Annotated in this window: 95 protein-coding genes (1 of these 95 running past the window's edge); 43 read left to right on the top strand and 52 right to left on the bottom strand. The window is 45.2% G+C overall.

All coding sequences use genetic code 11. The features are described 5' to 3' along the window. The 6 genes in view from GFS24_RS00480 to GFS24_RS00455 are tightly spaced (at most 44 nt apart) and all read left to right on the top strand, a layout consistent with a single transcriptional unit that may run on beyond the window. On the top strand, positions 1-369 hold the 3' portion of the coding sequence (locus GFS24_RS00480; protein WP_153657609.1) for a DUF4843 domain-containing protein. It extends 330 nt beyond the left edge of the window; the window shows 369 of its 699 coding nt (coding positions 331-699); the start codon falls outside the window, past its left edge; it ends in the stop codon at positions 367-369. Positions 370-389: 20 nt separating this feature from the next. Continuing rightward, positions 390-1,889, top strand: coding sequence for a PKD-like family lipoprotein (locus tag GFS24_RS00475; RefSeq protein WP_153657608.1), 1,500 nt, complete (start codon positions 390-392; stop codon positions 1,887-1,889). A 9-nt stretch (positions 1,890-1,898) separates the two neighbouring features. Continuing rightward, on the top strand, positions 1,899-2,819 hold the full coding sequence (locus GFS24_RS00470) for an ABC transporter ATP-binding protein (protein ID WP_153657607.1): 921 nt from the start codon (positions 1,899-1,901) through the stop codon (positions 2,817-2,819). Then, on the top strand, positions 2,816-5,104 hold the full coding sequence (locus GFS24_RS00465) for a Gldg family protein (protein WP_153657606.1): 2,289 nt from the start codon (positions 2,816-2,818) through the stop codon (positions 5,102-5,104). The genes GFS24_RS00470 and GFS24_RS00465 overlap by 4 nt, the downstream gene beginning before the upstream one ends. 44 nt (positions 5,105-5,148) lie before the next feature. Next, positions 5,149-6,477, top strand: coding sequence for a DNA mismatch repair protein (locus GFS24_RS00460; protein ID WP_153657605.1), 1,329 nt, complete (start codon positions 5,149-5,151; stop codon positions 6,475-6,477). Next, entirely contained in the window at positions 6,474-7,727 is a 1,254-nt protein-coding gene (locus GFS24_RS00455) for a DNA mismatch repair protein (protein WP_153657604.1), read from the top strand. Before GFS24_RS00460 ends, GFS24_RS00455 begins: the two co-directional genes overlap by 4 nt. A gap of 34 nt (positions 7,728-7,761) precedes the next feature. Here the strand turns inward: GFS24_RS00455 and GFS24_RS00450 are convergent, their stop codons facing one another. Further along, entirely contained in the window at positions 7,762-9,300 is a 1,539-nt protein-coding gene (locus GFS24_RS00450; RefSeq protein WP_153657603.1) for a hypothetical protein, read from the bottom strand. 172 nt (positions 9,301-9,472) lie between these two features. Here GFS24_RS00450 and GFS24_RS00445 point away from each other — a divergent pair, with 172 nt between their 5' ends. After that, positions 9,473-9,763, top strand: a complete 291-nt coding sequence (locus tag GFS24_RS00445; protein WP_153657602.1) for a cytochrome c — start codon at positions 9,473-9,475, stop codon at positions 9,761-9,763. On the opposite strand, the gene GFS24_RS00440 is transcribed toward GFS24_RS00445, so the two are convergent. Further along, on the bottom strand, positions 9,760-10,098 hold the full coding sequence (locus GFS24_RS00440; protein WP_153657601.1) for a hypothetical protein: 339 nt from the start codon (positions 10,096-10,098) through the stop codon (positions 9,760-9,762). The two genes, GFS24_RS00445 and GFS24_RS00440, sit on opposite strands and share 4 nt — an antisense overlap. Positions 10,099-10,323: 225 nt before the next feature. On the opposite strand from GFS24_RS00440, the gene GFS24_RS00435 reads away from it, so the two are divergent. Continuing rightward, entirely contained in the window at positions 10,324-11,040 is a 717-nt protein-coding gene (locus tag GFS24_RS00435; protein ID WP_153657600.1) for a DUF4197 domain-containing protein, read from the top strand. Positions 11,041-11,203: 163 nt separating this feature from the next. On the opposite strand, the gene GFS24_RS00430 is transcribed toward GFS24_RS00435, so the two are convergent. The 3 genes from GFS24_RS00430 to ligD are packed head-to-tail and all read right to left on the bottom strand — an operon-like array spanning position 11,204 to position 14,299. Beyond that, a complete protein-coding gene (locus tag GFS24_RS00430) occupies positions 11,204-12,088 on the bottom strand; it encodes a DUF4886 domain-containing protein (RefSeq protein ID WP_153657599.1) in 885 nt (294 codons plus the stop codon). Between the two features lie 41 nt (positions 12,089-12,129). Beyond that, positions 12,130-12,327: a hypothetical protein gene (locus GFS24_RS00425; protein WP_153657598.1), complete on the bottom strand. Its 198-nt coding sequence runs from the start codon at positions 12,325-12,327 to the stop codon at positions 12,130-12,132. 4 nt (positions 12,328-12,331) lie between these two features. Further along, complete coding sequence (ligD, locus tag GFS24_RS00420) at positions 12,332-14,299, bottom strand: DNA ligase D (RefSeq protein ID WP_253906368.1); 1,968 nt, start codon at positions 14,297-14,299, stop codon at positions 12,332-12,334. Between the two features lie 112 nt (positions 14,300-14,411). Here ligD and GFS24_RS00415 point away from each other — a divergent pair, with 112 nt between their 5' ends. Beyond that, the gene (locus GFS24_RS00415; RefSeq protein WP_153657597.1) at positions 14,412-15,866 is read left to right on the top strand and encodes a glycosyltransferase family 39 protein; all 1,455 of its coding nucleotides are present in this window, start codon (positions 14,412-14,414) and stop codon (positions 15,864-15,866) included. Positions 15,867-15,901: 35 nt separating this feature from the next. On the opposite strand, the gene GFS24_RS00410 is transcribed toward GFS24_RS00415, so the two are convergent. The 7 genes from GFS24_RS00410 to GFS24_RS00380 form a co-directional block, all read right to left on the bottom strand. Continuing rightward, a complete protein-coding gene (locus GFS24_RS00410; protein ID WP_153657596.1) occupies positions 15,902-16,846 on the bottom strand; it encodes an endonuclease/exonuclease/phosphatase family protein in 945 nt (314 codons plus the stop codon). 5 nt (positions 16,847-16,851) lie between these two features. Beyond that, positions 16,852-18,093 (bottom strand): ectonucleotide pyrophosphatase/phosphodiesterase, encoded by a 1,242-nt coding sequence (locus GFS24_RS00405; RefSeq protein WP_153657595.1) that lies wholly within the window; start codon positions 18,091-18,093, stop codon positions 16,852-16,854. Further along, the gene (locus GFS24_RS00400; RefSeq protein ID WP_153657594.1) at positions 18,090-18,968 is read right to left on the bottom strand and encodes a glycerophosphodiester phosphodiesterase family protein; all 879 of its coding nucleotides are present in this window, start codon (positions 18,966-18,968) and stop codon (positions 18,090-18,092) included. The genes GFS24_RS00405 and GFS24_RS00400 overlap by 4 nt, the downstream gene beginning before the upstream one ends. Before the next feature lie 64 nt (positions 18,969-19,032). Continuing rightward, on the bottom strand, positions 19,033-19,536 hold the full coding sequence (locus tag GFS24_RS00395; RefSeq protein WP_153657593.1) for a hypothetical protein: 504 nt from the start codon (positions 19,534-19,536) through the stop codon (positions 19,033-19,035). 18 nt (positions 19,537-19,554) lie between these two features. Beyond that, complete coding sequence (locus GFS24_RS00390; RefSeq protein ID WP_173002920.1) at positions 19,555-22,869, bottom strand: TonB-dependent receptor; 3,315 nt, start codon at positions 22,867-22,869, stop codon at positions 19,555-19,557. 45 nt (positions 22,870-22,914) lie between these two features. Further along, entirely contained in the window at positions 22,915-24,297 is a 1,383-nt protein-coding gene (locus tag GFS24_RS00385; RefSeq protein ID WP_216647334.1) for an alkaline phosphatase family protein, read from the bottom strand. A gap of 193 nt (positions 24,298-24,490) precedes the next feature. After that, positions 24,491-25,078, bottom strand: coding sequence for a Crp/Fnr family transcriptional regulator (locus GFS24_RS00380; protein WP_153657591.1), 588 nt, complete (start codon positions 25,076-25,078; stop codon positions 24,491-24,493). Between the two features lie 256 nt (positions 25,079-25,334). Here GFS24_RS00380 and GFS24_RS00375 point away from each other — a divergent pair, with 256 nt between their 5' ends. Further along, positions 25,335-26,723 (top strand): hypothetical protein, encoded by a 1,389-nt coding sequence (locus GFS24_RS00375; protein WP_153657590.1) that lies wholly within the window; start codon positions 25,335-25,337, stop codon positions 26,721-26,723. A 416-nt stretch (positions 26,724-27,139) separates the two neighbouring features. Here GFS24_RS00375 and GFS24_RS00365 read toward each other — a convergent pair whose 3' ends face one another. The 4 genes from GFS24_RS00365 to GFS24_RS00350 form a co-directional block, all read right to left on the bottom strand. Beyond that, entirely contained in the window at positions 27,140-29,524 is a 2,385-nt protein-coding gene (locus tag GFS24_RS00365; RefSeq protein ID WP_153657588.1) for a TonB-dependent receptor, read from the bottom strand. Next, entirely contained in the window at positions 29,521-30,903 is a 1,383-nt protein-coding gene (locus GFS24_RS00360; protein ID WP_216647333.1) for an HTTM domain-containing protein, read from the bottom strand. Before GFS24_RS00360 ends, GFS24_RS00365 begins: the two co-directional genes overlap by 4 nt. Next, the gene (locus GFS24_RS00355) at positions 30,890-31,999 is read right to left on the bottom strand and encodes an imelysin family protein (RefSeq protein WP_173002919.1); all 1,110 of its coding nucleotides are present in this window, start codon (positions 31,997-31,999) and stop codon (positions 30,890-30,892) included. The genes GFS24_RS00360 and GFS24_RS00355 overlap by 14 nt, the downstream gene beginning before the upstream one ends. 107 nt (positions 32,000-32,106) lie before the next feature. Next, a complete protein-coding gene (locus GFS24_RS00350) occupies positions 32,107-33,192 on the bottom strand; it encodes a DUF4856 domain-containing protein (RefSeq protein WP_153657586.1) in 1,086 nt (361 codons plus the stop codon). A 435-nt stretch (positions 33,193-33,627) separates the two neighbouring features. Between GFS24_RS00350 and GFS24_RS00345 the strand changes: the two genes are divergently transcribed. Then, entirely contained in the window at positions 33,628-34,305 is a 678-nt protein-coding gene (locus GFS24_RS00345; RefSeq protein WP_153657585.1) for a response regulator transcription factor, read from the top strand. Continuing rightward, positions 34,302-35,537 carry a HAMP domain-containing sensor histidine kinase gene (locus GFS24_RS00340; protein WP_153657584.1) on the top strand — a complete coding sequence of 412 codons (1,236 nt, stop codon included), beginning with the start codon at positions 34,302-34,304 and terminating at the stop codon, positions 35,535-35,537. Before GFS24_RS00345 ends, GFS24_RS00340 begins: the two co-directional genes overlap by 4 nt. Before the next feature lie 54 nt (positions 35,538-35,591). Here GFS24_RS00340 and GFS24_RS00335 read toward each other — a convergent pair whose 3' ends face one another. The 11 genes from GFS24_RS00335 to GFS24_RS00285 form a co-directional block, all read right to left on the bottom strand. Continuing rightward, on the bottom strand, positions 35,592-36,575 hold the full coding sequence (locus GFS24_RS00335) for a discoidin domain-containing protein (RefSeq protein WP_153657583.1): 984 nt from the start codon (positions 36,573-36,575) through the stop codon (positions 35,592-35,594). 16 nt (positions 36,576-36,591) lie between these two features. Continuing rightward, complete coding sequence (locus GFS24_RS00330; protein ID WP_153657582.1) at positions 36,592-38,286, bottom strand: RagB/SusD family nutrient uptake outer membrane protein; 1,695 nt, start codon at positions 38,284-38,286, stop codon at positions 36,592-36,594. Positions 38,287-38,311: 25 nt separating this feature from the next. After that, positions 38,312-41,749: a TonB-dependent receptor gene (locus GFS24_RS00325; RefSeq protein ID WP_153657581.1), complete on the bottom strand. Its 3,438-nt coding sequence runs from the start codon at positions 41,747-41,749 to the stop codon at positions 38,312-38,314. A gap of 173 nt (positions 41,750-41,922) precedes the next feature. Continuing rightward, entirely contained in the window at positions 41,923-43,032 is a 1,110-nt protein-coding gene (locus tag GFS24_RS00320; protein ID WP_153657580.1) for a FecR family protein, read from the bottom strand. 114 nt (positions 43,033-43,146) lie between these two features. Further along, the gene (locus tag GFS24_RS00315; protein ID WP_153657579.1) at positions 43,147-43,701 is read right to left on the bottom strand and encodes an RNA polymerase sigma-70 factor; all 555 of its coding nucleotides are present in this window, start codon (positions 43,699-43,701) and stop codon (positions 43,147-43,149) included. A gap of 126 nt (positions 43,702-43,827) precedes the next feature. Further along, positions 43,828-44,211, bottom strand: a complete 384-nt coding sequence (locus GFS24_RS00310) for a DoxX family protein (protein WP_153657578.1) — start codon at positions 44,209-44,211, stop codon at positions 43,828-43,830. A gap of 68 nt (positions 44,212-44,279) precedes the next feature. Beyond that, the gene (locus tag GFS24_RS00305) at positions 44,280-45,341 is read right to left on the bottom strand and encodes an NADH:flavin oxidoreductase (RefSeq protein WP_153657577.1); all 1,062 of its coding nucleotides are present in this window, start codon (positions 45,339-45,341) and stop codon (positions 44,280-44,282) included. A gap of 77 nt (positions 45,342-45,418) precedes the next feature. Then, the gene (locus GFS24_RS00300) at positions 45,419-46,033 is read right to left on the bottom strand and encodes a hypothetical protein (RefSeq protein ID WP_153657576.1); all 615 of its coding nucleotides are present in this window, start codon (positions 46,031-46,033) and stop codon (positions 45,419-45,421) included. 58 nt (positions 46,034-46,091) lie between these two features. Then, positions 46,092-46,844 carry a hypothetical protein gene (locus GFS24_RS00295; protein ID WP_153657575.1) on the bottom strand — a complete coding sequence of 251 codons (753 nt, stop codon included), beginning with the start codon at positions 46,842-46,844 and terminating at the stop codon, positions 46,092-46,094. A 72-nt stretch (positions 46,845-46,916) separates the two neighbouring features. Continuing rightward, positions 46,917-47,909, bottom strand: coding sequence for a virulence protein RhuM/Fic/DOC family protein (gene rhuM / locus GFS24_RS00290; protein ID WP_153657574.1), 993 nt, complete (start codon positions 47,907-47,909; stop codon positions 46,917-46,919). Between the two features lie 79 nt (positions 47,910-47,988). Continuing rightward, the gene (locus GFS24_RS00285) at positions 47,989-48,555 is read right to left on the bottom strand and encodes a Crp/Fnr family transcriptional regulator (protein WP_173002918.1); all 567 of its coding nucleotides are present in this window, start codon (positions 48,553-48,555) and stop codon (positions 47,989-47,991) included. A gap of 57 nt (positions 48,556-48,612) precedes the next feature. Here GFS24_RS00285 and GFS24_RS00280 point away from each other — a divergent pair, with 57 nt between their 5' ends. The 3 genes from GFS24_RS00280 to GFS24_RS00270 all read left to right on the top strand — a co-directional run bounded on the left by GFS24_RS00280 (position 48,613) and on the right by GFS24_RS00270 (position 51,116). Beyond that, entirely contained in the window at positions 48,613-48,963 is a 351-nt protein-coding gene (locus GFS24_RS00280; protein ID WP_153657572.1) for a DoxX family protein, read from the top strand. Next, on the top strand, positions 48,953-50,563 hold the full coding sequence (locus GFS24_RS00275) for a Na+/H+ antiporter (RefSeq protein ID WP_153657571.1): 1,611 nt from the start codon (positions 48,953-48,955) through the stop codon (positions 50,561-50,563). The genes GFS24_RS00280 and GFS24_RS00275 overlap by 11 nt, the downstream gene beginning before the upstream one ends. Positions 50,564-50,624: 61 nt before the next feature. Next, positions 50,625-51,116 carry a hypothetical protein gene (locus GFS24_RS00270; protein WP_153657570.1) on the top strand — a complete coding sequence of 164 codons (492 nt, stop codon included), beginning with the start codon at positions 50,625-50,627 and terminating at the stop codon, positions 51,114-51,116. Positions 51,117-51,294: 178 nt separating this feature from the next. Here GFS24_RS00270 and GFS24_RS00265 read toward each other — a convergent pair whose 3' ends face one another. The 5 genes from GFS24_RS00265 to GFS24_RS00245 form a co-directional block, all read right to left on the bottom strand. Beyond that, the gene (locus GFS24_RS00265) at positions 51,295-52,266 is read right to left on the bottom strand and encodes a winged helix DNA-binding domain-containing protein (protein WP_173002917.1); all 972 of its coding nucleotides are present in this window, start codon (positions 52,264-52,266) and stop codon (positions 51,295-51,297) included. Positions 52,267-52,370: 104 nt separating this feature from the next. Next, positions 52,371-53,309, bottom strand: coding sequence for a YafY family protein (locus GFS24_RS00260; RefSeq protein WP_153657568.1), 939 nt, complete (start codon positions 53,307-53,309; stop codon positions 52,371-52,373). A 19-nt stretch (positions 53,310-53,328) separates the two neighbouring features. Further along, on the bottom strand, positions 53,329-53,817 hold the full coding sequence (locus GFS24_RS00255) for a DUF1772 domain-containing protein (RefSeq protein ID WP_153657567.1): 489 nt from the start codon (positions 53,815-53,817) through the stop codon (positions 53,329-53,331). A gap of 10 nt (positions 53,818-53,827) precedes the next feature. Next, positions 53,828-54,649: an SDR family oxidoreductase gene (locus GFS24_RS00250; protein ID WP_153657566.1), complete on the bottom strand. Its 822-nt coding sequence runs from the start codon at positions 54,647-54,649 to the stop codon at positions 53,828-53,830. A 66-nt stretch (positions 54,650-54,715) separates the two neighbouring features. Next, positions 54,716-55,534 carry a helix-turn-helix transcriptional regulator gene (locus GFS24_RS00245; protein ID WP_153657565.1) on the bottom strand — a complete coding sequence of 273 codons (819 nt, stop codon included), beginning with the start codon at positions 55,532-55,534 and terminating at the stop codon, positions 54,716-54,718. An 89-nt stretch (positions 55,535-55,623) separates the two neighbouring features. Here GFS24_RS00245 and GFS24_RS00240 point away from each other — a divergent pair, with 89 nt between their 5' ends. From GFS24_RS00240 to GFS24_RS00220, 5 genes are read left to right on the top strand one after another with little or no spacing between them, the layout of a single operon-like run. Next, positions 55,624-56,187, top strand: a complete 564-nt coding sequence (locus tag GFS24_RS00240; RefSeq protein ID WP_153657564.1) for an RNA polymerase sigma factor — start codon at positions 55,624-55,626, stop codon at positions 56,185-56,187. A gap of 45 nt (positions 56,188-56,232) precedes the next feature. Further along, positions 56,233-57,147: a FecR family protein gene (locus tag GFS24_RS00235; RefSeq protein ID WP_153657563.1), complete on the top strand. Its 915-nt coding sequence runs from the start codon at positions 56,233-56,235 to the stop codon at positions 57,145-57,147. Positions 57,148-57,163: 16 nt separating this feature from the next. Continuing rightward, the gene (locus tag GFS24_RS00230; RefSeq protein ID WP_173002916.1) at positions 57,164-60,559 is read left to right on the top strand and encodes a TonB-dependent receptor; all 3,396 of its coding nucleotides are present in this window, start codon (positions 57,164-57,166) and stop codon (positions 60,557-60,559) included. Between the two features lie 10 nt (positions 60,560-60,569). After that, the gene (locus tag GFS24_RS00225; RefSeq protein WP_153657561.1) at positions 60,570-62,306 is read left to right on the top strand and encodes a hypothetical protein; all 1,737 of its coding nucleotides are present in this window, start codon (positions 60,570-60,572) and stop codon (positions 62,304-62,306) included. Positions 62,307-62,324: 18 nt separating this feature from the next. Beyond that, the gene (locus tag GFS24_RS00220; protein WP_153657560.1) at positions 62,325-63,155 is read left to right on the top strand and encodes a DUF4397 domain-containing protein; all 831 of its coding nucleotides are present in this window, start codon (positions 62,325-62,327) and stop codon (positions 63,153-63,155) included. A gap of 37 nt (positions 63,156-63,192) precedes the next feature. Here GFS24_RS00220 and GFS24_RS00215 read toward each other — a convergent pair whose 3' ends face one another. Further along, a complete protein-coding gene (locus GFS24_RS00215; protein WP_153657559.1) occupies positions 63,193-65,571 on the bottom strand; it encodes an outer membrane beta-barrel family protein in 2,379 nt (792 codons plus the stop codon). A gap of 218 nt (positions 65,572-65,789) precedes the next feature. Here GFS24_RS00215 and GFS24_RS29390 point away from each other — a divergent pair, with 218 nt between their 5' ends. The 7 genes from GFS24_RS29390 to GFS24_RS00180 all read left to right on the top strand — a co-directional run bounded on the left by GFS24_RS29390 (position 65,790) and on the right by GFS24_RS00180 (position 77,958). Beyond that, positions 65,790-66,905 carry a sensor histidine kinase gene (locus tag GFS24_RS29390; protein WP_371729447.1) on the top strand — a complete coding sequence of 372 codons (1,116 nt, stop codon included), beginning with the start codon at positions 65,790-65,792 and terminating at the stop codon, positions 66,903-66,905. Next, positions 66,902-67,606 carry a LytTR family DNA-binding domain-containing protein gene (locus GFS24_RS00205; RefSeq protein WP_153657558.1) on the top strand — a complete coding sequence of 235 codons (705 nt, stop codon included), beginning with the start codon at positions 66,902-66,904 and terminating at the stop codon, positions 67,604-67,606. Before GFS24_RS29390 ends, GFS24_RS00205 begins: the two co-directional genes overlap by 4 nt. Positions 67,607-67,657: 51 nt before the next feature. Then, entirely contained in the window at positions 67,658-69,553 is a 1,896-nt protein-coding gene (locus tag GFS24_RS00200) for an AAA domain-containing protein (RefSeq protein WP_153657557.1), read from the top strand. Positions 69,554-69,598: 45 nt separating this feature from the next. Next, positions 69,599-70,327, top strand: a complete 729-nt coding sequence (locus GFS24_RS00195) for a porin family protein (protein WP_153657556.1) — start codon at positions 69,599-69,601, stop codon at positions 70,325-70,327. 10 nt (positions 70,328-70,337) lie between these two features. Then, complete coding sequence (locus tag GFS24_RS00190) at positions 70,338-71,075, top strand: porin family protein (RefSeq protein ID WP_173002915.1); 738 nt, start codon at positions 70,338-70,340, stop codon at positions 71,073-71,075. A gap of 63 nt (positions 71,076-71,138) precedes the next feature. After that, on the top strand, positions 71,139-73,538 hold the full coding sequence (locus GFS24_RS00185) for a hypothetical protein (RefSeq protein WP_153657554.1): 2,400 nt from the start codon (positions 71,139-71,141) through the stop codon (positions 73,536-73,538). A 4-nt stretch (positions 73,539-73,542) separates the two neighbouring features. Beyond that, on the top strand, positions 73,543-77,958 hold the full coding sequence (locus tag GFS24_RS00180) for a TonB-dependent receptor plug domain-containing protein (protein WP_173002914.1): 4,416 nt from the start codon (positions 73,543-73,545) through the stop codon (positions 77,956-77,958). A gap of 38 nt (positions 77,959-77,996) precedes the next feature. On the opposite strand, the gene GFS24_RS00175 is transcribed toward GFS24_RS00180, so the two are convergent. Further along, positions 77,997-78,437, bottom strand: coding sequence for a DUF2147 domain-containing protein (locus GFS24_RS00175; protein ID WP_153657552.1), 441 nt, complete (start codon positions 78,435-78,437; stop codon positions 77,997-77,999). A 55-nt stretch (positions 78,438-78,492) separates the two neighbouring features. Here GFS24_RS00175 and GFS24_RS00170 point away from each other — a divergent pair, with 55 nt between their 5' ends. Continuing rightward, positions 78,493-79,308 carry a ThuA domain-containing protein gene (locus GFS24_RS00170; RefSeq protein ID WP_153657551.1) on the top strand — a complete coding sequence of 272 codons (816 nt, stop codon included), beginning with the start codon at positions 78,493-78,495 and terminating at the stop codon, positions 79,306-79,308. Here GFS24_RS00170 and GFS24_RS00165 read toward each other — a convergent pair. From GFS24_RS00165 to GFS24_RS00150, 4 genes are all read right to left on the bottom strand, one after another. Beyond that, positions 79,281-79,568, bottom strand: coding sequence for a SelT/SelW/SelH family protein (locus GFS24_RS00165; RefSeq protein WP_153657550.1), 288 nt, complete (start codon positions 79,566-79,568; stop codon positions 79,281-79,283). The genes GFS24_RS00170 and GFS24_RS00165 overlap by 28 nt on opposite strands. Before the next feature lie 14 nt (positions 79,569-79,582). Then, the gene (gene rpiA, locus GFS24_RS00160) at positions 79,583-80,260 is read right to left on the bottom strand and encodes a ribose-5-phosphate isomerase RpiA (protein WP_253906367.1); all 678 of its coding nucleotides are present in this window, start codon (positions 80,258-80,260) and stop codon (positions 79,583-79,585) included. Continuing rightward, positions 80,244-80,936, bottom strand: coding sequence for a molybdopterin-dependent oxidoreductase (locus GFS24_RS00155; RefSeq protein ID WP_153657549.1), 693 nt, complete (start codon positions 80,934-80,936; stop codon positions 80,244-80,246). The genes rpiA and GFS24_RS00155 overlap by 17 nt, the downstream gene beginning before the upstream one ends. Before the next feature lie 84 nt (positions 80,937-81,020). Then, positions 81,021-82,823: a serine hydrolase gene (locus GFS24_RS00150; RefSeq protein WP_153657548.1), complete on the bottom strand. Its 1,803-nt coding sequence runs from the start codon at positions 82,821-82,823 to the stop codon at positions 81,021-81,023. 66 nt (positions 82,824-82,889) lie between these two features. Between GFS24_RS00150 and GFS24_RS00145 the strand changes: the two genes are divergently transcribed. After that, a complete protein-coding gene (locus GFS24_RS00145; RefSeq protein WP_153657547.1) occupies positions 82,890-83,114 on the top strand; it encodes a CDGSH iron-sulfur domain-containing protein in 225 nt (74 codons plus the stop codon). A gap of 36 nt (positions 83,115-83,150) precedes the next feature. On the opposite strand, the gene GFS24_RS00140 is transcribed toward GFS24_RS00145, so the two are convergent. Together GFS24_RS00140 and GFS24_RS00135 are read right to left on the bottom strand one after the other, a co-directional pair. After that, positions 83,151-83,684: a DUF1415 domain-containing protein gene (locus GFS24_RS00140; RefSeq protein WP_153657546.1), complete on the bottom strand. Its 534-nt coding sequence runs from the start codon at positions 83,682-83,684 to the stop codon at positions 83,151-83,153. Between the two features lie 6 nt (positions 83,685-83,690). Next, a complete protein-coding gene (locus GFS24_RS00135; protein WP_153657545.1) occupies positions 83,691-84,050 on the bottom strand; it encodes a SnoaL-like domain-containing protein in 360 nt (119 codons plus the stop codon). An 88-nt stretch (positions 84,051-84,138) separates the two neighbouring features. Between GFS24_RS00135 and GFS24_RS00130 the strand changes: the two genes are divergently transcribed. Then, positions 84,139-84,555 carry a hypothetical protein gene (locus GFS24_RS00130; protein WP_153657544.1) on the top strand — a complete coding sequence of 139 codons (417 nt, stop codon included), beginning with the start codon at positions 84,139-84,141 and terminating at the stop codon, positions 84,553-84,555. Here GFS24_RS00130 and GFS24_RS00125 read toward each other — a convergent pair. Beyond that, complete coding sequence (locus tag GFS24_RS00125; protein ID WP_153657543.1) at positions 84,552-85,892, bottom strand: DEAD/DEAH box helicase; 1,341 nt, start codon at positions 85,890-85,892, stop codon at positions 84,552-84,554. The genes GFS24_RS00130 and GFS24_RS00125 overlap by 4 nt on opposite strands. A 77-nt stretch (positions 85,893-85,969) precedes the next feature. On the opposite strand from GFS24_RS00125, the gene GFS24_RS00120 reads away from it, so the two are divergent. Continuing rightward, on the top strand, positions 85,970-86,389 hold the full coding sequence (locus tag GFS24_RS00120) for a ribonuclease H (protein WP_153657542.1): 420 nt from the start codon (positions 85,970-85,972) through the stop codon (positions 86,387-86,389). Between the two features lie 77 nt (positions 86,390-86,466). Here the strand turns inward: GFS24_RS00120 and GFS24_RS00115 are convergent, their stop codons facing one another. Further along, positions 86,467-87,306 (bottom strand): tetratricopeptide repeat protein, encoded by an 840-nt coding sequence (locus tag GFS24_RS00115; RefSeq protein ID WP_153657541.1) that lies wholly within the window; start codon positions 87,304-87,306, stop codon positions 86,467-86,469. Positions 87,307-87,332: 26 nt separating this feature from the next. Next, the gene (locus GFS24_RS00110) at positions 87,333-88,793 is read right to left on the bottom strand and encodes a PLP-dependent aminotransferase family protein (RefSeq protein ID WP_153657540.1); all 1,461 of its coding nucleotides are present in this window, start codon (positions 88,791-88,793) and stop codon (positions 87,333-87,335) included. 86 nt (positions 88,794-88,879) lie between these two features. Between GFS24_RS00110 and GFS24_RS00105 the strand changes: the two genes are divergently transcribed. Beyond that, positions 88,880-89,764 carry a RimK family alpha-L-glutamate ligase gene (locus GFS24_RS00105; protein ID WP_153657539.1) on the top strand — a complete coding sequence of 295 codons (885 nt, stop codon included), beginning with the start codon at positions 88,880-88,882 and terminating at the stop codon, positions 89,762-89,764. Continuing rightward, complete coding sequence (locus tag GFS24_RS00100) at positions 89,751-90,386, top strand: LysE family translocator (protein WP_153657538.1); 636 nt, start codon at positions 89,751-89,753, stop codon at positions 90,384-90,386. Before GFS24_RS00105 ends, GFS24_RS00100 begins: the two co-directional genes overlap by 14 nt. On the opposite strand, the gene GFS24_RS00095 is transcribed toward GFS24_RS00100, so the two are convergent. The 3 genes from GFS24_RS00095 to GFS24_RS00085 all read right to left on the bottom strand — a co-directional run bounded on the left by GFS24_RS00095 (position 90,342) and on the right by GFS24_RS00085 (position 95,934). Then, positions 90,342-91,400 (bottom strand): phytase, encoded by a 1,059-nt coding sequence (locus tag GFS24_RS00095; RefSeq protein ID WP_153657537.1) that lies wholly within the window; start codon positions 91,398-91,400, stop codon positions 90,342-90,344. The two genes, GFS24_RS00100 and GFS24_RS00095, sit on opposite strands and share 45 nt — an antisense overlap. Positions 91,401-91,411: 11 nt before the next feature. Continuing rightward, the gene (locus GFS24_RS00090; protein ID WP_153657536.1) at positions 91,412-94,207 is read right to left on the bottom strand and encodes a TonB-dependent receptor; all 2,796 of its coding nucleotides are present in this window, start codon (positions 94,205-94,207) and stop codon (positions 91,412-91,414) included. A gap of 185 nt (positions 94,208-94,392) precedes the next feature. Beyond that, positions 94,393-95,934, bottom strand: a complete 1,542-nt coding sequence (locus GFS24_RS00085; RefSeq protein ID WP_153657535.1) for a tetratricopeptide repeat protein — start codon at positions 95,932-95,934, stop codon at positions 94,393-94,395. Positions 95,935-96,116: 182 nt separating this feature from the next. Between GFS24_RS00085 and GFS24_RS00080 the strand changes: the two genes are divergently transcribed. The 4 genes from GFS24_RS00080 to bla all read left to right on the top strand — a co-directional run bounded on the left by GFS24_RS00080 (position 96,117) and on the right by bla (position 99,851). Continuing rightward, on the top strand, positions 96,117-97,352 hold the full coding sequence (locus GFS24_RS00080) for a sensor histidine kinase KdpD (RefSeq protein ID WP_173002913.1): 1,236 nt from the start codon (positions 96,117-96,119) through the stop codon (positions 97,350-97,352). A 122-nt stretch (positions 97,353-97,474) separates the two neighbouring features. Beyond that, a complete protein-coding gene (locus GFS24_RS00075; protein WP_153657533.1) occupies positions 97,475-98,254 on the top strand; it encodes a DUF5602 domain-containing protein in 780 nt (259 codons plus the stop codon). Positions 98,255-98,258: 4 nt separating this feature from the next. Beyond that, the gene (locus GFS24_RS00070) at positions 98,259-98,936 is read left to right on the top strand and encodes a hemerythrin domain-containing protein (RefSeq protein WP_173002912.1); all 678 of its coding nucleotides are present in this window, start codon (positions 98,259-98,261) and stop codon (positions 98,934-98,936) included. 81 nt (positions 98,937-99,017) lie between these two features. Continuing rightward, the gene (gene bla / locus GFS24_RS00065) at positions 99,018-99,851 is read left to right on the top strand and encodes a subclass B3 metallo-beta-lactamase (RefSeq protein WP_153657531.1); all 834 of its coding nucleotides are present in this window, start codon (positions 99,018-99,020) and stop codon (positions 99,849-99,851) included. A 97-nt stretch (positions 99,852-99,948) separates the two neighbouring features. On the opposite strand, the gene GFS24_RS00060 is transcribed toward bla, so the two are convergent. Next, complete coding sequence (locus tag GFS24_RS00060) at positions 99,949-101,139, bottom strand: copper amine oxidase (protein ID WP_153657530.1); 1,191 nt, start codon at positions 101,137-101,139, stop codon at positions 99,949-99,951. Positions 101,140-101,364: 225 nt separating this feature from the next. Between GFS24_RS00060 and GFS24_RS00055 the strand changes: the two genes are divergently transcribed. Genes GFS24_RS00055 through GFS24_RS00045 form a run of 3 tightly spaced genes read left to right on the top strand, consistent with a single transcriptional unit; the run spans position 101,365 to position 103,213 of the window. Continuing rightward, the gene (locus GFS24_RS00055) at positions 101,365-101,898 is read left to right on the top strand and encodes a carboxymuconolactone decarboxylase family protein (protein WP_153657529.1); all 534 of its coding nucleotides are present in this window, start codon (positions 101,365-101,367) and stop codon (positions 101,896-101,898) included. Between the two features lie 11 nt (positions 101,899-101,909). Beyond that, on the top strand, positions 101,910-102,311 hold the full coding sequence (locus GFS24_RS00050; RefSeq protein ID WP_153657528.1) for a nuclear transport factor 2 family protein: 402 nt from the start codon (positions 101,910-101,912) through the stop codon (positions 102,309-102,311). 11 nt (positions 102,312-102,322) lie between these two features. Then, positions 102,323-103,213, top strand: a complete 891-nt coding sequence (locus tag GFS24_RS00045) for an AraC family transcriptional regulator (protein WP_153657527.1) — start codon at positions 102,323-102,325, stop codon at positions 103,211-103,213. A 221-nt stretch (positions 103,214-103,434) separates the two neighbouring features. Here the strand turns inward: GFS24_RS00045 and GFS24_RS00040 are convergent, their stop codons facing one another. The 4 genes from GFS24_RS00040 to GFS24_RS00025 all read right to left on the bottom strand — a co-directional run bounded on the left by GFS24_RS00040 (position 103,435) and on the right by GFS24_RS00025 (position 112,100). Continuing rightward, positions 103,435-104,523 carry a glycoside hydrolase family 99-like domain-containing protein gene (locus tag GFS24_RS00040; protein ID WP_153657526.1) on the bottom strand — a complete coding sequence of 363 codons (1,089 nt, stop codon included), beginning with the start codon at positions 104,521-104,523 and terminating at the stop codon, positions 103,435-103,437. Between the two features lie 7 nt (positions 104,524-104,530). Further along, entirely contained in the window at positions 104,531-106,255 is a 1,725-nt protein-coding gene (locus GFS24_RS00035; protein ID WP_153657525.1) for a SusD/RagB family nutrient-binding outer membrane lipoprotein, read from the bottom strand. 10 nt (positions 106,256-106,265) lie between these two features. Next, positions 106,266-109,514: a SusC/RagA family TonB-linked outer membrane protein gene (locus GFS24_RS00030; RefSeq protein ID WP_153657524.1), complete on the bottom strand. Its 3,249-nt coding sequence runs from the start codon at positions 109,512-109,514 to the stop codon at positions 106,266-106,268. A 117-nt stretch (positions 109,515-109,631) separates the two neighbouring features. Next, a complete protein-coding gene (locus tag GFS24_RS00025) occupies positions 109,632-112,100 on the bottom strand; it encodes a galactose oxidase (RefSeq protein ID WP_153657523.1) in 2,469 nt (822 codons plus the stop codon). Between the two features lie 157 nt (positions 112,101-112,257). On the opposite strand from GFS24_RS00025, the gene GFS24_RS00020 reads away from it, so the two are divergent. Continuing rightward, positions 112,258-112,674 carry a carbohydrate-binding protein gene (locus GFS24_RS00020; protein WP_153657522.1) on the top strand — a complete coding sequence of 139 codons (417 nt, stop codon included), beginning with the start codon at positions 112,258-112,260 and terminating at the stop codon, positions 112,672-112,674. A gap of 117 nt (positions 112,675-112,791) precedes the next feature. Further along, positions 112,792-113,757 carry a glycoside hydrolase family 43 protein gene (locus GFS24_RS00015; RefSeq protein WP_153657521.1) on the top strand — a complete coding sequence of 322 codons (966 nt, stop codon included), beginning with the start codon at positions 112,792-112,794 and terminating at the stop codon, positions 113,755-113,757. Here the strand turns inward: GFS24_RS00015 and GFS24_RS00010 are convergent, their stop codons facing one another. Then, positions 113,758-114,003: a hypothetical protein gene (locus tag GFS24_RS00010; protein WP_153657520.1), complete on the bottom strand. Its 246-nt coding sequence runs from the start codon at positions 114,001-114,003 to the stop codon at positions 113,758-113,760. Positions 114,004-114,285: 282 nt separating this feature from the next. On the opposite strand from GFS24_RS00010, the gene GFS24_RS00005 reads away from it, so the two are divergent. Continuing rightward, positions 114,286-114,834, top strand: coding sequence for an RNA polymerase sigma factor (locus GFS24_RS00005; protein WP_153657519.1), 549 nt, complete (start codon positions 114,286-114,288; stop codon positions 114,832-114,834). Positions 114,835-115,343 lie beyond the last annotated feature (509 nt).

Genomic DNA, 115,343 nt, shown 5'->3' with positions numbered 1-115,343 from the left:
ATCATCAACAAACCAGACCTGGCCACAAACATGCAGCTCGTAGCTGTTCGTATCACTGGTGGCAATGGTGTACAAGCTGGTCAGACCGCTTATGTACGCCGGATCTTCAAGATAAGTGATATGGTGAGCAAACCAGCCTGGTGGGATGCTGCTATGGAAACGACTTACCTGGGCAAATACACGGAACGGAAATTCAGGAAGTTCATGGAGGTAACCAATATTGGTGACCTCTCTGGCCTGACTCCCGGAGAACAACGCGGCTACATGCTGGAGTTTAAGTACTACCTCATCCAGATGAAAGATGCAGGCACGCCTGTGCTGGAAGATGATGGTACAGATATGCTTTCAACAGTCAAGATAATCGGGTGATCCCTCAAACAATCAACACAATGAAACATCTTATCAATATCATAGCTGGTGTTCTTTGCATAACCGCCCTGAATGGTTGCCTGAAAGACACTGGTAATTATAAATATAGCACCGGCAGAGAAGTTGCCATTACTATCCCTATCTCTCAATACAATGCTTTCCTGGGAGATACCACCCGCGTAATTCCTAACCGGAAATACAAGGTACCAGAGGACAATACCTCCTATGGCCACGAATGGTATATAGACGGCAAATTGTATTCCACAGATTCCGTACTGGCTTTCGCAGGAAATGTAGCGGGACTCCGTACGGTGAACTATTACATGATCGATGAAAAGAACGGTGGTATTTCTTTCGCCGCACCTGTTTTCTGGATCTTTGTAAGTTCTCCGCTCACACAGGGCTGGGGCGTGCTGTATGAAAAAGAAGGCAAATCAGAACTGGGCCATGTGCGCATCACCAATGGTGAATACTTTGATTATACAGACTTGTATAAAACAAATAACAATGGCGCAGAGCTGGGTGCCGGGCCGGTTAAGATCAAGGACTTTGCTGTAAGAGGCGGCCGTGGCCTGTTTGTGATCCAACGCGGAGGACAGGGGCCTGTGGAACTGGATGCTGCCAATATGAAAAAGATGCTGGTAAACACACAGGCCTGGACCAGTGGGGTGCCTGCCAACTTCACCCCAACAGACATGGGCTTCTACTCTACCTCTGATTTCCTCGTGAATAACAATGGCGATCTCTACAGCCGTGCATTCAACGGAGCACTTCCTTATACGGTCCCTTTTATCAGTTCAGCGGTGAATATTCCCCGTGGGATTAAGATAACAGATATCTGGGATTCATTCTCCGGTACCAGCACCTTTGCCATGATGTATGACAAGCTGAACAAACGGGTACTGCGGATGCGTACAAATGTATTCGTCACCAATGGCGGTGTAACCATCGATACCCTGATATTGCCCACCACGCCTTATCCTGCCAACTATTCTCCATTGCAGAACCTTGGTAACTGGGAATATGTATGGGGAGGCACTTTCAACGATATAAACACATCTATGGATGCTGCAATGATCCTTCGCAATCCTGCAGATCAGCAACTCTATTACCAGACGTTTAACTATACTATTTCCAACGTTGGTGCTGAAAAGCTGACACCGAAAAGCAGGATACTCTTCCCTGCCAGGCAGTACATCACAACATCTACGTTATACGCACCTTTAAAGACCCGGGATTACCTGTTCTTCACCGGTGGCGCCAACAACGAAATGTTGTATTACTATGATGTGAAATCAGAAAGTATCGTTAAACTCTATACACAGTTCTCCAGCCGCATCAATGTGATCACTTCTGCCGATGATTCCAACTCACTGGCAGTAGGATTGGAAGATGGCACCTTTGTGCTGTTCGATGTATCCAATGCGCAGATCATTGCAGGTGTGAGTAAAGAACTGCACCGTTTCAGCGGCCTGGGCAGAGTAGTAGATATTGCAGTGAAGAGTGGCAAAACGAATTAATCCATATTTATGTCAATAGTGAAAGTAGAAAACCTGTCGCACCGCTACAGCGTGCAATGGGCCATCAGGGATATTAATTTCGAATTAACCAAGAATGGGATTTACGGATTGCTCGGCGCCAATGGCGCCGGGAAATCCACCATTATGAATATCATGTGTGGTGTATTACGCCAGACAGAAGGAGAAGTTTTCATCAAAGGCATCAATCTCCGCAAGGACCCTGTAAACGCTAAAAAACATCTTGGCTTTTTACCGCAGCAGCCTCCTTTGAACCCGGACCTGACGGTGGAAGAATATCTCACACACTGCGCGAATATGCGGTTAATGAACAGTGCTTCTGTTGCAGGTGCGGTGAAAGAAGTGATGGGCAAATGCCAGGTAAGCCATTACGCCAAAAGGTTATTGCGTAACCTTTCCGGTGGTTACCAGCAACGGGTGGGTATTGCACAGGCCATCATTCATAAACCGGATTTTGTGGTACTGGATGAACCTACCAATGGCCTGGACCCTAACCAGATCCTGGAAGTGCGCGGGCTGATCAGGGAGATCGCAGAAGAGAGAACGGTTGTATTATCCACACACATCCTGCAGGAAGTACAGGCGCTGTGCGATCATATCTGGCTGATCAATGAAGGTGGGATCACCTTCTCCGGTCCGCTGGAAGAGTTTGACAGTTTTGTACAGCCTTCCACTCTAACCTTATCGCTCCTCAATCCTCCAAGGATTGAAGTATTGCAAAGTTTAGAAGGTGTGCTGGAAGTAGAAGAGATGGGTCGTACTAAGTTCAGGATCCATGCGGCAGATACGCAGGAAACCATCGAGCTGATCGTAGCGGCCAGTATTCAACTGAACTGGCGGCTGGTAGAAGTTTCAACAGAGAAGAACTCTCTTGAAACTGTGTTTGCGGAATTCACCAAAAAGAAATCATGAAGACAATCTATAAATTAGCAAAGACCGAATTAAAAACGCTGTTCTTCTCCCCTGTGGCCTGGTTCATTCTTGTGGTGCTGGCTATCCAGGCGGGCGTGCTGTACCTGGAAAGGTTAAACGGCCAGGTGAAACTGCAGATCATGAACTGGCCACTCACAAGTGCAACGTTGGGTACGTTTGCTGGTCAGCGTGGGTTGTTCACTTCTATGCTGGGGTATCTTTACCTCTACATTCCCCTGCTCACCATGGGGATCATGAGCCGGGAAACCAGCAGTGGATCTATTAAATTATTATACTCTTCTCCGCTCACCAACACGCAGATCATACTGGGTAAATACCTGGCACTGATGATATACGGCCTGGCACTGGTGGGAGTATTGGGCATTTTCAGTTTGCATGCTATCGGCATTATTCACGCGGCAGATGTTCCGGCCATCCTGACCGGCCTGCTGGGCCTGTACCTGCTGATATGCGCTTATGCGGCTATCGGGCTGTTCATGTCCTCCCTTACTACTTATGCAGTAGTAGCAGCTATCGGTACACTGGCTACGTTTGCTGTACTTAATTTTATGAAAGGCATGTGGCAGGATATTCCATTTGTAAGGGATATTACTTACTGGTTGGCTATTTCCGGCCGTGCCAATACTTTCATAGCAGGTTTATTCACAACGGAAGATTTCTTATACTTCCTGCTGGTGATCTGCCTGTTCCTGGGTCTTTCTATCCTGAAGCTCCAACAGGGGCGGCAAAAAAGCCCACGTGGTGTTAACTTTGCACGTTATGCGGGTATCATTGCCATTACCATGCTTATCGGGTATTTCAGTGCTAAACCATCGCTGAAGTTTGTGTACGACAGTACTGCCATGAAGGTGAATACGCTTACCCAAAACAGCCAGGAAGTACTGAAAAAATTAACGGGTGATGTAACCATCACCACCTATGTTAATATGCTGGACCAGACGTATTCCATGGCCCTGCCTGCTTATTACAAGATGGATGTGGAACGTTTTGATCAATACCTGCGCTTCAAACCTGAGATGAAGATGGAGTATGTGTATTACTACCACAAGGGGAACAATTCCTTTTTGGATAAGCAATACCCTAAACTTAGTGATAAGCAGCGTATCGATACCATGGCCCAGATCTATGACTGGGACTTCAAAATTGCGCCTTACAAAGAGATAACCGGCAAAGTAGATCTTGCAGGTGAAGACTACCGGCTGGTGCGTGTTATTGAACGGGCAAACGGTAAAAAAACCTTCCTGCGGGTGTATGATGATCTCATGCGGTACCCTGCGGAAGCAGAGATCACGGCTGCCTTTAAGCGTTTGGTAACAGACCTGCCGGTGGTAGGTTTTGTAACAGGACATGGAGAAAGGGAAAGCAATGGTGAGAACGATCGTGGCTACAAAAAGTTTACACAGGAAAAAACTTTCCGCCATGCACTGATCAACAATGGTTTTGATTTTACGGATGTATCACTGGAAAAACCAGTGCCAGACAGTATCCGTATACTGGTGATAGCGGAAATGAAACAGGCCATGACGGAAACTGAAATGGCTAACCTGCAGGCTTATATCACCAAAGGGGGGAACCTGTTGATAGCAGGCGAACCTGGCCGCCAGGAACAGATGAATACTGTTACAGCACAATTGGGTGTACAATTCATGCCCGGTGTACTGGTAAAACATTCTACTAAATTACAAGCCAACGTGCTGGCGGTGAAACCCACAGGCGAAGGCGCTGCATTTTCCTATTTCCTGGAAGATATGGCGAAAAACAAAGTAGTAGCTACGATGCCTACAGCAGCTGGCCTCAGCTTTACAACCGATAAAGGATATGCTGTAAAAACACTCTTTACTTCTGATTCCACAAATAGCTGGAATGAACTGGAGACCACCAACTTTGTGGATGATTCCGCTATCTGCAATCCGGCTGTGGGAGAGATCATGCAACCTTACCCTGTTGTGCTGGCCCTCTCCCGCAAAGTGAACAACCGGGAGCAACACATCATTGTAACCGGTGATGCGGATTGGCTGAGCAATGGCGAACTGGGCATGGCCCGCAATGTGCGTGCTTCCAATTTCTCGCTGAGCGACGCATCCTTCTCCTGGTTATCAGATAATGAAGCACCGGTAGATATGCGCCGTGAAGCATCTCCGGATACATCACTCACCATCCGGGATAAGGGATTAAAAACATCCATCATCTTCCTGCGTTGGCTGCTGCCGGGCGTACTGGCCGCTATCGGGCTGATCATCTGGATACGCCGCAGAGGCAGATAAATTTTATATGGCGCAGCATGGGCTGCGCCTTTATTCTGAGAAGTATGAGCTTTATAACTGATAAGCAAACCCTGGATGACCTGAATATTTTTGGTAAGCGGAACGGTCATTCCATTTATGCCATTTTTAACCGCACTGCTACCCGCGGTGGCGCTGAAGCACTGGAACATATGTTTCAGTGCCCCTTATCTACCGTTGCAGAAATTAACCGCCGCAGTGAACTGATCCGGTACTTTGCAGCCATTAAGGTTACGTTCCCTTTCAACGGCGGCCTCTTTGATGCAGCAGAACAATACCTCTCCGGTACGGATACAAGAAGCAAACTAACGCAGGAGGATAATACACTCAGCAGGAAACTCAACAACCTGCTCGGTGCGGATTCTGCATTTAAACAGGTGAGCGAAGGCGTTGCTGCCACCGGCACTATCCTGGCCATACTCAGGGATTTTGTACAATCACTGGGCACTGCGGACACTCCTTACAGCACGGAAATAAAAGAGATCAACAGCATTCTGTCAGAGCCAGACCTTGCACGTATATTGCCTGAAGCAGCAGCCGGCAAACTCTCCTATGAGAGAACTGCCGCCTGCGACCAGGTGTTACGATATGTATACCGGGATAAGATCAGGAAACTATTCTACCGCATCTACCACCTGGATGTATATATTTCCGTAGCTACGGTGGCCGCTACACGTAATTTTGTTTTTCCTGTTGCACTGAGCAACGAGGAACATGTTATCCGGCTGGAAGGTGTGTATCATCCACAGCTGGATAATCCGATAGCCAACACCTTACACATTACACCAACGCAGAACATTGTTTTTCTTACCGGCGCCAATATGGCCGGCAAGTCTACTTTCATGAAATCCCTGGGCATTGCTGTTTTTCTTGCACACATGGGTTTCCCTGTGGCGGCGGCGCATATGGAATTCTCTGTCAGGGATGGCATGTACACCACCATCAACCTGCCGGATAATCTCAGCATGGGTTACAGTCATTTTTATGCGGAAGTACTGCGCCTGAAAAAAGTAGCGGCGGAACTGGGGCGGTCAAAAAACCTGTTCGTTATTTTCGATGAACTGTTCCGTGGTACCAATGTAAAGGATGCATATGAAGCTACGGTAGCTATTACCGCTGCTTTTGCACAAAAGCGGAATTCCATGTTCGTTATTTCCACACACATCATTGAAGCTGGAGAAGTGTTGAAAGCACAGTGCGATAATATCAACTTCAGTTACCTGCCTACGCTGATGGATGGGAATAAACCTGTTTATACGCATAAGCTGGTCTCCGGCATCACGGCGGACCGGCATGGCATGGTGATCATCAACAACGAAGGCATTATTGATATTCTTAAAAGCAGGGTGATATGAGTTTTATTGCAGATAAACAAACACTGGATGATCTGAACCTGATCGGTAAATACAATAACAGCAGTATCCTGCATCTTTTCAGAGGTGTAAAAACACGTGGTGGTGAAAAGCAGCTGGAGCAAATGTTCCAGTTTCCGCTTACTGATGCAGAAGCCATTAACCACCGCAGTAGTATGTTCCGGTACTTTGGCGACAAAGCCTTCCTATTCCCTTTCACGGGCGAGCAGGTGGATGTTGCAGCTGCTTATCTGAGCTCCGGCGGAAATATTTTGCAAATGAAACTGCAAAGTTATATCGGATTACCAGCTGCGTATGAGCAACTCACGGAAGGCCTTAAAGCCACACTAAAATTGTTGCAGACCCTGAAAACTTTTTTGCAGGATATAGATCAACCGGATTGGGATCCTGTGAAACGCACCCTGCAAAATATCCCGGTTGCTGCAGCAGAACTCTCCCTGTTCAACCTGCTGAAATATGATCGTTTGATCCGGCATAAACTGAACCGGGAAGTAAAGGAGATCATGCAGGCAGTATACCTGCTGGATGTGTACATCTCTGTATCCGCGATAGCTGTTGCGAAAGGATTCAATTATGCACAGGCTTTGCCTGCGGACAAAAACATTATCCGGGTAACCGGCCTCTATCATCCCCGTTTGGATAAAGGGATAACGAATAACATTGCAGCAGACGGGAACAGCAACGTGATCTTCTTAACCGGCGCTAATATGGCCGGGAAATCCACGTTCATGAAATCGTTCGGCATATCCTTGTATCTCGCACATATGGGATTCCCTGTGGCTGCACAAAAAATGGAATTCTCCGTGAAGGATGGTATCTATTCTTCCATCAATGTACCGGATAATCTGAGCCTGGGTTACAGTCATTTTTATGCGGAAGTATTGCGTGTAAAAAAGGTAGCACAAGAAGTAAGCACCGGGAAGAACCTGCTGGTTATTTTTGACGAACTATTCAAAGGCACGAATGTGAAAGATGCGCACGATGCTACCTTATCGGTATCGGCAGCTTTTTCTGAAAACAGGAATTGTTCTTTTATTATTTCAACACACATTATTGAAGTGGGAGAAGCACTTAAAGAAAGCTGCAACAACTTCCAGTTTGTGTACCTGCCTACGGTGATGAATGGAACCGTACCTACTTATACTTATAAATTACAGGAAGGAATTACGGAGGACAGGCATGGGATGATGATCATAGAAAATGAAGGGATCCTGGGTATGATACTAAAATAAAAAACGGCCAGATAGTTATCTGGCCGTTTTTTATTTAATACCCTATATTCTTCACAGCCTGTTCTCCCAGCCGCTCAGAAAGCTGCGCAAGATAAAGACTGGATGGTGCCACCGGCGTATCATGCGCATCATAATACCCTTCCGGCAGAGCGGGCTTATCCATTGTTTCAAAAGGAATAGGTCGCTTTGTTTTCTCTCCCTGGCTGCCTATCACCCAATTGGTGGCTCCCGGCGGTTGCTGGTTAAGATATGTTTTAGCTTTGCAATTCCAGGCCACTGCCCATCCAATAGACCATCCATGCCCTGAGCCCATAATACCACGGTTCATAAAATCAATTCCTCCATCCGGTACATTACACCTGTCTATCAATACACCGGTAGCCCAGCGCTGATGTGGTTGTATCCAGCCATTACCACGGAAAGTGCAGTTCAGCAAAACAATGGGGCCGGATACTTTTGCACCGGTAGCAAAAAAGAACACATTATCTCCCTGGATATTACACTGATTAAAAAGGATCTGTGCGCCGCTGCCATTCAGGTCAGCTGGTTTGGCGGCTCCTTTGGTGGGCGTCTGGTGAGAGATGTTGATCCGTTCCAGTGTAACACGTTTAGCATCGGATACGCTGATACTGTTTACGGTATTAAAAACATCTATGTCCCTCGCCCATGCATCTGATGCACCGCGGATCGTAAATGCCTTGTGTGACTTTTCATTAATGGTGCCGGATTGTTCAGGAGAACCGATGCGGAAGTTTTCAAGACCTATCTGTGAGATCTCTCCGCTTGTAGTGACCTTTACGACAGACACACCCGGTGCGCTGAGATAAGCGGCATCATAACTATCTGTGAGGGGAAGTTCTACAATTACCTTGCGGCCTTCTATCTTTTTTATCACGCGCTCCACGGTGATCTCTCCGGTCATCCAGGTTTGTTTTTTGCCATCCCGTACCAGGCCATCCATTCCCATGAATTTTACCCAGGCAGGAGTTATCGGGCGGCTGATCTGGATCAGGTCTCCGGCGGCAAGGCCGGTAACATCAGAGAGGTGAAAGCTATTGGACCCGGAGGGAACATAATTGTCTGTTATCATAACCGGCGTGCCTTCCTTCTTAATATTCACCCTGCTTTGAACAGAGAAGCAAACATGCGGTTCACCTGTCATTTTAAGCAGGGTGCCATTTTCACCCGGGCCGCTTCCGCGTACCACAATTCCACTGGTATTGATCAGGATCGTGTTGTCGCAATTATATACACCGGGCTTTAGTAATACCGTGCCTCTGAAACCGTTCTCCGGTTTCATGGCAGCTATCTCATCTACGGCGCGCTGGATAGCAGCGGAGTTATCTCCCTCTACCGGGCTTAAGGTAATTTTTACAGGTGGTGAAGGAATCCGTACACCGCCACCCATGTATCCGGCATAAGAGAAGTCCATGATCCGGTCTCCTTTTTCCAGTGTTTTGTAAGTGAGTTTTTGACCTGCGCCGGGGTATACCCATTCGCTTTTGGCTTGTGCTGTTGCCAGGCATGGAAGTAAAGCAACTACGGCCAGTAGTGATAAGAATTGCATTTTCATAACGGGAATGTAATTAAGAAAATTAAAGTAAGGCTTTCCCGGCGGGCTTTCAAGGAACAGGCAATTTTCACTAATAAAGGGAGAAATTACTACTAATGCGGTCTGTCGGTTTTGTTCTATTTCCGGAGGTGGAAGTATCGTTTTTTTGCTGTATCAAATAAAAACAAACACGATGCGATACTTACTTTTTATCCTGCCACTTTTAGCCATATTGATCCTGAGCAATAAAACACCTGTAGCCGGAGACGCACTCTACAAGAAGAACTGTAAAGTATGCCACGGGAATGATGGCACCAAAGGTTTCCTGGGTGCTAAGAACCTAAAGGTGAGCAGCCTGGAAACCATGGCTATTGTGCAACAGATCCGGGAAGGAAAAGGCCCGATGCCATCGTTTAAAAAGAAGTTTTCTGAAGAGGAACTGGCTGTGCTGGCTGATTATGTAAAAAGCTTAAGGCAGCCTTAAGCGGAAGGCACCGGTTTCTCTTCCCCATCCACCATCCATCTGGTCCACTTATATTTTGGCAACATCTCCGCCAGCTTTCTCTTCAGCCATTTGGAAACGATCTCAAATACGATAAAACCGATGACGATGGAAATGGTCCATTCCAGGTTGGTATAGGTTTGCTTGTTGATCACTGTTTTGTGTGTGGCAAGGCCCCATAGGTTCCTGATGCTGCGGGTGGTAAAGAAATGAGATACCAGGCGGGTGGATGCCATCCCTATCACAAACCCTAAAAAATTACCCACATAATTGTTGTAAATGTATTCCAGGAACTTTCTGAAAACCTTGCTTTTCATATAAATGAATTTTCTCATGCTAAACTAATATCTTATTCCTGAAAATACCAGTGGTTCCTTAAAATTCATATTGAAGCATGTCTAATCCTTGCTTCATCCTTGCTTCAAAGTAGCTTAAACCCGCTCTGGCGTGCAACACGAAGCAAGGATTAAGCAAGGATGAAGCTACCATGGCGGTTCTGCAAAAACTAGCCGGAAGGATTGCTATGATGTATATTTGCTATTATGAAAAACTGGTACTTCGCCTGCATCCTTCTTTTTTTGACTGGCTGTGAAACCACACAGCAGATACTGAATTCGCTTCCACCTACCACTACTACAGGCAGCGCCAACACCATGCAAATTGCTGCGGGATTAAAAGAAGCGCTGACCATTGGCACACAAAACAGTACCAACCGGCTTTCTGCCACCAATGGCTTTTTCTCTAATGCCGTATTGAAGATACTGATGCCACCGGAAGCACAGAAAGTGGAATCTACTTTACGGAACCTGGGTATGGGGAGTGTAGTAGATAAGGCAGTATTGGCTATGAACCGTGGTGCGGAAGAAGCGGCTAAATCTGCCACACCCATCTTCGTGAATGCGATCCGACAGATGACGATCACGGATGCGCTCGGTATCCTGAGAGGCGGGGATTTTGCGGCCACCAATTACTTTAAACAAAAAACAACGGCTGCCTTAACCAGTGCCTTCCGCCCTGCTATCAGCAACGCGCTGAGTAAAGTGGATGCTACCAAGTATTGGGCGGATGTATTTTCCGTGTACAATAAATTTTCTTCCAGCCCTGTGAATACAGACCTTACCGCTTACGTTACGGAAAGAGCGGTAGATGGCATCTTCCATGAAGTAGGATTAGAGGAACAGAAGATACGCAGAGACCCGGCGGCACGTGTAACCGAACTCCTGAAAACGGTATTCGGCGGCGTTATGGCGCAAAGGTAATTAACACGGGGCTTGGAGATTGTTGTTTTTTTTAAAAAAAACAACAATCTAACGCAGGGTCTTAAATTTAAAAAAACGCCTTCCCAAAAGAAGAAAAAAATCCGCCCTTTGCTGAGCGGCCAACCTCCAGCCAGGAGCGTGTCATCGCTTTTGTGAAACTATCCTACTGCAAAGCCCTCACTACTTTCTTGAATTGCTTGGCCATAGCATCAGATACCTCTTCCGGTTTGAACTTTACCTTTTTCACATTTCCGCCAAACAAGGTCTGGTACCAAACAAGTGATCCCAGGTAGCAACCTGCCCTGTTGGCATGATTGGCATCAAAACTCAGCTTGCCGTCCAGCCAGCGGTAGCCCATATGCAGGGAGTTTGTTTGGTCCGGCAAAGCGGGTGATACCGGCGTTTCATAATTGAAGGTGGTATCTTTTTTATAACCCCAGGTTGGGCTTGTAGTGATGGCACTGAAGGCATCTCCCACGGGAATGATGGTAAGATTTAGTTCTTTAGCAATGGTATGGTAAGCAGCCCTTACATGCTGGTGCATTTCTTTGGCATCCTTCGCCCGCTCCGCTCCCATTATCTTTCCAAATTCTTTGGCATCATTGCGGTACGCCCAGGTCTGGTGAATAAAGATCTTTGCGTTGGGCTGTATGGTCTTGATAAAATCGTATAGTTTTTGCGCATAGGGGCGATATGTTTCAGGATCACCGGAGAGCAAGGAATATTGCTGGATGGTGACCATATCCCAGGTACCCTGAGAAAGCAGCTGGCGCAAGGATTTACCGCCGTAGGCTTTACCGGCAGGGTCTGAAGTATCCTTTTCTGCGGTTTCCACCAGTTTCCAGTGCCGTTCCAGTGAACAGCCCCCTAATTCAGCACGACCCAGTTCCAGATCTATGCCACCCTCTTTAGTGAGTTGCGGCAGAAATGAAGCGGCATTCTGGGAAAAGCTGTTGCCAATAATGAACAGGCGGTATTTCGTTTGTGCCTGAACAGTAAAGCAGATACTGCAAAGTACAAGCAGGCAAATTTTGAATCTTAAAAGCATGGTGGTAAAATATAGCTTATACGCTAATAATCAAAATCCGGTCAGTTTAAATTGATGAGCGGATCTTTTTCCATGCCATATATTTTTCTTACGAGGTCGCTCACATCCAGCAATGGCATCACCGTGCTTGATACAAGTTTTATCTTATGCGGCCCCTTGGCAAAAAGCTCTGCGCATATGTACCATATACCGTCGTCAGCGCGGGCAATGAGTGTAACATGGATCAGTTTCCTTTTCATGGCGTCACTGTTTAAGTTCAAATTCCTTTAGTACTTTCTTCAGTTGAATGCCCCGGCCAAGCACCGGTTTAAAAATATCTCCTTCGCTTTTGATGCGTTCCAGCGCATTGTTGATCGTAAAATCCTTCATCTTTAATCCCTTCTTCACTTCCTCCCAATGCAAAGGCATGGATACCGTTGCGCCGGGTTTAGGACGTAAAGAATAGGGAGCGGCCAGTGTGGCCTTGGGCCTGTTCTGTAAATAATCCACATACAACTTACCCGTTCTGTTACGCGTCATACGTTCAATACTGGTAAAACGCGGCAGTTCATGATGCACCTGGGCAGCTATCCATTTGGCGAAAAGCTGGCATTCATCGTAGGTGTATTTTGCCTGGAGGGGTATGTAAATATGAATGCCCGTGGAACCGGAAGTTTTAGGATAACCAGTTATACCTATTGCATCCAGCACCTGTTTCGTTACCCGGGCAGTTTCAATCACCTGTTCAAAGGAGTTCTTCTCTGTAGGATCAAGGTCTATCAGGCACCAGTCAGGATGATCCGGTTTTTGGATGCGGCTGTTCCATGGGTTCATTTCAATGGCGCCCAGGTTGGCCATATACAACAGGCTGGCTTCATCATCTACCACCAGGAAGTTCTTATCTTTTCCATCGCTGGTATGATAAGGGAATTGCTGCACCCATTCCGGCGCTTTGCCTGTTATATCCTTCTGGTAAAAACTCTTTCCGGTGATGCCATTCGGGAAACGGTTCATGGACTGCGGACGGTCTTTCAGATATGGCAGGATGTAGGGCGCTACCTGGTAATAATAGTTGAGCATATCCCTTTTGGTGTATTTCTCTTTGGGCCAGAAGATCTTGTTTAGATTAGTAAACTTTAACTCATGCCCTTTTACTTTCCGCACCTGGGTTACTTCAGCGGGGTTCAGGAATGTTTTCCGGCCCTGTTCTTCCGGCGCTTTCAGCAGTTTGCTTTTTACGATGGGTGATGCTTTTTCCCTAAATACTTCTTTCGCCTTTTTATCTTCCCGCAGCGCTTCAAAAGAAGGATGGCGCATTACACCATCTGCGGTTATTTCTGCATAATGCACTTCACATACTAACTGTGGCTTCAGCCATGTAGCCTCTGCTTTGGGCGGATTGGGCCTGAAGCGGGAGGGTTTGTTCACATCCGGTAAAGATGAGAAAGGCATCTTCTTCGTGATGAGCGGGCGGAACTTTGCCATCATTTCCTTTTGCAGCTTATCTGAAAAACCCGTTCCTACCTTTCCCGTATAAACGAATTTGCCTCCTTCGTAAACACCTACCAATAAAGAACTGAATGCTTTTGCGGAGCCTTCATTCTTTGTAAAACCACCGATCACTACTTCGTGCCGTTTACTGAGTTTAATTTTCAGCCATTCTTTTGTACGATCTCCGGGATGGTAGGTGCTATCTGCTTTTTTTGCAATGATCCCTTCCAATCCGATCTTTCTGCCCGCTTCCAGCAATTGCTTTACCGGGGTGTGAAAACTTTCGCTCATGCGGATGATGCCATCGGGTGGCAGTTGCTGCTTTAATAATTCCCTGCGTGTTAATAAGGGTTCTGCGGTGAGGTCTCTCCCATCCAACCATAACAGATCAAATACATAATAGATGAGCGTACCGTCTGCTTCACTCCGCCAGTTTTGCAGGGATGCAAAATCAGAGCGGCCGGCATCATTCAACACCACGATCTCTCCATCCACCACGCCGCGGATATCCCATTCTTTTACGGCTTCGTAAACGGGATAGAACTTATCATTGAATGATTTGTTATTACGGGAGATCAGTGCTGTTTTCCGGCCATCCTTTATGGCAATGGCCCGGTAGCCGTCCCATTTAACCTCAAACAACCAGCCCTCGCCCTCCACCGGTTTATTCACCAGTGTGGCGAGCATTGGACTGATAGTTGCAGGTATCTTAGCCAATTTGCCTGGAGCGCTCTTTTTCATATATAAACCGGCTAAACTTCGTGCCAATCTATGCGGATTCGTCTATAAACAACAGGAGGTCATCTCATTACAGTGAAGAATGGAATAATAATTTTTATCTTGACAACCAATTATGGAGAAGGCAGGTCTGATCGCGCACATTAAGGGAAATAAGGTTTTACTGTTCACTGCGCTGTTTATTTTAGTATTGCGGCTTATATTTATAGGCGCCATGGGCCTGATGCCCCAGGACGCGTATTATCATTTTTACGGAGAGCATCCGGCACTTTCCTATTATGATCACCCTCCTGCTATTGCCTGGCTGCTAAAGGCTTTTACTACTGTATTGGGGAATAAAGCCTACGCTGTGAAACTGGCGGATTCCCTGACCACTTTGGGAACGGTGATCGCTTTTTATCACCTTTGCCTTCATTTCCTGAGCCGTCGCCGGGCGGCCAATGCTTTGGTGGTCATGTTTTCCACACTGATGGTCACCATCCTTTCCCTCGTATCCACACCTGATGTTCCTTTAATGCTTTGCTGGACGCTTTCCCTCCTGTTCCTGTACAGGGCGGTATTCCTGGAAAAGAAAGGATACTGGCTCCTGGCAGGCCTCATGATGGGCCTGGCATTTGACAGTAAATACACGGCTGTTTTCCTGCCTGCGGGATTGTTGCTTTACTTAGTGTTATCGGCAAAACACCGGAAATGGTTATTATCTCCCTGGTTATGGGGCGCGCTGCTGCTGATGGTATTGGTGAGTAGTCCGGTGATCATCTGGAACATCCAGCATAATTTCGCCTCCTTCCGTTTCCAATCTTCAGGCCGTGTGGAAGGTATTCAGGTGAGGCCCCTGGATGTGCTGGGTGTAATTGGCCACCAGGCTGCTATCCTGATGCCGGTGCTTTTCTTTGCCTTATGGGTGTTGCTGTATAAAACCATTCGGCGTATGGCAAAAGTAACGGCGGAGCAGTTATTCCTGCTTTGTTTCTTCCTGCCTCTTTTCCTATTGTTCTTCCTGATCTCTCCCATTTACTGGGTGAAAATAAACTGGATGATGCCTGCTTATATCAGTGGTATTATTTGGGTGAGTATTTACTTTGCTGAGAAGTATATCCGCTGGCAGCAGATCTTTGCTGTGGTGGTACATGTGGCGCTGGCTATTGAGCTGGTCTTTTACCCGGTGCCGGTGAACTCTGATGATGTGTGGCTGGGATGGGACGAAATGGCGAAGTCTGTCATCTCCCTGAAGAAAGAATACCCGGCTGATTTCGTTTTTTCTGCGGATGATTATAAGACCAGTGCCGTGCTTAATTTCTATATGGATGAAATGGTCTATGGCCAGAACATCCTTGGGCGCAAGGCTTTGCAGTTTGACTATGTAGGAACGAATGTAAATGACCTGGCAGGCAGGAATGCGCTTTTCATTAATTCTGAGATAGGGGACGCTACAGATGAAAATCGCTTTGCCGATACGCTCCGGAAATACTTCGTTACTGTGCAACCGCTTCCCCCTATTGTGGCAAAGGGGGACAGAATATTCCTGGTGTACCGTTGTTTGGAATACACTCCGGGCGGCAGGAAATAAGAAGGCCGGAGAAGTCCCCGGCCCCTTATGGTTGATTAGTGTAACAGTATCTTTGTAACAACAGGCAGATGATCACTCATCTCCGCCATTTCCTGTTTGCTCAGGATATAAGCCGGGCCAGTGCTGCCGGGTACTATCCGGGATGCGAGGTTCTTATTGTACACCATGTGGTCTATCCTCCAGCGGGGATTACCGGCAGGGTGAGAATATACGGTGGTACCAGCCAGCGGATCTATCAGGCGGGCTCTTTTACTGCCTTCCTGCAACATTTTAAATTCGCGGCTTTCCGGTGTAGAGTTAAAGTCTCCTGCCATGAGGATGCAGGCTTTCTTGTCTGCTTTCACGATGCGTTCGAATTCTCCTTTCAGCAATTGCGTTTGTCCTATCCGGGTAGCGGTATCGCTTTTATTCCTGCCTGCTTTTAAATGCACACCGCAGAGATATAAACGCTGATCAGGTGTAGGCCATACTTCTCCGATCCACATCCGGGAATTGATATTGATCTGCATGGCGGGTTTCCCCTGTTCATCCTTCTCTCCTACGATGGGTGAATAGATGGAGCCATACGTACGGAAAGTACCAATGGGCACTTTACTCATGATCATGGTGTTCTGGTACCAGGTCTGACTTTCTGAGGTAGCAAAGTATTTGTATCCCCAGTCAAATTTCTGGCTCAGCTCACGGAGATAAGCAACGGTTTCAAACTCAGAGATCAGCACGATATCTGCATTGGCTGCTTTGATCACTTTGGATAACAATGCTGCTTTTTCTTCTTTCTTTTTATCAGCAGCATCTTCCATGCGGTTGTTGATGTACAGGTTATCCTTCAGGTCCGTAAGGTTCTCTGTATTGAAGGCCATCACTTTCAGCGTATCCCCGGGTTTGTAATCCGGTGTGTATAACATGCCGGGGCGGAATTCCTGTGCGGAAACGCTTGTGATGAATAATGCGGTGGCGAGATATATGATTACTTTTTTCATGTGCTTTACTTTAAAATGTTATGCAGTACTTCTTTGCGGCCGTCTATCGGTTCTGTGATCTTTAGTTTTAATATTTCTGCAATCAGCGGGTATACATTTACGTTCTCAAAAGAAGGTATGCTCATGTGCTCTTTAAACGCAGGGCCCCATGCCATGAAAGTGGCATGCATGTCTTTTACCTGCAAAGGCGGAAATCCATGATGCCCGGCACCGGGTTTGCGTGTAGAGAAAACATAAGGCCATTCCGGGATCAGTAAGATATCCCCGATCCTGTTCATCCTGTCGTCTGTATCATTGTAATGCAATTCAGCAGGTGCGTTGGTTTTCAGGTATACTTTATAATGTGCTTCTTCTTTCTTCAAAGTTTCATATAAGGGTTGGATATCTGTCTTATCCTTTGCATGTAAGACCATCATAGTGCCGGAAGCAGGAATGAGGAATTTATTGGTATCTATGGCGGCAGGTGTTGGCAGCGGATGTTCTCTGTCCACAGCAGTCATTCCATGATCTGATACAAAAATGAAATTGACAGGAAGGCCTGTTGTTCGTACTGCTTCTGTTAACTGGTAGATGATAGAATCAACTTCTCTCACGGCTTGTGCAGTTTCTATTGCTTCAGGGCCAAAACGATGCCCTGCATGGTCTGGTTCTGATACATAGAAAGTGATGAAGTGAGGGCGTTGATCTTCCGGCAAAGTGAGCCAGTCTTTTACAGCTTTGATCCTGCTTTCCATCGGTATCCTTTCACTGTAATTATAATAGTAAGAAGGACGAACTCCTTTCACATCTGCTTCAGACCCTACCCAGAACATGCTGGCACTCACCATTTGCTGCTGTTCTGCCAGTACCCATAAAGGTGTACCGCCATACCAGGCACCATCCCTTACCTTGGGTTTATTACCCATGGAATAGTTTTCGTTTTTTCCCGGATCATAAAAAGTATTGTTCACAATACCGTGATGAGAAGGATAAAGCCCTGTAGCAATGCTGTAATGGTTAGGGAATGTTACACTGGGGAAAGAGGGGATCATAGATGCCGCTTTTACCCCTTCCTTACCTAATTCCAGCAAATGTTCCGCCTGGTATTTCTCTGCGTAGTCATAACGGAAACCATCTGCGGAGATCAGTATCACATAAGGCTGTTGTTGTGCGGCGGCGCTGTTATGGCGACCTTCTACTTTATATTGTGTTGTATCCTGGCTAAAGGCGATGTTGCTCAACAAGAGCAGCAGTATCATATATCTCATTTCTTGTGGCTTTTAATATATTCTTGCAGTTGGGCGCCGGCTTCATGCGGTCTGTCTGTAGACAGAATATCCGCTCCGTGTTCCACATATTCGTAATAGCTTTTATCTCCTCTTGCAATGGCCTGTTTATCTAAGTTGCCCATAGTACCCAGAATGCAAAGGATCTTGTTCTCATGCAGGTATTGATAAAATTCCGCATCAGCCTCCCGTGTACCGATAAAGGCTACGAGGCGGTCATTGGGAACACCGTAACTGTTTAACCGGGCCAGGTCTTCTTTCTTTTGTATAGAGGCAGAGATCATCAGGTCTGGCGCCAGTTTGGATACTTCTGCTGCCTGGTCTGCATTATAGGTGATGATCACAGAACAGGGTTCTGCTTTGCAGCGGCGTACTGCTTCTACCACTTTTGCATAAGGCACACCGCGTTTAACATCCAGTGTAAAGATCACTTTGCCTTTTCCCCATAATAGTACATCATCCAGTAAAGGGATGCGGAAGGTGGTGGTATCTCCATCATTATCTTTCAGGTAGAATTTTTTCAGTTCCTCCCAGGTGTAGTCTCCGATATTGCCTTTTCCGGTGGAGGTTCTGTCCAGCCGGTTATCATGCATTAATACCAATGCGGAATCTTTGCTCAGTGCAATATCACATTCAATGATCAGTGGCTGTGAAAGACTGCTGTGCTGAAATGTTTCCAGTGCATTCTCCGGGAATCCTTTTTCAGGACCACCGCGGTGGGCGCTGACCAATGGGTAACGGACCTTTCCATACGAAAGGAATTTTTGCAGTTGCTGAGTTGTCTTAAAATTCAGTTGCTGGGCTCCTGCGGAAAAAGTAATAAGCAGGAGCAGTAAAAGTGTGCTGGCAGATCTCATAAGCCGAATAAATGAAAAGGATATGCGTTGCTTGCACAACGCATATCCAGTCTTGAATATGAAATTATTTCATTGTAATGAACTTCGTTACTGCGAAGGTGGACACTTTGCTTCCATCTTCCGTGCGAACATAAATACGCAGGGTATAAGATTTATTTCCTACTGGTAATTTAGTAAGTTTTAATGCAAGTGTTCCTGTAAAGTAATTGGTGTTCGGGTAAGTGGCCGGGTAGAAAGAAGTTGTTACACTGTTATTTCCATTGGCCGTTGCCGCCTTTTCAGTAAATGAAGGGAAATGCACACTGTCTATACGGGTAGCTGCACCGGAAGAGGGAGCATCATACCAGGCAAAATCCACAGTACCGGGGTTTGCTTTGGTGATAGCGCCGCCAAATGTAACGCCGATCACATCAGCAGGTACAAAAGGGCCTGTTTGCAGCATCAGCCCCATGCTGGTCACCTGGATAACAGGTAATGCTTTTTCCAGTTCTTCTTTAATAGAATCATTGTTCTTCTCACAGGAAGAAGCGAATAAAACAACGAGTAATAAATATGATATCTTTTTCATGCTAATAGTAATGATAGGTTAGAAACTATAACGTGCGCCGATCTGCATAGACCATGTGTTGCCGGAACTGTAAGTAGTCTGGAACGGATTGGTGTACAGTTGACCGCCTGTGCTTTGCATCCGGTAAACAGGTATTCCATTTGCGTTGTAACTTCTGAATGCCAGCGGTTGTGAAGTAGTGGTTCCTTTTTGGATGTTCCAGTATTTGTTCAGGAGGTTAGGTACGTTATTGATATCTGCATTGAGGGTTATTGTATGCCTCTTTGCGCCAACTTTAACGAAGAACTCCTGCATTACACGGGCAGACAGATCGTTACCCCACTGAGAGATACCACCATTCCTTTCTGCATATTTACCACGGCGTTTGCTCAGGTAAGGAGAATTGTTTATGAACTTATCCAGGGCAGCAGCCTGCTGTTCTGGCGTAAAGTTGATAGTAGCGCCATTTACGGTAGCAGAGTATGCTTCAAAAGTAAGGTCTGTAGCTTTATTTGGAACGTACATCAGGTCCTGGTTATTACCATCGCCATTCATGTCTCCATTGAGCCTGTAAGTAATGTTGCCATTTGGAGATCCTTCGTAGATGAGGGACAGCGTGGTAGCAGCATGGCTCAGGTATTCAATCCTGTAAGACAGCATGCTGATCACCCTGTGACGGGCTACTGAGGAAGACGGGTTCATTTCCATATCATTGGAAGTACCAACGGTTGGGTTAGAGTTCCAGATAGAGTAGGCTTGTGAACCTGAATTACCAGAGATGTCTTTTGCTCCGGTGAAAGTATAGGCAATAGAACCATAGAAACCTTTAGCAAATGCTTTGTTCAATTGTGCAGTTAAAGCGTAAGAATACCCTTTGCTGGTATTTTCCACTATCACGGCTGATCCGAGAGAAGGATAAATATAACGGTCTGAAGCATTGGGAGACACGTAACGCGGTCTGTTATCAGGGCCTGCAGCAATACCTGTAGCTTCTTTCAGGTTACCATTACGCATGCGCACAGCGTTGATATCCTTGGTGATCAAACCTTCTGCTGTAAACGTCCAGCCATTACCCAGGTTCTTATCAACAGCTATGTCTGTTCTGAAGATCTGCGGGAATTTGAAGTTAGGATCTACCAGTACGATATTGGTAGGAATAGAAGTACCTGCTACCGGAGGGAAAAGGCCGGCATATCCATCCACATTAGGATCGAATTTCATATCTGCGAGGATCTTGGCTTCGTCTGCATTGGTGTTCCTTAAAGCCACGGCATTTTGATACATACCGGAGTTGGTTGGCATGTTGGTGAGCCATACGAAAGGAGACAAACCATTGAACACACCCATGCTACCTCTGATAACAAGGGATTTATCACCCAATGCATCCCATCTCATACCTATACGTGGTGAGAAGTTGATCTGCGCACCAGGCCATTGACCATCGTAGTGCTTCATGCTACCGTCCTTATCAGGGAAGGTCAGGGCAGTGATGGCAGGATTTTCCAGTGCTTTCTGCGTATATACCGGTCTTTCTGCTCTCAGGCCCAGTGTTACCTTCAACTTAGGTGTTACTTTTATTTCGTCCTGCACATATACGGAGGCCTGGCCATAATTCAGCTCTGCTGAGTACACGGCTTTTTTACCCGGCACCATGGAATAGGCATAAGAATAATAAAGCGGAGCAGCCTGTGTCATAAAGTCGTTGAGCGAATTATACACATAATAACTTTGTGCACCCGGCATGAACATATTACCTACCATCTGGTGTTCATAAGTGAAACCTGCAGTGATGGCATGTTTACCAACGTAGTAAGAAAAGTTGTCTGTAACGTTCCAAACTTTATTGATCACATCGTTATTATAACTGAACGGTTCATAACCAAAGGTCATGTAGTTATGCGCCACAGCAGTACCATCCATGATATCTACCAATGGGAAGGGAGCACTGTTGGTAACCCTTGTATCCTGGATCTTGCTTACTGTTACAAGCAGACTGTTGGAGATATTACGGAAGTTACTGTTCAGTTCCAGCGTACCGGAACGAACGGTATGTTTGAACCCGTATACAGAGTTTGCAAAGGCCATAGACCTGTTGCTCATCCGGCTGTTAGGCAAAGTAGACAATACGGAAGTAGAGCCCGGCAGGGAAAATCCACCACCACCAATGATAGAAGTACCATTGATAGAAGAAGGTTCTTCATTACCCACGTAGTCCTGGAACTTCGCCGTGAGTTTATGCTGGTTGTTGATGTTCCAGTCTAATTTAACAATGTATTTGTAGTTGTCTCTTTTAGCAGAGGGATAGTTGTCGTATGCGCCGGTTTCATAGCCATAGGTATCCTTCAGGAACTTAGACAGTTTTGCCAGCGAATCAATATGTGTAGAAGACTTAGAACCGGGCAGCAAGCTACCGTCTGGCACTGTGTTAGTGATCTTTGCACCGGAGTTCACTTCATATTCTCCATTCACGAAGAAGAAGAGTTTATTCTTAATGATCGGGCCACCGAAACTGCCGCCAAATGATTTTTTAGAAGAACCCGTAGCTCTGTCATACACGATATCAGCTACTTTTCTTCCGTTCATAGAAGGATCACGGTAAAAGGTAAAAATAGTACCATGATATTCATTGGTACCGCTTTTGGTAACGGCATTGATACCGGCACCTGTGAAGCCGGACTGACGTACGTCTACAGGTGCAATGTTTACAGAGATCTCGTCAAATGCATCCAAAGAAATAGGCTCACCACCACCACCGGGTAATGGATCTGAATTTAATCCGAAGCTGTTATTCAGGTTAGCCCCATCTACTTTCAGGTTGTTATAGTATCCGCTTCTGCCTGCAAATGAAGTACCACCATTGGATTGTGGTGTTAAGCGGGTGAAGTCTGTGATACTCCTGTTAAAGGATGGCAGACTAGCCAGTTGGCGGGAGTCGATCACAGTAGAGGCACCACTCTTTTCTGTAGCTGCTTTACGCTTTACAGACTTGATGCTCACACCTTGTAATTCCCTTGCTTCTTCATTACTCATGGTAACGTTGATATCATAAGGCTCACCTAATAAAATGCGGAAGTCTGTTACGAGTTGTGGTTTGTAACCGATGTATTCCACCTTTAAGTTGTAAGGTCCGCCTACGCGTAAACCGGTAAGCGTGAATGAACCGCCTTTACGGGTAACGTTTACGGAACGTGTTCCGGAAGGCTGGTGTATCACGGTAACAGAGGCACCTTCCAGGCCTTTTCCATCCGGGCCTTTTACGGTACCTGTAACCAATCCTGAGGTAACCTGGGCGTTCATTGCCAATGGCAGGAGGAACATGCACAGGAGGTAGAGTAACGTTTTCTTCGTTAGCATAGCCATAGTCGTTTGAAAATTGAGATGTAGAAGTTTGATCATTTTTTATTTTGTGTCATTGATATTTCCGTTCACTACAGGCCTGTTTTCTCTGCGGCCCTGCGACTTTATAATACCGGGTAATAAAACGCCGTCAGGCGCTGTGAAAGGAAGTCCCAGGAGATGAGCGATAACGGGGGCGATATCTTCCAGTCCCATTTTAGGTACTACCACACCATTGCTGATGCCTGCACCATATGCAATGAATCCTGTTTCTATATGTGCGAATTCAGGGAAGAAACCATGTGTTCCGCCGCGGCCTGCTCTTACCAGTTCTCCGTTGGCGCTGCCGGAAATAGATACCCCTTCAATGGCAGCAATAGCGAATGCTGCATGGGGGTCTGCGCCTATCTTATCCAACTCTGCTTTTTCTACGATGCGGTACAATCTTTTTACAGATGCAGGTAAGCTATCCATGATAGCACGTACTTTAGCGAGTGTTTTTACATCACCTTTATTCTTCAGGTGCAGGAAGGCAGAGCCACTGCTGCTGTGGAACATGGCTTTCCAGTCTTTACCACCCAATCCATTTCTGGCAAGCAATACATTGGGATTGAAACTTGTGTTGATATCTACAAAACCATGGTCTCCGGTAACGATGATAGCGGTGCTGTCTGCAATGCCTGCGGCTTCTACTGCTTCCAGTATATTGCTCACGGCATGGTCTGCAGAGGCCAGTGCTTTCCTCACTTCTTCTCCGCTGCGGCCTGTTTCATGTTGTGCATGATCTACACAAACAATGTGTACGGTCGTGAAATTCGGTTTGTATTTCTTCAACAGGTAAGCAGCCATGCGACTGAGGTTTTCATCTATCGCCAGGTTGTTCAGTGTCATCTGGTTGTAGCTGAGTTTGCCGGTGGCATTTTGCTGGATCTCTTCCCAAAGGCCTGCGGGTGCTACATTTGGATTGATGTTCGTGCCTCTTTCCCAGGATTCAGGCACATTATAATCTATGGGAGCGCCAACAGATACGGGCCATGACAGGCAAGCGGATGTCATACCCGCCTGGTGTACGGCATCCCATAGTGTAGGTGTTTGAATATATTTTTCATCGCGGTACCAGGTGCCGGTGGAACCGGAATCTGAAAAGATGGTATTATAATAAATACCATGACGGGCAGGCATAGCGCCTGTAATAATAGTAGTGTGTGATGGATACGTTACTGTTGGAAAAACACCACGCACACCTTCTGCATAGGTGCCGTTGTTCTTCAGGAACTGTAAGTTGGGCGTAGGCCAGGAAGGATCAAGATAGAAGTCGGGCCTTAACCCGTCTATACTGATCAGCACTACATACTTTGCCTGTTTTGGCTGCTGTGCAAGCACCGGTAATGTGGAAAATAAGAGGCATAGGGATGCCATTGCAAAACACAACGTGTTTCTTCGCATAACTTTGTCTTTGATTAGAACGTTCGAAATAAATGCCAGGTCAAATGGAGAGAATGCAAAGTTAATAGAAGAAATACGCGGGGTGGTTTCCGGAAGGTGACCAAATAGTTACCGAATCATTACGGATGTTAGAATCTTACATAAAAGAGGGGGTATGGGCTAACAGCGAGGGGGAGCAGGGTATTGGGGACGCTTATTTAATAGTGTCCGCAGCCAGTTGCCGGGTTGTTGCAGTGAGGTCTGCAATATCATTATACGTGATGAGCTTGTTCAAAAAAACCTCTCTGTTGCCGGCTGTGGTGATCTTCTTATGGAGATCTGCATATAATAAGAGGATACGTTCCCTGGGCTCGTAGGAACGGATATTAGCCAGCATGGACTCTGTTTTATTCCAGCGGTAAACGATCTTGGCAAAACACCATTCTGCTACTTTTGGATCATGCGTCATGAGGTGTTTGAAGAAATCTACTTTATAGGAGCGGAACTGTGTGGCAGTGAGGGTTTTACAGAACTCGCAGAAAGTGTCGTTGCTTAGCAGGGCCAGGTTACCGAAAAATTCGCCGGGAGTTACCAATTCGTATATATAGTCCTTTCCTTTAACGGAAATACCACCCAGTTTCACAGCGCCTGAAACGATCTCGAAAATGTCTGTAAATGGCTCTGATGTGCCATACAACTGCGCACCCTTTTTAAGGGTGATCAGCTTTACATTCTCTTTCAATCCAGGTGTTTTGCTCTCTACAAGGTAATTGTAGAGGCCTGTTTCCGCGATGTTGGCCATAGTTACTCTCGTATAAACAGCCAAAATATTAAATTATCATGAAATAATGCACTTATTAAGTGTTTCAACACCTATAAAGATCGTTCTGGTTTAAGATATTTATCTTAAATTCATTGAGCAAATTACCAAAATCAGCCCCTATCCCCTCTAAGCAAGCCTCGAACCCATAATTGAATCTATTTCTAACTCCAGGTCAAAATCTATCCTGGGAAGCCGAAAACAGTAAAGAGTAGGCGTTAATATAAACACGTTACACATGAATCGATTAATGCAACTCATCATTGCGCTATTGGTAATCGTAACCCTGTCTGTTACCCTGTTGCGATGCAACAACTCAAAACCCAAAGAAGAAAAGGAAGAAGAAACCGTATTGAATGGTGTTCAGATGAATCCATTTAAGAGTCACCGGGATTCTGTTCCTTCTACCTCTCAGTACAGTGGCCCGCTGTTCACACTGAGTCACAATTATCCGGAAGCGGCATTACCGCCTTTTGTAAACCCACCCTGGCAGCAGGCTTTAAACGGACAACCTTTATCCACTGCCAATGCATTAACCTACGTGGAAGCGATCAAAAGTTTTGTTTCGCCCACTATTACGCAATTCCTTTACAATCACAACAGCTTTAATGCGGACAGTTCCGGATGGTTCCAGGAGCCCTGGACGGGGAGTCAGCGGGAGGCTATCATGGGTACCTATGTGGGTTCCGGTTTCGGTCCGGGGACCTTTACCAGCCTGGATAGCAACATGACCACTTATGTACTTACCTTCTATGATCAGCGTGCAGCCAATACGCTGTATAATATCTGGGGCAAATCCGCAGAGCAGGTGAACCTGAAAAATAATGCGGGGCAATTTCAGCAAGGGAGTGTGATCGTAAAATTTGCTTTCACTACGGCTAATTATCCGCAATGGAAAGAAATGGAAAATGCATTGACCTTTCCTATCTATGATACGGGCACTGCGTATACAGATCCTGTATATAAAGTGCGCAATGTTAGTTTCTTTCAGTTTGATATGATCGTGAAAGACACGGTGAATGCGCCTAATACAGGCTGGGTGTTCTCTACCCTCGTTTATGATAAACATGCTCCGGGTAAAACTGTCTGGGATAAAATGGTGCCTTTGGGAGCTATGTGGGGTAATGATCCTGAAGCCAACAGTACCAAAAATCCTGGTCAGGCACTTAAGGAAAGTGTGATCAATACAAAGGCGCCTGTTTATAGCCGGCAGACGTTGGGTTGGGGAGACCGGCTGAGCGGGCCTAATGATGGGGCTGTGATCCCTATTGCCAGGGCGGAGGGTAAAGTATATATGAATCTCAAAGGGTCTGCCTGTATGAGTTGCCATCTTACGGCGCAGGATGCGTTTAAATCCTTTTTGTTGCCGGCTCCTTTTCCTACTACCAATTCAGATACTTTAACGGTGTTTGAGCCGGGTGGGAAGGAATGGGTGCGTTGGTTCAGGAATCTTGAGGGGGATGTGGCGTTTGATGCCGGGCAAACGGGATTGGATTTTGATATGGTGACGGCGTTTAAATCGATACCTGCTTTTAATAGTGCGCGGCTTTCTGTGCAGGAGAAGCAGAAGTTGGATGCGGCGGAGTTGTATAGGCAGCGGCCGCATAATAAATATAACGGAAGATAATCCCCGCTTATGAATAAGAAACCCTTGCAGGCAGAGTGCTTGCAAGGGTTTTGTTTTTTTGTATGGCGTTTGCCGCGCTGCAAAGGGCGGAGTTTTTTTCTTTTTACAAGCTTACAAAGAGTGGAGTTTTTTTTTGATGAAAAAGACCCGGAGGGTCTTTCTTCTTTTTGGTATAAAAAAGACTCTCCTAAGCACGTAGCTTACAAAGGGCGAAGGATTCTTTTCTTTTGATAAAAAAGATGCGAAGCATCTTTCTCTTTTTGGCAAAAAAAGGCCTTCCTAAGCACGTAGCTTACAAAGGGCGGAGGATTCTTTTCTTTTGATAAAAAAGATGCGGAGCATCTTTCTCTTTTTGGCAAAAAAAAGACCCTCCTAAGCACGTAGCCTACGAGGGTCTTTGGGGGACATTGATCCCTTTATAATTTAAACTGCAACGTTACATACAAATTCCTTTTATCTGCCGGGATGATGCCCGGGCCGGGATATCCGTCTGCGCGGCGGGTGAAGTATTTTTCATTTGCCAGATTGTTGATGCCGGTGTAGATGGTGAATTTGCGCCAGTTGTAGCTGAGGCTCAGGTCCATTACGCTGAAGGCGGGGACAGCGCCATCTACTGCTGTGGGTGTTTCTTCTGTGTTGGTGGCGTCTGAGTATTGTTTTGCCTGGTAAGAGTACTGGTAGGTGATGTTGAATCTTGGACTGCCAAAAGATAACCCTGTACGCACTAAAACAGGTGGTACGTTTTCTACTAGTTTATCTGCAATAGCGGTGTTCTTTGTATTGATGTAACGGGCATCTATGAGAGAGAGGTTCGTGTATACATTCAGTTTATACTTTGATCTTCCCTGGGTGATCGCTTTGAGGATATCTCCTTCGAGTAAGGTCTCCAGGCCATAATTCCTGCTGTCTGCTACGTTGGTGCGCAGGCGGTAGGTCATGAAGCTGGTGTCGCGGGTAAAGATAGAACCGATGCGGCCATTGTATTTCAGGTAGAAGAGGCTTACATCGATGTATAACCAGTTCTTGTAAGTGCCCCTGAAACCAAGGTCTATGTTGTATCCATCTTCATCCTTCAGGTTGGGATCTACTTTTGAATTGGCATTTACCACCCGGATATCGTTGAAGTTGATGGAACGGTAATTCTGGGAGATGTTGGCATATACTTCTGTTCCGTTGTTGAACTTCCAGGAAGTACCCACACCCAGTAAAGTGAAGGAACGCGGGTTAGCCCTTTTTTCTTCTATCCTTTCGCTGGGGATGAAGATGTTCAGCTTGTAGTAATAACCTTCTGATTTGGTATTGATGTGTTCAAAACGGATACCGGGTGTAACACTCCAGTGTTTGTTGATCTGGAAGATGTTCTCTGCAAAGGCGGCGATATTGGTGCCGGGGAATTTAAAACCGGAGAGGTCTGGTTCTGCGCCATTGAAAACAAAGTCGTCTCCGCTGCCGTCATTGCCACTCCCCTGCTTCCGTTTAGTGAGGCCTCTATAGACACGTGTACCTACCAGTATAGTACTGCGTTGGTCTTTGATGAATTTGTACTGATGGATAAAACGCAGCTCTGAACCAAAGTTGCTGTAACGGTCGGACATGAAGTCCCTGTTTCCCCCATTATCCGGCCGGTTAATGTACGATAATATCCCTAAGGCATCTCTGCCTCCCTGAAGCGTGTAATTGCGCCAATTGAGGCGCGTATACGCATTAAATGCATAATCCATGTTCAGGCTGATCAGGTTCCAGTCTACTTTAAACCAGTTCCTGGCCCTTACGGATACGGAGGCATCTTCTTTGAATTGTGCATCTGTTAATCCACCTGGCTGTTGGGCAAGGTATTTCATTAAAGTATACTCTCCGGTGATCTTAAATTTAGGGGTTACATCGTATGCCAGGTGTATATAGGCATTATGCTGATCGTAGTGACTATTCGGGCGCCAGTCGTCTCCTTTTTTGAACTGGTAGAAAGCGTAGTAGTTCAATTTATTTTTAGCGATTGTGCCGCCTACGCTGTTAAAGGAATTGAAGAAACCGTAAGAGCCAAGGGTTTGTCTTGTGGTGAGCTCGAAAGGTTTTGCCTTAGGGCCTTCTTTCATCACAAAATTGATAAGGCCGCCAAACTGCGGGCCATATTGTAAACTGGCTGCACCGCGGGTGATCTCTATCCTTTCAATGGCTTCAGAAGAAGGGCTGTAATAACTCTCCGGATAACCCAGGGCATCTGCGCTGATATCATATCCATCCTGGCGGATATTGAAGTTGGAAGAACGGTTAGGACTCAGGCCGCGTCCTCCGATACCCAGCTGCAGGCCACCTCTGTCATATTCCCAGATATTTAAACCGGGTATACGTGCATAGATCTGGCGGGTATTATTGGTAGCCAGGTTAGCATTGATATGGCGCATATTGATGACCTCTGTTTTCTTTCCCGCGTTAATAGTGGTGCCGGAAATATCTTTCAGCATACCGGATACGGATTCACTCCTTTTTCCGGTGACCACTACATCTGAGAGGGTGATGTTCTTTAACAGGTTGATATCTGCTGTCACATGTTTATCTGTGATCAAGATGGTCTCTTCATGTTCACCGATCTTTAGGGTGTAGGTGCCGGGGCTCAGCTTTGTGAACCGGAAGAATCCATTCTCATCACTTAACTTCTGCTGGGAGCCGGGCTGTAATATTACAGTTGCATGCACAACAGGTTCATCACCGCGGCGTACGGAGCCATTAATATTATATTGTGCGTATGATATTACACTCATCCCGCACATCATCATTATCATCAGTAATTGTAACTTTCTCATTTATCTTGTTTGCTATAGGGTAAAACCCAATTGTAATGCTTCCATGAAACCGGCTCTGCAGCCAGGTTTGCTGTTGTATCTATAAAAAGTTTAGAGCGCTCTCCGTTAAGGGATACATAGATCTCTCCATATACCTGCGGGCTGACCAGTCCGCGTGTTTTGTAAGTGGCTGCCAGGTGGTGTGCATATTTCAGGATCAGGTCCGGTTGTGTACACATCATTTTTTCCTGCAGGGGTGTTAAGAATTCTGCATTGTTCACTTCAATAGTATGCGCTTTATCCTTTACGGTAAAGTAGGCAGAACCAGCCTTCTCCATCAGCATCACGCGCCAGGAGAAACGGTAACCTTCTTCATGCCAGAAGAGGTGACCGGGATATAATAAAAATCTTAAGGGGATCACCAGTTGCAGGAAGATGTAAATGGCGATCAGAACGGATGGAGTATATTTAAAACGGTACGTTGTTTCATCCACACTGTGATCATAGAACGGGAAGAACCGTTGTAATCTTTCATGGAATTCTCCGGAGAAGAAGATGAGGCTGCAGGCGATCATCACATAAGGGAACATGCCGATGCCGGGGAAGAAAATAGCGGTGGCAATATGAAAGATGACCACTACCCCGTATGCATAAGGGCGGGTTTTCCTGTTTATCAAAAAGAACACAATAAACAGATCGTATACAGCACCGAACCAGGAGAAAAGATAGGCTACCCATGTTTTGTACATGAATACTCCTACGATGGGCAAATGTGTTTTAGCGGGTAACCACGTGCGCATGGGTTGTGCATCCAATAACCAATCAGGATCCAGTTTTGCGAGGCCGGCAAAGATGTACACGATGGCCATCTGGAAACGGAGAATGCCAATGGTCCAGGCCGGAACCAGCTTCCTTCTTTTCTCCGGTTGCAGTAATACATCCAGCGAATAATCCCGGTTAGCAGGCAGCCAGATCATCAGGAAAGCGACGAGGGTGATAAAGTAGTAATGATTGAGATAGGTGGTTACATCCAGCAGCTCCACATAGGTAAAGCCGATAAAAAAGATCACGGTTGCTATCCTATAAAACAATCCCAGTGTAATGAGCAGGGCGGCTATGATGATGGTGAGGAAGAGTAAATGCATCCCTAAGTCTCCCAAAGGATGCACCCACTCAAATCCCATATAAGTGAAATGAAATTGAGGTGTTACATAAACCGAAGTGATCCATCCGCGGTACCAGAAACGGATGAGGCTTAAGAACATTAATAAGCCAAATACGATCCGGAAGGTGATCAGTGGGGCAATGGAAACGTTTTGCCGGGAGGATGCGAAAAGTGCAGCACCCCGGTTGGTGATTGATCCAAAAGAAAAGAAACCTTCTGACTTAGTCCCCATCATTATCTACGTAAGAGATCTGAACAGCGGTGGCAGATGCAACATCTGTTTTCAATAAAGTAAGCAGTTTCTGTATTTCCTTATAAGCGGCTTCTACTGCAGCAGCTTGTGTAGTAAGGGATGTAGATAAAGGATCAGGAATAGCGCTGAGTTTTGTGGATACCAGATCGAATTGCGTCAGTACATCTGTGTTCAACTGTGTTTTATTCAGGGCTACCAGGTAATCAGAAAGTCCCTTTCCACTACCGCCGCCGGTGTATGTTTTCTTTAGAGCGTTGATGTTTTCTACCGCCAGGGCTACGGAATTACCTGTAAAGTAGGCTTCTACTTTAGTGGCAAATACGATCCCGTTGGATTGTTTACCAAAGGGCCATCCGGTGCGGGGGCCTTTGAGCAGGTCCATCTGGTAGGCCATCTGGTTCACCATGTTAGCAATGGGGCTGCCCGAATTGGTTTTAGTGTTGCTGATAAATTCTGCACGATAGGTACCCCAGCTGGTAATGATGCCATCTGTGAGTCCTTTTAAGCGGGTCACTACATCTTTTACATACTTCACGCGAGCCGCGGTGTTAGTGCCAAATTTAGCAATAGCATTCGGGCCGAAGTAGAGGTAATTAAGTGCAGGAAACCCTTGTGAATAGAAGGAAGCCCTGTCCATCGTGGCAAGGTTATAAGTACCGGTGCTGATGTTCTTTTCAATGTTCACACTGTCTATTGAAAAACCGGTGAGTTCACCTGCTGTATTAAAGTTATAATTCAGGTTACCGGAAAAGTTTGCGAATACATCCAGCAGTACGACTTCCGCAGGACCGAAGTGAAAAGAAGTGATCCTTTCATATTGCAACTGCGCATCTATATATGCTGTTTTAAGCGTAGCCTGTGTTGCAATTGTTGGTGCAGCGAGGAAAGCATCCGAAGCTGTCTGCAATACCTGTAACTTCTGTTGCAGGGCAGTGTAGCCGGGAATGATCAGATTGTCCGCATAATTGGTGAGCATGGCCGTTTTATCAAAGGCATCGGGCGTTTCTCCTCCTTTGTCTGAGGACTTGCTGCAAGCACAGAATACTGCAACTGCTAGTACAAAAATGATTTTTTTCACATGGCCTGATTTAAACATTCATTAAATTGGAAAAGGAACTCCCTGCATTGACTGCTGAGAGTTCCTGGCAGTATGCCACTGCCTGGTATTTATTTTCAAAACGGATATTATAGTCCGTAGGTAGTTTTCAAGATGGTCTGCGCTTGTTTCAGATCGGTAAAACCAGCCTGACCTGTCAATGCATAAAAGTCTTTGTTCATGATACCTTCCAGGATGGCAAAGTTGGCAGCAGACAATTTGCTGTTAGCCGGCCTGTATTTGAACGCTTTCACAAAACCAAATCCTTCAGAGAGGGCATGTAATTGTGTAGCCGGACTACCTACCGCGTTAGATGCAGTTGGAGCTGTTACATATTCCAGTGCAGCAGCGGCGGCGAGTTGTTCCCATTTAGCCAGGATGATATCTACCTGTGCGTTACGAACATTTACATCATATCCTCCGATAGCAGCACGGCCTTTCAGGAAAGCACCGAAGATGATACCACCAGCCTGGATGCCTCTGCCTCTTTCACGGAGATAACCACCCCAATGTAAAGGTCTGTTTGGATCAGTATTAACATATGCAAGAGATGAGTCATAGTTAACCGGTACAGCCAGGTAACCAAATGCTTCGTCCCATGCCAGTTGTGCTGCGGCTGTATCTGTAGCTGACATTGATTTTACAGCTGTCAGTACTTCTACTGCTTTCTTGAAGAGGAAACCACTGAAAGTACCTTTCAAAAAGGTTTGGCCATATTCCATACCTCTTGGGCCTACGACGATCTTACCGGTGTTACGGGGAAGTATACCACCTGTACCTGCTACAGCGGGTGTTTGTGTGTTATAGATCAACACGCTGTCTGCAAATAATTTGTACAGCGTAGCGTCTGTTGTAAAGTCTTTAATATTAACGCCGGCCGCAGCATTGAGGCTGGCATCTGCAAATGGGTTATTTGTATTCGCCCACATGTTTGTCACTTTCGCCTGATCCAATGGCACAGTAGTAAGACCGGTATTAGCGGTTTTCAGATAAGTATCCAGTTCCAGCAGCATCTTTACACGCTGAGTGGATTTTGTATAGTTCGCGTTAGCAAATGAATAAGTAGTTGGAACCGTGTAAGGTTTCACAGGGACACCATTATCATCATCTTTACAGGAAGATACGGTTGCTACTGCTCCTAAAATTAATACGACTGCGTACAGTTTGTTTCTCATTCCTCTATTTTTTCACAAAGGTATCGTCTCCCTATCCCGGTATGTTTATGTAATCGGGAAAATCTAAAAGCGATGAAAAATTTCCGTTTACGACATGCCTCCCCTACCGAATTTACAATTTCATGATATAGAATGTGTGCATATAAAAAATTTACAATCCTATAGAACGCAGTCTGGCAAAGGATTTAAAAGAAACACATTCTCAGCATTACACAAACAAAAAAAGAATGCCATTACATACAAGAGCTTTTGTACGTATGGCATTCACCACAAAGATGAAGCATGATTCTAAAGAAATTCTAAAGGCTGCTTTTTTACAGCAGTATTTCGTTTCTGGATACGTAATTTTACTACCAGGGGTTGCCCGCAGATCTAAATTCTAAAGAAATTCTAAAGGAGTTCTAACAGGTCATTTTTATCTCATACATAAACCACATGAAATTATTGCTTATTGAGGACGAGCCCTTACTATTAGATGAGATGGAGAGTTATCTGGCAGAACAGGGGTACCGTTGTGAAAAGGCCACTACTTATAAGGAAGGGGAAGAAAAGATCACATTATATGAATATGATGTGGTGGTATTGGATATTACCCTCCCGGGTGGAAATGGGCTTACCCTGCTGGAATTGCTGAAAAGCCAGTTTAAGGATGCCGGGGTATTGATCATTTCCGCCAAGGATTCCCTGTCTGATAAAGTAGCTGGTTTAGGATTAGGGGCAGACGATTATATAACCAAACCCTTTCACCTGGAAGAACTCAATGCCCGCATCAATGCCCTGATGAGAAGAAGATCTTTCAGTGGTAATAACCGGATGAAAATAGATATGCTGGTAATAGATACTGCGGCACAGGAAGTACATTGGAAAGAACATCTCATCTCCCTCACTAAAAAAGAATACGAACTGCTGCTTTATTTCATTGTTAATAAGAACCGTGTAGTGAGTAAACAATCTATTGCAGAACATTTATGGGGAGATCATTATGATATGGCAGATAATTATGACACGGTATATGTACACACGATGAACCTTCGCAAAAAGATCATTGCCCACAGTGGTACTGATTACATCAAAACAGTTTACGGCATGGGGTATAAATTCATGGCGCCATGAAATTACTGCACAGAACTACGAGGGACTTCCTGCTGGCCACCATTGTTATTCTGCTGATCACCGGCGCAGGATTATATCTTTTTCTGCAGGATGAGGTAACTGCTGAAATGAATGAACAGCTGGCCTTACAGGCCGCCACGGTGAGCAGGCAACTGGAAGAAGGCAATGATGCACACTACCTTTTCACAGAGATCTCCAAAACAACAGACCCTGTGCGGCTGAACCCGGTATACGGCGATACACTGCTGTATGATCCTATCCAGAAAGTAACGGAAGATTATCACTACCTGGATATCGTTCAGAACATCCGTGGGGAAAACTATCACATCAAAGTGATGACCACCTACATCGGATGGGATGAATATTTCAAAATGATCTTTACCGCCCTGCTGGGCACAACCCTCCTGCTGGCGGTCTCCAGCGTATTGATCACTTATTTCACCAGCCGGAAGATATGGAAGCCTTTTTTCATGAACCTGGAAAGTATTAAGAACTACTCTGTAAGTGACAAGACTGCATTAAAACTATACGCCTCCCCTATTAAGGAATTTTCAGAGCTGGAAGTAACCCTGAAGGACATGACGGAGCGGAGCCAGCGGGAATACAAAGCTTTGCGGGAATTCACGGAGAATGCTTCTCATGAGATACAAACGCCCCTGGGCATCATTCAATCCAAACTGGACAGGATCAGCCAGCTGAGCGTAAGTGAAGAAATGGCGCGGCATATTACGCAGGCAAAATCGGGGGTGGACAGGTTGAAGAAGATGAACAAGAACCTCCTGTTATTAGCCAAACTGGATAACAATACTTTTGCGGATAAACAGATGGTTTGGTTTGATGATGTGATCAGCCAGCATCTGGAAACGATGGAGGAATTGTTTTCGGTGAAGGAAGTGGCAGTATCCACGCATATATTGCGCACGCCTGTGCTCTCAAATCCTTACTTAAGTGAAATACTGGTATCTAACCTGGTGTCTAATGCGCTGCGGTATACAGAAGAAGGGGGCATGATCAATATTATGCTTACTACTGATCAGTTCAGTGTATCCAATACGGGTGCGGAGCTGGATTTTCCGGCGGAGCTGTTGTTTGACAGGTTCAGGAAGAGTACGAAGAATATACAGTCTACAGGCCTGGGGCTGGCTATTGTGCAGCAGATCTGCCAGTTAAACAGCTGGAAGATCAGTTATCGTTATGCTGATCAACAGCATGTGTTTACGGTGAACTTTTAAAGAACACCGGCAGCCTTTCACTGCCGGTGCCTGTTTGTTGTGTTATCCTAGTCCTCAGAAAGCACTCACCTCAGCGAAGAAAGTAATATTGGTATTGCCATGCGTTGCAGTTACCGTTACTCTGAAATATCTGACAGTAAATGTCTGAGCAAAAAATACAGGTTGTTTGGCATTGATAGCGGCCAGCTGATAGGTACCGGCTGGTTGCCATGTTGTACCATCTGCACTCACTTCTACTACCACCGTTTTAGGCGCACCATTTGGTGCATTCTGCCGGGCAGTGAGGTAAAGGCCGGAAAGTGTCTGTGCTGTTTTCATATCTACAGCAATATGATGCGGTAATGGTGGTTCTCCCCCATCCCACTGTGTATGCCAGAATGTATTTAGCAAACCATCCAGTGCAAAGATGGCCCTTCCGTTATTGGGGCCTTCTCCGCTGGCTTCTTCTGAATCCACGTGGAGGATGGTCCAGGTGCTGCGGTTTATTTCTGCATATACGGGTGGCGTTACTTTCACTACAAAATAAGTCACTGCTTTTGCGTTGTTGAGCGCGAAACCGTCTGCGGATTCCAGTCTTACGGGGATCATATAATTATGCCCTTCCTGGATCAGTTTGGCATTGATGGCAAAACTGATGTTCTCACTGATGGTAGTGCCTTTTTTGATAACGGCCTGTTGTGTGGCAAATGAGAAGATATTGTCCGGTATCTTTTCAAAAACGGGCAGTGCTGCATTGGCACGGGCAGTATTGATGGAATCCCATTTGGTATAATCCAGTGCAAAACGCACGCTGATATCCCGTGGGGCAGATGAATACCCGGTGCCGGCAAAGAAAGCGTTCAGATCAAATGCGTAGGCGCTGTCTGATTGCAAAGGTGCCCGGCGGTTCACGGTGATATCTGTAAAGGTACTGGTGATGGCCTGTGACATGTAAACACGCACATCGCCATCTTTCTTACTGAAAGCGGTATCTTTCTTACAGGCAACGCCGGAAGAAATTACACCACCCAGGAGTATGTATAGGAATAACTTATTCATTGTTTCAATTTTAATGTTACCATCCCTGGTTCTGTGGTAACAGAGCGGGATTCAACGTTAATTCATTGTTAGGGATCGGGTACAGGTACATCTTATCGTTCCATGTTCTGGCGGCGATATTGGGATATACCCTGATGTAGTAATTCGCATCCACCTGTACATTGTTCACCTGGTTGGCAGGATATTGCGCTCTGAGTGCAGGTGTGAGTTTCATACCTAAAATAGTTTCTGCATTATTGATGAGCGCACCGGCTTTCCAGCGCAGCAGATCATCAAATCTGAAACCATCTCCTACTAACTCTATCCTTCTTTCTCTCCTGATCTCATCCAGTAATACGGGCAAGGTTGGGAAGATAGACTGCGGGTCTTTTACCAAAGCAGCAATTACCATATTGGCCATCCCTACCCGTTCCCTGATCTTGTTGATGGTTTTATCTATCACGGCCTGATCCGCTTCTCCCAGTTCTGCTTTTGCTTCTGCATAGTTCAGCAGTGTTTCCGCATACCTGAAAATAAACAGATCGATGGTGGATTGATTAGCGTTCCATTGCAGTGGGTCCGGGCTGTAATTCTTGATAGCGGCATAACCTGTTGCTACTCCCGGAATACGGGGTAACGTTACTACATCGCTGGTGCCGTTGGGATTATTGGTGATAGCGAATCCGCGGGTGGCTATGATCTGCGTAAAACGCGGATCGCGGTCTATCATTTCTTTGTCCAGTGTTTCATCTCCCTGGTATAAAGGGCTCAGTGCTGTTGGCACACCGTTTTTATCCAGGAAAGAGCGTACAAAGTTTTTGGTGAGTGCAGGCCATACATCGGAGATCTGGCGGGTAAGGTTATGCATGCTTACATCTTTGATGAAGCGCATAGCCATGATGTTCTCAGTATTACCTCTCAATTCTTCCTGGATGAACAGGTTGTAGTAATCCTTTGAGGGATTGCCTGTTTTATAGATGCTGTAACGGCCGCTGTTGATGAGCAACTCTGCAGCGTCTGCGGCAGCGCGCAGGTAAGGTTGTTCATCACCAAGGCCCTGGTATTTGCGGAAGGTACCTTCCCAGAGGCAGATCCTTGCTTTTAAGGCTAAGGCCACGTCTTTGGTGATCCTGCCGGCGAATTGTGCGTTGGTTGCTTCTGCTGCATTGGCTACGGCAAAGTTCAGATCAGCCAGTACGGAATCCATTACCTGTTTGTGTGGCTGGCGTGGTCCGAATAATACAGCGGTGGAAGTATCTGTAAGGTCTGTATTCAACCAGGGCACTGCGCCAAATCTTTTTACTTTTCCCCAGTAGAGTAAAGCCCTGAAGAAATGGCCTTCTGCGGCGTAATTATTCTTCAGTGTGGCGTCCATTTCTGCGCGGTTATAGCGTTGCAGGAAATAGTTCACATAACGGATATTGGTCCAGCCGAAATAACTCCAACCGGCAGCATTGTCGCTGGCATCCGATGCTGGTACAACAAATTCACCTGCCAGGAAAATATCGCGGTTGCTTTGTGCAAAGTTGTCTGAATTGGCTTCGCTGTTGCCACGTTGAATGGGCAAAGCATCATAAAAACGATTGAGGTATAATTTCAGATCGTTCTCATTCTTGAAAAAAGTGGGCTCACTGATGGCATCCTGCGGAAACCTGTCCAGGAAATCTTCCTTTTTACAGGCGCCCAGCAGTAAGATCCCTGCGAATATATATAAAGCGTGTATCGTCCTCATGATTAAACAATTTGATATAACAAAATTATAAGCCTATCTGAAGGCCAAAGGCCCATGAGCGGCTTAACGGATAAGTCTGGCCTCCCAGCAATTCAGGATCAAATGCTTTGTGCAGTTTAGTTATCTCAAACACGTTCTGCCCTGTTACATAAACTCTTACACGGGCAATCTTTGCTCTTGACAACAATGACTGTGGCAATGAATATCCGAGTGTCACCTGTTTTAATCGTGCGTAGGCTGCATTCTGTTTGTATTTTGTTTGTGTTTCCTGATCATACCAGGCGCCTATTTTGTTTACAGGATAATAAGCATCTCTGTTCTCCGGCGTCCAGGTATCTGTGTTGTGTTTTAATGGTACAGACCATTCGTCTACCAGGCCCCAGAAATAAGCACCCCCTAACCAATAGTCGCGCTTCAGGGTTCCCTGGAAAAATACGGTGGCATCAAAACCTTTGTAGTCTGCGCCGATGTTCAGCCCAAACTGGTAACGGGGATTGGTGTTGCCGATGATGCGTTTGTCTCCGGGATTTGTAGTTGTGTTGTCTCCTGCGTTAATAACACCATTCCCATCCAGATCCACGTAACGAATATCTCCCGGCAGCCAGTCCCCACCCCAGATCTCTTTTTGGGAAGCAGATTTGCTTACTTCATCTGCAGACTGGAAATATCCTGCTGTTGTATATCCCCATACATCTCCAAAAGTGAAACCTACATACTCATCATTTATCAGGCCTTTTGGATTGAGTCCATACTTTGTTATTTTAGAAATATTATCAGACAAGTTAAAGGCGACGTTGTAATGGAAATCTTTGGACAATTCATCTCTCCATGTCATATTCAGTTCCCATCCTTTCGTTTGCAGATCAGCTGCATTGGCAGAGGGGGGATTAGCGCCGAGGATACCAGGTTGTGCTCCTGATCCAACGATCAGATCTTTCACTGTTCTCACATAACGATCAAACACTATACCCAGCCTGTTTTTCAGGAAGGTTGCATCTATACCTATGTTCACGGTGTTTACTTTTTCCCAGGTAAACTGAGGGTTCACCAGATCAGGTGCGCCAACATAAGGGCTGGTGAGGTTATCGTTAAACACATAAGTGGTGTTGCCTATCGGCATGGTTGCAATGTATGGATACGTATTGTCTGTGAGCTGGTTGCCCAGTGTACCATATGATCCTCTTATTTTAAAGTCGTTCACTACATTGCTGAGTGGCGCAAAGAATTTCTCCTGCGATACACGCCAGCCTGCAGATACAGATGGTGCGAAGAGGTATCTGTTGCCTCTGCGGAAACGGGAAGTACCATCGTAACGGCCATTCACTTCCAGCAGGTATTTATCAGCATAGATATAATTCAAACGGAAGAATGAACCACTTACTGCCCATTCAGATTGTGCAGCGGCTAAGGTTGGATTCTTGTCGTTGTTCGGAACAAGACTTGGTAAGGTTGGATCTACCAGGTTCTTGGCGGTTACACCAAAACTCCTGTTCTGCTTCAACTCTTCGTTGTACCCTATCATGGCTTTCAGGTAATGTTTGCTACCAAAGGTATTTTGATATTCCGCGTAGGAATTGAGTGCATAATAACTATCGCTGCTATTGGTCTGAAAGAGGCGGCTGGGCGTTGTCCAGGGATAAGTTCCCAGTAATGCACCATTCGCACCGTATTCACTGAATGCTTTGTAATGTTGTGTTTTATTATAGAAGTAACCATTCCAGGTATAGTCTGTAACGATGCGTACATTTTTGATGGGCTTGATCACAAAACCACCTGTTAACCATACGTCGTTGATATCATATTTCTGGCGGCCATTCAGTTTCATTAATGCCACCATATTGGTATAGTTACCCTGGCCGGAGAAATGACCATCAGGATGTCTTACAGGCATCAACGGCGTAAGGTCTGTTGGCAGGAAAGACCATGTTTGCGAATCATCATTATTGAACTGTGTACCGTTAGGGCCATCCAATGCAGAATGGTTTAAACTTGCTTTGAAGTTAAGGTCCAGCCAGCTGGTAGTTTTATTCGTTAATCTTAAAGAAGCGTTGTAACGTTTGTATCGCTGATCTGCTTCTCTCAGCAAACCTTCCTGGTTAAAGTAACCAATGCTGGCGGCATAAGTGGTTTTTCCTTCACCACCGGAGAGGGAAATATTATGCTGCTGCTGTGGCTGATAACCGGGATATAATACATCTATCCAGTCTGTGTTCCCTACATAACGGTAGCGGTTAGGCCTGTCCGGATCTACATATACATCAGAATTATTAGCAGGGTCTGCCAGGAATTTTGCAGCCAGGATAGAATCCTGATCAGTATAATTATAACTGTTACCACCGGCTCTGCGTGCAGCATCGCGGAACATATTTATATAAGCGGAACCGCTGAGGTAATCAGGCATACGTGTTGGCCTGCTGATGGTATAGTTACCGGAATAGCTCACACTCAATCTGCCTTCTTTACCACTTTTGGTGGTGATAAGGATCACACCGTAAGCGGCCCTGCCACCATAAATGGCAGCGGAGGCAGCATCTTTCAGGATCGTTACATTTTCCACATCATCCGGGTTGATCAGGTTGGGGTCCATTACCACACCATCTACCAGCACCAATGGGCTGGCAGAATTGCCTAAACCTTCTGTAACACCCCTGAGATTAAAACTGGCGCCCTGGCCGGGAGCTCCATTGTTCAGGTTTACGTTCAATCCGGGTAATGTTCCCTGTAAACCTTGTGCAATGTTGGTGAGCGGCCGGCTTTCCAATGTTTTGGCAGATACGGTAGCTACAGCACCCGTGAGGTTAGCAGCTTTTTGCGTACCATATCCTACTACCACTACTTCGTTGAGGGAAGTATTATCTTCTTCCAACACAACATTCATGGGGCCGGAGGATACCTTCATTTCTCTTACGGCAAAGCCGATATATTTAAAGACGATGGCAGATGTATCACTCTTCACGGAGAGATTGAATGAACCGTCTTCTTTGGTAACGGTACCATTGCTGGTGCCTTTTTCCCATAAGCTTACACCAATGAGTGGCTGACCTGCAGCATCGGTTACTTTCCCGCGTGCCACTGTTTCTGCTTTGCTTGCAGTGGTGATCACTACCAGGTTATCGTCCACCAGTTTGTAACTGAGGGTGGTGTTCTTTAACAACAGATGCAGCGCTTCTGTCCAGGCTTTTTCTTTTACGGCAACATCTACCAGTGCTGCGTCCTGCAACATTTCGTCGTTGTACACAAAATGGATAGACGTTTGCTTTTCAATGGCCTTGAATGCTTTTTTCAGGGATATCTGTTTCAGATTGAGCGACACTTTTTCCTGCGCGCGCCCCATCAGAGCAAATGATTGTATGGAACACATACAAATAATAATGGCAGTCATTTTCATCATGAGCAGGAGCTTGACAAGTGGAATGACAGGTACCCTGGGCCTCGATCCCGGTCCTAGTCTGATTTTTTTCATACTTTTGGTGTTAGGTTGTTAAAAATGGCTTTCCCTTCCCTTAAACAGGGGTTAAGCCGTTAACGTTAGCAATTGCCTAAGGACAGGAGGATGTTAAGAGCATTCTCCTTCCTTTTTTTGATCTTAGTTGATAGTTTTAACTCATCATCATATATATAAACGTGAAATTGGTGCTAGTGTACGTAAACCGTGTCGTTTTCCTGCCTGTAGCTCAACTTGCCTGTTGCCTGTAACGCATTCAATACTTTTACCAGCGACTTTTTCCCGAATACACCGGTAAAACTGGTGGTGTAAAGACTCTCATTTTCCACCACTATTGTTATATTATACCATTTCTCTAATTTAGATGCCACCTTCCCAAACTCTTCTCCGTCAAATACCAGTTTGCCTTCTTTCCATGCAGCGTCCAGCAGTGTGCTATCCAATGGATCTACACGGATCTTGCTGAGTAATAAAATGGGGACTTCCGGTGTATCCAGGCTGTCTGTTATCCGCCTGGTGGCCAAAGGGCTGGTGCTGACCCTGTTGTGTACACTTAGTTTTTCGCCTGGTTTCAGCTGAATGGTATTACCGGGCTGATCGTCCAGTGTGATGGCTACGGACCCGCTGACCAGGGTGGTTTCTATATTTGCTTCGTCAGGATAGGACCGCAGGTTGAAAACGGTGCCCAGCACTTTTACTTTCAAGCCACCGGCCTGTATGGTAAATGGTTTATCCTGGTTCTTTGCTACTTTAAAATAAGCTTCCCCTATCAACTGTACGTTCCGTGCAGATTGATTAAAATCATCGTTATAAACGATCTTACTGTTGGCGTTCAGCCAAACTTCCGTTCCATCCGGTAAGGTGAGATAGGATTGAGACCCTTTTGGCGTTTTTACTTCGCGGCTGGCTACTTCACTTTTCTTTGCGGGCACAGCAAACCATAACCAGCCTCCCAGTACACATGCTATTAATACGGAAGCTGCCAGCAAAAGGTTTCTCCGCAACCTGCGTACAGGCCGTTCTTCTATGACATGCTCCTCAAACTGACCAGCTATCTGCATCCTCGCAAAATGTGCGGTGTATGCCTGCAGGGCTTCTGAGTCGTCTTCTTCCTCGTTTTCCTTATCGGGGAAGAGCTGTATATATAATGTGTACAGCTGTTCATCTTCATGGATAAGCTGTTGCAGCTCAGCCTTTTCAGGTTCGCTTGCACTTCCGGATAAGGTCCGGCTTACTAAATAATAAAAGCGTTCCTCCTGCATGATCACTAATAAGACAAGATCGGGGGAAGAACTCCCCAATGGAATGGAAAGTTTTTTTCAGGCGATGTTAGAGGAGAAGGACTCCCCAATGCGCAGGAAAGTTTTTCAGGCGATGTTAGAGGAGAAGGACTCCCCAATGCGCAGGAAAGTTTTTCAGGCGATGTTAGGGCGGTAGGATTTGAACACATCCGCCAGGCGGCGCATGGCAATATTCAGGTGGCGGTCCACTGTATTTTCGGAGATCTCCATGATGGAGGCCACTTCTTTATAGGAAAAGCTTTCTTCCCGGATCAGTTTATAGACCATCTGGCATTTAGGGGGTAGCTGGCGAATGGCTTTTGCAAAGTTATTCTTCAATTCCCGGCTGATGGTTACCTGTTCCGGTGTGAGGTAGGATACAAATGTATCGGGGGCAATGTTATCGATATCCCAGGTAGTGTAATTGCGGTTTTTGACGAGGTAGTTAATGGCAGCGTTCTTAACGGCTGTAAAGAGGTAAACTTTGAGATTGCGGATGCCGAGCAGGCCTTCTTTCATGGTCCATACTTTGAGCATGGCGTCAGAAACGATCTCTTCTGCCACCTCATTTTGCCGGACATACGTATCCGTAAACCGCACCAGCCCTTTGTAGAAATGAAGGAATAACTGTTTATAAGCCCCTTCATTGCGGAAAATGGCAACTTGTTCCTGTAGTAATATAATATCCATTAACGTTAGCTAATGCATAGTTACTAAGTTAGCGGGATATTGGCTAAGCTTTTTTTGCCTATTTGCGAGCGGATATTATCCTTTTGGGGGAATAAGCTGCCGGATCCTGAGATCCGGCAGCTTGGTCTATTTCTTTAAAGGAAGGAGTGCACGTACTTGCGGATCGCGTAAATATAAGCCGGCCCAGGTGAGGATGCCGAAAACTATGGCGAACCAGAAGGGGGCATTTACTCTTGCCATTACGGCTACTGCGCCACCGAGGTATGCAGTGGTGAGGATAGCGCCTAAAACGGCGGTTTTTGGAATGGCGTAGAGGATCGTGGAGATCAATAATGCGATACCGATTCCCATTACCATATTTTCCGGCCATTGGAGTGCTACGGACCCTTCAACGGAAACTTTTGCTTTTGCTACTTTCATAACGGCATCCACGAGATTGAAAAGTATAACCAGGATGCTGATGATCCTGCCTGTCCAAATGGCTGCTCCGGGTTTTTGCTGCGTTGTCATAATAGGTTTGTTTGATTGAGTACAAACTTACTTGCATTATTTGGGATGAAAGCGGGGAGAATCCGACATTATTGGGGGCCACTTGCGACAATGGGTTTACTCATCCAGCGTTCGTATGCGGTGATGGTTTCTTCCCTGTGCACTTTCAATGGCCAGTCCGGGTTGGCGAGCGCGCCTTTGGCGAGGGAAATAAGATCTGCATGTCCTTCTTCCAGTGCCCGTTTTGCAATGTTTACATCGTGCAAACCTCCATTTGCTATCACTGGTTTTCCGGTGATCTGTTTCGCTAAGCCGGTGAATGATTCTCCTGTTTCATAGAAACCTGTTCCTTCCCATGAACCGCCTTCACCTGAAATATGTATGTAGGAAGGGGCTGCTGTTTTTGCTTCTTCGAGGATAGCTTTTGCATCTTTTATGCCCCCCGGGAATCTGTGTTTCAGATTGTTCACTTTGCCTTCGGATAATCTCAGGCCGATGATGAAGTTTTCCGGCACCACTTCTTTTATAGCTGCAATGATCTCTGCTATGATGCGGAATTTGTTCTGTCCGTATGCATCTAACCGTTGGTTAGTATAATCTGTTAAGAACTGATCCAGCAGGTAACCATTTGCCGCGTGGATCTCTATTCCATCAAAACCAGCCTGTACGGCACGTTTAGCGGAGGCGGCATGTGTTATTACTACAGCTTCTATATCTGCAATGGTCATCTCTTTGGGTAATGGAAATGCACCATCTCCCCCACCGTAAGCACTCATCTTTTTGCCTAAGGGTTGGATAGCAGAAGGAGCCAACGTATGTTGCACATGTTGTGAGATGCCGCCACCATGCATTAGTTGTGCGATGAATAAAGTGCCATGGGCTTTTATCTTTGGTGTGAGTGTTGCCCAGGCTGCTGTTTGTTCTTTTGTAACGATGCCTGGCTGGTTAGGATAAGACTGGCTGGCGACGGTATCTGTATATAAACCTTCTGTGATGATGATGCCAAAACCTCCGCGGGCGAAAGTTTCATAATAATCAAACATGGCTTTTGTGGGAATGCCGTCCAGGGCTGTGCTTACCCGGCTCATGGGGGCGACTACTGTTCTGTTCTTTACCCTGCGTTCGTTTAGTTGGAATGTGTTGAAGATCATGGGGCAAAGTTGAGGTGTTTGCCGGCTTCATTCCAATGACATTTGGTAATAAATTGGTGTGATGCAGATCAATAACGCTACCTCCGCCTCAAGGAAATATTTTTATGCACCCACAGTGCTTCTTCCTCAGGGGGAATTGTATCAATTGTGTTACCCATTCTGCTAAAGGTAGATCCAACAGGATCATAGGGTTTGCTGTCATCAAAATAAGGACCTACAACACCCAGCATCCAGCCAGTTTTTGCAGCCCAATGGGGTTCGTGCATGCGGTATTTGAATACTTCATAGTGCACCTTGTGGCCCTCCTCATCAAAGTCGATCGTTACGCGTTTCACATGCTCCAGTTCATCGGGGATAGCATCCAGTTCTGTTGGGAACCGGAGCCATTTGGCCAGACTACCTTCTGCCCCCTTTATCAAAGTGTAGTATTCTTCAGGAAACAGATCCCTTTTACCCAAATGCTCCAATAATGCGAAAGTCAGCTCCCTGGTGTTCAGATCTTTTACATAGGGTAAAATATCCTGTTCATCAACAGCCTCACCGCTTTCCAGTTTCTCCTGTAATGGCCGGATGGCCTCCATTAGCTGGTCATTCAACTCCCTGTTCTGCTTATGCACTTTCACATAGCGGTAGAGAAGGAATGATACAACCAGGATAAGCAGAGCGGTGAGTACAATTGATAATACGGACATAGCGTAAATATAATCAAAAGGGCGCCTTCTCTATTGAGAAGACGCCCTTTTAATATTTTTAGTAGGAGAACATCCTTGTGTAAATGGCATATGGTGAGCTTGATACAAATTGAGCAAGCCTTTCACCACTGGCATAAGTATACGCAAAGGTGGTCTGCACACCTTCTACGGAAGAACTTGAGATCAGGTTATTATTGAAGTATGTTTCATGATTTGCCAGATCGCCTAAGCCCAGCGTATTGCGGGCATTCAGTAAGGACAAAGGTTTAAATGCATTCGGATAAGCGGAATAGGTAAAAGTTGTTTCGCCAAGAAGACCGCCTGCGGCATCATATTCCTTCATGTTGGTAATATTGCCATTTGTTACCACATAGGTATGATATCTCCACAAATTGAGCGCTGGTGAATTAGCATTGGTTTTGGAGTATTCACTCTTTTTTGAGAGAACACCGTTGGTGTATTCAAATACATATCGTTCTGAGTATTCGCCGGCTTCATAAAATATTTCTGTTAACTGGCCTGCGTCATTGTAGGTGAAGGTAGCGGGCTCCCATCCTTCATCCTGTACTGAAATAACTTTACCTGTGCTGTTGTATTCAACTTTCAATGTGTCAGCATAAACGCTGTCTATTATGCTGGTAATGCGGCTGCCGGCATCGTACTTTACGATGTAAACGGTATCATCGCCGGGAATAATACCTTGTCTCATTTTGAGGACCAGCGTGTTTAGTGGTTGATCTTTGTCTTTGCTGCAGGAGATCATAACGGCAGCAGCCAATAATAGTAAACTGCCTAAAACTCTTAATTTCATAGGTGTATGGGTTTATTTTCGGCAATATACATATTGTTTTTAATATAATATAAGCTATTTAGGTGGGAGGGGTTAATTATAACCATTGATAAGATTGACAACCACTTGGGTGATGATATCTTTCTCATCTGGTTTGCTTTCGGCAATCATCAATGTGAGTGCTACAAGCGCATTGTCTGCAATACGTTTGGTACCGTCTTCGCGATAAAGGAGGCTGTTCTTTTCGAGGAACCAGACAAACAGAAAAGCGGCAATCCGTTTGTTGCCATCGGAAAAGGAATGATTCTTGACTACGAAATACAACAGATGAGCAGCTTTTTCTTCAATGCTGGGGTATAGGTCATTTCCCCCGAAAGATTGATAGATCGTAGCGATTGAACTTCTGAACGATTCATCTTTTTCATTTCCGAACAACCTGCTGCCGCCGAATTTGTCTTTTAATCCCTGGATTGCTTTGATCGATTCTTCGTATGTAAAGGTGAATGACTGATCTTTGTGCGTTGCCTCAATGGTTAGGTTACGATGATCGTATTTGTCCAGAACATCCAGCGCATAGGTGTAATCGGCAATGACTTTTAGCAGGCCGCTTGCTTCATCAGAAGATAATTTTTGCGCACCTGACACATTACCCATCAGGCGCACAGTTTGCTTAAGTGCTTCAAACTGCCGGGTTTGCTCATACAAGCGTTTTTCGTTCACGACAAATCCCCGAACCAGGTATTGTTTGAGAATTTTGTTAGCCCAGATGCGGAACTGTGTACCACGTATAGAATTTACACGATAACCAATAGATATGATCATATCAAGATTATAGTGGGATATATTACGGTTGATCCTCCTTTTTCCCTCTGTTTGAACTTGTGCAATTTTTGCACAAGTTGTTTCTTCAGATAACTCGGAGGATTTATATATATTTTTAATGTGTTTTGTAATAGATGTTCTGTCTGTTTGAAAAAGATCTGAAATTTTTTCCTGATCCAGCCAAACCGTATCATGATCCAAAATAACATCTATCGATGTTTCACCATCCGGTGTCTGATAAATAATAATTTGATTATTTTCCATTATCGTTCTCTTGCTCTTGTAATAAAGTTAACGCATCGATAATTGGCAACTCGTTAAAATTTAGCAAATCTTGCAGTAATTACTTCCTGCTCCTTAACCTGCTCAAAGTTTCCCTCGTAATCCCTAAATACGCAGCTATCTGATGTTGCGGCAAACGTTGTTCTAAAAAAGGATAACGTGTAATGAACTCCTGGTATCTTTCCATGGCAGGTTTCTGGAGGAAGAGGATCCTTCTTTGCAATGCAATGAATGCGCGTTGGGAGATGATGCGGTAGTAACGTTCCACGGCAGGTATTTCATTGAATAATTCGTCCAGCTTTTGTTTATCAATTTGTAACACTTCACCTCCTTCCAGTACATCGATGTTGAATAACGAAGGCTGTTGTGTGAGCATGCTATCCAGGTCTGTGATCCACCATCCCTCAATACTGAATTGCAACACGTTCTCTTTTCCTTCTGCATCTACTTCAAACTGCCGGCAGCAACCTTTCAGGATAAAATATTCATATTTGCATACCTGGCCTTCCTGCAACAGGTACTGGTGTTTGCGGGTGCGTAAGGATTGAAAGAAGGAAGGCAAACGCTGTTGCTCCTTTTCGGTCAGTGATACGTGCTGTAAGATGCTATCCATTAACAAACCGGGCATCGCGTGGATTTTGTAACAAAGAAACATTATTTCCTGATATTTGTAAAAATCCTGACTATGGCACTAAAGATCATTAACGCAGCGCTGATCCTCTTTGCAGTTTTTATGGGGATCAAACAAGGCTGGGCCATGCTGGCCGGCAAATCTGAAATGCTGGAGATGTTCAGCAAATGGCAGCTGGGTAAAACCAGTGTAGCCGTGCTGGGTGCCATCACCCTCATCGGTTCCGTACTGGTGTTGTTCCCGAAAACATTCCTTTGGGGTAACTTCATCATGGCAGCCACCATCCTTTTCATCATTGTATTACATCTCAGCACAAGGGATCTGAAGGGTGTAGCCATAGAGCTGCCTTTCTTCCTGCTTTCCTGGTTGATCATTTATTTACAGCATCCTTTATATGCACGATAATATCTTACTTGTACTGGCCCTTCTTTTTGTTGTTTTCCTGCTGGTGATGCTGGCGCAAAGAATAAAGATAGCCTACCCTATTTTCCTGGTGCTCGCCGGTTTGGGCGTGAGTTTCATCCCCGGTCTTCCGCTGATCAGTATAGACCCTGATGTGATTTTCCTGCTCTTCCTGCCGCCCCTGTTATACGAAGCAGCCTGGTATACTTCCTGGAATGATTTCTGGAAATGGAAAAGGCCTATCGCCATGCTGGCTTTCGGGCTGGTGTTCTTTACTTCTACCATCGTAGCTTATTCTTCTGTGGCCATCATTCCCGGATTTACGCTGGCCCTTGGTTTCCTCTTAGGCGGGATCGTTTCTCCGCCGGATGCAGTGGCGGCGGCTACTGTGCTGAAGGGCCTGAAAGTACCAAAACGGGCATTGACCATCCTGGAAGGGGAAAGCCTGGTGAACGATGCTTCTTCGCTTATTGTGTTCCGTTTTGCCCTTGCGGCTGTAATGACGGGTACCTTCTCGATGCATGTGGCGGTGGGGAATTTCTTCTGGGTAGCAGGCATGGGTATTGTAGTGGGATTAGCCATTGCGCATATCATGTATGCCTTCCATCGTTTCCTTCCTACCACACCTGCCATTGATGCTGCACTAACGGTCATGACCCCTTATTTTTTATACCTCGTGGCGGAAGCTTTCCACTTCTCTGGTGTAATGGCCGTGGTGAGCGGCGGGCTTTTTATCTCCTACCGTTCTCATGATATTTTTAATACGGGCGCTACACGTATGAATATGCTGGGACTCTGGACCACCCTCGTTTTTGTATTGAATGCACTCGTGTTTATATTGATTGGCCTGGGCTTACCGGGTATTATTGCAGGACTGGGCAATTATTCTGTTTGGGAAGCGTTGAAGTATGGTTTGTGCATCAGCGGTATTGTAATTGCACTGCGGCTCCTGTGGGTTTTCCCGGGTGCGCATATTCCAAGATGGATCATCCCTGCTGCACGTAAAGATCCTTCTCCCGGTTGGAAAGGGCCCTTAGTAACTGGCTGGGCCGGGATGCGGGGTGTGGTGTCTTTAGCCACTGCATTGTCCATTCCCCTTTTAATGGATAATAAAGAGCCGTTCCCTTTGCGGAACCTGATCCTCTTCATCACCTTCGTGGTTATTTTTGTGACGCTGGTGGTGCAGGGATTTACCTTACCACTTTTAGTGAAATGGATAAAGATCGAAGAGATCGATCCCATCCTGCCGGAAGATGAGCAGGATGCAGGGATTCAATTGCGTTTGAAACAAGCGGCGCTGGAAAGATTGAATTCGCATTACACGTTGGAGATCATGGAAAATGAATTGGTAGGTTTCCTGAAAAAGAACCTGGAGAATGATATCGCGGTTACTTCGCAACGCCTGGAATCACTGGAATGCCTGGATACGGAACAGGAAGAAAAGGAGTTGTACAATAAAGTATTACTGGACATCTATGCAGTACAACGCCAGGAGCTGTTTAAACTGAGAAAGGAGAAGTACTTTAGTGATGAGGAGATCAGGAAGATGGAAATGCAGCTGGACTGGGATGAACTAAAGATCAACGGAACAAAAACCCTTTAATGTAATAAATCTGAACCTTCGGCGTTTTAGGATTCTGACATACCCTAAATCCAATTTTCCTATGACTAAACTAATTGTCTGGGCCATTCTTTTATGTGGCTCTCCGTTGCTTTCTATTGCTCAACCGCTCCCTCCAACTTTCATGAAGTGGGATACTACAAAGGCTTTTTCTTCGTTGTCATCAGCAATGCGTTTGAAGAAGATGAGTGATGCTGCGCTGTATGCGTGGCTGGAGAAAGACCATGATAAAAGAAAACCATTGTATGATAGCCTGATATGCTTCAACGGGGATGATTTCTCAATAGCTTTCTATAAAACTTTACTGGTTGCTAAAAAGGATCAAAGAAGTCTTTTGGACTTTAAGTACCTGGTACATCTTTCTGATAAGGTGCAGAAAGACCGGCTGGAATATCTTTTTAACCTGTATCCTTCAGTGCTTCGGGAAAGTGCTGAGGGTAAGGAGATACAAGCCAGGATCTGCATCAAACAATTGCGGTGGGATGATACAGCTTTGGTGAGTTTGGCAGTGTTGTGGTGTGAGAGTGCTTATTAAAGCAACTATGGGAGTACAGGCTGTCATGTATAGGGGAATGTCGGGGGAACAGGCGAGGATAGATAGGAGGATGTCGGGAGAACCGTGGAGATGGTGTGGACTTACTGTGGAGATACTGTGGACTTGGGGTGGACTTGGTATTTGCCGTTTTTGGGGCATTTTTCAGGAAATCCTGGAGTTATATCGCTTTACCGAGAAAGCGGGCATATTCTCTTCCAGCAAGCAATACGGCATTTTCAGCATGCTCTTGTAAAGGCACGAAAAGCTGTGTTTCTATCCTTATTTTATGACGTTTTTCGCTGTATTTCCAGGTACCGGCTACTTGCCCGTCTATAATGATGGAGGGTTTGTATTCATCTACCCGATCTTTATAACCTACGGTAAATTCATCAAAAGAAGGCAGGAGGGAAACGCTATCCGGCTCCTGCAACACGGGTGTTTCAAAGAACCAATAGGCTTCTCCGTTGATCACGGCATATTGTAATCCGTCTTTGATCATTTCCAGCCCCATTTTGGCTTCGGCCAATTCTAATCCGCTCCACCAAACGAAATCCGGTAAGGTGGCGGGGCCCCTGCTGATGAAATATCGCCTGGCCAGTTCTGCGATGGCGGCTTCTTTTTCCATCACTGGCATTCGTTCTTCGCGCAATTCATATGTAAACTCATTCCCCTGCCTGCCGCCGTTTACGATCAATCCATCCAGTTCTGCATCCATCAACAGGAAATTGATGCGGATCTCGTCTGTGCGCATTTTTGCCTGCAGGCATAGGGTTAATAGTTCGTTGCGCGTCATCTTCTCCCCTCCTGTTAAGGCTTTGGTGATGATATGCTTGCTGCGTTTAAGATCACTGTTAGAGATATCCAGTTTACCATGCAGCTGTTTATAAAATGCCTTTATGCGGTGGGCAGAGAGGTTGAGCAGCCAGCCAATGTCCGCAGGGGCTACAAAATGCCAGGCGGGGCGTAAAACCTGGGCACGAAAGAACCTGCCTTCATTGAAATCCTTTTCTATGCGGGCATCTGTAATATGCGGGATCCTGTTGCCTATGGCCCATTTAGCGCTGGTATATTCTTCTGCCTGTAAACATCCCATCCATGAGATCAGCTCCCCTGGCTCCGAAAAGGCGGAACGGGTAAGCTGTTGATTCATGAGACGGTAATGGGCTATATCCATAAAACAAAGCTACAGGGGCTTAGTGACAACGGTATGTCAGGTGTAGTTGGATATATTTTCCGTGGGGGTAGATCCTGTTTTTATATGACTTTCAGCAGGTTCGTTAAACGTTCCTTCAACAGCGTCTTCAAAGAAGTGGGTTCTATGATCTTTGCATGATCTGCAAAGGTCACATACCAGCGGGAGAAGGCTTGTATGCAGGGAGCATCAAAGAACATGCGGGTGTGGGTTTTGCCTTGATCCTCGTTTTTAAAGCCATAATCAAACTTCTGCTCCTGCAGGTAACGGGCCATCTGGTTCTCTACTTCTATCACTGCGGGGAAAACCTGATCCTGCTTCCTGGCACCTTCCAGATACGCCGTAAGGGTCTTATGCTGCTTGTGGAAGAGTTTATTTGTCTGGGCAAGGTTCAGTATCCTTTCTACCCTGAAATGCCTGTAATCCTTTAATAAGTGGCAATACGCTATGGCATTCCAGGTGCCGTTCTCATGAAAGATGCCGATGGGTTCAATTTCCCTTTCTTCAGGGCCTTCTTCTGTGGCATAATTTGCACGTAACACTATTTTTTCTGAGATGGCTTTTATGAGCAGGGGCAGTGTGTCGTTGATCAGGAAGTTATGTTCGGAGTTCTTGTGTTTTACAGCAATGCTTTCTTCCATATCCTCCAGTACCTTCTTCTGCGCATTCCTTAACACTGCCCTTACTTTGAACATGGCGGATTTGAAACGTTCGCTGTTCTGCAGGTCTGCATGATTCTCCAATATCTTCTCTGCCATTAAAAAGGCGATCACTTCTTCTTCCGTAAACATTACCGGGGGAAGGCGATACCCCTCCATGATGGAATAACCTAATCCCTTTTCGCCAAGGATGGGTACGCCTGCCTGTTCGAGAGAACGGATGTCCCGGTACACGGTACGTAAACTGATCTCAAAACGATCTGCGATCTCCTGGGCTACCACCAGCTTTTTGGACTGCAGATGGATCAGGATAGCGGTGAGGCGGTCGAAGCGGTTCATCATAGCCGCAATTTAAGGCATTTTATCTTTTTACGAGGCAGGCGATGATCATACATACTGTAGCCAGGAGACCGATCACCGTGCGAATGGAATGCAGCCTGTTCCATGGCTCTTCAAAGATGGCGCGTTGCATGGCTTTGGCTTCATCTGTGGCGGTGAGGAGATTAAATTTGTCCAGCATATCATTCAGCGGCACATTCCTGGCCATGGTGATACCAAACGTTCCTGCGATGTATAATACAGCGGCTGCCACTATCAGCCAGAAACGAGGAGAAGCGGGCTGTGAATAATTCAGGTAAGCGGCCAGTGGTAATAAGATCACGCTACCCATAAAGGTGATAAAGAACATTGGATTCAGGATAGCCCTGTTCATGGCCTGCATGGCGGAAAGATATTCTGTGTTGTTCAATCTGGCGATCCCCGGGATCACGGAAACGGACCATCCGTAAAAAAGACCTACCAGCATAGCAGTAGTGGTAGTAGCGGCAACTAAAATAATTCTGTCAAACATATAGTTCAGGTTAAAGGGTTTTAAGATATTGTTCAAAAGATTGTGGTTTGCGGCGCAGCAGGTATTCCAGGTCCTTTTCCACATAAGCAAATTCATTCGCCTTAATGCCATCTACCATACTTACCATACAGGTGATCAGTTCTCCGGGTAAATGTTCTGCGGCCATTCCTTTCTCAAGATAAACATTTGGCACATCTGCATAAGTGATGTTTAAAAGTTTTGCTGTGTCTGCGAATGTATAGGCTTTGCTGCCGGAGATCTCGTACTGCTTGTTTTCATGCCCTGCTTCCGTGAGTACATTTGCCAGTGCTTCTGCAATATCCATACGGGATACAAAACTCACTTTACCATTGCCAGCAGGGTATTCCCAATGGCCTGCTTCCAAAGCATTACCAATGAACAGGGGCATGATCTCCATATACAAACTGTTCCTTAAAAAAGTATAGGTGATACCGGAAGAAAGGATCGCCCTTTCTGTTGCCAGTGCCTGATGGGTAGCATAAAAGTTAGCTACGGCAGATGGCCTGATGGAACCGGTATATACAATGTGTTTTACATCCTGCTGAATGGCAGCCCGCACCACATTGGTTTCCTGGCGGATACCTGCTTCTCCCATACTGGTAGCGGAGATCTGCAATAGTCTCTCTACTCCTTTAAATGCTGCATTTAAAGCATTTAAATCTTCATAATCAGCAAGGCGTACCTGAATACCCTCCGGCATAGCGACCGGGTTCCGCATCACAGCAATGATGTTCTCTGGTTTTACTTTCTTTAGCAGGAACTCTATGGTGGCTTTCCCTAAGTTTCCGTTTGCGCCTGTTATAGCAATCATAGTTTGTAATTTATGTAACAAAGCTATGATGGCCTGCTTCGGGAAAATAGAACAAAACCGCCAACCCTAAATTTTCCATTCAGGGAAGTTCTCAATTACTTCCTGGGACTGTTTCGTAAACTGATAAGGGGAGATACCGGTAAACTCTTTGAAGGTCCGGATAAAATGGGACTGATCTGAATACTCCTGCTCAAAGGCGATATCGGAGAGTTTGGAGAAATCATTGTTCCGCAGTTGGTTCAACGATGCCTGGAACTTGCAGATACGGGAAAACATCTTGGGAGAGATCCCTACACTTTCTTTGAACTTGCGCTCAAAATTCCTTTCGGACATGTTCAGCTTGTCCAGCAGCTCTTTTAAGGGCACATTGCCTTTGGAGGTGATGATCTTAGAGATGGCGAATTGGGTACCGCTGTCCACAGGCACTTTATTCTTTTGCACCAGTGAAAACAGGTAGGCGTTGAGGATATCTATCTGTTCATTGATATCAAGGGTATTCAGTAGTTGTTGAGACAGGCTGAAGCCCTGCTTCATGGACATCAGGTTTACATCCACGCAGGTATTGGTGAGTTCTTCCGCATTGATCCCGAAGATGGATTTCAGGGCATGGGGATAAAAGTAGATACCAATGGTATTGAACTTACCCGGGGAATGCAGGGTGGTGTGTTTTGTGGATTGGCCGTAGAGGAACAGGTCCGGCAGTTTCTTTTCATCCTGATCATAGAACCGGGTGAAATCTGATTGCTGAAAGATAAGACCGGGGCATCCGTCTGCTACGGGCGCAAAGGTCCTTGGCGTTTCATCCATGGCGGTGCTTTGCAGCGTCCAGATGTAACGGACATAGTCCCTGAGGTAGGCAGGCGGTTGTATTTGTTCGAACTTCATACCTAATAAAATTACGGGTTTTTCTAATAACAAAGAATTAATACAGCGTTACGGCCATATTATTAGTTTTGCAAAAATATCTTCAGCCGATGTATTCAAATTGGCCTGAATTAGACGGCTCCGTTGTGGAACTGTTTTTAAAAGGAGACGAAAACGCTTTCAGTACTATTTATCACTCGTTTGCCCCGGGCCTGCTGGCCTATGCTACTGCTATCTGCGGTTCCCCCGAACAGGCGGAAGATATTATACAGGATGTTTTTGTTGTTTGCTGGGAAAAGCGGAAGCAGATAAAAGCAGAACACCTGAACGGATGGTTTGTAAAGGTAACGAAGAATATGGCCGTTAAGGCTTTCAGACGGAACGTGCTGATCACGGAATATATTATAGACGACCGCGCACTGCCGGCTGAAGAGGAAAACCGGCTCCTCAGTGAAGAAAAAGCGATGAAGATCGTCAATGCCCTGCCCCCCGAAAGAAGAAAGATCTTCCTCCTCAGCCGCATCCAACAAAAGAGTTACCGGGAGATTGCAGATGAACTGGGCATTTCCGTAAGAACGGTGGAAAACCAGATCTCTTCTGCATTAAAACATATCCGGTACGAAGTGAACATCACCGAACTCATCCTCCTCATTTCTCTCTTAACATTAAGGTAACATTCCCCGATAGGGGTTTTTAACTGCCCCTGGTATATATCACAAATGGACAGTAACGAGCTCAGATCATTAATCGCTAAGTTTCATCAAAAAACCATTACAGACCTGGAACTGGCCAGGTTAAAAATGTTTGTGGGGCAACAGGATGCACAGGAAAAACTGGAAGACATTGACTTCCCTGAACTTCCCCCTGCCGAACTTCCCGCACATCTGTATGCCGGTATTCGCCGGCGTATTTCCCGTCCTGTTAAACAGATCTGGCTGGCCGCCGCGGCTTCCGTATTACTGGCAGGGCTCGTTGCCGGATGGTTATGGCATACTCCATCTGTTAAACCGGTGGTATGGGCAAAGGTTTCAGCGGCTTCCGGAGAACGTAAGAAAGTGATCCTCCCGGATAGCAGTGTAGTATATCTGAATGCAGGAAGTACACTCTCTTATCCTGATACTGCCCGCCTCGTGCATCTTAAAGGGGAAGCCTTCTTTGAAATAACACAAAATGCGGAACAGCCTTTTATGGTACAAACAGTACATACTACCACACGGGTATTAGGTACCACCTTTAATATTGAAGCACATGAAAGAGAAGGTATCACAAGGGTAACACTCGTAAGCGGAAAGGTGGAAACGGGTGACAGTCTGCATAAAATGATCCTGCTGCCCGGCAAGATGATGGTGTTTGAAAATAATACCGGCCGCCAGTTCCAACAATCTGCAGAAGGAAATGCCACCGCACGGATCAAAGGAGAACTGGTGTTTAACGGGGTTTCATTACAGGAAGCATTAGCAAGGATCGGCGAAGCTTATAATATAAAAGTGATACTGTCAAAGGACATGCATAAAAACTACAGTATAACAGGTCATTTTGAGAAAGAAAGTCCTGAGAAAATACTGGATGCTTTACTGGCCGTATATGGCTTTAAATGGCGGAAAACAGCCGACACTTACCAGGTATATCAATAATAAAGTAAACAACATTATGGCAAAAAAATTTACCCGCCAATGGCGATACGGGATGTTATGCTTATGCCTTTCCCTCTGCCTTTTATCAAAAGCACAGTACCAGGACCTTTCCGAAAAGATCACCCTGGGGTTTCAATCCACCACGGCCACTGCAGTGATCAAAGAACTGGCAAAACAGGCACCTGCAAGGAATTTTCTCTTTGATGCGAACCTCCTGGAAAACAGGAAAATGGAGAACGTGCAATATAAAAATGTTTCGCTGGGAAAAGTACTGGAGGAATTAAAACGGAAGTATGCATTAGATTTTACGGTTAATGAAAAGTATATCTCAGTGAAGCTGCTTCCTTTACAAACCAGCAACAAACTATTGAAAGGGAAAGTAGTGGATGCAAAAACGAGTGAACCGTTACCGGGCGTTTCTTTACTTGTAAAGGGTACAAAGAATGGCGTTGTTACAGATGAAACGGGCGCTTTCAGTCTTAAACCGGGTCAGGCTGCAGGTACCCTTTTATTTTATTTCATAGGATATAAACAACAGGAAGCTGCATTTGACAGCAGCAGGATGGAGTTTGCCATAAAACTGGAAGCCACCTCTACTTCACTCTCTGCGGTAGAAGTACAAGCTATCCGCCATGCGCTGCAACCGGTACAACATGCCAATGAACGGGAATTGATCCAGGAGATCAAATCAGCGAACAGTGTGGTGTCCGGGATCTCTTCAGAACTGATAGCGAAAATGGCGGATGTGAATGCTGCACAGGTAGCAAGACGTATCGCCGGTGTAACACTTACGGATGAACAATTCCTGGTAGTGCGTGGAATGAACCAGCGTTACAATGTTACTTACCTCGGTGATAACATTGCACCGGGTACTGAACAATACAGCCGTGCTTTTGCGATGAACCTGCTGCCTTCCAGGATCATTGATAAGATCCTGGTGTATAAATCTCCCCGTGCGGACCTCTTTGGAGATTTTGCAGGAGCTGCTGTAAAAGTATATACGAAAGATGCACTGGCGGTGAAACACTTTGATATAGGTGTACGGGTTGGTTATGTGCCCGGTAGTACACTGGAATCCTATAATACTTACACAGGTGGTAAACTGGACTGGCTGGGCGTGGACGATGGCAAACGTGCATTACCTTCCAACGTTCCGGGTTATGGAGATTTCCGTAAAGCGGAATTATCGCAAAGTGATTATGTGAAGTCGTTTTCTGATGTAATGAACTACGGCAGCAAAACAGCTATGCCTGATCTGCAACTTACGGCTAATTATTACAACAGTTTCAAACTCGGTAGTGCCCGCTTATATAACATCACCGGATTGAGCTATAATACGGAAACACGCTCCAATCCGGTATACCGGCAAGTTAATAATACCTATTCATCCTATATCGATTACAAACAGGCATCAGTAACCAATGAACTGCAAAGTTCAGAAGAAGTTACACTCAACCTGATGCAGAACTTCATGCTGCGGATCAATGATCAGCACAGTATCTATTTCCGGAATTTTGTTTTACAACAGGGACGGAAGAATACGATCGACAGGACCCAGCGGCCGAATGCTTTCCCGGACACTCTGGGGCGGTACAGCTTTGCAAATGCCCTTTGGAACCGCAATGTTGTATTGGATTACCGGGAACGTTTCCTCTATGCAGGAAACCTCGGTGGTAACCATGGATTGTTCGGGAACAGGCATCAGCTGAACTGGAACCTTGGTGTTACACACACCCGGAATGAAACACCAGATCAGCGGATCAGCCGTTTTGTAAACAGTGATTACCCTACAGCCGCTTTTAATCTCGGGGGGCCTCAGGACTTTGATCTTAGCTGGCGTGCGGATGATCGTTTCGGTAAAGTACCGGCAAACTACGATATGCAGGGAACAGCTTCCCGTGTGTTCACACAGCTGAAAGAACAAGTCTACAATGCCTCACTGGATTACACGATGCCGGTTCAATCATGGCTGGAAGTGAAAGCCGGCACCTATCAGTTATTCAAATTACGGGATGTGGCCAGGCGTTCCTTCCTTATATATGACGGAGAACTCACGCCAGGCAACAGATATGGTCTCATCAGGAATATCGTGGAGGGAGAAGAATACAAATTACCAGGCTCACTGCAATATGTTGATCCTGCGCTCTGGCGTTTTTCCATGCAGGACCTGGGCAAGATATGGAGCACAGATTATTTCAGGGAAGATGGATCTGGTTTACGGGTAGAAGACCGTACAAGTTCCATGGATGCTTACCGTGCCTCAGAACAATACAATGCAGGTTATGTAATGGCAACTGCCAAACCTTTTGGCGGCAAGCTGGAATTGAATGGTGGATTACGGCTGGAATACGATCAGTTAAAACTGTCTGCCGTAGTACCTTCCCTGGTATTACCGGATAAAAGGGTTGGCCCCACCATCCTGATAGATCGCTCCCGTCTTTCCTGGCTGCCATCTTTTAACGGATCATGGCGCCCTTCCGAATCATGGGTGTTACGTGCTGCCTATGGCAAAACGGTGAACCGCCCTGAATTCAGAGAGATCTCTCCTTTCCGCGATTATGATTATCCCAATAACCAGATGATCAATGGGAATCCGGCACTGGTGCAATCTGATATTTCCAACTATGATCTTCGGCTGGAATTCTATCCACAGAAGAACAAAGGGGAAATGATGAGCGTGGGTGTTTTTTACAAGCGATTACAAAACCCTATTGAACGGATCATCTTTTCTGTAAGCACTGCGGCGGCTGAACTAACTGCTTATGACAATATTACTTTCACGAATGTGAATGAAGCCATTGTGCAGGGTGTTGAAGTGGATTTTCGGAAGAACCTCAACTTCATTCCCGGTAAAATATTCCGCAGGTTATCTGTATTGTTTAATGGCTCCCTGATCCGCAGTCGCGTGAATGGAGGTTTCATTGCTACGATCCCTGGTTCCGGTACTGTATTCATCGATACTGCTACCAACCGTCCTTTACAGGGGCAAACGCCTTATGTGGTGAATGCAGGACTGTTCTATGAAAACATTGAATCCGGCAGCAAAATAGCGCTGAACTACAACGTATCAGGCACGAGCATTTATGCGGTGGGTAAATATAACGACCAGGTTAACACTATTGTGAAATACCGTGGGTCTATATTAGAATTGCCCCGTAACCTGCTTGACCTTTCTTATACCCAACAGTTTGCCAAACGCTGGCAAATGAAGCTGAGTGTTAATAACCTGCTGAATGAAGATATCCGGTTTGCGGAAGATCAAAACAGGGATAGCAAGTATGAACCGGAATTCAATACAGGAGAAAAACGATCACTCGTGGGCAGGGACGTACCTGTATACGGAGGAGATAACATTACCCGGCGGTGGAGCCCCGGACGTAATATCCAGGCCAATATCACTTATTCATTCTAATCATGCATTTATGAAATATACTTATCTGCTCGTCTTATTGATCCTGGCTGCAGGATGCCTCAAGACCAAAGAATTTTACGATCAACTGGAAGGCCTGCCAAGGGCTAATCAACTGGAAAATAATGCTTATGCTGTAGGAGATACTTTAGTGCTGACGGGTAAATTCGGAGCGGGCAAGGCCGATCTGAAAATTACAGTTGGCGGCATAGATGCTCCTGTGATCTCTCTCACTTCGCGCGACAGCAGCTATACGCAAAATGAAGTGCTGTATAATTATACACTGGATGTTGTTAAAGTATTGATCACTACACCTATGATAGGCCCGCAACAACCAGTGATCGCTAAAGTGAATGGTATGGCCAGTACGGTAGCCATTATTCTCGTTACTAAAGACAAACCTGTAGCTGTGCGTAACGATACGCTTAATTACCTGAACCCGGCACAGGCGTCCGTAGTACTCAGTATGCCTTTAGGCACAAAGGTGGTACCTAATTATACCCCCGGAGGCCCTATTGTTTTTATAAACGGCGATAGTGTGATCACCTGGCAGGAAGGCGCCATCCGCCGCGGTAAAACAACATGGATGGATGATTTCGGTATATTTTCTATTGTGCAGCCTGCTAATATTAATTATGGTTTTGCGGTAGATCCTGCAGGCGACTATTTATATATTTCCTGCATCACTATGGAAGAACAGCTCGCTGGTACAGGAACTGCCGCCGCACGTTTTCTGAAAATGTCCCTGCATGATTACAGCGTTACTACCCTCAACCGCACGTTATTGCCCACGGAGAGTTTCTTTATTTCGGATCTTTTTGTTGACCTGGAGAAAGTGAAGAAAGAAGGACCTCTGAAAGATCTGTTCCTGCCTGTGATGAAAAACCTTTATATCAATAAAGCGGGTGAGATCTATTTTGCCGGGTCCGTGATCAACTGGTTAGTATATGATCCGGAAGTTTACGGCGAAGCCAATAACCTTACTGTTGGCCGCATAGATGCTTCCGGTGATCTGAAATACCTGGCCAAAGGGAATTCGTATCCCGATAAAATATGCCAGGTACGTTATATTAAAAATGAGGAGCTGTTAGAAACATATGATTTCCTGCCACACATCACGAATGTGATCAACTACACTAAGATCCACAGCATTGATCCTGAAAATAAACTACTCTACGCTTTTGACGGTGCCGACTATGCCGGCGCTGGTGGCTCTTTATATGACATCACTGCTTTTAACTGTTACAGCCTGGAACAGCAAAGGCAATTAAGTTCCTTTGCTTTTAAACAGGTCACTAATGGATCACCTACCATAACAGATGGTCCGTTTAATGTGCTGGAAGGGCTTTACAGGGAATTCCAACTCACTGGCACGCGGGTTTACCAATGGCCTTCACCTGGTCAGCCGATGGTGATGTTTGCTTATCAGCAACAATATGAGGAAAGCGGAAATTATGACTATGTATGGAACGGCAGCAGTAAATTCATTAACTATGAGCGCACGTCTGTAAAGGTCATAGATTTTTCCAAACGCTCCGTAAGCACCTATGCTCCTGTAATAAGGGCAACTATCGCTGGTACTGTGGATGATAATCCTCAGAACCCGGGTTATGCATTTGAACAAAAATACAGGCTGGGAATAGGCGGTGATGTAATTGGTTACACAATGAGCAAACTACCGCTAATGATCCGCAACTATGAAATAGATGCAACGCTGAATGAGGTACTATTGCTGGCACCTGTACAATAATTTTCTAATTAAAGACAAATGAAACCACATCTCTATATTTTCGCATTCACACTGGTTGCCTGCAATTCTTTGAAGGAAGCAGACAGTGATATTACCCCTGATGCATCGATCAATTATTTTAATGCGGCAGAAGGTATTACTGCTTTACCGGGAACAAAAGCAGTGTACATGGATGTAATGGACACCACACAAACAGACCCTGTCCAGTTCACAGACAAAACCACCGCCGGCGAAACGTTTCCTGCGCTCACCAGTACAGGGCCTTCCGGAACAGTGAGTATACTGTCTATGATGCAGCCTTCCGGCACTCACCGGTTTATTTATACCAATGGAAGAAAACGGATACTGGCAGATACTACGTTTGATCTTACTGCCGGAGGAAAACATACCTTTTATGCTTATGATGATGCGGATAGTCTGCTCTATCGTTGCCGGATCTTACACATTGTGGAGAATACCAGCGCGGGAGCAGATGAATGCCGCTTCCGGCTGTTACATCTGAGCAGTGATCTTGGAGAGATGAACTGTTATTATATTAAAGACGATGGCACGAAAGTATTCCCGGCCAGTTTGCCTTCCAATATAAAGTATGGCAACTATTCCGATCTGATAAAGCTGGACACTGCTATTGTTGGAGAAGATGGCAATGCATATCTACAGTTCTTTACAGGAACTGATACAGCCACCGTAAAAGCCACGGCTACCATTCCATATCGCAATGGACGCTCTTATGCCGTTGTAGTAAAAGGGTTGGTTAATCAAAAATTCCTGGCGTATGAAGATGCTGCTGGTTCGGTATCCGTTCAATTAAGTGCCGGTATCCTGGCACGTGTACGGATCATCAACTAATCATAGAAGAGCATCTTCTTTCTCCGGAGATGCTCTTCTATTCTTTCCTTACGCGCTCCTTTTCATCTCCTGCCTGCCCGCTCTGCCGGCCTTTGGCCCCACCGGCTCCAAAGGCCCTGGACCAGGTAAGTCTTATAATGGGCAACCTGGTTGATTCTGTATTAAAATCCACATGGCTTCTGATGGAGAATACTTCCTCTGTTAGCGTTCCATAAGATGAAATTATACTGATGTTCCTGAATAGATCTGATACGGACAGTTGTAAAGTGCCGGCGTTGTTCTTTAATTCCTTTTTCAACCCTGCATTGACCGCGCCAAATCCCCCTACTTTTACAGATCCGTTATAGGACAGGGAATTATACCAGGCGGACAATTCCAGCGAAAAGTTGCTGGGGAGCTTAAATGCCTGGCTGCCATTCAGCGAATAACCAAAGTAGGTCTTTTCAACCGGCTGCATGGTATGCATCAGCTTAAACTGTCTGAGTCCTCCTGTGAAGCTATAGTTCATACTCCACCAGTTGTTTATTTTAACAGGGAGGTTAGCCTGTAAGTTGATGTTATACTGATACGCCACATTCTGCGGGGAAACATACAACAGATTTTCCACACTTCCTTTGGTTAGCTGGTAGCGGGCAATAGGGTAATTATCTTTGCTGAAAAGCAGGGAAAACGAATAGCCCTGGTAGCTATAACCCAGCTTTATATTATGCGTGATGGTAGGTTTCAGAAAAGGATTACCTGCGTAAACAGCTGTGGGGTCACTATACGTTACATAAGAAGCCAGATCATTATAGCTGGGCCTGCTGATCCTTTTGGTGTAGGATATCTGCCATTCAGACCAGGAAAAGAATACACTGGGGAAAAACGCACCCTGTCTGCGGGTTACCTGGCTTTTGTTATAAGCATATTCATACCTGGCTCCAATAGTCAGGTTCGCGGTTGTACTGATGGCAGCATTAAAGGAAGTGTACAATGCACCTATCGCTTCCTTCATCACCACTTCATTGATTGTTTCCGTTCTGCCAACCCATACATGATTTATCAAACTCTCAATTCCCGACAGACTGGAAACATTGGTATAAACCCCTTTGATACCGGCTTCCATTTTCAGTTTTGGCGTTAACTGTTTTGTATAATCTGCTTTGAGCACGCCTACCTGTATGATCGTCTGGGCAGTACCTTTCTGAAGGGGAGAAAACAGGCTGTCGTTATTCCCTGCGGCTTCTCCGTGTTTATTCAGAAAGGAACTTTGTACAAGGGAAGGGTTATCATTATTGAAGTAGAGGTAATCCATATCAAAATGGATATTTTTCTTTTCCAGGTAAATGGAAGCCGCTCCGTTCTTCCATTTGTTCTTTGTATCTAATATCCCATTAAAGAATAACAATGAATCCGGCAATACGTTGTAACTGGCATGGGTAACGGTATGGAGGGATGAATTACTGCCATTATAAGTAATGCTGCCACCCATAGTGGTGTTGGCATTTAATCTTACATCCAATCCTGCCATCACATCGTGGGTACCGGTTATCCGCTTTGCAGTGTCCCTCACTATCACATCCAGTATGCCTCCGAGCACCGGCATATTCTGCGCGCTGGTAATATACATATCGCTATAGGTCCTGTTGTGTGAGAAGGTGTAGGAACCGTATACATTGTATTTGCCCGTATTATGCGCAAGGTTAATACCAGCAGTTCCTTTTTCTCTCCATCCATAACCGGCTGCCAGGGAAACAGTACCATTGGTGCCGAAGCGTTTATCTTTCTTTAATACAATATTGATCAGGCCTCCACTTCCTTCTGCATCGTATTTTGAAGGGGGTGTTGTGAGCAATTCTATTTTTTCTATGTTATCTGCACTCATGGTGCTCAATAAGGTAACCAGCTGCTCCATTGGCATCCGCATGAGCTTTCCGTTAAACATCACCATCACCCCATTTTTCCCGTTTAATGCGATACTGTAATTCCGGTAATCGATCAGTACACCGGGCATCCGCTCCAGGACCTGCAAAGCCGTACTTCCTTTTGTGAGGATGCTACTTTCTACATTTACTACCAAACCACCCGGTTGCTGCTGGAATAAAGGCTTTTCTGCCTGTATCACTACTTCTCCCAATTGCCGCACATTTTCTTTCATTACCTGAATATCAAAGTCCCTGCTGTTTTCAAATACAGGAGAATACCAGGTTTGATAACCGGCCATACTCAGGCGCAGTATAAATTCTCCTTTACTAATATCCATCCTGTAAACACCGTCTTCATTTGTGAGCACTGCTTTTACAAACGAAGAATCTACTGCCTTCAGCAGCAATACATTAGCAGATGGAATAGGAGCCCCGCTTGTGGTAGTGAGCTTCCCGGAAACCTGTGCAAAGGTGCTTTGCGAAAGAAAAAGCAATAATAGGATGGTCCTCATACTATAAAGGAAACAGGAATCCTGCAGGCCAAAAATTTTATATGCTGAGCTGTGGGATAAAATTGCTGAGCTGCAGATCGTGTGCCTTTTTGCAGGTTCCGCCCGGAAAATGCTATGAAATTACCTTTCACCTGTTCTGCCATTCCTTTCGTCAATATTTTAATACCGGTTGTATTCCTGCAGGGGCTTTATCAGGGAATTTGCCTAATTTTAAAAGAGTGGCTGCATCCTCCAAATATCACTGGTTCTTTAAGTACAAGCTCTATCATCTTCCCCTTTGGTTCATATACCATTGCATGTGGTGGACGCTGATGATCGGCAGCGTGTCCGCTGTTGCCAACAACATCTTATATACCCCCTACTCCATCAAGTTTTTATTCTACGTGGTGTTCCAGGCAGTGGGTGTTTATTTCAATCTTTATTTCCTTATTCCCCGTTTTCTGGAAAAGGGGCGGTATGTGCAATACGTGAGCCTGCTGATCATCACCATTATCAGCGTAGCAGCTCTTATTGTACCGGGGTATTATGTGAGTGCCTGGATCTCCGGGAGATCCCTTGCGGACCTGTATGGTGTGCAGCCGGGTAATTACTTTTATTTCTTTCAGCTCAATACGCTTTCTTCTTCCGCTGCCAGTATGACGCTGGCCATGAGTGTTAAACTGGCCAAGAACTGGATCGAAACGAAACAAAGGGAACGGCTGCTGGAGAAGGAAAAACTTGAAACAGAATTGAAATTCCTGAAGTCGCAGTTTAATCCTCATTTCCTTTTTAATACCATCAACTCTATTTTTGTACTCATTCATAAAAATCCGGACATGGCCTCTGAATCACTGGCCAAATTCTCTGAACTGCTGCGTTACCAGTTATATGAATGTAATGAGCAGCAGATCCCGCTCAGTCATGAACTCATTTACCTGGAAAATTTTATTGAACTGGAAAGACTGCGGCAGGAACAGAATGTAGAACTCAGCATAGAAATGGAAGAACTGCATTTGCAGGCCGGCAACTTTACCATTGCCCCATTTATATTAATGCCCTTTATTGAAAACGCTTTTAAACATGTATCCCAGCAGCCGGATCAACCCAACTGGATCAGGATGCACCTGCGCTTTGATAAACACCAATTGCATTTTGATATTTCCAACAGCATCTCCTCTCAGCGCCGCTCTGCTGAAGTGCTTCCCTATAGTGGCATTGGATTAAAAAACGTACAGCGGAGGCTAGACCTCATCTATCCTGCCAGTCATCAGCTGACCATCCAAAAAGAAACGGATCAATTCAGGATCCTGTTACAGCTGGACCTTTTTCCTGAAACCTTAAAAAAAGTATCATGACCCTCAGCTGTGTAGCCATAGACGATGAACCTTTAGCCAGGGAATGCATTGTTAACTATGTAAAGGAAGTGGATTTTCTGCAACTCACCGGAACCGGAAATAACCCGCTGGAGCTAACAAAGTTATTGAATGAAAAAACGGTGGACCTCATCTTCCTGGATATTCAAATGCCTGTGATAAATGGTATCGAGTTCCTTAAAATGACCCCGCATCCGCCCATGGTGATCATTACAACCGCCTATCCCAGTTTTGCACTGGAGGGTTTCCAACTGGATGTACTGGATTATCTCGTAAAGCCTATCACCTTTAACCGTTTTTTCAAAGCGGTTAGTAAAGCCCGGGATTATCACCAGCTGGTTACGAGAACGGATGTTGCTGATCATTTCTTCATCAAATGTGATTACAAATATGAAAGGATCTATTTTTCCGAGATCCTTTACATAGAGGCCATGCAGAATTATGTGACCATTTATACCACCAAAGGCAAACACGTTACTTTACTCTATCTAAGGAATGTGGAAGAAAACCTGGATGGGCAATCCTTTATCCGGGTGCATAAATCCTACATTGTTGCTATTGCCAAAATAGAGGCTATTGAGAACAATGAGATCATCATAGGAGCCTTCCGGGTGCCCATCAGCAGGAATTACCGGGACCAGGTAATTGAGCGGGTGGTGAATAATAAACTCTGGAAGAAATAACTCATTATCAGTTGGTTATGCCCATAATGTACAATATAGTACCTTTGCGCCATGCATTATTTTTCAAAGCTGCTGGACCTGTTGAAAACGGAGCGGGAAGTTGATCAGTTATCTTATCAGAAATTAAGCGAAACCTTGTCTGTGTCCGAACGCAGAGCCAACGGATTAACCTGGTACCCCATTGCCATTACGGATACTGAAATGAGCCGCGGAGATTACCTGACGGTGGAGGTGGAACGTACCACTCACCAGGATGTGGTACATCAGCTGCGTTTTGGTGTATCTGCTGTGTTATTCTCTAATCACGACAGGAAACAGGACTTCGTGGAAGGCACTATTTCCTTCCAGAGCGGTAACCGCCTCAAGATCACTTTGCGTACAGATGAATTGCCGGAATGGTCCCGCAATGGCAAACTGGGCATCGACCTGCTTTTTGATGATACCAGTTATGATGAAATGCAGAATGCCCTGAAACAAGCCGCCGCACAAAGTGAAAAACCGCTTATCCAGGTACTTACGGGTGAAAAGAAACCTGGTTTCCATACCGGCATTCCTTCTTACCCTGTTTCAAAATTAAATGCTTCCCAGCAGGCGGCAGTAGATAAGATTGTTGCCGCCAATGATCTGGCTATTGTACATGGCCCTCCCGGAACGGGAAAAACCACTACGCTGGTACAAGCAATCAAGGCATTGATCAAACAGGATCATAAACAGATCCTGGTAGTAGCGCCCAGTAATACAGCAGTAGATCTGCTCAGTGAAAAGTTATCGGACGAAGGATTGAATGTATTGCGGGTAGGAAATCCGGCACGTGTTTCAGAACACCTGATGTCCCTCACGCTGGATAGCCGTGTATCTGAACATAGCAGCATGAAGGAGATCGGGAAACTGAAAAAGCAGGCGAACGAGTTCAGGAATATGGCGCATAAGTACAAGCGGAATTTCGGCAAGGCGGAACGCGATCAGCGGAAAGCACTCTTTGACGAAGCCCGCAATATTATGAAGCAGGTAGATAAAACAGAACAATATATTATTGATGACCTCTTAGCTAAAGCGCAGGTGATCACGGCAACATTGGTTGGTGCGAATCACTATACCGTGCGGAACCTTACTTATCATACGGTGGTGATCGATGAAGCGGGACAAGCATTGGAACCAGCCTGCTGGATACCCATCCTTAAAGCACAGAAAGTGGTGCTGGCAGGAGATCATTGCCAGTTATCCCCTACTGTTAAATCCAATGAAGCGGCGAAGAACGGATTGAGCACTACCTTGCTGGAAAAGTGTGTGGCCTTACATCCTGAGGCAGTGGTGTTACTGGAAGAACAATACCGCATGAATGAGATGATCATGGGTTATTCTTCTTCTATCTTTTACCAGGATAAACTAAGGGCACATGGTTCTGTAGCACAACACCTGTTATTCTCTGATGATAAACCGCTGGCCTTTGTGGATACAGCTGGCTGCGGATTTGATGAAAAGTCCGAAGGCACCAGCACTACCAATCCTGATGAAGCAGCCTTTTTATACAAACACCTCACTTTGCTGGTAACGGAATTACGCAGCCGGTATGGGGATCATGAACTGCCTAATATTGCGATCATTTCTCCTTACAAGCAACAGATACAGGTATTGAAGGAACAGTTACTGCATTCGCCTGTGCTGCAAAGTTATGGGAACAGGATCTCCGTGAATACGATAGATAGTTTCCAGGGGCAGGAAAGGGATATTGTGTATATCAGCATGACAAGAAGTAATTCAGAAAATAATATCGGATTCCTCTCTGACATCAGGCGCATGAATGTGGCCATGACGAGGGCCCGTAAAAAACTGGTGGTGATCGGGGATAGTGCAACACTTTCACAATTACCATTTTACGCAGATTTCATCACGTATGCAGAACAACGGGATGCTTATCAAAGTGCCTGGGAATTTGCTGACATGTAATAATTTGCCGTTATTTCCGTTATTTTATAACCCATCCCTCAAGCTATGAAGACAACATTACTTTCCGTCCTTATTACCATTGCTGCCCTGCCTGTTTGTGCACAGCTTTCTATAGGTGTTACCGGTGGTTACAGCCATGCTACCCAACGTATTTCCGACCGCACTTTCGCCGCTCAGGATTTTGCCAGTCCTAATCCATCCACTTTTGCGAAAACCAAATATACTCCGCAATGGCATGGTGGTGTGATGGCAGATCTTCGCCTGTTTAAAGGTCTTTATATACAGCCCCAGGTATTGATCAGCTCCAAAGGTGTAAAAGAGGAAGAAGAACGGTCATACCAGCATTGGGTGGATGGCACTTATAAAACAAGACTGATCTACCTGGAAATACCATTGAACATTGTATACAAGTTCCGGCTGGGGCCAGGTAAACTGGCTGTGGGCGCCGGGCCTTATTTTGCTTTTCCGTTGTCTGGCACATACAAGGATGAGGGTACGATCACAGACCCTAATCATCAGCCCGTTGGCGGTTTTAAAAATGACCTCAACATCCAGTTTGATGACTTTGTAGTGAGTACTGCCCAGGGAAAGTATTACAAAAATTCTGATGCCGGGATCAATTTCATTGCCGGATATGAATTTAAGAAAGGATTATTATTCAATATCAATTATAGTCTGGGGCTGACCAATGTATACCCCAAAGGTCCGGAGCAAAGGAAGAATGCCTACATTGGTGTGAGTGCGGGTTATATGTTCCGGTTATGGCGTAAGTAAATCCATGTTTATGAGAATAATATTTCTTTCTCTTCTTATTGTTTGTACCCTGCCCGTTTGTGCGCAGATCTCTGTTGGGGTTGTTGGTGGTTATAGTAGTACTGCTTTAAGGATCTCTGACCGGGAACAATTCGGGGATATTGGTGGTCCTGCATCCACTCCTTCAGAGAAAAGTCTGTTTGACCCAAAGTGGCACGCAGGCCTGATAGCAGATATCCACCTGGTAAAGGGCTTTTATTTGCAGCCCCGGTTACTACTGAGCAGAAAAGGAGATGAGAAGGAATACCGGGTCGGCGCTAATGGATTTTATCATATCACTAATGACAAAACTAACCTCACCTATCTTGAACTACCGCTGAACCTCCTGTATAAGAAATCCCTGGGCAGGGGCAAACTGGCAGTAGGGGCAGGCCCGTATTTTGCAAAAGCATTGTCTGGCAAATATTCTACCCATAGATCTTCAAGAGATGAGAATGCGGCTACGCTCATTATCACTGAATACCGCGATCAGGGTAAGATAGAAATTACAAACAAGCAGCCGGCCCTAATTCCCAGTCCGCAATATGCACCCTTTTATTATAAGCCCTATGATGCAGGGCTCAATTTCATAGCTGGATATGAATGTAAGAACGGCTTGTTATTCAATGTTAATTATAGCCTGGGGCTGGCGGATGTTTATACTTATTCCCCTGAAAAACGAAGAAACAGATACTTTGGCCTGAGCGCCGGGTATTTATTCAAACTATAAATTCTTTTTCTCCCGTTTATGGATTCCTGAAAATCTATGCATCCTTTCCCCAAATGATAGCATATGACCAGGATCTCTATCACGTTTCTTTTTGTTCTTATACCTTTCCTGCTAAACGCACAGTCCAATGAACCTGTTGAGCCGGTAGTTTCCAACGATTACCTCCGACTGATCTCTCCAAGGGTTAAGCTCGATGATTCCAGCTATAGTGTGCGTAAAAGCACTTTGGTAGCGGAAGGATATCAACCGGGCATGGTGATCAAAGCGGTGAGGTTGGTAGATGGTAAACTGCAATTCAGCCCACAACATATTTACCGTTTAGCCTTTGCCGGTAGTATTAATACCACGGTAGAACTGAAGACCATTAACCGGCTCCCTGCCCTGCAGGACCAATATGGTCAACTCCTGCACCAGCACAATGATGTATTCAGTTACGGGCCTGCCCTTCAACCCGGTGCTACGGCTTATCATCATCCCATTTTCAGAACTGCTTCTCTCTTCTCACAGGCATTTAATCTGCAGACTGATCTTTTCCGGAACAGAACATTGATATCGAACTTAGACCTGAAACTCGGACAATCCAAAGAGCAGACCTTCATCCGGGAAAATGAGAACAGTGCCAGGAACCTCGGTCTTACACTGAGTATCTTTACGCCCAGGCATAAGATATCCGGCAGTTATAGTTACCTGGATAACCGCTTTACCAATTCCAACCGGAATGGCTTTTTAAACAGGGTATATCAGAACTCCCTGTTAACACCTGTGAGTTTTAGTGATCCCTACACCAGTTATAGTCCGCTGTCGGATAATCCTGACTTCTTACTGCAAAACAGCGGTAATCGTTACTTTCAGCAGAAACACAACACCAGCCTGATCATCAGCAGATGGCATCATAAGTATGAATACAAACTCACCCAGTCTTACGAAAAAACGGCGGAGAACAGCCTGGAAGGCTATAAGCCAGGTACTGCGTATTTTCCTGCCGGCATTTCATTCCAAAGGGATAAAAAAGATGCTGATTACTACCTGCTTGCCAACGGCATCTATCGTATAGAAGATTGCTGCAGCAATATCAAATCAGAGATCAGGGCCAACTATACTTTACAGGCTTCCAACACTCGTATCAATGCATACCACTATCAGCGTACAGCACAGCAGGCCACACTTAACTTTGCCAGCAGGTATTACGATAACGGGGTAGAAGTTGGGCTGGATGCGGGTAACCGTTTCTACTTTTCCAATACGCTTAGCAGTAATAAATACTTCTCCCCTTCTATCAACCTGCATACACGGTTGAACGGCATACCACAGCGATTCCGCATCATGGCTAACGTTGCCTACAATCAGTACTATAGTGAACTGCCTATTTCAGAATCACTCTCCTATGCCAACCTATTGCGTTACAATTCTGCACAGGCCATGCAGTATTTCCCTACAATGGAAATAAGCGGATACGATGGACTGCAGCCTGTTTCCCACAGGGAATGGACAGGTAGCCTGAGAGTGACTTACCGGAATAAACTGGCTTTGGGCGGTGAGGTATTTATCAGAGATGTACAGGATGATCTGTTCCCTGTTTATGAACAAAACACCTGGCAACTGAAAAATATAGCAGACCATCGCAAAAGAGGCATTGATCTCTCCCTGCAACTGTTTGAAACTTATTTGTTGAACAGGCTCTTCTCTACCACACACCAACTCTCCTTCTCTGCTTATAACGATAAAGTAACACAAGTAACAGATGGCTACAACTATACACCGGTGGCTGGTTTCAGCAATGTGCACAAAGCTGTTGTAAATGGAGAAGTACTGGGCGCCATTGTTGGAAACACTTACCAGCGGGATGCCAACCATCAGCTCATTGTTGGGCCGGATGGATTTCCGCTGGTGAATGATGAGTTATCCGTGATCGGCAACCCTATACCTGATTTTGTAGTGAAGATGAATAATACGCTGCGTTGGAAAACACTCACCCTGGGCATTGACTGGGAATGGAAAAAAGGCGGCGATGTATGGAATGGTACACAGGCTGCATTGGACTATTATGGCAGATCCGCTGTTTCCGGTATAGAGAGAAATACGAAAGGGTATGTATTTCCCGGTGTAACGGCAGATGGGCATGTTAACACCACACCGGTTGACTTTTACGATCCGGCCCAACCAGTGGAACAAAACCGTTGGGTAAGATATGGTGAAAGTGGTGTGGCAGAAGCGTACATACAAAAAGCAGATCACCTGCGGATCAATAACCTGCAACTTTCCTGGCAGCTGGTCTTTTCAAATATGAAATTCCCGCAGAAACTAACCGTGTCCACTTACGTGAGTAATCTCCTGCTGTGGACGGCTTATAAAGGGGTGGACCCAAACCAGGTGTTATATGATCAGTCCAATACTACCGGGCTGGATTTCTTCAATCTTCCCGCTACCAAAACGTACGGGCTCAATGTTTCACTTCAATTCTAATCACATGAAATATCTCTCCTGCCTAATATTGTTCATGGTGGCTTTTGCGGATAACTGTTTTGCACAGCAGCTGAGTTATGCTACTGCCAAGGAAAAGGTCTATGTTCAAACAGATCATGTGTTCTACAAACCGGGCGAAACGGTTTATTTCAAACTGTACCTGGTGGACGCACACGATCAGACTCCTTCCAAAGTGAGCAGCCTGGCTTATGTGGAAGTGATCACACCTTCCGGCACACAGTTAGCGAAATATAATTACCGCGTGGAAAATGGTTATGTGGAAGGATCTTTTGATTTTTCCGAACAAGCTGTTGGTGGTGTTTACAAGATCAAAGCGTATACTTCCTGGATGCGGAATGAAAGTGAAAACACCTGGTTCACGAAAGAGATCACTTTGCAAAAGGTAATAGCACCCCGCCTGCTGATGAAACTGGAATTCCCTAAAAAGGGATATGGTGGCGGAGATGAAGTGATCGCTGATTTTTCTGTGCGTAGCCTGGATGACCAGCCGGTGCGGAATAAAGCAGCAAAATATACGGTATCTGTTTCCGGCATCGTGATCCAAACCAGCAACTTTTCTACCAGCCAGGAAGGGAAAGCACAGATCAGGTTCCAGTTACCTCAAGCGCTTTCTTCCACTGATGGATTATTGAATATCACATTGCAGCATGACGGTTATGTGGAAGCCATTTCCAGAAGTATCCCTATCGTCCTGAATAAAATAGATCTTCAGTTCATGCCGGAAGGGGGCACACTGATCAATGGTATCCCCACTAACATCGCTTTTAAGGCCATTAATGATAACGGAAAACCAGTTGATGTAAAAGGAGATGTAATGGACGGCAAAGGCCGCAAAATAGCTTCTTTTGAGAGTTATCATTTTGGGATGGGGAAATTCAACTTTACGTCGGCTGCGGATGAGGTGTACACTGTTAAGATCAGTTCACCGGCTAATATTACAGAGGTATTCAAATTACCGGTTGCTTTGAAACAGGGCGTGGTGATGAATATTACTGATCATAAGATCCGCCTGGCCGCCACACAACCCATGGAAGTGAAACTTGTGGGGCAGGTGAAAGGGGTTAATTATCTTTCCAAAACGTTATCCCTTAAAAAAGGGGAACAGGATATTGTTTTCGAAGCAGGGTTGTTTCCGGCAGGCATTGCCCGTTTCTCTGTATACAACCAGTATGATGTACCGCTGGCAGAAAGGATCATTTTCCTCAATACGCAGAAACTGCTGGATGTTAAGATCACCACAGACAAGGATAAATACCTGCCAAGGGAAAAAGTGACCCTGCGCCTGAAAACGCTGGATGAAAACGGGAAACCTATTCCGTCTAATTTTTCGCTGGCGGTGATAGATGATAAACTCTGGTCCTTTGCGGATGATAAACAGGACCATATCATTTCCTGGCTGATGATGAGTTCCGAACTGAAAGGAAAGATAGAAGAGCCTGCTTTCTATTTTAAAAAGGAAGAACCAAAGGCAGCGGGCACACTGGACCTTGTCATGCTCACCCATGGATACCGCTATTTTGATTATCTCGATAATAAATTACTGTTCTCTCCTGACCAGGAGAATATCATCAGCGGTGTGGTATTGAACGACAAAAACGAACCCGCAAAAGCGACTGTTTACCTCGTGCATACCCAGGGAGATAATAAAGCCCTGGAAATGATTACCACTAACGAGGGACAATTCTTTTTTACAGACGTGACACCTAATAACAGGTATATCCTTATTGCAAAATCGCTTTTACGGAATGAAAAACTCAGCGTGCTGGTGAATCAGAATGGCATTGGTTTCACGCCCAAGCCACTTATGCGTTTTGGTGGTGGCCCTAAACCGCTGGTACTGCAACCCAATGCAGCTGCAATACCCGCAGTTGAACTTTGGCCTAAAGACGAACAAGAATTGAATGAGGTGGTAGTAGTAGGGTTTGGTGCACAGAAGAAACAGATGGTAGTAGGGGCCGTACAAACGGTAAAAAAGGAAGACCTGGCTATGAATGCAGATCTCAGAGAAGCACTGGCGGGCAAAGTGGCTGGTGTGCAGGTAATGCAGAATGCTAATCCCGGGGCAGGAAACAATGTGATAATAAGAGGCGCCGCTTCCCTCACCGGATCTAATGAACCGTTATGGGTAGTGAATGGCGTGGTGATGGACAAAGTAGATATCAGGACCATCAACCCTAATGACATCGAAAATATCACGATACTAAAAAATGCATCTGCGGCTGCTATTTATGGTTGCCGGGCTGCCAATGGTGTGATCATCATAGAATCTAAAAAGTTCACCCAAAAGAAACTCAGTGTTGATATCAGGTATCAATATCGCTATGCTATTAAAGAGATCGTATCCGGCAACCCGGTATATGCAGTGGCTAAAAGGTTCTATGCACCTAAATATCAAACCACCACTACCAAAGAAAGGAACGATTTCCGGGAAACCATTTACTGGAACCCGGTTGTGCAAACTGATGCAAAAGGAGAAGCCACACTGGAATTCTATAACTCAGACGCCACCACCACATTCAGGGCTATTGCTGAAGGGATAGGATATAATGGCAAGGTGGGCAGAGCGGAACATACTTTTGCGGCACAAAATGCGATCAGTGTGGATGCGAAGATCCCCCCTTATTTAACGGTAGGTGACAAAGCCCTCATTCCCCTGGTGATCAAGAATAACAGAGATGTGGCCACCTCCATCAATATTGGTTTGAACCTTCCCGAGCATATGAAAAGCGGAAGTTTTGACCCCAGCTTTCAATTAAATGCAGGGCAGGCGAAAGAAGTATTGATCCCTGTAGAGGCGTTGTCTTCACTTGAAGGCACTATCCGTTTTAAAGTAAATACAGAAACGCTTTCATTACCGATAGTTGCCAGTGAAAAAGGTTTCCCGGTGATAGAAACATTCTCCGGAAACAGATCTGCCCAACACACGGTTAACATCAGTAAAATGATCCCCGGCAGTTTAAAAACAAACCTGCGGCTGTACACCAGCCTGGAAGGTCAGCTGCTGGATGGCATTGAGTCTATGCTGCGGGAACCCAGCGGCTGTTTTGAGCAAACATCTTCTACTACCTATCCTAATATTTTCATCCTTAAATACCTGCGGGAAGCTGGTAAGTCTGATCAGCGAATTGAGCGGAAGGCCATGGATTACATTGAAGCGGGTTACAAAAGACTGATAGGTTATGAAACAGCTGAACAGGGTTTTGAATGGTTTGGCAAAACGCCGCCGCATGTGGCCCTTACGGCTTATGGACTGCTTGAATTCACCGCCATGCAGGAGTTCCTGAATGTAGATAAGGAAATGCTGAAACGCACGAAGGACTTCCTGTTGAAACGCAGGGATGGCAAAGGTACGTTCACAATGTCCAAAGGTGGTTATGATGCTTTTGCATCTGTGCCTGCCAAGATTGCCAACGTTTATGTTGTATATGCTTTAACGCAGGCTGGCATCACAAGTGAAATTGAACCGGAATATGAAAATGCGCTGAACAGTGCTATCAAGAATAATGATGCTTACCAGCTGGCCATGATGGCCATTGCTGCAAGTAACATGAAAAAGGATGCTGATTACAGGAAACTGATGGGTTTATTGCAGACGATCAATATAGAGAAATCGGAAACGAGTGTGGTGAATTCCCGCGATGAATCATTGGCAGTAGAAACGCTTTCTCTTTACGCGCTGGCATTAACACGTGATCCATCTCCTAATGTTGGAGAGATTGCCGTGATCATATCAAAGATACTGGGCAAGAAATCCTATTATGGTTATGGTTCCACGCAAGCCACTGTACTGGCATTGGAAGCCATCGTTGAATATTCAAAACTGGCAGGGCACAGATCTGATGACTACAAACTCGATTTTAATCTGAATGGAGAGACGATCAAGCCGGGTACCAAACATGCTTTCAGGGAAGGGAAAAACATCTTCGCGGCGCATTTTGCCAGTGGGAAAGGAACGGTGCCTTATAACATGGAAGTATCCTATTTCACTTTCACGCCACCGAACAGTGAAAAAGCAGATCTGAAACTGGTGACCCGGTTAAAAGAAACACGTACTAAAGTGGGAGAAACAGTAAGGCTGGATGTACAGGTAACCAACGATAAAACTATCCTGCAGCCTATGGCTATTGTTAAGATCGGTATCCCTGCCGGGCTATCTGCACAGCCCTGGCAGTTGAAAGAGATCATGGAAAAGAAAGAAGTGGCTTACTATGAGATCTTCGACAATTACCTTGTACTCTACTGGATGGGATTTGCTTCTCATGAGGTTAAAAAGATCAGCCTGGATCTGAAGGCGGAGATACCTGGGGTTTATAAAGGGAAGGCGAGTAATACGTGTCTCTATTACACGCCGGAGCATAAACATTGGAATGAAGGGTTGGATGTGAATATCCTTCCTTAATAAAAAAGGGGCGCTCTGTTATGAGCGCCCCTTTTTTATTATTGTACCCTCGTCCATACAGAGGTGCGGCCCAATAAGGAGAAGCCTACATATCCCCGCAGGTTGAGTTCATTGCCATTTAGTTTCATGGTGCAGCTATATGTTTTCCCTTTTTCGGGATCATATACTTTGCCGTCTGTCCATTCTCCGTCATCGTATTCCATGTTCGTGAGGATCACCATGTCTTTGAGGTTCCTGTTCCGCATGGATTCGTCACTGTTCTTGGTATCTTTCTTAGAGGTAACACCATCTGCTTCGTACATTGTTTTACCCCAGATCAGTTTCCCGAAATACTTATTACCCACCTTGTAGATCTGGATCTTTCCATTTTTGTTTTCACTTAACCAGATACCTAAGATCTTATCTCCTTCGGCGGCCTGCGCAAATGTTGCCATTGTTGCGAATAAGAAGACCGTCAGCAGCATTGTTGCTCTTTTCATAGTCATGGTTTTAATGTCATTAAAATTACTATTTTTAAAGCATTAAAATTCCCGTATGAAAATTGTCCTATATCTGCTCTGTTTCTTCTATGTTACCAGTGTGCATGCCCAGTTTAAAGTGATCGGTTTCTATACCGGTAAAAATGACCGTGCTCATGTGAGTTATGTGCATGAGGCCAACCGCTGGTTTGCGGAAATGGCTGTTAAACATGGCTTCCGTTATGATTCTACCAATAACTGGAGCAATATGAATGACACCTTTCTTGCGCAATACCAGGTAGTGCTGTTCCTGGATACCCGGCCGGATGATCCGGCCCAGCGGGAAGCGTTTAAAAAGTATATGGATAACGGCGGCGGCTGGATGGGATTTCATTTTGCAGCCTTTGCCCTCACCCCCTCTGCGTATCCGCAGAACTGGGATTGGTACCATAACGAGTTCCTGGGTTCTGGCTCCTACGGCAGCAATACCTGGAGACCAACTTCAGCTATCCTGCGGGTAGAAGATGCCAAACATCCTTCCACTAAAAACCTGCCGGTTACTTTTAAAGCTTCTCCCAATGAGTGGTACCGCTGGTCCAATGACCTGCGCAAGAATCCTTCCATCAAGATATTATTGTCGATAGACTCCACCAGTTTTCCCCTTGGAACAGGGCCAAAGGCATATGAGATATGGCATAGCGGGTATTATCCTGTGGTGTGGACGAACAAACATTATAAAATGATCTACGTGAATATGGGCCATAATGATATCGATTATGAAAACAAAACGAACAAGGAATTGTCTTTCACTTTCGATAATGCGGTGCAGAATAAACTGATCTTAGACGGGTTATTATGGCTGGGTCAGGCTTCTGCTTTACGGTCTGAGTGACCGAGGTTTTTACCGGGGTTTACCTTATCCCTTACTGTTTGTTTTAATTCTTTGATCTCGGGGAAATGACCATCCCGTTTACGGTCAAAGATCACTTCCTCTCCCAGCAATACCTGGTAGCTGCCTGCTATTTCAGAAGGTTTGAGCGTAACGCCGCCCAGTTCTTCTTCAAAAGTAGTGAGGAGTTCCTGTGCCATATAAGCAGCGCGCAGCAGCCAGCCGCATTTAGGACAATATGAGATAGTGATATGTGGTTTCATGATTAATTGTATTATTATGAGAAGACCTTTACCTGATCTCCTTCCCCCATCAAGATATTAAAAGCGAGGTTAATAAACAAACCGTGAGTCACTACGCCTATTATTTGATTCAGTTGTGCAGAGAGTGCTATGGGGTCTTCTATCTTTCCATAAGTCACGTCTATGATGTTATTTCCTTCGTCTGTAATGAAAGCGCGCACTTCTGCTTGCAGGTGTTGCTTTTTTAATTCTTCCAATACATACCCGCGGGCAAAAGGGATCACTTCCAATGGCAACTTGAATTTACCCAGGTGTGTTACCAGTTTGGAAGCGTCTGCGATGATGATCTCCTTCTTCGTTTTGGCTGCTACAATTTTCTCTCTCAGCAAAGCGCCGCCGCCACCTTTGATCATGTATTTTTCTTTCGTGAATTCATCTGCGCCATCTATCGTAATGTCTATTACATCCACGGCATTGATATCCGTTAGCGGGATACCCAGCGAGAGGGCCAGTGTGGCTGTTTGGTCAGAGGTAGGAACGGCTTTGATCTGCAGGCCCTGTTTTACCTTTTCTGCGATAGCTGTAATAGCATAATAAGCTGTGGAGCCTGTTCCCAGACCCACTACCATATGATCTTCTATCATTGCCACTGCTGCCAGTGCGGCGTTTTCCTTTTCTTTTTCTTTATCCATTTTTTCAGCTGTAACGGTCATTTCTCCAGGGATAGGCCGTATTGGAATACCCTCTTTCTTCCCAGAAACCTAATTTATTCCTTTGCAGGAATTCTATCCTGTTGATCCATTTAGAACCTTTCCAGGCATATAATTGCGGGGTGATCATCCTTACGGGGCCGCCGTGTTCCCTGGGTAAGGGCTGTCCTTCCACAGTATGCACCAGCAGTACATCCGGTTTCAGTGCTTCTTCCATGGATACATTGGTGGTGTATTCATCATACCCGTAACAAAGTATATGCGCAGCCGTTTCATGTGGCTGCACCAGTGCTGCCAGATCCAGCAGGCGCACACCTTTCCAGTTCATGTTCAGTTTGGACCAGGTGGTTACACAGTGAAAATCCGAAGTATCTTCTGTTTGTGGTAAGGCGAGAAAATCTTCCCAGGTTAATGTAACAGGGCTTTCCACATCCCCGTCTATCGTCAGGCGCCATTCATCCAGGGGAATAGCTGGTTGGATACCCAGGTCCAGCACGGGCCATTTGACGGTGAGGGTTTGGCCAACAGGGATCACGGGCATGCCGTGACGGTTGGGATTTCCTTTGCCCATAGGCCTGTTATCAGCCACGGAAGGCGTGTTCCTGATCTTATCTTCGAAACGCGCTTTCAGTTTCATGCGGGCATCCACGATCCTTTTGAGCTTCTCTGAATCTTCCATATGCTTGCATTTATACTTAAAGTTAAGCCTATGGCAGGTATTATAAAAAAATAAACCTCCGAATATCCGGAGGTTTATTTAGAATCATTTCTTTTTAGTGGCTTTGAACTTTCCATTGGGTTGAAGGAAGGTAAGCTCTGTAACTTCCTGTTTATCATCAAGGGTGAACTGGAGATTAAATCCTGCTAATCCTTTAATACTGAACTTATCTTTGCCGGAAGGTATTAAGGTATATTCCGGCTGGCCGGGTACGGTAAGGAACAATTGCTCCCCTCCTTTGCGGTATATTTTGCTGATTACACCCATTAATACATAATCCCCTTCGTACTTCTTAAGATCATCGGCTTTGAGGGCTAATCCCTTTTCTGTTCTGGTAAAAACCGTTGGCTTAACAGGAGATTCCATGGGTACACTCACCTGTGCAATCTTTCCATTCTCGTCCGTACGGAAAGTGAAACGCCAGGGGTATGTATCTTTACTGACACCTTTTTCTTTATCTATTGGTGCGGGATCATAAATATCATAGCAATAATGTTTTAAATACCAGGTGCTGCCATCCGGTATTTGCGCAAACAGGGAATCACCTTTTGCTACTATTTCAAATTTCCCGTATCCTTTGTTCTCGTAGTATCCTGTAAAATCTTCTGCCGGGCGGGAAATGTCTGCGCCTTTTACTACTTCTGCTTCTTTTGCAGCAGTGTCTTTGGGCATCTTAGGTTTTTTGGTCTTATCGAGGTAGTACTTATTCCAGTTAATGTCTTTCAGTCCCAGCAGCTTATCTGAGATCTTATTCCTCATAATGGTGGGCATAATGGAAGCATTCTGATTGCTGAGGATAATGATCCCGATATTATCCGTAGGATAGAAGCAGGCGCTCGCAGTAAAACCATTGATATTGCCACCATGCTCTACCTGGTAATGCCCGCGATAGGAAGTAAGCATCCAGCCAAAACCATATGCGTTAGAATGAATATCCGACATATCCATAGGTGCCGGTGCTCCGCCACCCATCGACATTTGGGCACTCACGGCTTCCTTTATATAGTTGGCGTTCAAAACTTCTTTGCCTTTGAACTTCCCACCCATGATCCAGGTGATCACCCAATTGGCCATATCGTTCACACTACTATTAATGCTGCCGGCAGGTGCCATGGCATTGATGTTAAAGTAATCTATCTTCTTAATGGCACTATCATTTTCCACAAAGTATCCAATAGCAGGTTCTGGATTTTTCTTTAAACCATCTATGGTGAGATTGGAATTATTCATGTCCAGTTTCCGGAAGAACCGCTCTTCAATATTATCTTCCCAGCTTTTGCCAGTAACCTTCTCTGCTACTACGCCCTGTGCCAGGAACATCCAGTTGTTGTATTGCCACCTCGTACGGAGGGGAGCTGAGGGTTCATGGTACTGGATCCGCTGGAGCAGGCTGTCTTTAGAAGCTGAATTGAACATGAACCAGGAAAGATCATAACGGGAAAGGCCGGTACGGTGGCACATCATATCGCGTAAAGTGATCTGTTCATTCATTTCGTTGTTGTAGAACTTCAACGCGGGCAGATATTCCCTTACCGGTTTGTCTATATCTACCAACCCTTCCTGGTTTAATGAACCTATGAGGGCGGCTGTAAAGGATTTTGTACAGGATCCTATTGCGAACTGGGTATTGGGCGTTACGGGTAGTTTCTTTTCCACATCCCGGTAACCGAAACCTTTGGCATAGATGATCTTATCCCTTTCTACAACCGCTACTGCAAAACCGGCGCCATGCCAGTCTTTCAGGACTTCTTCAGCGATGGCGTCAATATTCTTCAGACGGGCATCCTGCTGGGCTAACGTAACCGTGTAAATGGTTAGTGTACAAAGGCACAGGAGTATTTTTTTCATACTGCATAAATTAGTGTGCTAATATAAGCATTTACCCTACTTTTGCGGGCTAACAATCAAATTATAATGGCTACTACTAAAATCACTGTTAACAATAATGGCTCCCTGAAAGTTGAGGGAGACTTTGAAATTGTTGACAAAAACGGGAACGTATACGACTTAGCAGGAAGGGATGTGGTGTCCATCTGCAGGTGCGGGCGTTCTCAGAACAAACCCTTCTGCGACGGTTCTCATAAAGGTCATTTTGAACATGAAGCAGTAGCGTTCAGCTTACCGCCTAAGAAAGTATAACGACCAGGGCTGACCGTTATGGTCAGCCCTGATTGTTTATAGGCAACTATCTCTTAACATCTTCATATATGCGGCGCCCTTTTCCCGGGCAAAGTTGATGTTCCGCTCCGGAATACTTTGCGGGTCCGCGAAATTCAACAAGGCCTTCTCTATCTGCGCTTCCCTGAGTATATGTAACATCGGGTAAACGGACCTGTTGGTATAATTGGCGGCATCCTCTAATGCTGTATCTGCAAACTGGTATAAAGGATGAAAACTGGCTACCTGGTAAATACCCCGATACCCTTTTTGCCGTAGCATTTTTTCCACAGCATCCACGAGTTCCAGGTAATCCAGGAAAACGGGGAATGCATCGGGAAAAATAAGCATGGTGGTGGCAATGCTTTCATCATTATCCAGGCGAACACATTCTGCCAGGAAAGCCAGCCTTGCGGCATTTAATCCTGTTGTTTGTACTACTTCGTAATGAATGGTATCCTGCTTCAGCTCTTTCGCTGCAAATGGACAGAAATTACATCCTACCACAACTTCCCTGATCCAATTCTTCGTTTGTGCAATTATTTCTACCATTTTCGTTTAGTAGAAAAACTGTTCTGCAATAATTTTTCCATCCTTTACAGTATATACACACAGCTCATTCATCCTGGTACGGCCTCTTTCTTTCATGGTAAGGTCCATATCCAGGGTAAAAGCGATGGTATTTTCTGTGATCAATGGCTCTGAAACAGCAATACTATGTACTTCCTGTACCGTTGAATTGAACAGCTGTCCTTTTGCAATGTTTGCTTCCATTCCTTTTGTTTCCTTCTCAAAACCCGGTGTGGCAAATGCTTCTATACTTACTATATCGTCTGCAAACAGCTCTTTCTGCGCTGTCTCAAATTGCCCTTCACGACAGTAGTTTGCGAGCCTGGAGGCTAATTCCTGAATACTCATAACAATAAGGTTTTTGTGTTCCGTAATTTAACTAAAACATAGGGCAAACCGGCATTATTTATGCAACAATTTCCGAAATGTTCATCTTATGAAAAACGCTGATTTTAAAAAGTTCTTCGACGACTATGTGAAATGGGGCGATGAAAACAATGCCCAAAAAATAGCCGACGCTTATGCTGCTCATTTCATCTTCACAGACCCCAATGGCATTATGCCCATGGAGAACAACAAGGAACTTGTTGCTAAGTATGCAGATATTGATACGCATTATAAAAAAGTGGGTCGCACGGGTACATACATTGTTTCCGTAGATACCACTGAGCTGGATGTTTTACACTATCTCGTAAAAGTGAAATTCGGCATGACCTTTCAGAAAACGGGTGATGAGATGATCACTTTCGATATCAGTTATATCATACGGGTAGTTGATGGAACGCCGAAGATCGTGCTGTACATATCACATGAGGATGAAATGAAATTATTGAAGGAGAAAGGGCTTCTTTAATTTTTCCCTTTGGGTTTTGCTCCGCGGGTTTTAGGCTTGCCGTATTTCTGCTTCATCTTCTCTGAGTGGCGCACCTTCACATTCTTCTTTTGATTGTGGGCTGCTTTATCATGGAAGGCGGTACCTACATCTTCCCGCTTCCGTTGTTTTAAGACGATATTAGGAACGATGAAACCTGGTTCTTCCTCTGGTGTTAGTTCAGTGGAGATCTCCAGGTTTTCAGGCAGTTCGGCAACAGGGATCTGATAGTTCATCAATGCTTCTATCTTATCCTGTACTTCTTTGTCCTTCTCGGTGATGAAACTGATGGCAATCCCTTTTTTATCAAAACGACCTGTTCTGCCAATACGGTGGATGTAACTTTCCGGTTGTTCCGGCATGTCGAAGTTGATGACGTGGGTTACTTCTGAAATATCCAGTCCGCGGGCAATGATATCTGTTGCTATCAGCAGGCTATAGTTGCCGGACTGGAATTGCTTTACGGTATTGAAACGATGGTTCTGTTCTTTATTGGAGTGGATCACGCCTACTTTTTCGGGGAATTCCAGCGCGAGGGGTTCGTATAATTCATCCGCCAGCTTTTTCGTAGAGGCGAAGACCAGTACTTTGGTCATCTCCGTTTCTTCTCTTAACAACAAACCCAGGAGGTTCACTTTCGTGTAGAAGTTGGGGACCATATAAGCCTTCTGGGTAATATTTGCCAGCGGCGTACCTACTGGCGCGGCTTCTATGTAATCGGGGTTGTTAAAGAACGTTTTTATGAGTTCTTCCACATCCGGTGTAATAGTAGCGGAAAAAAGGAGGTTCTGGCGTTTCAGCGGCAACAGATCCAAAATATTCTTCAACTGTGCACGGAACCCCAGATTCAGCATTTCATCTACTTCATCTATCACCAATCTCTTGATGGCTTTGAGTTTGAGGGCGCCACTCAGCACAATATCCACCAGCCTGCCGGGTGTGGCTACTACCACGTCCAGTTTCCCTTCTGCCACGGCCATTTGGGGGTTCATATTTGCTCCGCCATAGAAACCGGCAACTTCCACACTTTGGTGCGTGCTCAGCTTTTTAACGGATTCTACTACCTGTACAACCAGTTCCCTTGTAGGTACAACGATGAGGATCTGGGGGAACCTGTCTTTCGTGAAAGTCCACATTCTCAGGCAGGGTAACAGGTAGGCGAATGTTTTACCGGTACCGGTCTGGGCTATTCCGCATACATCACGGCCACTCATGGTGACAGAGAAAACCCTGCTCTGGATGGTGGTAGGTGTTGTAAAATTCAAGTCCTTCAGCGCTGCCAGTAAAGGTTTATTAAGATTCAGATCTTCGAAAGTCATATGTACCTGTAGAAAAATGAACTGCAAAAATAGCGCTATTCTTGGGTTAGGCGAAATTCATACTTACATTTAGGGATATGGATATATATACGGATGGGAGTTGTAACACTCAGAACCTGCTGGGGGCCTGGGGGGCGGTTATTCTTACTCCTTCGTCGGAGAAGATTGTTTTATCGGGGAAGGAGGTGAATACCACGCATCAGCGGATGGAGTTGCTGGCGGTGATCAAAGCGTTGCGGTTTGTGGGTACTGGCAGCGTGACGGTTTATTCGGATAGTCAGTATGTGACGGGGTTGGTTGGGAGGAAGCTGGGGGCTAAGGGGTTTATGACGAAAAAGGGTGCTGCCATCAGGAATGCTGATCTGGTTCGGGAGTTTCTTGCGTTGGAGGCTGCGATGGAGGTTACTTTTGTGAAGGTGAAGGCGCATGGGGAGGGGGTTCCTTTTAATGTGGAGGTTGATAGGCTGGTGAGGGGGCTTGTTAGGGAGAGGGTTTAGCCTGCGTTTATTTAGCCGGCCAGAAGCGGCGATTGTGTTTTGTTTTTTTGGATGTTTTTTCTTTTAAACTAAAATAATCAACTCAACTCTCTCAGCCTGTCTGCAGCGTAGTCTGCACCGAGGCCTTTTGCTTTCTTCCAATCTTCGATGGCGCCGTCTTTATCTCCGAGGGCGTATTTTATGTTGCCACGGTTGAAATATACGGGGGCGTTGTTTGCGTCTAGTTCTATGGCTTTGTTGAAGTCTTCGATGGCGCTGGTATAGTCTTCTGTTTCACTTTTGTTTACGGCTCTGTTGATGTAAGCTTCTTTGAATGTGGGTGCCAGTTCTATGGCTTTATCATAATCCTCGCGGGCTTTGGCGGTGAGGAAAATGGCTTCTTTGGCTATGGCGCGGGAATACCAGGTGTTGGGGTTTTCGGGGAAGATCTTGATGGCGGAGGTGAAATGAATGATGGATGCACCGTAATTACGGTTGTTGTAAGAACTGATCCCCAAGTCGAAGTAATAGGCCAGCTGGCTTAGTTCCAGGTTGGGGAATTCTTTATTATCCGGGCTGGCAAAGGTGCCATATCCATCCAGTTTGCAATCAAATTCAAAACCTTTGAAGTAGAGATCAATGCCCCAGGCTAATAGATTATCCTGGTCTATCGGGAACATAGGGGAAATACCTGTGAAACCCAGCAGGCCTTCCTTCTCTCCTATCTCTCCTATTTTTAATCCATATGTATTGGTAAGAAAAGCACTTAATTTCTCCAGCTTTTCTCTTTGATCTGCCACGAAAAGGAAGTCGAATTCACCCAAGGCATATTCCTGGAAACCGCTCTTGATCAGGCGATCATAGACCGCAGCTGCCCAAAGGACTTCTTCGGAAAATTGTTTGATGAACTGCTCCTGTGTGAAAAATCTCCCTTCCATATATCTGATTTGAGGTGCAAAATTAATTAATTCCGCTCTAATAGCTTCTTCAAAACCAGTACTGCTTTTTCCATTTCCGGTACGCCATACCCCGTAAATCCAAAAATGAAGCCATCTTCCTGTTTGAACTTCATGGCAAATTCATTCACCGGAATAAGGATCACACCTTCTGCCAAAGCAGCTGTGATGAGCTTTTTCATGTTGCAAGGGCGTTTCAGCCATGCAATGAAATGCATGCCTGTATCCGCAGGCGCTACCAGGATATATTTGCTGAGATGTTTTTCTAATAATGCCACCAGTTCTTCCTGTTGTTTTTTGTAGAGCGTCCGCATCTTTCTCAGGTGCCGTGCGAAATGACCTTTCAACATAAACTGCGTAACGATGGCCTGATCTATTACAGGGCTCTGCCTGTCTATTGTAGATTTCACCATCTTGAACTGCTGTGCAATGGCAGCAGAGGGTAAAACCATGTAACCTATCCTCAGCGCGGGAAAGAGCACTTTGCTGAAAGTGCCGGTATAGATCACATTGCCATGATCGTCCAATCCTTTCAATGCAGGTACCGGACGTCCGTTGTAGCGGAACTCGCTGTCGTAGTCATCTTCCACGATCCACATTTTATGCCGCGCTGCCCATTTCAGTAATTTCAGGCGTTCACTTAATGGCATGGTAGCCCCTAAAGGATATTGGTGAGAAGGGGTGAGATATACGAAACGTGCTTCCGGATAATGTTTCATGGCATAAGCAATATCCAGTCCGTTCTCTGTAATGGGTATGGGACATACTTTTCCACCCCATCGTGTCATAGCAGCCCGCGCTCCCAGGTATCCGGGATCTTCCATCCAGCAGAGGTCCCCTTTCCGGATCAGGGCCTGTGCGGCAAGGTTCAGGGCCTGGCGGGAACCATTTACAATAAGGATCTGATCTGCCTCACAGATAATGGAGCGGTTGATGCGCAGGTAATCTACCAATGCTTCCCTTAAGGGCAAATGCCCCAGTGTTTCTCCATATCCCAGATGCAGGGAATGCACTTCACGGTATACTTCTGCGGCAAGGCCAGACCATATTTTGAAAGGAAACTGGTGGATGGAGGGTACAGAGTTTTGGAAAGGCATTACCGGTTCTACTGTGCTATCCTTGCGTAATACTTCATCCGGCAGGGCCACATCGTTGTATTTCACCGGCATTGTTTTCCTGGTGGAAGCGCTGATGGGATTGAGTTTGGCGCTTACATAAGTACCGTCTCCTTTTTTCCCGGCCAGGTATCCTTCGAGGATCAGTTGTTCATAAGCCTGGAACACACTGTTGCGGGAAATATCCAGGTCTGTGGCCAGGTGCCGGGTAGAGGGCATCCGCTCTCCTTCTTTCAGGCGGGCACTGAAAATGGCGGCCTTGATCTGCTCATACAATTGAAGATACATAGGGGCTGTATTCCCTTTTTGTATCTTAATGAAAGGCAGTGGTATCCGGGGAGTTGTCTTGCTCATAATGGCACTGTCAAAATTGTATAAAATGGCTCTTTCTGCAATGCCAATATACTGTTACTTTTGTTCAGGTTCAAAAATAAAATGACATGAAGATCGCATACGTTTGCTATACCACGCAGGAGAAATATGTAGCACCTACTGTGGAAGATGAAGAAAGTGTATTGCTTCATTTCCTGTTAGAGAAAGGTGTTAATCTCCACAAAGTGATCTGGAATGATCCTGCTGTTAACTGGCAGGAATACGACCGGGTATTATTAAAATCGCCCTGGGATTATCACGAAAACATTGGCGCTTTTCATGCATGGCTGGATAGCATCGAAGCAGCAGGACTTCCACTCATTAACCCTTACGCCGTAGTGAAATGGAACACGGACAAACATTACCTGCAAGATATCACTGCTGCCGGTTTATCTGTTATACCTTCCGCTATTATAAAAAAGGGAGCGCAGTTTAACCTGCTCTCCTGGTTTGAACATTTCTCCACCACGCAGCTGATCGTAAAACCTTGTATCAGCGCAGGTGCAAAGAATACTTTCACCATTCCGCTATCTGAAGCAGCAAACTATGCCACTATCCTGGAACCTTTGGTACAGGAAGAAGCATACCTGGTGCAACCTTACATCAAAGAGATTGCTACAGAAGGGGAATGGTCTTTTGTTTTTCTGGATGGAAAGTACAGTCATAGTGTTGTGAAGAGACCGAAAGCGGGGGATTTCAGGGTGCAGCAATATCATGGTGGTACGGTGCATACAGAAGAACCAGCTGCAAAACACATTGAAAGCGCTACGGCTTATGTGCAGCAGTTTGCGAAAGACTGTTTATATGCACGTGTGGATGGCGTGATCATTGAAGAAGAACTGAGCCTGATGGAACTGGAACTGATAGAGCCTTTTCTTTTCCTGGGCTCTCATCCTGAAGGATATGAGAATTATTACAAAGCTTTAAAAGCTTATCAACATGATACCATTTAACCAACTATTGCTGTTCCTGCTGGCAGCATTTGTGATGGTGATCACACCGGGGCCTAATATGATCTATTTGATCTCCCGGTCTGTAACACAGGGCAGGAAGGCCGGTTTGACCTCCCTGCTCGGCATTGCATGCGGCTTCCTATCCCACATTTTGTTAGTTTCCTTTGGACTGACAGCCGTACTGATGACCATCCCCTTTGCGTACACTTTGCTCAAGACACTTGGCGTGTTATACCTGCTGTACCTGGCATGGGAAGCCTGTAAGCCCGGCAGCAAAAGCGTTTTTGAAACACAGCACGAAATGAAGGCGGATAAGCCAGCGAAACTTTTTGCGATGGGCATCTTTACGAGTATGCTCAATCCTAAAGTAGCGGTGTTTTACTTATCCCTCTTTCCTCAATTCATTAACCCTGCTTACGGCGATGTATTTACACAAAGCCTGATACTGGGCTTTTCCCAGCTCTCCGTTAGCTTTACCGTTAACTTCATTATTGTGATGATATCGGCAAAAGCTATGCAGTGGTTTGCATCCAATCCCAGATGGGTCCGCATCCAGAAATGGTTCATGGCCAGTGTGCTAGCGGGCCTGGCTATAAGGATGGCTGTTGATAAAGGCAAGTAACGCTTCCCATGAATAATAATGGAATACTTTACCATTGCTCATTGCTACAAACAATCCTTTAGGAAATTTATCCCCCAGCGGCACAGCAGTTACATCAGAGCCGTCACTTTCAATAGTGGATACCGGCACCTCTGCTAACAGTTTGTGCTGATGGGGATTTCCCACTTCTCCTTCCCGCCTGTATACCATAAAAGTATTGTTCTGCTGGTTAGATACCAGGATGTATCCTGTACTATCTGATGTGGGATAAATAGAAATGCCTTCATGATCCGATACAAAACCTTCCGTTGCAAAAAGCACTAATTCGGTATCTGCTTTTGCATCCGGATCTGCTATGTATTTTCTCACACCTACTGTTTCATCAGAATAATAAACATACCCCAGTTTATTATCTACGGCAATAGCTTCTATTTCTTTTTTAGCACTGTACTTCCCGAACTTCCTTACCACATTAGCCTGTACTGCACCTTTACCATTATCACTGAGGCGATATTGCCAGAGGTACTGATCTACCGGACCAGTTTTACGGCCTACGATGGCAAAGATCGCAGAGTCTGACGGACGGGTGTACAATGCAATACCCATGGGTGATTGCTCTGCTTCTCCGGCAAATACAACGATGCCACCATTATCTATCGGTGTTAATTCCGGCAGTTTGAAAATGCGGATGCTGTTTGTTTCTCTTTCCGTTAATACAGCAATATCTGTTGGTACGCCATTGATCTTTAAACCATAGGCAATGTCCACATTATTAGGGCGTTTGAGCCCAACTACTTTATTCACGATCTTACCTTCCAGATCAAATGCATAGAGACCTCCGTCTGTTGCTTTATCTGTTCCCAGGATCAGGCTTTTCAGTGTATCTGCGTGATTGATCCAGATAGCGGGATCATCTGTATCAGCCCCCACCTGCTGTGTTATCACAGCAGGTTTGAGGGCGTTTTCTTTAACAGGTGCTTTTTGACTATCACAAGCGCTCAGTAATACGGCGCCGATTATAATATATTTTAACATTCACGTAATTTTTATAAGTCAAACTTAAAACCAAAATTGTAACGCGGACGATAGAACTCCATTTGCATCGTCCTGTCTGATGCGCCCTGATAGTAACGCAGGGGCTGATTGGTCAGGTTGTTTGCTTCTGCAAATACGCGTAATTGTTTGGTTATTTTGTACGATGCGTTGGCATCCAGGAAAAATTGTTTGTCGTAGTACACATCATCAAATTCATCTCCACCCAGTTCATTCAGGTAAGCAGCAGCATAGTTGCCGGAGATCCTCGCAGAGAAACGTTTGTTCTCATAAGAAAGCGAAGCATTGAACATATGCGGTGCAGTACCCGGGAAGGTAGCGCCATCACGCTTTTCACCATCTCCGTTATACACACCGTCTGCTTTTGATTTGGTGAAAGTGTAGTTCAGATAGATACCTATACCTTTGAACAACTGACGTTGCAGCGCTACTTCAAAACCATATACTTTCACGTTATCTCCATTCCTTGCTTGTTTGTAAGTCCAACGGTCGCCAGCTGGCACAGGGTTCTTTTCACCGGGATATTCTGCGGCGAACTTCTCTGTAGAATATTGCTGATCACTGTAAGTGTAAATGAAATCGTTGATGTTCTTGTAGAACACGCCAGCTGAAAGGATCCCTACGGATTTGAAATAGTATTCTCCCATCAGGTCGAAGTTCCAGGCATAAGCTGCTTTCAGGTTAGGATTACCTGCGCTCAGTTCTTCATCTTCCACAATGCTGCTGATATAAGGAGCAATATCGTAGTAGTTTGGACGGGCGATGGAAGTAGTAGCTGCGAGGCGCAGTACCAGTTCATTGCTTGCATTGTATTTGAATGTGATACCCGGTAATACATTCAGGTAACTGTTCTTTACACTGCGTACACCTTCCAGGTCTTCTTCTTCCTCTACAATGTTTCCTTTGTAATCGATGCTGGTATTCTCAAAACGCACACCGGAAATCATGGAGAGTTTGGAAGATAAGTCCTGATCCCAGCGAACATAACCGGCTGTGATGGTTTCTTTGGCGCTGAAGTTCTCTGCGAGGTATTCAGAAGGATCTGTTTCTTTATCAAACAAAGCAGGATCGTTTAATTTCAAACCACCGAGGTAAGTATTCACGATAAAAGTACCGGGTACATATTTAGCACCTGGTGCAAAACCCTTCCCGTCAAAGGAAATAGAAGGCATGGTGCTGAGGTCTCCGAAATCAGAAGTGGGTTCGTATTCGTAGAAGATATTATCACGTTTCTTTTCTTTCAGACGTAATCTTCCACCTATACGTAAACGGCCTTTTTGTTGTGGCAGGATGCTGAAAGGGAAACGGATATTCAGTTTCAGACCCAGTTCATCTTCTTTGGTATAATCAGAGTTCTCTGTAACGGAATTGAATTCGAAATCTGAATTAGATGTACCCGTGCTGGTAGCCAGCGGAAAACGGATATCGGAGAGGTTTAATTGTACGGGCACATCTTCTGCTTCGTAAGCGATGTAACGTTCATTAGGGGTATTCTCTACGGCAGTGGAATAACTGGCACCCCAGTCCAGGTCTACTTTACTACCCAATAAATGTTCACCTCTCAGGGAGTAGTTCTGTACTTTACGCTCTTCCAGCCTTCTGCTTTTGCCCCGGTCACTATCGATACCGCCTTTTGTTTCGCGGGATAAAGAACCTACATAACCAGTGAGCTGATCATTGGCATCATATTCCGGTTCAATGTCCTCAATGCTCAATGCATAACGGTTTTCCCGGTCGTAGTGCCAGTTGTACATAGCATTGGCATAAATGGTATTTTTGGCATTGAACTTATAATCCAGTGCAGCAGAGAGACTTCTGCGGATACGTTGTACATTATATTGACGAACCTGGATCTCTTCTGTGTACACTTTATCCATATCATCTTTCGCCCAAACGGCCTCTACGTTATCAGAACCGTAATCATTGTTATTGTAAGATGCACTCAGTACGGCACCCAGTTTATTCTGGAAGAAACGGTTCCCCAATACCAGCGAACCGGTGTATAATGGTTTATTACGGATGGGATTCAATCCACCGGATAATGTTGCGGAAACACGCGGGCCATTTGGTGCGGCACGGGTTACCAGATTTACAGAACCGCCAATAGCGTCTGCATCCATATCCGGGGTTAAAGTTTTATTTACTTCAATGGTCTGTACCATATCAGAAGGGATAATATCCAATTGCACACGGCGGTTATCTCCGTCCGCAGAGGGTATCCGGTCTCCGTTCAGCGTTACTGAGTTCAGTTCAGGCGCTAATCCGCGAATGATGATATCACGTGCTTCACCCTGGTCGTTCTGCATGGTGATGCCGGGAATACGTTTGATGGCGTCTCCAATATTCGCATCAGGAAAACGGCCGATCTGGTCCGCAGATACGATATTGGTTACATTGGGATTATTCTTTTGCTGGTTCAGGGCTTTGGCCTGACCTCTCAAACGATCTCCCACGATCAGTACTTCTTTCCCCACAACACCACCGGCTTCCAGTTTAAAGTTCACGTCTGCAGTCTTACCTGCGGTCACCGTTACTTCCTGGGAAGCTTTTTCGTAACCGATGTAAGTGATCTCCAGGGTATAGGTACCGGCGGGTACGCTCAGGAATTCGAACCTCCCCTGCTGGTTGGACACGGTATAGTGATTACCGGGTTTTAATTTTAAGGTAGCTCCTGGCAGGTTTAAGTGCTGGTTTTTATCTACTACATGCCCGGTAACAAGACCGGTACCCTGTGCATAGGATGCTATGCTTAAACAGGAAAAGATAATTGCTGATAAAAGTTTTTTCATTCGGTAAGTCTTTTTTCGACTTCACAAATATGCCTTTGGAAGGGGCCTGAAATCAAATTTCCACCGTGAACAAAAAGGATACAGGCGTTTCCAGAGCGTGAACAAAGCGGTAACAGCATAGTATTAAACGATTGATTATCAGTATTAATAGCCGTTACAAAATGCCTGTTAAGTTAACGTTACCACTATAACGACTGTATGAAAACCGACAAACTTTCCCCCTGCGGCAGGTTCAATTTTTTGCGGAGACGATAGCGCACCACCCTTAAACTGTCCATTGAGATACCTAACAGGGTGGCAATATCTCCGGAGGCCAGGTTCATTTTTAATAAGGCTACCAGGCGGAGGTCGTTTGCTGTGAGGTTTTCACTGTATTCCCGGAGTTTGTCGAAGAAGGCCTGGTGTACCTGTTCAAAAATCCCCCGGAATTCATCCCAATGCTGATCATGATTAAAATTCTGGTTGATCTGCGATTGCAATTGTTTCAATTGTTTCTTCTGGTCCCGGCGGTCTTCTTTTACCATGTCGTCCAGCTTTTGGTGTAGTTCTTCCAATAGCTGGTTCTTCTGTATAATATGGAGGGTGTGGGTGCTCAGTTCTTTTGAGCGGACTTCCAGTTCCTGTTTCAGGTTAAATTCTGCCAGCGCAGCATTGTGGATCTTGAGCCGCTGGCGGCTGATAATGAGCATGGCCATGATAACCAGCAGGATCCCTACTATTACAATGGCGCCAATGATATTACGGGTATTGCGCAATCCTGCGATCTCGTTATTCTTCTTTTCTATGTCGTACATAGTTTGCAGGAGGGCTACCTGGCGGCCGTTTTCCTGGGAATAGATCTGCAGGAGATGATACCGGCTGAGTTCCAGGTAATGATAGGCGCTGTCATTGTTGCCCATCAGATTATAAGATTTAGCTATGTCGCGATAGGCACTGCAGATCTGGTATTGCTCATTTACTTTCAGGGCCAGTGCAAGGGCATTACGGGTTTGGAGCAGGCCATCCTGATAACGGCCGGTTTTGCGGAAAACATCGCCCAGGTTGTTAAAGATCTCAATACAGGCAACGGAATCGCCGGTTTGCTGGTTGAGTGCAAGGGCCTGGCGGAAATACTGGGCGGCAGAATCATATCGTTCCTGGTCCTCATGGATGCTGCCGATGTTTTCATAGATCTTGGCCATGCCGGTATGGTTATCTATCTGAAGGTATTGGGCCAGTGCCAGCCGCTGGTAATAAAAAGCACTGTCGTAGAGCTGTTGTTTTTCATATGAGTGGCCGATCTTGCCATAAGTAAAGGCTATTCCCTCCTTTTGCTGCGCTTTATTATAGATATTGAGCGCTTCATTGTATTGATCCCGGGCCAAAAAGGGCTGACGGTTATAATAATATAAGGTGCCGATGTCGTTCAGATTTTCTGCGCGCAACATTTCTTTACCCTGTTGCTTGAAAAGTTTACCGGCCTGTAAATGATAATCCAGGGCCTGGGGATAGTGGCCGAGGTGATAACAGAATTGGCCCATTTGCCGGAGGTATAGTGCGGCAGCTGTTATGTCACCTTTCTCCATAGCTTTGCCAGCTGCATCTTTCAGGGCAAGGAAAGAAGAATCGGCAGATGGCCGGGCTTGCCCTGACTGGTGAATAATGAAGGTTTTTTCCTCCTGTGCCAGCAGATGGAGTGCGGCGGAAAACAGCAGCAAACCTGTTAAAACAAATCGTAATAAGAGCATAGTCAACAATAATCCAGCAAAGAAAAGGTTCTAATGTTATGTTATTATTAAGGAGCGGGTTTGAAAATCATTTATTTTGATCATTATCTTTGCACCCTATGTCTGAACATCCCTTTAACCGTGTCCAGAAGACTATAACCAACAATTTTTCACAAATTCTAAACATCGGTATACATCCCGGCATGCCTTTTATTGAGGCAAGGCGGACAAAATTGCTCAACCTGCTGGCTGTGCCCTGGATCCCTATGATGCTCATGTTTGCTGTGCTCAATATATTCCAGGGCAGGTATCCGCTCAGCGTTATTAATATTCTAAATGCAGCGGGCAGCCTTACGGTGCTCTTTCTGCACAAACGGCAATCCTACTTAAGTGCCCGCCTTTTACTCATTATATACAGCATTATCCTTTATACGCTTTCCGGGTTTTTCTATCATAATGGTACGGAGTACTTCCTATTGAACATCCTGATCATTACGGTGCTGGTGTATGATAATAAATGGATCGTGATCAGTCTTTCCCTGCTGATCATAGCCTGCATGGTACTTGTTTTGTTCCCGCCCTATCTGTGGGAACCGGATGTGCCTGTACCGGACAGGCGGTTATGGGGCAATGTGGTCTGTGCGATGACCTTTATCATACTGGCCCTCACTTATTACAAACAGGTGCATGCGGATTACCAGCAGGAAAAAGAAAATCAACGGCAGGCACTGGCAGCTATGAACCGTGATAAAGAGAAACTCTTTTCCATCATTGCACATGATATCCGCGGGCCGCTTGCTACACTGGAATTGTTACTGGATATGTTCCAGAAGGGAGAATATGGAGAAATGGATATGCGCGAAGCAGCCGTAGAACTACATAAAAAAGTAGGACAGCTCGGCGGCACACTGGATAACTTGCTGCGATGGAGTGCAGGACAAATGAAAGGTATCCGTGCGCAACCAGAGAACTTTAACCTCGCGCCACTAACAGCGGAAGTACTGCAATTCTTTGAATCTGGTATTGAAGAAAAAAGACTTTCTATCGATATTAAACTGGCAGATTCTATTTCCGTTTATGCAGATAAAGACCAGGTAGCGGTGATCCTCCGCAACCTTTTGAGCAATGCCATTAAATTCAGTCATCCCGGCGGAAGGATCTATTTCAGTGTAAGTTCCGCAGCCGGTATGATCCATATACAGGTGACTGACGAAGGGGTCGGTATCCCTCCTGATAAGTTGAACCAGTTATTTTCTTTCCAGGCTAAACCAGGTTATGGTACCAGCGGAGAAAGAGGCAGCGGGCTCGGGCTGATGCTTTGCCATGAATTTGCTGTGCAGAATGGCGGGCAGTTACAAGTGAAGAGCAGCAATGGAAGTGGCAGTACTTTTACGGTGCAATTACCGGAAGGACGGATCAAAGGTTTTAGTTTGTCATAATACAAAATTGAAGTTTCATACATAAAAAACGACAGTTAATACATTCATCGCTTTCTTTACGGCGATAATATGACAAGTTTTGTGGTGTAATAAATCAAAACTATTCACCCCAAAATTCAATTATGAAAAGAATCGTAATTAGCACGCTCTCTCTTGCCATGCTGATGTTTGTTGCCTGTAAAAAGGACCCAACGGAAAACAAAGATGTATTTAACGGACCTGAAGTAAACATGGGCAATGGTAAAGCCTGGGCCTGGGTAAAAATGGATGCACAGCAAAAACCACAAGCCCTCGGTATTTCTCTTACACCTGCTGCACTTGTTAATCTCCCCCAGGGCGGAGAAGGCCATGCACATGAAAGTGCTTTTACCCTTCGGTTACCTGCCCAGAAACAGCTCACACCATTTGATCATGTAGTGGTGAATTGGAATCCTAATGGTCATGAGCCACTGAATATTTATGGCATACCACATTTTGATTTCCACTACTACATGGAATCTGAGGCTTATGTAGATGCCATCCCTACTTATGTACAGGCACCTGCAGATTTTGACAATGCACCAGCCGCTGATTATTTCCATCCGGATTATTTTTCTCCTCCAGGTGGTGAACCAAAAATGGGAAGGCACTGGGTGGACGTCACCTCTCCTGAGCTCAATCCGCAAAACCCGGTTCCTTTTACGGAAACCTTTATCGTAGGTAGTTTCAAAGGAAAAGTATTGTTCTATGAGCCGATGATCACAAAACAGTTCGTTGAAGCGCAGAACAATTTTGAAAAAACTATCAAGGTACCTGCAAAATTTGAGCGGGATGGTTATTATCCTACCAAATACAGGATCGTTAAAACAGGTAAAACTATCGACATTATCCTGGAAGGATTTGTACATCGTCAGAAATCATAAGACCATGCGTTATAATATTTTCAATCAGATCCATAAAGGTCTCAGGGCAATGCTGTATGATACTGCACTCCGTATCCAGCAAACGGATTTTGCACAGGAAGAGCAGGCTACTGCTACTATCCTGCAACTGGAGAAAGTGCTGTTCTACTTTGATCAGCATGCGGATCATGAGGATGAATTTATCCTGCCGGCGGTTAGGAAACATGCCAGGTTACTGGTGGAAGAGCTAGAGAGCGAACATGTAACGGATCATGCATTGTCCCATAGTTTGAATAAGCATATCAAAGAGTGGCGGTCTTCTTTAAATGAGGGAGTGAAAAGAAATGCAGGGTTACATATGTTATATGACTTCAATTCCTTCATTGCGTTCAATCTCTATCATATGAACAAGGAAGAGCTGTTGTTTAACCAGGTGTTATGGGAATATTATACGGATGAGGAGATCTTCCTGATAGAACATGCATTGATCACTACTATACCACCTGATGTCCTTATAGATGAAAGCCGCTGGATCATGCGGGGGATCAATAATGAAGAAGTTATCAGCTGGTTGAATGGTGTGAAGAATAATGCGCCGCCGGAAGCGTTTGCTGTTTTTATGACGTTAGCAGAGGAAGAGTTGTCTGTTAACAGGTTGAAAGATGTGCAGGCTTCGTTGACGGAAGGAGCCTTGCTTGCTTAGTTCAGTTTAATTAACCCCAAGAAAATAAAGCCCATCCTGCTTGTGCGGGGTGGGCTTGTTTTTTTTTATCTTTACTATGTTATGCTTAAAAAATTATTATCCATTACGTTACTGCTGTTGAGCAGCCTCTTCTCTAATGCTCAATCTTTTCCTGACAACTGGACATCGGATTACACGCCATTCAGGATTGCAGGGAACCTGTATTATGTAGGCACTTATGATCTGGCCTGTTACCTTATTACTACGCCGAAGGGGCATATACTTATCAATACAGGTGCGCCGGGATCTGTTCCCATGATCCGTTCGCATGTGGAGACGTTGGGGTTTAAGTTTGCTGATATAAAAATATTGCTGACTACGCATGCGCATATTGATCATGTTGGTGGAATGGCGGAGGTGAAGAAATTAACGGGGGCTAAGATGATGATCAATGAGAAGGATGCGGAGGTATTGGCAGATGGAGGGAAATCTGATTATGTGCTGGGGAGTGCATTCCAATTCGAACCTGTTAAAGCGGATCGTTTGTTGTTTGATGGGGATACATTGGCTTTGGGAGGGATGCATGTTATCATGTTACACCATCCGGGGCATACTAAAGGGGCCAGTAGTTTTTTATTTACGGTTGATTCTTACCGGGTGTTGATTGCGAATATGCCTTCCATTCTTGATGATACTAAGCTTTCTGGTATGCCGCGTTATCCGGAGGTGGGTAAGGATTATGCTTATACGCTGGATGCAATGAAGAATCTGAAATTTGATCTTTGGCTTTCTTCTCATGCCAGTCAGTTTAAGTTGCAGGAGAAGCATAAGGCAGGGGATGGTTATAGTCCTGAGGTGTTTAGGGATCAGAAGGGGTATGATGCTGCGTTGAATGAATTGCAGAAGGCGTATGATAAGAAGCTTGGTGAGAAGTGAGTATTTTTTATTGAATATATTTTACCCTCTTCAAAAATAAAGAACCCGCGCCACTACCGTGGGGCGGGTTCTTTATTTTATATTGACCACCTGTTTTTTACTTCAGATCAACGGGAATAAAGATCAGTGGTGTTGGTAAGCAGGAGGCGCCGGGAGGGGAATAGGTTAGACGAATGGTTTGTTCTTCTCCGTTGGCTGCTGGTTTAAAGACCTGGATCAGGATGGCTTCGGGGGCTTGTTTTGTTACCAGCCTGTCACTGGGGAGTTGGATGATGCCCTCTTTGAATTTGCCATCGCTTACTACCATCGTATTGGCCATTCCTCCACACCATTGGTTATTGCCACTGCGGGAATTCCATGTTACTAACGCTAAGCCTTTACCGTCTGTGCTCTTCCACTTCATTTCAATATAATACATCACACCGTAGTTACCTGCTAAAGTTGCCACGCCCGGGGTATTCTTTTCTTTTCCTGATACCCATGGATCATTATCGCCATCTGCTACGATGATCTCTTTCACACCTTCTTTTGTATCGTATACACTGTCTGTGATTATCCGGTAATTGCTTACACCAAATACTCCACGGCCTGCATTATGGCCATTTGGTGGCACTATTGTTTTGATGCGGCTCAGGGCTTTAGGGCCGGATGTATTGAGATCTGTTTGAAGAATGCTGATCTCGCCGGGTTGGTCTATCGTGAATTCATAGAAACCATGTACCAGCTCATCATACTTCGTTATGTACTTTTCCAGCTTTTCGTCGATGGCAATGACTTGTCCGGGTTTTACAGTGCGGATGGTGTTTTGTGGGCTGGAAGCGAAATAATCTGCCAGCCCCTGCTTACCAACCTGGTAATAATTGGTGCTGGGTTTCTGAGAGGAATATTTCAACATACGGATATGCATATCAGCGGTACCATTGTTCTTAATAACAGCGGTGATCCTGCGATCTATTTTGGCGGGTTCTTTTACCCCGTTCACGTTATATACATATAATCTGACAGCCCCTGGCTGTACCGGCTCCTGTAATGCAATGGCTTCCGGCACACGGATATATTCCGGATCGTCTGAGATCACATGCTGTGGACCAGGTAAAACCACTTTCTGGTAACCGATGTTCTGGATCTTTTCCGTCAGAAAATCCGGTAATTCTACAATACTGCCCTGCCGGGTCTTCAAAATAGCCTGCTGCAATTCGGGCTTCAATTCCTGCTGCGCTTGTGCCTGCAGGCCAATTGCGGCCATTGTACAAGTGAACAAAAGCGGCTTCCAGTTTGGTTGCTTCATATATTTTATAAGTTTGGCTCTACACGTGGTTCTTTCAATTATTTAATTGAATGACCAAACTTAATAATTATTTTTATTAACTGCACTATGTTTTTAAAATAAATATTAAACAGTCAATTCTCCTCCCTCCTTTAGCTAGGAAAAATCATCCATCCCCTGGCGTCATTTCTCCATTTTCCCGCTGCTGTTTTAGGGGCAACTTTGTGGTATCAAAAACAAAAAATCATGACAACGTTTAAAGTTCCTGTTAGAGAAGAAGTTTCCGCAGCTAGTCAGCAAAGCTTTGATACCCTGAAAAAAGTACTGGGTATGGTTCCTAATCTTTATGCTACTATGGCTTATTCAGACAATGCCTTAAGCAAGTTCCTGACTTTCCAGAATGCTCCCACTTCCCTTTCCAACAAAGAAAAAGAGGCGGTGAACCTGATCGTGAGCCAGATCAATGGATGTAAATATTGCCTGAGCGCTCACACCATGCTGGGCAAAATGAATGGTTTTACAGATGAAGAGATCATCCTGATCCGCAAAGGTGGCAGCAGCATTCCCAAAATAAATGCCCTGGTACAAATGGCGAAGGATGTTACGGAGAACAAAGGTCATGTAACTCCTGAAAAACTGGATGCTTTCTTTGAGGCGGGTTACACCAAGGGTAATCTTGTAGACCTTATCTTGCTGGTGGGCGATAAAACAATCATGAACTATCTCCATAACCTGACGGATATAGCTATCGATTTCCCTCTTGCTCCTGAATTAAATTAAAACATTTTGATATGATCAAGCCTCCTTTCACTTACGAAACAGCCCTGCAAAAGGTGCAACTGGCAGAAGATGCCTGGAACAGTAAAGATCCTGAAAAGGTATGCCTGGCCTATTCCATAGACACGGAATGGCGCAACAGAACGGATTTTATCAATGGACGGGAGCAGGTGAAAGCTTTCCTCCAAAAGAAATGGGAACGGGAACTGGATTACCGCCTGAAAAAAGAACTCTGGGGATTCCGGGAGAACAGGATGGCGGTTCGTTTTGAATATGAATGGCATGATAAGGATGGGCAATGGTTTCGCAGTTATGGTAATGAAATGTGGGAGTTTGATGAAGAAGGATTGATGCGGAAACGCTTTGCCAGTATCAATGATCTTGCGATCTCAGCGGAGGAACGAAAGTTTAAATAGCGTAAATTGCCATGATGTCTGCATATACTTACACGCTGATCAATCAGCTATCTAAACACCTGGCTTTTAAGGTGACCACTTTGGAAGATAGTACTCACTTGCAGGAAATGCAACGGATGAGTTATTATACCATGATCCTGATCACGGAAGGGGAAGCGAAATTGCATGCAGAATTGTCTACGTACGATGTGAAGGAGAATGAATTAGTTTGCCTGACACTTTATCAACCGTTTCAGTTGGTTCAAATGCAGGATTGCAAAGGATTCGTGATCCATTTTCATCCGGATTTCTTCTGTATCTATAAACATCATAATGAGGTAGCTTGTAATGGTATCCTTTTCAACAATATCTATCAGCCGCCTTATCATGACCTCTCGCCTGCTGAAACGGCGAAATTGTTGGTGCTTATTGAACAGATGCGGGAGGAATTGAAGGAAGAAGCGCTCGCACAGCATGAACTGCTTTCTTCTTATCTGAAAATATTTCTGATCACGGCTTCCCGTTCAAGGCTTGAGTTTACTGGTGAGACGCGTGTTCAGGGGGAATTGCCGGAAGGGCCTTTTGTGTTGCAGAAGTTGAAGGATGCGATTGAGGCGAATTTTAAGGAGAAACATTCTGCTAGTGATTATGCGAGTTTGCTCAATATTTCTGCGAAAGCGTTGGCGAAGATCACGAAAACGCATTTTAATAAAACATTGACGAGTATGATCTCTGAGAGGATCATTAGTGAGGCGAAGCGGGAGTTGTATCTCACCTCCAAGCCGGTGAAGGCGATTGCTTTTGAGTTGGGGTTTGGGGATGAGTATTACTTCTCGCGGTTTTTTAAGAATAATGTGAATGTTTCGCCGCAGGTGTATAGGAGTAATGTGGGGTTTGCGAGGGCTGAGGGGGGATTGAATTAGTTTTTTTGGCAAGGAGCTTGCCGCGCAGCAAAGGGCGGAGATTTTTTTTCTTTTAAGGAGGGATTTCTTTTTGGGGGATCAAGGGTTTCTTTTATAAAAAGGCTGAGGCTTTTTTTCTTTTGGAGGGATCAATGATTTTCTTCCATTAAAAAAATTAAAGCAAAAGGCTGACCAATTGGTCAGCCTTTTGCTTTTCTATTTCTTTGCGGGTATAACTCGCCTTATTTCTTGAACTGCGTTCTTATAATATCTAAATATAACTCACCATAGCTTTTGGCCGGTTCTATTTGCAGGTCTTCATCCCATTTATTGAATGAATCAATCAGGATCAGCTTGTTGGTTGTGCTGGCATTCATTTTGGCTACGTTGCACATTTTTTTGAACATCTCGCCGTTATCTTTTCTTTCTACGTTGGGATTGAGGCTTGTGGGAGCGGTTATAAGCCAGCTGTAGGCCGGGAATACATTCGCTACGTAATCTACATTCCAGTTATCCTTGTAATACTTTTTGGAATACTTCCAGTTCTCGTTGATCATTTGCGGCAACAGGTAGAACCTGTCATATGCATCAGGGCGGAAGTTCTGGTGATAGATGGCATCCACGCAACCTTCGTAACGGAAAAAGTAACGGGCCGGAGGCGTCCATCTGTCCTGCATACCTACTATGTAAACGTCAAAACCTTTTGCTTTTAGGCGTGCACGGAGTGTCGTGTAGATGGCTTTGTTGTTATCAGAAAATAAATTCTGGGCATTGGTGATGTAGAGCAACTTCTTGCCAGCGACCTCCATGTACTGGGGGCTGCTGAAGAGATAGGCCAGCCTTTCAAAATCCTGGAAGAACTGTTCCAGTTTCAGGGCATCCTTTTCTAAAGGCGCAGTGGCAGTTATACCGTATGTTCCGTTATTCAGGTTATAAGTAACTGCAAACTTTACAGTGGAAGCGGCTGAATTATCCAGGTAAGATTTAATGATGGTGGAATCTCTTTTGAATGCACCATTATCCCTCAATGCAGAACGGGCTGAGAAGAGGAAATAATCTATTCCTGCCTTGGTAGCATATTCCAGGTGTTTTGTCATAATAGCGGGCTGGATCACACCATTGGGCATGGTGTACTTTCCAACAACCGGCTCTTCTTTTATATTGGCATTGAAACTACCCAGTTCATAATAGAAAGCACCTACGGTATAGTTCTCCGTAACGGGTACTTCCGGGATCTCGTAATTCAGAAAATGATCTTCTGCTTTAGGGCCATCATCCTTAGTACAAGCTGCCAGGGAGATCATTGCCGCGTATATCAATAGCTTCTTCATCATTCAATTATTTATAAGTTCTGATAAGGGTGTAAGCAATCCCATTGTTCTGCAGGGATTGAATAGTGGTACCATACCAATGTTGCACGAATCCAAAATTCAATACAGCGGTTTGGGTATTCCAGTCTTTGGTAGGAAGTGGCTGCAGGAAGTTCAGGTTTACATACGGACTTCTTTCATCACCACCCAGTTTACCTACTGCATCATTATATCCCGGTGCATTATAGTTAAGCACGGTAGTTGGATATACCCATCTGTTAGGCAATAAAGAAAACGTAGCATTGATAAACTGATTAGCCGGATTGGTATGTGGTGGGAATTCCAGCACACGCGTTCTTCTTTCCAGGCACCAGGTATCAAAACCGCCATCAGGATAGTAGTTGATCCATTGCTGCAGCCAGATCTTAAACATATCGTCTGTCGGGATATTGGTATTCACGAGGCCCAGGTAGTTATAATATCCGGTAGCTGCTGTGCCGAATTTCACACCGTTTTGATTCTTATAGTTTGTGGCCGCAGTTCCTGTAATGCCCCAGGTGGCGAAGTTGGCGTCTATACCGGCATTATAATATTGCTCTGCTGTTTGCGCTCCGCCCAGTCCCAGCAGTTTTGCTTCTGCTTTCATGAACATGGCTTCTGCATATGATAGATGGATGAAAGGTTTTTCTGCGGCGAAGACTAATTTTTTAGGATCAGAGTAGGTAAGGATATTCAGGCCACCCACCGGATCACTTGTTAAACCCCATCCTGGTAATAACCGTGGCGCTTTGGGATAACCGAAATACGGGATCCTGTAAGTGACGATACGGAGGGAATCGTCCAATGTGCTGGTGAGCGTATCCTGTAAGAGGTAACGGTTGATAGCAGGAACGGAATCGTAGTAAGCAACCAAACGCGGATCATTGTAAGAACGGAACCAGGTGAAGATATAATCACTCATCTTGGGGGCTATATCCGTTGTAAATGAATTTCGCACGTACCGGATAAAGTAAGGGCTCTGATTACCGTCGATGTTCTCATAAGCCATCTTCGCTGTTTCCGTTTCTGCACTAATGGTATTCGCTTCCGTTTGCATTACTTCCGTGATGTGTGTGGTGGCTACTGCTCCCAGGTTCTTCTGGCAGCGCAGTGCGATCTTCAAACGGAGGGTGTTGGCAAATTTCTTCCATTTAACCAGATCACCGGCATATAATACATCGTAGCTTAGTTTATCTTTTGTAACATCTATTTTATCACCTGCTTCTTTCAACATGGTGAGGATAGCTGTGTACACATCATTTTCATCATCAAAAAGGATGGATGAACCAGCTTCGGGACTTAATGCATTCTTCATCGGAATAGGACCATAAGTGCCTACCAGGATAGAATATACATAAGCCTGCCAGATACGGCCTATTTGTATTTTGTTGACGAAAGCTTCTGTAGTGCCGTATTTTTTATCCAGCTGATTCAGGTTACCCAGGATCTCTACATAAGATTGCTCCCAGAAACCATCTGATCCTACACCATAACGGGAGGAGCCTCCACCAATGCATAAGAGATGCGAAGAGGTCCAATGATATTCCATGTTGGCAGTGGCCAGGATATCGCTGGTTCTTTTGATGGAGCCGGCAATGATCGCTTCCGGCGTGGCATTTTCAAACTGGTTCGGATTAATATTTGTTCTGTTAAAAGACTTTGTACAGGAAAAGCCTGTTAACATGATGATAAGCAGATAACACAGATTTTTCATGTTCCGATTTTTAGAAATTAAACTTCAGGTCCACACCGTAAGTAGCATAAGGGAAAGATCCTCCCTGCTCAATACCCTGCGCGTTGCCGGTTGTATTGGCGGCTTCAGGATCAATACCTCTGGGCGTATGTTTCATGATGGTCCAGAGATTCCTTCCTATCAATGCTACTCTTGCTCCTCTGATGAATTTGTTCCGGAACCAGTTGCTGGAAAAGTTGTAGCCCATCACTACTTCACTTAAGCGGATATTGGAAGCGTCGAAGAGGTTATTCCCCATGTCGTTATCCATATTCTGCCAGTAGGCTTGTGGTGATTGCCAGGATTCATTTGGTTTGAGGGCAACGTATCTTCCGTCTTTTCCAATAACGGGAGCACCCTGTGCATTGAGTACGGGATTGTAACCTGGGTATTTAATACCTTTTGCCCTGTCTTTATCGCGGTAAGCGTTTCCAAATAAACCAATACCATTCTGTTCATCTCCTGATTCGCCTAAGATGAGACTGCTATAGTAGAAGTCTTCACGGCCAAGCAAACTTTGAATGGTGTTACCGGTAACGTTGGCTTTGTGATTGGAAACGGAATAAATATCTCCTCCCCATTTCACGGTCACGAGGAAGCTGAGGTCAAAACCTTTGTATTTAAAAGTGTTACCGATAGATCCTATCCAATCAGGACGGAAGTTTCCGAGATAACCATTGGTTTCAAAGTATGGACGGCCAGTGGTGATATTTATCATCATGGTATCGCCGGAATAGTAAGCAGCATTTCCTCTCAATACACCATAAGGTTTACCTACTTCTGCGTTGGAGGTCATCACATACCAGCTGCCTAATGTATAACGGTTCACACCAGGTGTGAGGGATACTACCAGGTTGTTATTCTTAGACCAGTTCAACAACACATCCCAGGAGAACTTTTTAGATTTGATGGGCGTGGCTTTGATGGATAATTCAACACCGGTGTTCTGGATCTCTCCTGCATTTACGATCTCTTCTGTGAAACCAGATTCGCGGGCTACCTGTGCACGCATGATCTGATCTACGGTGTTTGATCTGTACACAGAGGTTGAGATGCTAATGCGATCTTTGAAGAAAGAAAGGTCCATCCCTATTTCACGCGAAGTAGTTCGTTCTGGCTTCAGTGTAGGGTTCTTACGCAGGTTCTCAAAATCCAGCCATGGGTTACCGAGGAATAAACCTCCGTAGTTAAACATGGATTGTAAGGAGTAAGCACCTGCATCATTACCTACCCTTGCCCAGGAAGCACGTAGTTTACCATAGCTGATGATATCCTGCTCTTCCGGAAGGAATTGTGTGAACAGGAAACTACCGCTTACAGAAGGGTAAAAGAAAGTACGGTTTGCTTCAGGCAGTGTGGATGACCAGTCGTTACGACTGGTAACATCTAAAAACAGGAAATCACGGTAGCCTAGTGTTACGGAACCGTATACAGAATGCACTTTGTTGCGGTTCAGGTTTTCCTGCGCTACAGGATAGGCATTACTGTTTGCGATGCTGGGCATGTCGTGATTGAGGAGAGAAGAAACACTCTGCTGGCGGAACAACTGGTTGCCCGACATGAAGTTGGCACCCAGGTTGGCATTCAGACTAAATTCTTTCCCCCATTTCTTTGTGTACATGAACAAACCTTCTGTGTTCCAGGTCTGGTTCTGCTGGGTGAACTGGGAATAAGAACCCAGTTTACTCTGGCGGGAACCAGGTTCTCTGTAAACGAAACCGCTACCAAAAGTGAGGTCTGTGGAGATCTGGCCGCGGAACTTCAATCCTTCCATCAGATCTATTGTGAGGGTGGTTCCTCCTATTACACGGTGTTTGATATCTTCGTTTTCATTTTCGTAGATGGCCCAATAGGGATTTTCATATCCATCTCCCTGTGCGCCATAAGAAAAAGCATTACCGGCGGCATCTCTCCATGGTGTGAGTGCTTTTTCATCGATACTACGCAACATGTAGATATAAGCGTTCATGGGACTTTGAGGGTCCATGTTACGGAACGTGCGGTTCTTTACTTTATCCAATGTGTACATCAGGCGGGCATCAAGATTTACTTTTTTACCCAGTCTGCGGCTGCTGTTAAGATTGAAGTTGTGTTTTTTGCGCACGTTCTGTTTTGCCAGCACATCATTTCCATCTGTATAAGTGTAGGAAGCACGGAAGTTTGATCTCTCGTCGGACTTACCTACCGATACATTGGTAACATTGGTGAAGCTGCTTTGATAAAGGTCTTTGATATTGTTAGGCTGTGGGTAATATCCGTGCGGTTTGCCGGAATAGTCATTGTAAGGCTGGCCTAACATGGGTGATCCCCAGCTGCGGGTACCTGCTCCCATATTGATGGCATTTGTACCGGGCACAATGTTATTGGTGTTCTGTACGGTGCGGAATGCATTTCCTTCTCCGTACACATTCTGGTAAGCGGGGTATTCAGAGATGGTGTACCACATCATGTTCTGATTTACACTTACACCGAGGGAGCCGTCTTCCTTGCTCTTTCCTTTTTTGGTGGTGATGAGGATGGCGCCGTTTGCTGCTTTGGAGCCATAGAGGGCAGCAGCGTTCGGACCTTTCAGTACTTCGATGTTGGCAATGTCGTCCGGGTTGAGGTCTGCGGCGCCGTTTCCATAATCCAGGTTGTTACGGCCATCTCCCATAGAGTTGTCGATGGGAACTCCATCTACTACCCAGAGGGGTTGGTTATTACCTGTGATGGAATTGTCTCCACGGATCACGATCCGCACGGAACCGGTTGGCTGGCCTGATGTGGTTACCTGCATACCGGATACTTTTCCGGCGAGCGCAGCAGCAATGTTCACATCGCGGGCTTCGGTAAGGCGTTCCGGATCGATGGATTGCTGAGAATAACCGATGGTTTTACTTTGCCGGGATAATCCCAATGCCGAAACTACTTCCACATCTTTCAGTTTCACAGCGTTCCTCAGCAGGGAAAAATTGAGGGTGGTGACGCCGATCACCGGAGATTCTTTGGGGAAGTATCCTGTGTAGCTGGCTACCAGGATATTTTTTGACTGGTCAGGAACCTGGATCGTATAAGATCCGTCGTCCAGAGAAAGTACGCCGGTGCCGGTACCTTTAATGTACACTGCCGCACCTGGGAGTGGTTGATTGTTTTCGTCCAGTACTTTTCCTTTCACTGTCGCTTTTTGGGCAAATGCAAAGGCAGGAAGTAACAGGAACGATAAATAAATGCTAAGATTCCGGGATAAGGATCTCTTTTTCATCGTGGAAGCGTTTCGTGGAAAATAATATTCTACAAAGTAAGAGGGACGGGCTTAACAGGGGGTTTAATAAAGGATTAACCCGGTAATTAATTTCCTGACTGCTAACTAATTAATACATTAATGGAGGATCTCATTAAAGCTTTGCGGGAAATCTTCGTCGTACATATGCCGGTAGTCTTTGGCAAATTTCTCATAGGTATTCCTGGCAATGGAGTGACGGCCAAGGGCGTTCAGGTTCTTACATTTCATTTGCAGGGCCTGTTCATTGACCTGGTCAAAATTAAAGATGGCGTTGGCGATCTCGATAAGTAGTTCAGCATCAGTTAAGGTAGAGGCCGCGTATATTAATACATCGAGTACTTTACCGGAGATGTCTGATTTAATATCATCCAGCCAGGTATATTCCGTTTGGTGGAGAAAGGCACCCCGACTGACTATCTGCAGGAGCTGCCTGATCTGGTCTTTATTGATACCTTCCCTGTTTTGGGCCAACTGGTAAAAGAGGGCCAGGTCTATATAAATTTCTTCCGGTGAATATTGGAATACCCACTTGCCGGATTCTTTCTTAAAGGAACAATTGCCCAGTTTCTCCAAAATGGTTTTCAACTTGAGCATATTAACGGACCGATTATTTTTGGCCGCCTTGTCTGATTTATCATTCCAGAGGATCTCATTGAGGTTTTCCACAGAAATGCCATGTCCGTATTTTATGGAGTAGATCCCTATTAATAAGAACAGTTCTTTTAATAATGGCGTGAGCTGACGGGTGATGTCAGCGCCTTCTGCATCCGTTACACTGAAATTGCCGAAGAGGTAAACGGATGGGAGACCTTTTTCTTTGACGACCTTTTCTTCCTGAACTGGTACTATTGCTTTGGTCCTTTTCTTTCTTTCTCTTTTTCTGACAGAGAGCCAGAGGGCAAAGGCCAGTAATAATAAACCTACAGGGTAATACCACCAGTTCACTTTTACTGCTGCGTTAGAACGAACAGGTGCTGTGAGTGCATTAGGCGGGAAAGAGATGGTGTAGATCTTTACTTCTGTGGATTTATTATTCTCTGTTAATAAGGTGACGGCTACCAGTTTTTTACTGTTTGCACAATAATAGAGGTCTGCGTACGAGCGGGTATCTTTAAAATCGTAGGGGATGGTATCTCCGAGTGTCTCATATTTATTGTTATCCAGGGAGCCTTTGATCAGTTGCAGCCTGGAATCAAAACGATCGTTCGGGAAAGTGAGTGCATAATAGTGCTGATCCTGTAAAATCATGGAATTCGCAAACAAGAATGCTTCTTTGGGCGGATCGAGTGTGAATATTTTTTTGATGGTGCGTGCTTTGGGATCAAATTGCAGAAGGTCGTACAGGTATTTTGGATTGAGGATCTGTTCTCCTGTGGTGCTTCCGTAACCACCTAATATATATACATCGTTTCCTTTTGTTCCTAATGCGGCGAGGTATCTTGGGGTGTAGGGATCACCTTTCACGGGTATGCTGTCCCATTGATGAGAAGCAAAGTTATAGGTGCTGATCTTGTTCTTGTAAGTGAGCTGGCCGTATCCGCCTAACAAATAAAGGTAACCTTCGGCAAAGAATTTATTGGCGTGCCAGTATTCTGTTACGTCTGCTGCGGTAAAAGGCTGTTCCCAGGTTTGTTGTTCATCATTGAATACGGTGACCCATTTCTTATCAGGAAAAATATTGTGCAGCTGATGGGTTTCCGGGTGTACGAAAGCCAGGCTTCCTCTTAACAGGAAATGTTCCGGTGAATGGATACCGGTTGTTTGTGTAACACCATTCTTTACCTGGAAACGGTAAATAGAATCCTGTGCGATGATCACCACTTCTTCTTTTGCGGCGTCGAAATCTATTGTGGCATTCCCTTTAACTACTTTGGCATATACAGATTGCCATTGCTGGTAGAGGGGAGTGATCCAGACGGGATTGGTTACATTGGCTTTTTTATCCCTGAGACTATCTATAGATACATTCCCTTTTGTTTCTCTTAAGGGCCAGAAGTATTTCGGTTGCTGATCTACGGAGATACCGATGTTGCGGATCTGCATGGGTGGCAGGTCTGTTGACTTGAATTCCGGTTCGTTGCAAACCCCGAAGATCATGCGGAAGCAATCGTCTTTCAGTTCAGCTTTTGCTTTGCTGGTGAGTTTGCCGTTTACATATAAAGAGATCTCTCCTTTATTAACCCGTAGTTTGAAATGATGCCATTTGTCGGCCAGGCTGGCGCTGTCTATAATAAAACCGATGCCGGTCATGGATTCTCCGAAAACGACATTGAATCCTCCCTGTCTGGGACTGTAGAGGAGATCGATATTCTGTTGCCGGGCATTGATGAGCCGGAAAACGTAGCCAAAATAAACGGGGTGTTCCGGTAGAAATGAGAGGTCGAAATCCAGTTCAAAATCATCTCCCAGGCATTGGGGAGTTCCGGCGCCCAAATCCAGCGAAGTTCTTTTTTCCTGCACTACTTCAAATGAAGAAAAGATCAACCCATGGGATTGAGCATAGGAGGCTTTGATGAAAAGCAGGCTGAAAACAACAAAAAGAAGTCCTTTTACTACAGATTTCATGACGATGGAACAAAGCGCAGTGGCGATCTTCGTTCTTTGGTTGATTAGGATTTATGGCAGAAAGATAAATGTTTTTTTAATAATGGCATAGATACATCTGAAACTAAGTATTATTAATTATCTTTATGTAATAAAAATTAGAAATCGTACATAACCTATGAAGCCTCTTGTTTTAGCTGCAATTGTAGCTATATCCATTTTCTTTGCTTTCCCGGCAAGAGGTCAGCTCGTTCCTGCAGGTGAACCCAGGGATCCGGAGACGAAGTACCTCATGAAGGATGGCACCTATCTGGGATTCCGGCAGGTGAACCTGAGCATGGGGGAAATTGGGTTTGAGGTTACTATTTCGAGTAATATTAAGGGGAAGGGGTCTCCTACCCTGGAATTCAGGATAGATAAGCCCAGGGGGAAAAAGATAGGTACTTTGAAGATCCCTGATACGGCGGATACTACTTTTAACATAAAACTTACGGGGCAATTAAGGCATGCGATGGGGGTGCATGATCTTTTTTTGGTGGCCAAGGGTAGCGGGGAGTTTCAGATCTTCGGGTTTGCTTTTATCAGGAATTACTGATTTTTTGGGCTTACGGCTGAATTTTTAGGTCTTACGACTATACGGAATTACTGAGTTTTTGGGCCTACGACTATACGGAATTACTGAATTGGCCTTATATTTCGGAAATTTTGCACGATGAAGCGTATTTTCCTGTGGGCCATTTTAGCTGTTATGACTACTTCCGCCTCCGCACAAAAGGCGGGGAATCCAGTTTTCCCGGGCTGGTATGCAGATCCGGAGGGTATTATCTTTAACAAACAATATTGGATCTACCCTACTTTTTCCGCTCCTTATAATCAACAGGTGTTCTTTGACGCCTTCTCCTCCCCTGACCTTATTAAATGGACAAAACACAGCCGCATACTGGATACCAGTGCTATCAAGTGGGCTAAACGTGCCATGTGGGCTCCTTCTATTATAGAAAAAGACAAAAAGTATTACCTCTTCTTTGGGGCTAACGATATCCAGAAGGATTCCGAACTGGGTGGTATAGGCGTTGCCGTGGCCGATAAACCACAGGGGCCTTATAAAGATCACCTGGGCAAACCACTGGTCGATAAATTTCATAACAAGGCCCAGCCGATCGACCAGTTTGTGTTCCATGATAAAGATGGACAGTATTACCTGATCTATGGTGGCTGGCGGCATTGTAATATCGCCAAACTGAATAAAGATTTTACAGGATTCCAACCCTTTGAGGATGGCAGTACATTTAAAGAGATCACCCCGGAGAAATATGTAGAAGGACCGTTTATGTTCATTAAAGATGGCAAGTATTATTTCATGTGGTCTGAAGGTGGCTGGACGGGGCCTGATTATAGTGTGTCTTATGCTATTGCGGATTCCCCACTGGGGCCGTTTAAGCGGATAGGCAAGATCCTTCAGCAGGATGCTTCCATTGCTAATGGGGCAGGGCATCATTCTGTGATCAGTGTACCGAAGGATAACAGCTGGTACATTGTCTACCACAGGAGGCCTTTAACGGAAAAAGGGGCTAATTCCAGGGAAACCTGTATTGAGAGGATGTATTTTGATGAGCAGGGGTTGATCAAACCGGTGGTGATCACGAGGGAAGGGGTGGATAGGAATCGGTTGAAGTAATTAGCGCATATTCTTTTGTGCCAGCATGAGCTGGTATTTTACGTTTATCTGTAAAGCGGCATCACCCAGATCTGTTTTTTTCATCAGATCAAGTGCTTTATCGTTGGGGTGTTTTTGCACTTCTGTTTGCATGGCCCTTGCCTCGCTGCTGGAAGCCAGTACTTGTTGTAATACAGCCTCTTCCGTTTCGGAAATCAAACTGTAATGCTTTCTAATGAGCAGGTCAAGTATTTCGTTTTTATCCATATGACCGGGGTTATTCGAGAATAAGATCAATTTTAACAACGAGAGGGGGAATGATTTGCATAAAAGAGCGTTTGATTAACATATACATGCCAGTTATGCCTCTCAAAACAACCTTTTTCTTCCGGCTTGTTAACTAGTCCTTAACAGCCTATGGCATCGTAATAAAGTGCAGATTTTGTAATATTACAGGGATGATGTTTCATCTTATACCAGGATCTACACTTTTTCTCCAGCTGTGCTTAACTCTAAACCATTAAATTTTACTCCAGCAACTGTTAGCACATGGACGACAATATTATTGTACAGGAACTGCATAATAAAAACATGGAGGCTTTTACCTGGATGTATGAGAAATACTACAAGGTACTCTGGGCACATGCAGATTATATTCTGAAAGACACTGTTGAAGCTGAAGAAGCTGTACAGGATGTGTTTTGCAAATTGCTGGATTTTAAAGGATGGGGGAATGTGAAAAATCTGAAATCCTATCTGAATACTTCACTGCGTAATTACTGTCTTAATATACTGGAGAAGAATAAAAAATCTTACGAGAAGAAAATGAATTTTTCCCGTGTGATGATCTCTGATACCTGGGAAACTCCGGACCTGCATGATGCGAGGCAGGTTGATCGGAAATTGCAGAAATTATTATCTCATTTGAGTCCTCAGCGGTTGAGGGCTTTTCATCTTGTTTACCAGGAAGGGATGTCTTATGAAGAGGCAGCGGATTTTTTGGGGATCAGTAAGAATAGTATTAAGACGCATATTAAACTTGGGCTTCGTGTGTTAAGGAATTTCGGGCCTTTCTTCTTTATTTTCTATCTGAATTAATATTCTGTACTTAAACTGCAATAATGCCTGGCCTTGGCCAGGCTTTTTTTTATGGTATAGGCTGAGGGTTTGCCGCGCAGCAAAGGGCGGTTTTTTATTTTTTAGGGGGGAGGTGTTTTTTTGGGAAGGAGTTTTTCTTTTTGAGAAGGTGTTTTTCTTTTGGAGACGGTTTTCTTTTTTTTGAAAAGAGATTTTTTCCTTTAGATGAGATCTTCTTTTTAGGGAGAAGGCTTCCTGAAGATGAAGAAAGGATTCTTTGTGATGAGGGTTGAGTTAAATAAAAAACTAACTGCTGAAGTGAGTGACCTTTAGATTTGTATGGATAAAATAATGGATTAAATTGAAGGAAAGAGATGGGGTGAACTAAGTGAGTGACTGGGCTGGAGGCCCATGTTGTGTATTAGTCCCCATCTCATTTCCCTTCAGTTGACGCGCTCTGTTTAGAATATCAGGCGGGCAAGCCTGTTAAAGGTCTTAGAGGCAGTCAACCATTTTTAAAGATCAAATCT

The organism is Chitinophaga sp. SYP-B3965, assembly GCF_009647655.1.
GTDB lineage: Bacteria > Bacteroidota > Bacteroidia > Chitinophagales > Chitinophagaceae > Chitinophaga.
This window is presented reverse-complemented; position numbering and strand designations above follow the sequence as displayed.

Coding starts and splice junctions, on each gene's coding strand:
- GFS24_RS00475 (WP_153657608.1), top strand. CDS start 390: ATGAAACATCTTATCAATATCATAGCTGGTGTTCTTTGCATAACCGCC.
- GFS24_RS00470 (WP_153657607.1), top strand. CDS start 1,899: ATGTCAATAGTGAAAGTAGAAAACCTGTCGCACCGCTACAGCGTGCAA.
- GFS24_RS00465 (WP_153657606.1), top strand. CDS start 2,816: ATGAAGACAATCTATAAATTAGCAAAGACCGAATTAAAAACGCTGTTC.
- GFS24_RS00460 (WP_153657605.1), top strand. CDS start 5,149: ATGAGCTTTATAACTGATAAGCAAACCCTGGATGACCTGAATATTTTT.
- GFS24_RS00455 (WP_153657604.1), top strand. CDS start 6,474: ATGAGTTTTATTGCAGATAAACAAACACTGGATGATCTGAACCTGATC.
- GFS24_RS00450 (WP_153657603.1), bottom strand. CDS start 9,300: ATGAAAATGCAATTCTTATCACTACTGGCCGTAGTTGCTTTACTTCCA.
- GFS24_RS00445 (WP_153657602.1), top strand. CDS start 9,473: ATGCGATACTTACTTTTTATCCTGCCACTTTTAGCCATATTGATCCTG.
- GFS24_RS00440 (WP_153657601.1), bottom strand. CDS start 10,098: ATGAAAAGCAAGGTTTTCAGAAAGTTCCTGGAATACATTTACAACAAT.
- GFS24_RS00435 (WP_153657600.1), top strand. CDS start 10,324: ATGAAAAACTGGTACTTCGCCTGCATCCTTCTTTTTTTGACTGGCTGT.
- GFS24_RS00430 (WP_153657599.1), bottom strand. CDS start 12,088: ATGCTTTTAAGATTCAAAATTTGCCTGCTTGTACTTTGCAGTATCTGC.
- GFS24_RS00425 (WP_153657598.1), bottom strand. CDS start 12,327: ATGAAAAGGAAACTGATCCATGTTACACTCATTGCCCGCGCTGACGAC.
- ligD (WP_253906368.1), bottom strand. CDS start 14,299: ATGAAAAAGAGCGCTCCAGGCAAATTGGCTAAGATACCTGCAACTATC.
- GFS24_RS00415 (WP_153657597.1), top strand. CDS start 14,412: ATGGAGAAGGCAGGTCTGATCGCGCACATTAAGGGAAATAAGGTTTTA.
- GFS24_RS00410 (WP_153657596.1), bottom strand. CDS start 16,846: ATGAAAAAAGTAATCATATATCTCGCCACCGCATTATTCATCACAAGC.
- GFS24_RS00405 (WP_153657595.1), bottom strand. CDS start 18,093: ATGAGATATATGATACTGCTGCTCTTGTTGAGCAACATCGCCTTTAGC.
- GFS24_RS00400 (WP_153657594.1), bottom strand. CDS start 18,968: ATGAGATCTGCCAGCACACTTTTACTGCTCCTGCTTATTACTTTTTCC.
- GFS24_RS00395 (WP_153657593.1), bottom strand. CDS start 19,536: ATGAAAAAGATATCATATTTATTACTCGTTGTTTTATTCGCTTCTTCC.
- GFS24_RS00390 (WP_173002920.1), bottom strand. CDS start 22,869: ATGCTAACGAAGAAAACGTTACTCTACCTCCTGTGCATGTTCCTCCTG.
- GFS24_RS00385 (WP_216647334.1), bottom strand. CDS start 24,297: ATGCGAAGAAACACGTTGTGTTTTGCAATGGCATCCCTATGCCTCTTA.
- GFS24_RS00380 (WP_153657591.1), bottom strand. CDS start 25,078: ATGGCCAACATCGCGGAAACAGGCCTCTACAATTACCTTGTAGAGAGC.
- GFS24_RS00375 (WP_153657590.1), top strand. CDS start 25,335: ATGAATCGATTAATGCAACTCATCATTGCGCTATTGGTAATCGTAACC.
- GFS24_RS00365 (WP_153657588.1), bottom strand. CDS start 29,524: ATGAGAAAGTTACAATTACTGATGATAATGATGATGTGCGGGATGAGT.
- GFS24_RS00360 (WP_216647333.1), bottom strand. CDS start 30,903: ATGATGGGGACTAAGTCAGAAGGTTTCTTTTCTTTTGGATCAATCACC.
- GFS24_RS00350 (WP_153657586.1), bottom strand. CDS start 33,192: ATGAGAAACAAACTGTACGCAGTCGTATTAATTTTAGGAGCAGTAGCA.
- GFS24_RS00345 (WP_153657585.1), top strand. CDS start 33,628: ATGAAATTATTGCTTATTGAGGACGAGCCCTTACTATTAGATGAGATG.
- GFS24_RS00340 (WP_153657584.1), top strand. CDS start 34,302: ATGAAATTACTGCACAGAACTACGAGGGACTTCCTGCTGGCCACCATT.
- GFS24_RS00335 (WP_153657583.1), bottom strand. CDS start 36,575: ATGAATAAGTTATTCCTATACATACTCCTGGGTGGTGTAATTTCTTCC.
- GFS24_RS00330 (WP_153657582.1), bottom strand. CDS start 38,286: ATGAGGACGATACACGCTTTATATATATTCGCAGGGATCTTACTGCTG.
- GFS24_RS00325 (WP_153657581.1), bottom strand. CDS start 41,749: ATGAAAAAAATCAGACTAGGACCGGGATCGAGGCCCAGGGTACCTGTC.
- GFS24_RS00315 (WP_153657579.1), bottom strand. CDS start 43,701: ATGGATATTATATTACTACAGGAACAAGTTGCCATTTTCCGCAATGAA.
- GFS24_RS00310 (WP_153657578.1), bottom strand. CDS start 44,211: ATGACAACGCAGCAAAAACCCGGAGCAGCCATTTGGACAGGCAGGATC.
- GFS24_RS00305 (WP_153657577.1), bottom strand. CDS start 45,341: ATGATCTTCAACACATTCCAACTAAACGAACGCAGGGTAAAGAACAGA.
- GFS24_RS00300 (WP_153657576.1), bottom strand. CDS start 46,033: ATGTCCGTATTATCAATTGTACTCACCGCTCTGCTTATCCTGGTTGTA.
- GFS24_RS00295 (WP_153657575.1), bottom strand. CDS start 46,844: ATGAAATTAAGAGTTTTAGGCAGTTTACTATTATTGGCTGCTGCCGTT.
- rhuM (WP_153657574.1), bottom strand. CDS start 47,909: ATGGAAAATAATCAAATTATTATTTATCAGACACCGGATGGTGAAACA.
- GFS24_RS00285 (WP_173002918.1), bottom strand. CDS start 48,555: ATGCCCGGTTTGTTAATGGATAGCATCTTACAGCACGTATCACTGACC.
- GFS24_RS00280 (WP_153657572.1), top strand. CDS start 48,613: ATGGCACTAAAGATCATTAACGCAGCGCTGATCCTCTTTGCAGTTTTT.
- GFS24_RS00275 (WP_153657571.1), top strand. CDS start 48,953: ATGCACGATAATATCTTACTTGTACTGGCCCTTCTTTTTGTTGTTTTC.
- GFS24_RS00270 (WP_153657570.1), top strand. CDS start 50,625: ATGACTAAACTAATTGTCTGGGCCATTCTTTTATGTGGCTCTCCGTTG.
- GFS24_RS00265 (WP_173002917.1), bottom strand. CDS start 52,266: ATGAATCAACAGCTTACCCGTTCCGCCTTTTCGGAGCCAGGGGAGCTG.
- GFS24_RS00260 (WP_153657568.1), bottom strand. CDS start 53,309: ATGATGAACCGCTTCGACCGCCTCACCGCTATCCTGATCCATCTGCAG.
- GFS24_RS00255 (WP_153657567.1), bottom strand. CDS start 53,817: ATGTTTGACAGAATTATTTTAGTTGCCGCTACTACCACTACTGCTATG.
- GFS24_RS00250 (WP_153657566.1), bottom strand. CDS start 54,649: ATGATTGCTATAACAGGCGCAAACGGAAACTTAGGGAAAGCCACCATA.
- GFS24_RS00245 (WP_153657565.1), bottom strand. CDS start 55,534: ATGAAGTTCGAACAAATACAACCGCCTGCCTACCTCAGGGACTATGTC.
- GFS24_RS00240 (WP_153657564.1), top strand. CDS start 55,624: ATGTATTCAAATTGGCCTGAATTAGACGGCTCCGTTGTGGAACTGTTT.
- GFS24_RS00235 (WP_153657563.1), top strand. CDS start 56,233: ATGGACAGTAACGAGCTCAGATCATTAATCGCTAAGTTTCATCAAAAA.
- GFS24_RS00230 (WP_173002916.1), top strand. CDS start 57,164: ATGGCAAAAAAATTTACCCGCCAATGGCGATACGGGATGTTATGCTTA.
- GFS24_RS00225 (WP_153657561.1), top strand. CDS start 60,570: ATGAAATATACTTATCTGCTCGTCTTATTGATCCTGGCTGCAGGATGC.
- GFS24_RS00220 (WP_153657560.1), top strand. CDS start 62,325: ATGAAACCACATCTCTATATTTTCGCATTCACACTGGTTGCCTGCAAT.
- GFS24_RS00215 (WP_153657559.1), bottom strand. CDS start 65,571: ATGAGGACCATCCTATTATTGCTTTTTCTTTCGCAAAGCACCTTTGCA.
- GFS24_RS00205 (WP_153657558.1), top strand. CDS start 66,902: ATGACCCTCAGCTGTGTAGCCATAGACGATGAACCTTTAGCCAGGGAA.
- GFS24_RS00200 (WP_153657557.1), top strand. CDS start 67,658: ATGCATTATTTTTCAAAGCTGCTGGACCTGTTGAAAACGGAGCGGGAA.
- GFS24_RS00195 (WP_153657556.1), top strand. CDS start 69,599: ATGAAGACAACATTACTTTCCGTCCTTATTACCATTGCTGCCCTGCCT.
- GFS24_RS00190 (WP_173002915.1), top strand. CDS start 70,338: ATGAGAATAATATTTCTTTCTCTTCTTATTGTTTGTACCCTGCCCGTT.
- GFS24_RS00185 (WP_153657554.1), top strand. CDS start 71,139: ATGACCAGGATCTCTATCACGTTTCTTTTTGTTCTTATACCTTTCCTG.
- GFS24_RS00180 (WP_173002914.1), top strand. CDS start 73,543: ATGAAATATCTCTCCTGCCTAATATTGTTCATGGTGGCTTTTGCGGAT.
- GFS24_RS00175 (WP_153657552.1), bottom strand. CDS start 78,437: ATGAAAAGAGCAACAATGCTGCTGACGGTCTTCTTATTCGCAACAATG.
- GFS24_RS00170 (WP_153657551.1), top strand. CDS start 78,493: ATGAAAATTGTCCTATATCTGCTCTGTTTCTTCTATGTTACCAGTGTG.
- GFS24_RS00165 (WP_153657550.1), bottom strand. CDS start 79,568: ATGAAACCACATATCACTATCTCATATTGTCCTAAATGCGGCTGGCTG.
- rpiA (WP_253906367.1), bottom strand. CDS start 80,260: ATGACCGTTACAGCTGAAAAAATGGATAAAGAAAAAGAAAAGGAAAAC.
- GFS24_RS00155 (WP_153657549.1), bottom strand. CDS start 80,936: ATGGAAGATTCAGAGAAGCTCAAAAGGATCGTGGATGCCCGCATGAAA.
- GFS24_RS00150 (WP_153657548.1), bottom strand. CDS start 82,823: ATGAAAAAAATACTCCTGTGCCTTTGTACACTAACCATTTACACGGTT.
- GFS24_RS00145 (WP_153657547.1), top strand. CDS start 82,890: ATGGCTACTACTAAAATCACTGTTAACAATAATGGCTCCCTGAAAGTT.
- GFS24_RS00140 (WP_153657546.1), bottom strand. CDS start 83,684: ATGGTAGAAATAATTGCACAAACGAAGAATTGGATCAGGGAAGTTGTG.
- GFS24_RS00135 (WP_153657545.1), bottom strand. CDS start 84,050: ATGAGTATTCAGGAATTAGCCTCCAGGCTCGCAAACTACTGTCGTGAA.
- GFS24_RS00130 (WP_153657544.1), top strand. CDS start 84,139: ATGAAAAACGCTGATTTTAAAAAGTTCTTCGACGACTATGTGAAATGG.
- GFS24_RS00125 (WP_153657543.1), bottom strand. CDS start 85,892: ATGACTTTCGAAGATCTGAATCTTAATAAACCTTTACTGGCAGCGCTG.
- GFS24_RS00120 (WP_153657542.1), top strand. CDS start 85,970: ATGGATATATATACGGATGGGAGTTGTAACACTCAGAACCTGCTGGGG.
- GFS24_RS00115 (WP_153657541.1), bottom strand. CDS start 87,306: ATGGAAGGGAGATTTTTCACACAGGAGCAGTTCATCAAACAATTTTCC.
- GFS24_RS00110 (WP_153657540.1), bottom strand. CDS start 88,793: ATGAGCAAGACAACTCCCCGGATACCACTGCCTTTCATTAAGATACAA.
- GFS24_RS00105 (WP_153657539.1), top strand. CDS start 88,880: ATGAAGATCGCATACGTTTGCTATACCACGCAGGAGAAATATGTAGCA.
- GFS24_RS00100 (WP_153657538.1), top strand. CDS start 89,751: ATGATACCATTTAACCAACTATTGCTGTTCCTGCTGGCAGCATTTGTG.
- GFS24_RS00095 (WP_153657537.1), bottom strand. CDS start 91,400: ATGTTAAAATATATTATAATCGGCGCCGTATTACTGAGCGCTTGTGAT.
- GFS24_RS00090 (WP_153657536.1), bottom strand. CDS start 94,207: ATGAAAAAACTTTTATCAGCAATTATCTTTTCCTGTTTAAGCATAGCA.
- GFS24_RS00085 (WP_153657535.1), bottom strand. CDS start 95,934: ATGCTCTTATTACGATTTGTTTTAACAGGTTTGCTGCTGTTTTCCGCC.
- GFS24_RS00080 (WP_173002913.1), top strand. CDS start 96,117: ATGCCTTTTATTGAGGCAAGGCGGACAAAATTGCTCAACCTGCTGGCT.
- GFS24_RS00075 (WP_153657533.1), top strand. CDS start 97,475: ATGAAAAGAATCGTAATTAGCACGCTCTCTCTTGCCATGCTGATGTTT.
- GFS24_RS00070 (WP_173002912.1), top strand. CDS start 98,259: ATGCGTTATAATATTTTCAATCAGATCCATAAAGGTCTCAGGGCAATG.
- bla (WP_153657531.1), top strand. CDS start 99,018: ATGCTTAAAAAATTATTATCCATTACGTTACTGCTGTTGAGCAGCCTC.
- GFS24_RS00060 (WP_153657530.1), bottom strand. CDS start 101,139: ATGAAGCAACCAAACTGGAAGCCGCTTTTGTTCACTTGTACAATGGCC.
- GFS24_RS00055 (WP_153657529.1), top strand. CDS start 101,365: ATGACAACGTTTAAAGTTCCTGTTAGAGAAGAAGTTTCCGCAGCTAGT.
- GFS24_RS00050 (WP_153657528.1), top strand. CDS start 101,910: ATGATCAAGCCTCCTTTCACTTACGAAACAGCCCTGCAAAAGGTGCAA.
- GFS24_RS00045 (WP_153657527.1), top strand. CDS start 102,323: ATGATGTCTGCATATACTTACACGCTGATCAATCAGCTATCTAAACAC.
- GFS24_RS00040 (WP_153657526.1), bottom strand. CDS start 104,523: ATGAAGAAGCTATTGATATACGCGGCAATGATCTCCCTGGCAGCTTGT.
- GFS24_RS00035 (WP_153657525.1), bottom strand. CDS start 106,255: ATGAAAAATCTGTGTTATCTGCTTATCATCATGTTAACAGGCTTTTCC.
- GFS24_RS00030 (WP_153657524.1), bottom strand. CDS start 109,514: ATGAAAAAGAGATCCTTATCCCGGAATCTTAGCATTTATTTATCGTTC.
- GFS24_RS00025 (WP_153657523.1), bottom strand. CDS start 112,100: ATGAAATCTGTAGTAAAAGGACTTCTTTTTGTTGTTTTCAGCCTGCTT.
- GFS24_RS00020 (WP_153657522.1), top strand. CDS start 112,258: ATGAAGCCTCTTGTTTTAGCTGCAATTGTAGCTATATCCATTTTCTTT.
- GFS24_RS00015 (WP_153657521.1), top strand. CDS start 112,792: ATGAAGCGTATTTTCCTGTGGGCCATTTTAGCTGTTATGACTACTTCC.
- GFS24_RS00010 (WP_153657520.1), bottom strand. CDS start 114,003: ATGGATAAAAACGAAATACTTGACCTGCTCATTAGAAAGCATTACAGT.
- GFS24_RS00005 (WP_153657519.1), top strand. CDS start 114,286: ATGGACGACAATATTATTGTACAGGAACTGCATAATAAAAACATGGAG.